Source organism: Nocardioides sp. F233 (assembly GCF_057813895.1).
Window position 1 is genome coordinate 971,547 of the sequence record NZ_JBVASH010000001.1, and the last position, 111,343, is coordinate 1,082,889.

111 protein-coding genes (2 of these 111 only partly in view) are annotated in these 111,343 nt (G+C 71.7%); 60 read left to right on the forward strand and 51 right to left on the reverse strand.

Annotated elements, in window-relative coordinates; all coding sequences use genetic code 11:
• The 14 genes from fliG to ACZYRU_RS04705 all read right to left on the reverse strand — a co-directional run.
• Positions 1-704 carry the 5' portion of a flagellar motor switch protein FliG gene (fliG, locus tag ACZYRU_RS04640; protein ID WP_488955906.1) on the reverse strand. 328 nt of this gene lie to the left of the window's left edge, so the window shows 704 of its 1,032 coding nt (coding positions 1-704); its start codon is at positions 702-704; its stop codon lies beyond the left edge, outside the window.
• Positions 701-2,293: a flagellar basal-body MS-ring/collar protein FliF gene (gene fliF / locus ACZYRU_RS04645; RefSeq protein ID WP_488955907.1), complete on the reverse strand. Its 1,593-nt coding sequence runs from the start codon at positions 2,291-2,293 to the stop codon at positions 701-703. Before fliF ends, fliG begins: the two co-directional genes overlap by 4 nt.
• Positions 2,294-2,309: 16 nt before the next feature.
• Positions 2,310-2,636, reverse strand: coding sequence for a flagellar hook-basal body complex protein FliE (gene fliE, locus ACZYRU_RS04650; RefSeq protein ID WP_488955908.1), 327 nt, complete (start codon positions 2,634-2,636; stop codon positions 2,310-2,312).
• Entirely contained in the window at positions 2,636-3,028 is a 393-nt protein-coding gene (locus ACZYRU_RS04655) for a flagellar basal body rod protein FlgC (protein ID WP_488955909.1), read from the reverse strand. Before ACZYRU_RS04655 ends, fliE begins: the two co-directional genes overlap by 1 nt.
• Positions 3,028-3,390, reverse strand: a complete 363-nt coding sequence (gene flgB / locus ACZYRU_RS04660; protein ID WP_488955910.1) for a flagellar basal body rod protein FlgB — start codon at positions 3,388-3,390, stop codon at positions 3,028-3,030. Before flgB ends, ACZYRU_RS04655 begins: the two co-directional genes overlap by 1 nt.
• Before the next feature lie 244 nt (positions 3,391-3,634).
• The gene (locus ACZYRU_RS04665) at positions 3,635-4,588 is read right to left on the reverse strand and encodes an oxygenase MpaB family protein (RefSeq protein WP_488955911.1); all 954 of its coding nucleotides are present in this window, start codon (positions 4,586-4,588) and stop codon (positions 3,635-3,637) included.
• A gap of 88 nt (positions 4,589-4,676) precedes the next feature.
• The gene (locus ACZYRU_RS04670) at positions 4,677-5,048 is read right to left on the reverse strand and encodes a hypothetical protein (protein ID WP_488955912.1); all 372 of its coding nucleotides are present in this window, start codon (positions 5,046-5,048) and stop codon (positions 4,677-4,679) included.
• Between the two features lie 63 nt (positions 5,049-5,111).
• Positions 5,112-6,131, reverse strand: coding sequence for an Ig-like domain-containing protein (locus tag ACZYRU_RS04675; protein WP_488955913.1), 1,020 nt, complete (start codon positions 6,129-6,131; stop codon positions 5,112-5,114).
• An 85-nt stretch (positions 6,132-6,216) separates the two neighbouring features.
• Positions 6,217-6,975 carry a hypothetical protein gene (locus ACZYRU_RS04680; protein WP_488955914.1) on the reverse strand — a complete coding sequence of 253 codons (759 nt, stop codon included), beginning with the start codon at positions 6,973-6,975 and terminating at the stop codon, positions 6,217-6,219.
• A gap of 64 nt (positions 6,976-7,039) precedes the next feature.
• A complete protein-coding gene (locus ACZYRU_RS04685; protein WP_488955915.1) occupies positions 7,040-7,519 on the reverse strand; it encodes a hypothetical protein in 480 nt (159 codons plus the stop codon).
• 11 nt (positions 7,520-7,530) lie between these two features.
• Complete coding sequence (locus ACZYRU_RS04690; protein WP_488955916.1) at positions 7,531-7,890, reverse strand: response regulator; 360 nt, start codon at positions 7,888-7,890, stop codon at positions 7,531-7,533.
• Positions 7,887-8,375 carry a chemotaxis protein CheX gene (locus ACZYRU_RS04695; protein WP_488955917.1) on the reverse strand — a complete coding sequence of 163 codons (489 nt, stop codon included), beginning with the start codon at positions 8,373-8,375 and terminating at the stop codon, positions 7,887-7,889. Before ACZYRU_RS04695 ends, ACZYRU_RS04690 begins: the two co-directional genes overlap by 4 nt.
• Before the next feature lie 61 nt (positions 8,376-8,436).
• Complete coding sequence (locus tag ACZYRU_RS04700; protein WP_203043953.1) at positions 8,437-8,799, reverse strand: response regulator; 363 nt, start codon at positions 8,797-8,799, stop codon at positions 8,437-8,439.
• 11 nt (positions 8,800-8,810) lie between these two features.
• Positions 8,811-9,668: a CheR family methyltransferase gene (locus tag ACZYRU_RS04705; protein WP_488955918.1), complete on the reverse strand. Its 858-nt coding sequence runs from the start codon at positions 9,666-9,668 to the stop codon at positions 8,811-8,813.
• A gap of 72 nt (positions 9,669-9,740) precedes the next feature.
• Between ACZYRU_RS04705 and ACZYRU_RS04710 the strand changes: the two genes are divergently transcribed.
• The gene (locus ACZYRU_RS04710; RefSeq protein ID WP_488955919.1) at positions 9,741-10,799 is read left to right on the forward strand and encodes a protein-glutamate methylesterase/protein-glutamine glutaminase; all 1,059 of its coding nucleotides are present in this window, start codon (positions 9,741-9,743) and stop codon (positions 10,797-10,799) included.
• Positions 10,800-10,885: 86 nt separating this feature from the next.
• Positions 10,886-11,797, forward strand: a complete 912-nt coding sequence (locus ACZYRU_RS04715; RefSeq protein WP_488955920.1) for an alkaline phosphatase family protein — start codon at positions 10,886-10,888, stop codon at positions 11,795-11,797.
• Here the strand turns inward: ACZYRU_RS04715 and ACZYRU_RS04720 are convergent.
• From ACZYRU_RS04720 to ACZYRU_RS04740, 5 genes are all read right to left on the reverse strand, one after another.
• Entirely contained in the window at positions 11,787-12,134 is a 348-nt protein-coding gene (locus ACZYRU_RS04720) for a hypothetical protein (RefSeq protein WP_488955921.1), read from the reverse strand. The two genes, ACZYRU_RS04715 and ACZYRU_RS04720, sit on opposite strands and share 11 nt — an antisense overlap.
• Positions 12,131-12,517 (reverse strand): flagellar export chaperone FliS, encoded by a 387-nt coding sequence (gene fliS / locus ACZYRU_RS04725; RefSeq protein WP_488955922.1) that lies wholly within the window; start codon positions 12,515-12,517, stop codon positions 12,131-12,133. Before fliS ends, ACZYRU_RS04720 begins: the two co-directional genes overlap by 4 nt.
• Before the next feature lie 10 nt (positions 12,518-12,527).
• A complete protein-coding gene (fliD, locus tag ACZYRU_RS04730) occupies positions 12,528-13,871 on the reverse strand; it encodes a flagellar filament capping protein FliD (protein ID WP_488955923.1) in 1,344 nt (447 codons plus the stop codon).
• A gap of 79 nt (positions 13,872-13,950) precedes the next feature.
• Complete coding sequence (locus ACZYRU_RS04735; RefSeq protein ID WP_488955924.1) at positions 13,951-15,072, reverse strand: flagellin N-terminal helical domain-containing protein; 1,122 nt, start codon at positions 15,070-15,072, stop codon at positions 13,951-13,953.
• A 364-nt stretch (positions 15,073-15,436) separates the two neighbouring features.
• Positions 15,437-16,282 (reverse strand): sigma-70 family RNA polymerase sigma factor, encoded by an 846-nt coding sequence (locus tag ACZYRU_RS04740; protein WP_488955925.1) that lies wholly within the window; start codon positions 16,280-16,282, stop codon positions 15,437-15,439.
• Positions 16,283-16,499: 217 nt separating this feature from the next.
• Between ACZYRU_RS04740 and flgN the strand changes: the two genes are divergently transcribed.
• The 8 genes from flgN to ACZYRU_RS04780 all read left to right on the forward strand — a co-directional run bounded on the left by flgN (position 16,500) and on the right by ACZYRU_RS04780 (position 25,208).
• Complete coding sequence (gene flgN, locus ACZYRU_RS04745) at positions 16,500-16,997, forward strand: flagellar export chaperone FlgN (RefSeq protein ID WP_488955926.1); 498 nt, start codon at positions 16,500-16,502, stop codon at positions 16,995-16,997.
• Complete coding sequence (gene flgK / locus ACZYRU_RS04750; RefSeq protein ID WP_488955927.1) at positions 16,997-18,400, forward strand: flagellar hook-associated protein FlgK; 1,404 nt, start codon at positions 16,997-16,999, stop codon at positions 18,398-18,400. The genes flgN and flgK overlap by 1 nt, the downstream gene beginning before the upstream one ends.
• 23 nt (positions 18,401-18,423) lie before the next feature.
• The gene (locus ACZYRU_RS04755) at positions 18,424-19,314 is read left to right on the forward strand and encodes a flagellin N-terminal helical domain-containing protein (RefSeq protein WP_488955928.1); all 891 of its coding nucleotides are present in this window, start codon (positions 18,424-18,426) and stop codon (positions 19,312-19,314) included.
• Positions 19,311-19,712, forward strand: a complete 402-nt coding sequence (gene fliW / locus ACZYRU_RS04760) for a flagellar assembly protein FliW (RefSeq protein ID WP_488955929.1) — start codon at positions 19,311-19,313, stop codon at positions 19,710-19,712. Before ACZYRU_RS04755 ends, fliW begins: the two co-directional genes overlap by 4 nt.
• A 29-nt stretch (positions 19,713-19,741) precedes the next feature.
• Positions 19,742-19,987 carry a carbon storage regulator gene (locus tag ACZYRU_RS04765; protein WP_488955930.1) on the forward strand — a complete coding sequence of 82 codons (246 nt, stop codon included), beginning with the start codon at positions 19,742-19,744 and terminating at the stop codon, positions 19,985-19,987.
• Positions 19,988-20,257: 270 nt separating this feature from the next.
• Positions 20,258-22,456 (forward strand): chemotaxis protein CheA, encoded by a 2,199-nt coding sequence (locus ACZYRU_RS04770; RefSeq protein ID WP_488955931.1) that lies wholly within the window; start codon positions 20,258-20,260, stop codon positions 22,454-22,456.
• Entirely contained in the window at positions 22,453-22,932 is a 480-nt protein-coding gene (locus ACZYRU_RS04775; RefSeq protein WP_488955932.1) for a chemotaxis protein CheW, read from the forward strand. The genes ACZYRU_RS04770 and ACZYRU_RS04775 overlap by 4 nt, the downstream gene beginning before the upstream one ends.
• Positions 22,929-25,208, forward strand: a complete 2,280-nt coding sequence (locus ACZYRU_RS04780; protein WP_488955933.1) for a methyl-accepting chemotaxis protein — start codon at positions 22,929-22,931, stop codon at positions 25,206-25,208. The genes ACZYRU_RS04775 and ACZYRU_RS04780 overlap by 4 nt, the downstream gene beginning before the upstream one ends.
• A 163-nt stretch (positions 25,209-25,371) precedes the next feature.
• Here ACZYRU_RS04780 and ACZYRU_RS04785 read toward each other — a convergent pair whose 3' ends face one another.
• Both ACZYRU_RS04785 and ACZYRU_RS04790 read right to left on the reverse strand, forming a co-directional pair.
• Positions 25,372-26,088, reverse strand: coding sequence for a response regulator (locus ACZYRU_RS04785; RefSeq protein ID WP_488955934.1), 717 nt, complete (start codon positions 26,086-26,088; stop codon positions 25,372-25,374).
• A 125-nt stretch (positions 26,089-26,213) separates the two neighbouring features.
• Positions 26,214-26,573, reverse strand: a complete 360-nt coding sequence (locus ACZYRU_RS04790; RefSeq protein ID WP_488955935.1) for a hypothetical protein — start codon at positions 26,571-26,573, stop codon at positions 26,214-26,216.
• Between the two features lie 331 nt (positions 26,574-26,904).
• Here ACZYRU_RS04790 and ACZYRU_RS04795 point away from each other — a divergent pair, with 331 nt between their 5' ends.
• Positions 26,905-27,648, forward strand: a complete 744-nt coding sequence (locus tag ACZYRU_RS04795) for a sigma-70 family RNA polymerase sigma factor (RefSeq protein ID WP_488955936.1) — start codon at positions 26,905-26,907, stop codon at positions 27,646-27,648.
• Positions 27,649-27,738: 90 nt separating this feature from the next.
• On the opposite strand, the gene ACZYRU_RS04800 is transcribed toward ACZYRU_RS04795, so the two are convergent.
• Entirely contained in the window at positions 27,739-27,891 is a 153-nt protein-coding gene (locus tag ACZYRU_RS04800) for a hypothetical protein (RefSeq protein WP_488955937.1), read from the reverse strand.
• Positions 27,892-27,972: 81 nt separating this feature from the next.
• On the opposite strand from ACZYRU_RS04800, the gene ACZYRU_RS04805 reads away from it, so the two are divergent.
• From ACZYRU_RS04805 to ACZYRU_RS04835, 7 genes are all read left to right on the forward strand, one after another.
• The gene (locus ACZYRU_RS04805) at positions 27,973-28,671 is read left to right on the forward strand and encodes a PAS and ANTAR domain-containing protein (protein ID WP_488955938.1); all 699 of its coding nucleotides are present in this window, start codon (positions 27,973-27,975) and stop codon (positions 28,669-28,671) included.
• A 113-nt stretch (positions 28,672-28,784) separates the two neighbouring features.
• A complete protein-coding gene (locus ACZYRU_RS04810; protein ID WP_488955939.1) occupies positions 28,785-28,955 on the forward strand; it encodes a hypothetical protein in 171 nt (56 codons plus the stop codon).
• Complete coding sequence (locus tag ACZYRU_RS04815; protein WP_488955940.1) at positions 28,952-29,425, forward strand: DUF6328 family protein; 474 nt, start codon at positions 28,952-28,954, stop codon at positions 29,423-29,425. The genes ACZYRU_RS04810 and ACZYRU_RS04815 overlap by 4 nt, the downstream gene beginning before the upstream one ends.
• Entirely contained in the window at positions 29,422-29,871 is a 450-nt protein-coding gene (locus ACZYRU_RS04820; protein WP_488955941.1) for a hypothetical protein, read from the forward strand. The genes ACZYRU_RS04815 and ACZYRU_RS04820 overlap by 4 nt, the downstream gene beginning before the upstream one ends.
• Positions 29,868-31,100, forward strand: coding sequence for an NRAMP family divalent metal transporter (locus ACZYRU_RS04825; protein ID WP_488955942.1), 1,233 nt, complete (start codon positions 29,868-29,870; stop codon positions 31,098-31,100). The genes ACZYRU_RS04820 and ACZYRU_RS04825 overlap by 4 nt, the downstream gene beginning before the upstream one ends.
• Before the next feature lie 13 nt (positions 31,101-31,113).
• On the forward strand, positions 31,114-31,761 hold the full coding sequence (locus tag ACZYRU_RS04830; RefSeq protein ID WP_488955943.1) for a hypothetical protein: 648 nt from the start codon (positions 31,114-31,116) through the stop codon (positions 31,759-31,761).
• Between the two features lie 46 nt (positions 31,762-31,807).
• Positions 31,808-32,077: a DUF7218 family protein gene (locus ACZYRU_RS04835; protein WP_488955944.1), complete on the forward strand. Its 270-nt coding sequence runs from the start codon at positions 31,808-31,810 to the stop codon at positions 32,075-32,077.
• A 98-nt stretch (positions 32,078-32,175) separates the two neighbouring features.
• On the opposite strand, the gene ACZYRU_RS04840 is transcribed toward ACZYRU_RS04835, so the two are convergent.
• From ACZYRU_RS04840 to ACZYRU_RS04850, 3 genes are all read right to left on the reverse strand, one after another.
• Entirely contained in the window at positions 32,176-33,471 is a 1,296-nt protein-coding gene (locus tag ACZYRU_RS04840) for an HNH endonuclease signature motif containing protein (RefSeq protein ID WP_488955945.1), read from the reverse strand.
• A 365-nt stretch (positions 33,472-33,836) separates the two neighbouring features.
• A complete protein-coding gene (locus ACZYRU_RS04845; protein WP_488955946.1) occupies positions 33,837-39,887 on the reverse strand; it encodes a PKD domain-containing protein in 6,051 nt (2,016 codons plus the stop codon).
• 122 nt (positions 39,888-40,009) lie between these two features.
• Positions 40,010-41,758, reverse strand: coding sequence for a dolichyl-phosphate-mannose--protein mannosyltransferase (locus ACZYRU_RS04850; RefSeq protein WP_488955947.1), 1,749 nt, complete (start codon positions 41,756-41,758; stop codon positions 40,010-40,012).
• 183 nt (positions 41,759-41,941) lie between these two features.
• On the opposite strand from ACZYRU_RS04850, the gene rsmI reads away from it, so the two are divergent.
• The 3 genes from rsmI to ACZYRU_RS04865 are packed head-to-tail and all read left to right on the forward strand — an operon-like array spanning position 41,942 to position 44,473.
• Complete coding sequence (rsmI, locus tag ACZYRU_RS04855; protein ID WP_488955948.1) at positions 41,942-42,778, forward strand: 16S rRNA (cytidine(1402)-2'-O)-methyltransferase; 837 nt, start codon at positions 41,942-41,944, stop codon at positions 42,776-42,778.
• Positions 42,771-43,631 carry an alpha/beta fold hydrolase gene (locus tag ACZYRU_RS04860; protein ID WP_488955949.1) on the forward strand — a complete coding sequence of 287 codons (861 nt, stop codon included), beginning with the start codon at positions 42,771-42,773 and terminating at the stop codon, positions 43,629-43,631. Before rsmI ends, ACZYRU_RS04860 begins: the two co-directional genes overlap by 8 nt.
• Positions 43,628-44,473, forward strand: coding sequence for a TatD family hydrolase (locus tag ACZYRU_RS04865; RefSeq protein ID WP_488955950.1), 846 nt, complete (start codon positions 43,628-43,630; stop codon positions 44,471-44,473). Before ACZYRU_RS04860 ends, ACZYRU_RS04865 begins: the two co-directional genes overlap by 4 nt.
• 7 nt (positions 44,474-44,480) lie before the next feature.
• Here ACZYRU_RS04865 and ACZYRU_RS04870 read toward each other — a convergent pair whose 3' ends face one another.
• Together ACZYRU_RS04870 and ACZYRU_RS04875 are read right to left on the reverse strand one after the other, a co-directional pair.
• Entirely contained in the window at positions 44,481-45,278 is a 798-nt protein-coding gene (locus ACZYRU_RS04870) for an HDOD domain-containing protein (RefSeq protein WP_488955951.1), read from the reverse strand.
• Positions 45,275-47,350, reverse strand: coding sequence for a putative bifunctional diguanylate cyclase/phosphodiesterase (locus tag ACZYRU_RS04875; protein ID WP_488955952.1), 2,076 nt, complete (start codon positions 47,348-47,350; stop codon positions 45,275-45,277). The genes ACZYRU_RS04870 and ACZYRU_RS04875 overlap by 4 nt, the downstream gene beginning before the upstream one ends.
• A 355-nt stretch (positions 47,351-47,705) precedes the next feature.
• Between ACZYRU_RS04875 and ACZYRU_RS04880 the strand changes: the two genes are divergently transcribed.
• The 4 genes from ACZYRU_RS04880 to ACZYRU_RS04895 are packed head-to-tail and all read left to right on the forward strand — an operon-like array spanning position 47,706 to position 52,483.
• On the forward strand, positions 47,706-48,872 hold the full coding sequence (locus tag ACZYRU_RS04880) for a resuscitation-promoting factor (RefSeq protein WP_488955953.1): 1,167 nt from the start codon (positions 47,706-47,708) through the stop codon (positions 48,870-48,872).
• A 17-nt stretch (positions 48,873-48,889) separates the two neighbouring features.
• Positions 48,890-49,771 carry a 16S rRNA (adenine(1518)-N(6)/adenine(1519)-N(6))-dimethyltransferase RsmA gene (gene rsmA, locus ACZYRU_RS04885; RefSeq protein ID WP_488955954.1) on the forward strand — a complete coding sequence of 294 codons (882 nt, stop codon included), beginning with the start codon at positions 48,890-48,892 and terminating at the stop codon, positions 49,769-49,771.
• Positions 49,768-50,661: a 4-(cytidine 5'-diphospho)-2-C-methyl-D-erythritol kinase gene (locus ACZYRU_RS04890; protein WP_488955955.1), complete on the forward strand. Its 894-nt coding sequence runs from the start codon at positions 49,768-49,770 to the stop codon at positions 50,659-50,661. Before rsmA ends, ACZYRU_RS04890 begins: the two co-directional genes overlap by 4 nt.
• Entirely contained in the window at positions 50,654-52,483 is a 1,830-nt protein-coding gene (locus ACZYRU_RS04895; protein ID WP_488955956.1) for an ABC-F family ATP-binding cassette domain-containing protein, read from the forward strand. The genes ACZYRU_RS04890 and ACZYRU_RS04895 overlap by 8 nt, the downstream gene beginning before the upstream one ends.
• Positions 52,484-52,569: 86 nt before the next feature.
• Here the strand turns inward: ACZYRU_RS04895 and ACZYRU_RS04900 are convergent, their stop codons facing one another.
• Positions 52,570-53,058 (reverse strand): MarR family winged helix-turn-helix transcriptional regulator, encoded by a 489-nt coding sequence (locus ACZYRU_RS04900; protein WP_488955957.1) that lies wholly within the window; start codon positions 53,056-53,058, stop codon positions 52,570-52,572.
• A gap of 66 nt (positions 53,059-53,124) precedes the next feature.
• Here ACZYRU_RS04900 and ACZYRU_RS04905 point away from each other — a divergent pair, with 66 nt between their 5' ends.
• Positions 53,125-54,030 (forward strand): alpha/beta fold hydrolase, encoded by a 906-nt coding sequence (locus tag ACZYRU_RS04905; protein WP_488955958.1) that lies wholly within the window; start codon positions 53,125-53,127, stop codon positions 54,028-54,030.
• The gene (locus tag ACZYRU_RS04910; RefSeq protein ID WP_488955959.1) at positions 54,027-54,821 is read left to right on the forward strand and encodes a methyltransferase domain-containing protein; all 795 of its coding nucleotides are present in this window, start codon (positions 54,027-54,029) and stop codon (positions 54,819-54,821) included. Before ACZYRU_RS04905 ends, ACZYRU_RS04910 begins: the two co-directional genes overlap by 4 nt.
• Positions 54,822-55,031: 210 nt before the next feature.
• Here the strand turns inward: ACZYRU_RS04910 and ACZYRU_RS04915 are convergent, their stop codons facing one another.
• A complete protein-coding gene (locus tag ACZYRU_RS04915; RefSeq protein WP_488955960.1) occupies positions 55,032-55,898 on the reverse strand; it encodes a hypothetical protein in 867 nt (288 codons plus the stop codon).
• Positions 55,899-56,097: 199 nt separating this feature from the next.
• Between ACZYRU_RS04915 and ACZYRU_RS04920 the strand changes: the two genes are divergently transcribed.
• Both ACZYRU_RS04920 and ACZYRU_RS04925 read left to right on the forward strand, forming a co-directional pair.
• Complete coding sequence (locus ACZYRU_RS04920) at positions 56,098-57,597, forward strand: sigma-70 family RNA polymerase sigma factor (RefSeq protein WP_488955961.1); 1,500 nt, start codon at positions 56,098-56,100, stop codon at positions 57,595-57,597.
• Between the two features lie 42 nt (positions 57,598-57,639).
• Positions 57,640-58,116 carry a hotdog fold domain-containing protein gene (locus ACZYRU_RS04925; RefSeq protein WP_488955962.1) on the forward strand — a complete coding sequence of 159 codons (477 nt, stop codon included), beginning with the start codon at positions 57,640-57,642 and terminating at the stop codon, positions 58,114-58,116.
• A gap of 21 nt (positions 58,117-58,137) precedes the next feature.
• Here ACZYRU_RS04925 and ACZYRU_RS04930 read toward each other — a convergent pair whose 3' ends face one another.
• Positions 58,138-58,533 carry a hypothetical protein gene (locus ACZYRU_RS04930; RefSeq protein WP_488955963.1) on the reverse strand — a complete coding sequence of 132 codons (396 nt, stop codon included), beginning with the start codon at positions 58,531-58,533 and terminating at the stop codon, positions 58,138-58,140.
• Positions 58,534-58,614: 81 nt separating this feature from the next.
• Between ACZYRU_RS04930 and miaB the strand changes: the two genes are divergently transcribed.
• Both miaB and ACZYRU_RS04940 read left to right on the forward strand, forming a co-directional pair.
• Positions 58,615-60,111 (forward strand): tRNA (N6-isopentenyl adenosine(37)-C2)-methylthiotransferase MiaB, encoded by a 1,497-nt coding sequence (gene miaB / locus ACZYRU_RS04935; protein ID WP_488955964.1) that lies wholly within the window; start codon positions 58,615-58,617, stop codon positions 60,109-60,111.
• 3 nt (positions 60,112-60,114) lie between these two features.
• Positions 60,115-60,846: a Type 1 glutamine amidotransferase-like domain-containing protein gene (locus ACZYRU_RS04940; protein WP_488955965.1), complete on the forward strand. Its 732-nt coding sequence runs from the start codon at positions 60,115-60,117 to the stop codon at positions 60,844-60,846.
• On the opposite strand, the gene ACZYRU_RS04945 is transcribed toward ACZYRU_RS04940, so the two are convergent.
• From ACZYRU_RS04945 to ACZYRU_RS04955, 3 genes are all read right to left on the reverse strand, one after another.
• On the reverse strand, positions 60,843-61,337 hold the full coding sequence (locus ACZYRU_RS04945) for an NUDIX hydrolase (protein ID WP_488955966.1): 495 nt from the start codon (positions 61,335-61,337) through the stop codon (positions 60,843-60,845). The two genes, ACZYRU_RS04940 and ACZYRU_RS04945, sit on opposite strands and share 4 nt — an antisense overlap.
• 31 nt (positions 61,338-61,368) lie before the next feature.
• Entirely contained in the window at positions 61,369-61,572 is a 204-nt protein-coding gene (locus ACZYRU_RS04950; protein ID WP_488955967.1) for an antitoxin, read from the reverse strand.
• Between the two features lie 61 nt (positions 61,573-61,633).
• Positions 61,634-61,891 (reverse strand): antitoxin, encoded by a 258-nt coding sequence (locus ACZYRU_RS04955; protein ID WP_488955968.1) that lies wholly within the window; start codon positions 61,889-61,891, stop codon positions 61,634-61,636.
• Between the two features lie 77 nt (positions 61,892-61,968).
• Between ACZYRU_RS04955 and miaA the strand changes: the two genes are divergently transcribed.
• Positions 61,969-62,892 (forward strand): tRNA (adenosine(37)-N6)-dimethylallyltransferase MiaA, encoded by a 924-nt coding sequence (gene miaA / locus ACZYRU_RS04960; RefSeq protein WP_488955969.1) that lies wholly within the window; start codon positions 61,969-61,971, stop codon positions 62,890-62,892.
• Between the two features lie 190 nt (positions 62,893-63,082).
• Here the strand turns inward: miaA and ACZYRU_RS04965 are convergent, their stop codons facing one another.
• The 4 genes from ACZYRU_RS04965 to ACZYRU_RS04980 all read right to left on the reverse strand — a co-directional run bounded on the left by ACZYRU_RS04965 (position 63,083) and on the right by ACZYRU_RS04980 (position 72,068).
• A complete protein-coding gene (locus tag ACZYRU_RS04965) occupies positions 63,083-67,018 on the reverse strand; it encodes an SdrD B-like domain-containing protein (RefSeq protein ID WP_488955970.1) in 3,936 nt (1,311 codons plus the stop codon).
• A 364-nt stretch (positions 67,019-67,382) separates the two neighbouring features.
• Entirely contained in the window at positions 67,383-68,810 is a 1,428-nt protein-coding gene (locus ACZYRU_RS04970) for a phytoene desaturase family protein (RefSeq protein ID WP_488955971.1), read from the reverse strand.
• Positions 68,807-70,642: a DUF3556 domain-containing protein gene (locus ACZYRU_RS04975; RefSeq protein ID WP_488955972.1), complete on the reverse strand. Its 1,836-nt coding sequence runs from the start codon at positions 70,640-70,642 to the stop codon at positions 68,807-68,809. Before ACZYRU_RS04975 ends, ACZYRU_RS04970 begins: the two co-directional genes overlap by 4 nt.
• Before the next feature lies 1 nt (position 70,643).
• Positions 70,644-72,068, reverse strand: a complete 1,425-nt coding sequence (locus ACZYRU_RS04980) for a class I adenylate-forming enzyme family protein (RefSeq protein WP_488955973.1) — start codon at positions 72,066-72,068, stop codon at positions 70,644-70,646.
• A gap of 161 nt (positions 72,069-72,229) precedes the next feature.
• Between ACZYRU_RS04980 and ACZYRU_RS04985 the strand changes: the two genes are divergently transcribed.
• The 5 genes from ACZYRU_RS04985 to ACZYRU_RS05005 all read left to right on the forward strand — a co-directional run bounded on the left by ACZYRU_RS04985 (position 72,230) and on the right by ACZYRU_RS05005 (position 76,348).
• Positions 72,230-73,483, forward strand: a complete 1,254-nt coding sequence (locus tag ACZYRU_RS04985) for a PucR family transcriptional regulator (RefSeq protein WP_488955974.1) — start codon at positions 72,230-72,232, stop codon at positions 73,481-73,483.
• Positions 73,484-73,784: 301 nt separating this feature from the next.
• Positions 73,785-74,699 (forward strand): helix-turn-helix transcriptional regulator, encoded by a 915-nt coding sequence (locus ACZYRU_RS04990; RefSeq protein WP_488955975.1) that lies wholly within the window; start codon positions 73,785-73,787, stop codon positions 74,697-74,699.
• A complete protein-coding gene (locus tag ACZYRU_RS04995; protein WP_488955976.1) occupies positions 74,696-75,262 on the forward strand; it encodes a dihydrofolate reductase family protein in 567 nt (188 codons plus the stop codon). The genes ACZYRU_RS04990 and ACZYRU_RS04995 overlap by 4 nt, the downstream gene beginning before the upstream one ends.
• Positions 75,259-75,885 (forward strand): pyridoxamine 5'-phosphate oxidase family protein, encoded by a 627-nt coding sequence (locus ACZYRU_RS05000; protein ID WP_488955977.1) that lies wholly within the window; start codon positions 75,259-75,261, stop codon positions 75,883-75,885. The genes ACZYRU_RS04995 and ACZYRU_RS05000 overlap by 4 nt, the downstream gene beginning before the upstream one ends.
• A 31-nt stretch (positions 75,886-75,916) precedes the next feature.
• The gene (locus ACZYRU_RS05005) at positions 75,917-76,348 is read left to right on the forward strand and encodes a hypothetical protein (RefSeq protein ID WP_488955978.1); all 432 of its coding nucleotides are present in this window, start codon (positions 75,917-75,919) and stop codon (positions 76,346-76,348) included.
• A gap of 2 nt (positions 76,349-76,350) precedes the next feature.
• Here ACZYRU_RS05005 and ACZYRU_RS05010 read toward each other — a convergent pair whose 3' ends face one another.
• Positions 76,351-77,019 carry a hypothetical protein gene (locus tag ACZYRU_RS05010; RefSeq protein ID WP_488955979.1) on the reverse strand — a complete coding sequence of 223 codons (669 nt, stop codon included), beginning with the start codon at positions 77,017-77,019 and terminating at the stop codon, positions 76,351-76,353.
• Between the two features lie 97 nt (positions 77,020-77,116).
• On the opposite strand from ACZYRU_RS05010, the gene dapF reads away from it, so the two are divergent.
• Together dapF and ACZYRU_RS05020 are read left to right on the forward strand one after the other, a co-directional pair.
• The gene (gene dapF, locus ACZYRU_RS05015; RefSeq protein ID WP_488955980.1) at positions 77,117-77,947 is read left to right on the forward strand and encodes a diaminopimelate epimerase; all 831 of its coding nucleotides are present in this window, start codon (positions 77,117-77,119) and stop codon (positions 77,945-77,947) included.
• A 60-nt stretch (positions 77,948-78,007) separates the two neighbouring features.
• Positions 78,008-78,784, forward strand: a complete 777-nt coding sequence (locus tag ACZYRU_RS05020) for an SDR family NAD(P)-dependent oxidoreductase (RefSeq protein ID WP_488955981.1) — start codon at positions 78,008-78,010, stop codon at positions 78,782-78,784.
• Between the two features lie 24 nt (positions 78,785-78,808).
• Here the strand turns inward: ACZYRU_RS05020 and ACZYRU_RS05025 are convergent, their stop codons facing one another.
• Positions 78,809-79,393 (reverse strand): hypothetical protein, encoded by a 585-nt coding sequence (locus ACZYRU_RS05025; protein ID WP_488955982.1) that lies wholly within the window; start codon positions 79,391-79,393, stop codon positions 78,809-78,811.
• Positions 79,394-79,542: 149 nt separating this feature from the next.
• On the opposite strand from ACZYRU_RS05025, the gene ACZYRU_RS05030 reads away from it, so the two are divergent.
• The 3 genes from ACZYRU_RS05030 (at position 79,543) to ACZYRU_RS05040 (ending at position 83,633) form a co-directional block, all read left to right on the forward strand.
• Positions 79,543-81,171, forward strand: coding sequence for an alkaline phosphatase D family protein (locus tag ACZYRU_RS05030; protein WP_488955983.1), 1,629 nt, complete (start codon positions 79,543-79,545; stop codon positions 81,169-81,171).
• A gap of 58 nt (positions 81,172-81,229) precedes the next feature.
• Positions 81,230-82,723, forward strand: a complete 1,494-nt coding sequence (hflX, locus tag ACZYRU_RS05035) for a GTPase HflX (protein WP_488955984.1) — start codon at positions 81,230-81,232, stop codon at positions 82,721-82,723.
• 217 nt (positions 82,724-82,940) lie between these two features.
• Positions 82,941-83,633 carry an SGNH/GDSL hydrolase family protein gene (locus ACZYRU_RS05040; RefSeq protein WP_488955985.1) on the forward strand — a complete coding sequence of 231 codons (693 nt, stop codon included), beginning with the start codon at positions 82,941-82,943 and terminating at the stop codon, positions 83,631-83,633.
• On the opposite strand, the gene ACZYRU_RS05045 is transcribed toward ACZYRU_RS05040, so the two are convergent.
• Positions 83,605-84,495, reverse strand: coding sequence for a LysR family transcriptional regulator (locus ACZYRU_RS05045; RefSeq protein WP_488955986.1), 891 nt, complete (start codon positions 84,493-84,495; stop codon positions 83,605-83,607). The genes ACZYRU_RS05040 and ACZYRU_RS05045 overlap by 29 nt on opposite strands.
• 80 nt (positions 84,496-84,575) lie before the next feature.
• On the opposite strand from ACZYRU_RS05045, the gene ACZYRU_RS05050 reads away from it, so the two are divergent.
• From ACZYRU_RS05050 to ACZYRU_RS05060, 3 genes are read left to right on the forward strand one after another with little or no spacing between them, the layout of a single operon-like run.
• Entirely contained in the window at positions 84,576-85,388 is an 813-nt protein-coding gene (locus ACZYRU_RS05050) for an alpha/beta fold hydrolase (RefSeq protein ID WP_488955987.1), read from the forward strand.
• Positions 85,385-86,206, forward strand: a complete 822-nt coding sequence (locus ACZYRU_RS05055) for an LLM class flavin-dependent oxidoreductase (RefSeq protein WP_488955988.1) — start codon at positions 85,385-85,387, stop codon at positions 86,204-86,206. The genes ACZYRU_RS05050 and ACZYRU_RS05055 overlap by 4 nt, the downstream gene beginning before the upstream one ends.
• A gap of 60 nt (positions 86,207-86,266) precedes the next feature.
• Positions 86,267-88,264 carry an ATP-dependent DNA helicase gene (locus tag ACZYRU_RS05060; RefSeq protein ID WP_488955989.1) on the forward strand — a complete coding sequence of 666 codons (1,998 nt, stop codon included), beginning with the start codon at positions 86,267-86,269 and terminating at the stop codon, positions 88,262-88,264.
• Positions 88,265-88,302: 38 nt separating this feature from the next.
• Here the strand turns inward: ACZYRU_RS05060 and ACZYRU_RS05065 are convergent, their stop codons facing one another.
• Together ACZYRU_RS05065 and lexA are read right to left on the reverse strand one after the other, a co-directional pair.
• Positions 88,303-89,862 (reverse strand): MXAN_6640 family putative metalloprotease, encoded by a 1,560-nt coding sequence (locus ACZYRU_RS05065; protein WP_488955990.1) that lies wholly within the window; start codon positions 89,860-89,862, stop codon positions 88,303-88,305.
• A gap of 66 nt (positions 89,863-89,928) precedes the next feature.
• Positions 89,929-90,678: a transcriptional repressor LexA gene (gene lexA, locus ACZYRU_RS05070; protein ID WP_488955991.1), complete on the reverse strand. Its 750-nt coding sequence runs from the start codon at positions 90,676-90,678 to the stop codon at positions 89,929-89,931.
• A 266-nt stretch (positions 90,679-90,944) separates the two neighbouring features.
• On the opposite strand from lexA, the gene ACZYRU_RS05075 reads away from it, so the two are divergent.
• The gene (locus ACZYRU_RS05075; protein WP_488955992.1) at positions 90,945-91,331 is read left to right on the forward strand and encodes a LysM peptidoglycan-binding domain-containing protein; all 387 of its coding nucleotides are present in this window, start codon (positions 90,945-90,947) and stop codon (positions 91,329-91,331) included.
• A 128-nt stretch (positions 91,332-91,459) separates the two neighbouring features.
• Here the strand turns inward: ACZYRU_RS05075 and ACZYRU_RS05080 are convergent, their stop codons facing one another.
• Entirely contained in the window at positions 91,460-91,801 is a 342-nt protein-coding gene (locus ACZYRU_RS05080; RefSeq protein ID WP_488955993.1) for a hypothetical protein, read from the reverse strand.
• Positions 91,802-92,176: 375 nt separating this feature from the next.
• On the opposite strand from ACZYRU_RS05080, the gene nrdR reads away from it, so the two are divergent.
• On the forward strand, positions 92,177-92,668 hold the full coding sequence (gene nrdR / locus ACZYRU_RS05085; RefSeq protein WP_488955994.1) for a transcriptional regulator NrdR: 492 nt from the start codon (positions 92,177-92,179) through the stop codon (positions 92,666-92,668).
• Positions 92,669-92,819: 151 nt separating this feature from the next.
• A complete protein-coding gene (locus ACZYRU_RS05090) occupies positions 92,820-95,711 on the forward strand; it encodes a vitamin B12-dependent ribonucleotide reductase (RefSeq protein WP_488955995.1) in 2,892 nt (963 codons plus the stop codon).
• 149 nt (positions 95,712-95,860) lie between these two features.
• Here ACZYRU_RS05090 and ACZYRU_RS05095 read toward each other — a convergent pair whose 3' ends face one another.
• Positions 95,861-96,916: a M36 family metallopeptidase gene (locus ACZYRU_RS05095; protein ID WP_488955996.1), complete on the reverse strand. Its 1,056-nt coding sequence runs from the start codon at positions 96,914-96,916 to the stop codon at positions 95,861-95,863.
• Between the two features lie 228 nt (positions 96,917-97,144).
• On the opposite strand from ACZYRU_RS05095, the gene ACZYRU_RS05100 reads away from it, so the two are divergent.
• Together ACZYRU_RS05100 and ACZYRU_RS05105 are read left to right on the forward strand one after the other, a co-directional pair.
• Entirely contained in the window at positions 97,145-98,392 is a 1,248-nt protein-coding gene (locus ACZYRU_RS05100; protein WP_488955997.1) for an HNH endonuclease signature motif containing protein, read from the forward strand.
• Positions 98,393-98,431: 39 nt separating this feature from the next.
• Positions 98,432-99,454, forward strand: a complete 1,023-nt coding sequence (locus ACZYRU_RS05105; RefSeq protein ID WP_488955998.1) for an ERCC4 domain-containing protein — start codon at positions 98,432-98,434, stop codon at positions 99,452-99,454.
• Here the strand turns inward: ACZYRU_RS05105 and ACZYRU_RS05110 are convergent.
• Positions 99,343-99,771, reverse strand: a complete 429-nt coding sequence (locus ACZYRU_RS05110) for a (deoxy)nucleoside triphosphate pyrophosphohydrolase (RefSeq protein WP_488955999.1) — start codon at positions 99,769-99,771, stop codon at positions 99,343-99,345. The two genes, ACZYRU_RS05105 and ACZYRU_RS05110, sit on opposite strands and share 112 nt — an antisense overlap.
• A 37-nt stretch (positions 99,772-99,808) precedes the next feature.
• Here ACZYRU_RS05110 and ACZYRU_RS05115 point away from each other — a divergent pair, with 37 nt between their 5' ends.
• From ACZYRU_RS05115 to ACZYRU_RS05125, 3 genes are all read left to right on the forward strand, one after another.
• A complete protein-coding gene (locus ACZYRU_RS05115) occupies positions 99,809-100,291 on the forward strand; it encodes a CYTH domain-containing protein (RefSeq protein WP_488956000.1) in 483 nt (160 codons plus the stop codon).
• Positions 100,292-100,352: 61 nt separating this feature from the next.
• Positions 100,353-100,703 (forward strand): hypothetical protein, encoded by a 351-nt coding sequence (locus ACZYRU_RS05120; protein ID WP_488956001.1) that lies wholly within the window; start codon positions 100,353-100,355, stop codon positions 100,701-100,703.
• Between the two features lie 14 nt (positions 100,704-100,717).
• A complete protein-coding gene (locus ACZYRU_RS05125) occupies positions 100,718-101,335 on the forward strand; it encodes a DNA-3-methyladenine glycosylase (protein WP_488956002.1) in 618 nt (205 codons plus the stop codon).
• 63 nt (positions 101,336-101,398) lie between these two features.
• Here ACZYRU_RS05125 and ACZYRU_RS05130 read toward each other — a convergent pair whose 3' ends face one another.
• From ACZYRU_RS05130 to ACZYRU_RS05145, 4 genes are read right to left on the reverse strand one after another with little or no spacing between them, the layout of a single operon-like run.
• Entirely contained in the window at positions 101,399-102,178 is a 780-nt protein-coding gene (locus ACZYRU_RS05130) for an amino acid ABC transporter ATP-binding protein (RefSeq protein WP_488956003.1), read from the reverse strand.
• The gene (locus ACZYRU_RS05135) at positions 102,175-103,098 is read right to left on the reverse strand and encodes an amino acid ABC transporter permease (RefSeq protein WP_488956004.1); all 924 of its coding nucleotides are present in this window, start codon (positions 103,096-103,098) and stop codon (positions 102,175-102,177) included. The genes ACZYRU_RS05130 and ACZYRU_RS05135 overlap by 4 nt, the downstream gene beginning before the upstream one ends.
• A 1-nt stretch (position 103,099) precedes the next feature.
• Positions 103,100-104,014, reverse strand: coding sequence for an ABC transporter substrate-binding protein (locus ACZYRU_RS05140; protein WP_488956005.1), 915 nt, complete (start codon positions 104,012-104,014; stop codon positions 103,100-103,102).
• A gap of 53 nt (positions 104,015-104,067) precedes the next feature.
• On the reverse strand, positions 104,068-105,276 hold the full coding sequence (locus tag ACZYRU_RS05145) for an amidohydrolase (RefSeq protein WP_488956006.1): 1,209 nt from the start codon (positions 105,274-105,276) through the stop codon (positions 104,068-104,070).
• A gap of 157 nt (positions 105,277-105,433) precedes the next feature.
• On the opposite strand from ACZYRU_RS05145, the gene ACZYRU_RS05150 reads away from it, so the two are divergent.
• The 6 genes from ACZYRU_RS05150 (at position 105,434) to ACZYRU_RS05175 (ending at position 109,068) form a co-directional block, all read left to right on the forward strand.
• Positions 105,434-106,117: a GntR family transcriptional regulator gene (locus ACZYRU_RS05150; RefSeq protein WP_488956007.1), complete on the forward strand. Its 684-nt coding sequence runs from the start codon at positions 105,434-105,436 to the stop codon at positions 106,115-106,117.
• Between the two features lie 43 nt (positions 106,118-106,160).
• The gene (gene ppnP / locus ACZYRU_RS05155; RefSeq protein WP_488956008.1) at positions 106,161-106,484 is read left to right on the forward strand and encodes a pyrimidine/purine nucleoside phosphorylase; all 324 of its coding nucleotides are present in this window, start codon (positions 106,161-106,163) and stop codon (positions 106,482-106,484) included.
• A 53-nt stretch (positions 106,485-106,537) separates the two neighbouring features.
• Entirely contained in the window at positions 106,538-107,077 is a 540-nt protein-coding gene (locus ACZYRU_RS05160) for a SigE family RNA polymerase sigma factor (protein WP_488956009.1), read from the forward strand.
• Positions 107,074-107,748 carry a hypothetical protein gene (locus ACZYRU_RS05165; RefSeq protein ID WP_488956010.1) on the forward strand — a complete coding sequence of 225 codons (675 nt, stop codon included), beginning with the start codon at positions 107,074-107,076 and terminating at the stop codon, positions 107,746-107,748. The genes ACZYRU_RS05160 and ACZYRU_RS05165 overlap by 4 nt, the downstream gene beginning before the upstream one ends.
• 73 nt (positions 107,749-107,821) lie before the next feature.
• Positions 107,822-108,571, forward strand: a complete 750-nt coding sequence (locus tag ACZYRU_RS05170) for an SDR family oxidoreductase (protein WP_488956011.1) — start codon at positions 107,822-107,824, stop codon at positions 108,569-108,571.
• 50 nt (positions 108,572-108,621) lie between these two features.
• Entirely contained in the window at positions 108,622-109,068 is a 447-nt protein-coding gene (locus ACZYRU_RS05175; protein ID WP_488956012.1) for an RrF2 family transcriptional regulator, read from the forward strand.
• 83 nt (positions 109,069-109,151) lie between these two features.
• Here the strand turns inward: ACZYRU_RS05175 and ACZYRU_RS05180 are convergent, their stop codons facing one another.
• A complete protein-coding gene (locus ACZYRU_RS05180; RefSeq protein WP_488956013.1) occupies positions 109,152-110,657 on the reverse strand; it encodes an MFS transporter in 1,506 nt (501 codons plus the stop codon).
• Between the two features lie 69 nt (positions 110,658-110,726).
• Between ACZYRU_RS05180 and ACZYRU_RS05185 the strand changes: the two genes are divergently transcribed.
• Positions 110,727-111,110 (forward strand): MarR family winged helix-turn-helix transcriptional regulator, encoded by a 384-nt coding sequence (locus ACZYRU_RS05185; protein WP_488956014.1) that lies wholly within the window; start codon positions 110,727-110,729, stop codon positions 111,108-111,110.
• Positions 111,111-111,125: 15 nt separating this feature from the next.
• Here ACZYRU_RS05185 and ACZYRU_RS05190 read toward each other — a convergent pair whose 3' ends face one another.
• Positions 111,126-111,343 carry the 3' portion of a DUF2237 family protein gene (locus tag ACZYRU_RS05190; RefSeq protein WP_488956015.1) on the reverse strand. 190 nt of this gene lie beyond the right edge of the window, so only the last 218 of its 408 coding nucleotides appear in the window; its start codon lies off the right edge, out of view; the stop codon is at positions 111,126-111,128.

A 111,343-nucleotide genomic window follows, 5' to 3' on the forward strand; every position in this document is an offset into this window, starting at 1 on the left:
AGCGCCGGGTCGAGGCCCTCGAGCCCTTCGACGATCTGCCGTTCTGTCGGGCGGTCCGAGCGGTTGATGATGTTGACGAGGGGGTCGACGCCGCCGACCCGGGAGACCTCGGTGGGCTGCAGCATCGACGACAGCTTCCGCTCCAGGACGGCCTCGACGGTGCGCACGATCTCGGGGGAGGTGCGGTCCATGACCGCGATCCGGTGCGCGACCACGGCCTGCTGGTGGGCGGGCAGGCCGCTGAGCAGCAGGGACGCCTTGTCGGCGGCCATGTGCGCGAGGACCAGCGCGATCACCTGCGGGTGCTCGTCGGCGATGAAGCTGCGCAGCTGTGCGGGATCCGCACGGTGCAGGAACTGGAAGGGCATCTGGACCGCGGCCGCGTGCAGCCGCTCCATGATCTCCTTGGCCCGCTCGGGACCCAGCGACTGCTCGAGCAGCTGCTGGGCGAACCCGAAGCCACCCTGCGTGACGTGGGCGTGCGCGGTCGCCAGGTCGTGGAACTCGGTGAGCACCTGCGCGGTCTCGCTCGCGGACACCGCGTCCAGGCGGGCGATCTCGCCGGAGATCGCCTCCACCTCGGCGTCGCTGAGGTGCGCCATCACCTGGGCCGCGCGCTCCTTGCCCATCTGGATGAGCAGCACCGCGGCCTTGCGGACCCCCATCGAGACCAGGGTGGAGCCGGACGTCGCCATCAGGGTCATGGCCGCGGCTCCACGAGCCAGCCGCGCAGCAGGGCAGCGACGTCGTCGGGCTGCCGGTCGACGAGAGCGATGAGCTCGTCTCGCATCGACTCCTCCTCGTCCTTCTCGGAGGACTCGAGGGCAGCCAGTGCCGGGGCCTCGAGCTGGGCGGTGCGGCTCGCTGCGTCGGAGCGCAGCTGCTCGACCAGGTACGCCCGGGCGTCGTCGCGGACCTTCGTCCGGCGCCGCGCCTGGAACCAGGCGAGGAGCACCATCAGCGCGATGCCGCCGGCGATGCCGATGTTGCGCAGCAGGCTGTTGCGCCGTGCCGTCGCGTCGGCCGCGTGGGCCGCCTTCAGCTCGGCGGCGGCGGACTTCTCCGCGCTGCGGTCGAAGGCCATCGTGGTGACGTCGATCGTGTCGCCGCGCTGGGCGTTGATGCCGACCGCGTTGCTGATCAGGTCCTTGACCACCTGCGGCTGGACGGCCGCAGCGGCGGTCGCGTCGAGCACCGCCCCGATGTGCAGGGTGTTGATCGAGCCCGGCGCCTTCTCGCGGTGCTCGACGGTCTGGTCGAGCGCGTTGTCGCGGGTCTTCGAGGTGTTCTTGTACGACGAGTCGCCACCGGTGCCGGCCGCGGCCGGGTCCATCTGCCCGTCAGGACCGACGACGCCACCGGTCTTGTCGACGCCGCTGGCCGGGCCGGCGTACGTCTCGTTGGTCGAGGACTCCGACAGCGGCGGGATGTTCTCCTTCGTGCCGTACGTCCGGCTGTCGGTGACCGCCTTGTCGAAGTCGAGGTCGGCGGTGACGGTGACCGTCGAGTTGCCGGGACCGAGCACGCGGTCGAGCACGGACTGGATGTCGGCCTGCATCGAGTCCTGGAAGGCCTCGACCTGCTTGGTGCGTGCGGAGGCGGCGCTGACGCCGCCGTCGGCGCTGTCGTCGGTGGTGAGCAGCTTGCCGCTCGCGTCGGTCAGGGTGACGTTCTTCGGCTCGAGGCCGTCGATGCTGGACGCGACCAGGTGCACGATCGCCTGGACCTGGCCGTCGTCCAGCGAGGTGCCCGGCTCGGTGTCGATGAGGACCGACGCGGTCGGCGGGTCCTGCTCGTCGGTGAAGACCTGCTTCTCCGGGATGGCGAGGTGCACGACCGCGGTGGAGACGCCGTGGATGGCCTCGACGGTCTTGGAGAGCTCGCCCTCCATCGCCCGCTTGAAGTTGGTCTGCTCCTGCGACTCCGAGGTCGACAGACTCTGCTTGTCGAGCAGGCTGTAGCCGCCGTCGGTGCTGGCCGGGAGGCCCTTGCCGGACAGGGTGATCCGGGTGCTGTAGACGTCCGAGCGCGGCACCATGATCGTGCCGCCGCCGCCGGTGATCTTGTACGACACTCCCTGGGCGTCGAGCTCCTCGATCACGGCGCTCGCGTCGGTGCCGGAGAGGTTCGAGTACAGCGGGGCGTAGCTGGGGGTCGACACCCAGCGGAACACCATGAAGACGGCGATCAGCAGGGCCGCCGTACCGATGACGGCGACGGCCTTCTGCCCGGCCGTGAAGCCGCCGAAGGTGTCGCGGGCGCGCGTGAGGTATCGCGTGAGGCGCTGTTGCATCGTTGGTCAGCCGCCCTCAGACCTGCATCCGCATGATCTCGTTGAACGCCTCGACCGCGCGGTTGCGCAGGGAGACCGTCAGCTGGCTGGCGACGGACGCCTCGCTGGCTGCGATCGTGTAGTCGTGGATGTTCTCGAGCTTGCCGGTGGCGGCCTGGACGGCCAGGTTGTCGGCCTTGTCGGTCAGGCCCTCGAGCCGGTCGAGGCCGTCGAGGACCAGCGAGCCGAACTCGGTGTCCGGCCCGGTCGACGGTGCAACCTTGTCGGCGGTCGAGGGCGCGGCGATCGAGCCGAGCGCGTTGGCGCTCGACACCGACGGGAACTGCAGGGGAGTGATGTCCATCAGCGGGCACCGATCTGGAGGGCCGCGCTGTAGGTGTCCTGCGCGGTCTTCGTGACCTGCACCGACGCCTGGTAGCCGCGCTGCGCCATGACCAGCTCGCTCATCTGCGCGGCCATGTCCATGTCGGGGAGCCGGACGTACCCGTCCTCGTCCGCCAGCGGGTGCCCCGGCGAGTGGACCATCCGGCCCTCGGGGTCGCTCTCGGCGAAGCCCGCGACGTCGACGCCGCCGTCGGCACGGGGGTCGAAGACGACGTACGTCGCCTGGAAGGCGTCCTCGCTGGTGGGCTTGACGGTGTTGGCGTTGGCGATGTTGCCGGCCAGCGCGTCGAGCCAGACCTGGTGCGCACCGAGCGCGGTGTTCGCTATCCGCAGCGTGTCGAAGGCGCCCATCAGGCCGCACCTCCGGCCATCAGGTTCAGGCGCGAGTCGCGGTCACTGATCGCCCGGCCCATGATCTGGTACTGGTACTGCGTCTGGATGGCGGCGATCGACTCCTTGCGGAGGTCGACGTTGTTGTCGTTGGCACCGACCGGGGTGCCCGTGGCCGAGACGGTCGCGGTGAGGTCGCTCGTCGTGGCGCGGCCGCGCTCGATCGCGCTGGTGAGCGCGGACTCGAACTCGACGCTGCGGGCACGGAAGCCAGGGGTGTCGACGTTGGCGATGTTGTCGGCGATCACCTGCTGCCGCTGGGACAGCCCGTTGATCGCGGAGTGCAACACGAAGCCGACGGCGTCGGACGCTGCGAAGGACACGGTCGATCTCCTGGGGATGCACCGGTCCCGTCAGGGGTCGGTGCGACAGTCGGTGCCGGTCCATCGGCGAGGGTGAGCAATCCGTCGCTCGGGTGCCTGATCGGTGCCGCTGCCGGTGACCTGAGGTCCCGCGCGTGGGACTAGGTCCTGACTATCTCGACCGATCGACCCTGCGGGATGGTGGCTCGGGCGTGGGAATCACCACGGGATGTAGGTGAGTGCCCCCATCCCCGGTGGAACTCCGCTACAGAAGCGGTGACTCGGCTACATCCCGTGATGAATCCGTGGCCCGAGGAGCCCCGGCTATCCGGCGCCGGCCACCGCCGTCGCGGACCATCAGGTCGGACACGCGGAGCCGGCCGAGGACCTTCAGGCCCAGCCTGCGCCTGATCCGGAAGTCGGCGACGTAGAGGCGGTAGACCGTCCGCAGCACGACCCGGTTGCCCAGCCGGTCGGCCCAGCGCAGGGCGGTCAGGGCGCGCTCGAAGTTCTTCTGGTCCCTGGCTGTCCACGGCCAGCCCATCAGCTCGCGGAAGTACGGCGGCAGGTTGCCGCGCGTCATGAAGCGGTACGCCGGCCCGAATGTCCTGGAGAGAAGGCGTCCCGGCAGGCCCCAGGCCTCGCCCAGGAACCCGAGGTCGGCCAGCGACTCGAAGTCGCGTCGTACCTCCTCCGAGATCGCCAGCCGCGGCAGCATGCTCGCCCAGTAGTCCTCGAACGCCGCCCAGTCCGCCGGCCAGCGCTCGGGGCGGACGTTGACGCCGGTGGCCAGCGGGCTCGCCTGCTTGACGAGGGTGTCGAGCGCCGGGCGGTCGAGGTCGCCGTACAGCAGGACGTGCTGGTCGACGAAGAACCGGAACAGGCAGGCCGCCACCCACAGCTGCAGGTCAGCGGCGTTGGCGTTGTAGGCCACCGGGCTGTGCTCGTCCGACCGGACGTGCCGGTGCACCTCGGCGACCGCTGCCCGCATGGCGGCGCGGTCCTGGTCGTTGCCGGCCACCGCGAGCGCGAGGTACTGCCCGGTCGTCCGCGCCCGCTTCATCGGGTAGCGCCGTGGACTCCCCGACACCACCCGGCTCTCGCTCACGCCTTCGCCCACCGGCGGCAGCGCCAGCTGCTGGATGATGTTGGCGACGCCGCTCGTCGTACCGAGGCTGGAGACGGTGCCGAGCAGCGTGGTGGGAGCGGTCCGGGGCACGGGTGGGTCCTCGAGTATCTGTCAACGGATGTGTTCAGATCGGTTGGACGCAACGTAGCCCCGGAGGAGAAGCGGGGTCAAGGTGCGGTCAGAGCGCGATCCGGGCCGGGTCGACCCCGCCTGCGGGCCAGACCACGTCGGCTGAGTCCACGAACCAGATGGCTGAGTCCAGCCGCTGCGCCAGTAGCTCGCCGACCTCGGCGATCCAGGCCGGCGATCGACACTCGAGCACGAGGGCGCGCAGCGCGCGCGGGTCGGGCATCGGGCTGGCCCTCGACTCCCAGCCGGTCCACTCCACCGGGTCGATCGCGATCGGGTAGAGGTTGGTGAGGGGCGCGGCCGAACCGTCACCGTGCACCGCGTCGCCCAGGTCGATGAAGCGTGGGTCGGAGCAGAGCGCCGCCCGAACCCGGTGGATCAGGTCGGGATCGCTGCCGAGCAGGAGGACGCTCCGGGGCACGGGTGAAGGCTACCCACGACAGCGCCCGACCCCTCTGTCGAGGAGCCGGGCGCCGTACGCGGATCACTTCAGGCGCATCTTCCGGACCGCCGCGCTCGACGGCTGCACGCCTGTCGATCCGGTGTACTGCGCCACCAGCCGGTGCTTGCCCTTGCCGAGCTTGGCCACCTTCAGCGTGAGGACGCCGTGGTGGCCGGCGCTCAGCGTGCCCTGGGCGACGACCCGGCCGTTGCGGGCGAGGTCACGCACGACCACCTGGCCGGTGGGCGCCGCGCTGGCCTGGACGGTGACGGTCGCCCGGCCCACCTTGCGGGCAGAGACCTTGTAGGTCGCGCTGGTGGTCGAGAGGACCTTCCCCAGCTGACTGCCACCACCGCCACCGGCGCCACCGTCGGGGCCGGCTGCGAAGAGCGGGACGTACGGCGTCACGAAGCTCTTGTTGCCGCCGTGGCCGGCCACCTTGAACGCGACCTGCAGGTGGTCACCGGAGGTGGCCACCGGGCAGGGCGCGATGCCGGCCGTCCGCTCGGAGCAGCTGGGAGCCGGCGTCGCCGTACCCTTCAGCGCGCGCTTGGCGACCACGGGGACCTGGAACTCGAAGATCTGGCCGCGCTCGAGGGTGATCGCCTGGCCGTTGACCGAGGCGATCGCGATGCCGCCGTTGACGCCGCGGGTCAGCTGGACCGGGTCGGTCGAGAAGGTCGGGGTCGGGTCGTCGATGTCGTTGATGCCCCACTTCACGGGCTCGTCCGGGTAGCCGAAGGCGGCCTCGTCGAAGAGCAGCTCCGGTACGACGCTCACGCCGCTGCTGCACGGCAGCCCGACCAGGCCGACGTACCCGTGCAGCAGGAACGGCTCGCCCACCTTCGGCACCTCACCGGTCGGCGACCACCACCCGGTGTTCGCGGTGACGCCGGTCGAGGGCTGGCCGGTCCAGCAGTCGAGGATCGTGTCGGACTGGCTGCTGCCGTCCTGCCACTCGCCGGCCGCCTGGGCGGGGGAGGCGAGGGCCAGGACGGAGGCCGTGAGGAGGCCTGCGCCGAGGGCGAGGAGGGACGTTCGCTTGCGGTTCTGGGGGGTCATGCCGCGGACGCTAGGAGGCTGCTCGTCCCGCTCTGGAGGGCCGAGGTCCCCGGTTTGTCCCCGGCCTTGTCCCGGTCGTGTCCCGTCAGCCCAGGACCGCCTGGAGGTCGCGCGCCAGGCCGAACGCTGCGGCGAGCGGGATCAGCGCGAACGCTCCGCGGACGATCCAGGTGAGTCCGGAGCTGGCGAGGACGGGCGCCAGGAGTGCGCGGCGCACCGGGAGCAGTGCGGCCACGACCAGTGCGACCACGCCGACCGCCAGGACCATGAGCGGGTGCACCAGCGTCAGGACCGGGAGCCAGGGCGGCCATCGATCGAGCCGACGGTCGACCAGGTCGACCACGGACGACACGACCAGGCCGGACAGGAACGGCACCACGAGGAAGAGGTCGACCGCGATGTCGGTGTCGAGGGCGGTGAAGTCAACGCCGTCGTCGTGGATCACGGCGGTGCCGCCCAGCAGCATCGCCGTCACGCCGACCGTCAGCCGTCGCAGCGTCGGCGGGCCGACCAGGAACGGTGCCACCGCGACGTACGCCGCCGCGCCGACGCAGCCGAGGAGGATCCCGAAGGCGAGGAGGTTGTAGATCCCGAACGGCGTGACCCGCCCGATCTCGAACCCGTCGTCGGAGACCAGTCCGGCCGAGCCGGGGGAGGCGAGGCGCAGGAGCAGCATCGCGACCCGCAGCAGCACCCCGATCGTCAGGCCGGCCAGCAGCCCGGCGACGAGGACGACCCGCATCGTGCGCAGCAGCTCAGCCCGGTACGACGGTGCGCCCACCGGTCGGCCGGGCACCGTCACCTGCGTCTCGATCGGGACGAGCGCGCCTGAGGTACGCCACACCCTCCGAGCATAGGAAGGTCCCGTCCCTCGGGGCATCCCCCCAACAGGTGAGGCCGTGCTCGGATCAGAGCAGCACGACGGACAACAACCCCGACCCGTACCCGGCGATGTCGACCGCGAGGTCCTCGCGCCGTCCCAGCGTGAGCGTGCTGATCCGTACCTGCGGGTCGAGCGGTGGGCCGGCGGGGTGCAGGGCGTGGAGCCGCAGGTGGTCGGCGCCGGTCACGTTGAAGGTCGAGGCCGCGATGTTGAGCACCTCGTAGAGGTTCTCGGAGATGGCGTCGGTGACCTTGCCGTCGCCGATCGCGGCGGCGGCGTCACCGACCGGGATCAGCCCGAGAGCCGCGCCGGAGTACGCCGAGAACGCCAGGTCGCAGGCGATGAGGGCGCTGATCCGCAGGCTGTCGTCGACGTACAGCGCCACCGAGGCGGGCGTGTCCGGTCCGGGGGCGAACGGGGCCGACGGGGTGAGCGTGACGTCGCGGCCGAGGAGGTCGGCGAGCAGGTCGCGCAGCTGCTTGGGCTGGGGGAGGTGGACGGGCATCGGTACGGACCTCAGATCACGCTGCGGAGCGCGTCGTCGAACGCCTCCGGGGTGAACGGCTTGGCGATCAGGAAGGCGGCACCGGCGGATGCAGCACGCTCGCGCATCTCCTCCGAGCCCTCCGACGTGACGAACCCGAAGGCCACTTGAGATCCGGCGGCGCGCAGCGCGGAGAGGCAGTCGATGCCGTTCATCTCGGGCATGTTCCAGTCCGAGAGGACCAGGTCGGGGGCCTCGCTCTGCACCATCTCGAGCGCCTGCCGGCCGTTCTCGGCCTCCACGATGTCGTGCCCGCCGTGCCCGGCCTGGCGCAGGGTGCGGATCACGATCTGCCGCATCACGCGGCTGTCGTCGGCGATCAGGATCTTCATCGGGGACCTTCCTGGGGGACGTGGACGGAGACGCGGACAGGGGCGTCCTGCCACACGAGGTCGAGGCGGCAGGCGAGGGCGGAGTCGCTGGCGAACGCCGCACGGCCGGCGGCGACGGCGGGCAGCGAGAGCACGCTGGGGCCGGGCATCAGGCTCTTCACGTTGCCGCCGACCATGTTGACCAGCTCGCCGACGGCATCGGCCACGTCGCTGTCGCTGGCCTCCTCGTCGGCAGGCAGGGCGAGCATCCGGGTCGTCAGCCGGCGGGCGAGGACCTCGTCGAGCTCGACGGTCACGACGCCCTGCCAGCCGCCGCTGATGGTGGTCGCGGCCGACCAGGCGGTGGCGTCGAACGGCGCACCCGGCGGTACGGCGCGCGGCAGCAGCATCCCGTCGTCGCCGAGCAGCGCCATCCACACGTCCTCGGTCACGGCGAGCACGTCCTCGGACTCGGGCACCTCGACCTCCGGCAGCAGCGCGCTCATCGGGGTCCCCGCGAAGTTGTACGGAGGAGCGAAGCGGAGGAGTAGAACTTCGTGGGGTGATTCATGCCGGCACCAGTCCCAGGAGCGAGAGCTTGTCGACGATCGCGTCCGGCGTGAACGGCTTGATGACGTACTCGTGCGCACCGGCGGCCAGCGCGCGCACGATCTGCCGCTGCTCGCTCTCGGTGGTCACCATCATCAGCGTGACGTCGCGCCACTCGGGGTTCGCGCGCACCTCGGTGATGAACGTGTAGCCGTCCATCACCGGCATGTTCCAGTCGACCAGGCACACGTCGGGTACGACGCCCGCGCGCATCTGGTCCAGCGCGGCCTGGCCGTGCTCGGCCTCGCTCGTCTCGAAGTCCAGGTCCGTGACGATGCGGCGCAGGATGCTGCGCATCGCCCGGGAGTCGTCGATGATCATCGCTCGCACGGTCAGGCTCCTGTGCTGGTGAGGGACGGGGTCAGGGTGGTCCGGGCAGGGGCGCGGCGGTACGCCGGCACCCGCCCGATCTGCTCGCGCTGCCAGGCGGCCGCGAGGTCGGCCGGCATGTCGAGGGTGGTCTCGGAGGACCCGAGCAGCAGGTAGCCGTCGTCCGCCAGCATCGGCAGCATCCGGCGCAGGATGTCCTGCTTGGTGGGGGCGTCGAAGTAGATAAGTACGTTGCGCAGCCAGATCACGTCGAAGGTCCCCAGCCCGAGGTACGGCGCCGCGAGGTTGAGGTGCTTGACGGTGATCCGCTCGCGGAGCCGGTCGGTGATCTCCCAGTCCCGGCCGACCCGGGTGAAGTACCTGACCAGGCTGGTCGCGGGCAGGCCGCGGTTGACCTCGACCTGGCTGTACCTCCCGGCCCTGACCCGCTCCACCATCGCGGTGGAGATGTCGGTGGCGACGATCTCGTAGCTCCAGCCCTCCGGCAGGTGCTGGTCGAGCAGCATCGCGATCGAGTACGCCTCCTGCCCGCTCGAGCAGGCCGCGCTCCAGATCCGCAGCCGCCGGGTGACCATCCGGTTCTCCATCAGCGCCGGCAGCATCGCGTCGGTGAACGCCTGGTACGGCGTGTGGTCGCGGAACCAGCTGGTCTCGTTGATGGTGAGCGCATCGATCACCTTGCGTCGCTCGTCGGCGTCGAACGCCAGCCGGGCGACGTACTCCTCGAGGCCGAGGCCGCGGGCGTTGGCAAGCGGGTTGAGCCGGGCTTCGACGAGGTACTCCTTGCCCTCGTCGTAGACCATCGACGTCTCCCGGCGGACGAGCGCCGAGACGGACGCGAAGGCGGTGGACGTCGTCATGCCCGCTCCATCGGCGGTGCGCGCGACGACCTGAGGTCTCAGACCCAGCAGCCGCGGGCCGATGGGGTTGCCGTGACACAGATCAGGGTTCTCGTCGTCGACGACTCGGCACTGGTACGACGGCTGGTGACCACGGCGCTCCGGCAGGCTCCGGACATCGAGGTCGCGGGGGTGGCCCGCGACGGTCTCGAGGCCGTGCGCATGGTCGACGAGCTCGCCCCCGACGTCGTCACCCTCGACATCGAGATGCCCAACCTCGACGGCCTCGGCGCGCTGACCCAGATCCGCGAGAAGCACGCGCGGCTGCCCGTGATCATGTTCTCGACGCTGACCGAGCGCGGCGCGACGGCGACCCTGGACGCGCTGTCCCGCGGCGCGAGCGACTACGTCACCAAGCCGTCCAACACCGGCCAGATCGCCGACGGGATCGCCGCGATCCGCGACCAGCTGGTGCCCCGGATCCGAGCCCTGGCGGGGATCCGCAAGCTCACGCCGGGCACCGCCGTGCCGGTCGTCCGACGCGAACGGCCGCGCCCCGCCGTCGCACCGGTCTCGGCACTCCTCATCGGCTGCTCGACCGGCGGACCCGACGCCCTGGCCCGGCTGCTCCCGCGGCTGCCCGCCGACCTCGGCGTCCCGGTCCTCGTCGTCCAGCACATGCCGCCGGTCTTCACCACGATGCTCGCCCAGCGCCTCGACAGGGTCAGTGCACTGACCGTCCGCGAGGCCGTCGACGGTGAGCAGGCGCACCCGGGCGAGGTGCTGATCGCGCCGGGCGACTTCCATCTGCGGCTGCGGCGGTCCGCATCCGGCGTACGCGTGGCGCTGGACCAGGGTCCGCAGGAGAACTTCTGCCGCCCGGCCGTCGACGTGCTCTTCCGCTCCGCCGTCGAGGTGTACGGCGCCGGCGCGCTCGCCGCCGTGCTCACCGGCATGGGCCAGGACGGCCTCGCCGGCGCGAAGGAGCTCGCGGCGACCGGTGCCCGGATCGTCGTCCAGGACGAGGAGAGCTCGGTCGTGTGGGGGATGCCCGGCGCGGTCGCCGGCGCCGGACTCGCCGACGACGTGCTCCCGCTCGAGCAGCTCGCCGACCGGATCATCGCGACGGTACGACGCTCGCGCGCGGCCTGACGGTTCCTCGCGCCGCGTTCAGGTTGCGTGCAGGTCGGCCGGCGTAGCGTCGTGCCATGACCGGCAGTGGGTGTCCCCGCAGAGGCGTGAGGGGAGCCTCGCTCGTCGCCACGGGCCTCGTCGCGCTGGTCCTGGCCGGCTGCGGTGGGGGACCGGACCCGTCGTTGGCAGCGCCGCGGGCCCGCCAGCAGGGCACCCTCCCGCAGAAGGTGCTCGTGGTCATCGAGGAGAACCACTCGCTGGACCAGATGCGAGCAGGGATGCCGTACCTCGCGTCGCTGGCACAGAAGTACGCCTACGCGACCCACTGGACCGCGGTGACCCACCCCAGCGAGCCCAACTACCTCGCGATCGTGGGCGGCTCGACGTACGGGATCACCGACGACCGCTCGCCCGTCGCCAACTCAGCCAGCGTCGGTGACGCGCCCTCGATCTTCGGTGAGGCGCTCGCCGCGGGGCGAACGGCCCGCACCTATGAGGAGTCCATGCCCCAGAGCTGTCACGTCTGGGACGACCCGGACAAGTCCGTGGCCGCGCCCCGGTACGCGGTTCGGCACAACCCGTGGGTCTACTTCTCGGCCGAACGTGACCAGTGCCTGGTGAACGACCTCGACCTGACGTCCTTCGCAGAGGACGCCGCAGGCGACGGCCTGCCCGATGTCGGCCTGCTCGTCCCCGACCTCACCCACGACGCCCACGACGGGTCGCTCGCGGCGGCCGACGCGTGGTTGGAGGAGCAGCTGGCGCCGGTCCTGGCGAGCGACGACTTCACCAGCGGGCGTCTCGCGGTCGTGGTGACGGCCGACGAGGACGACCGCAACCACGGGAACACCGTGCTGACCGCGGTGCTGCACGTGAGCCTCGACCACCGGGTGGTCGACACGCCACTCACCCACTACTCCTTGACGCGCTTCCTGGCCGAGGTGCTGGGCGTCGCAGCGCCGGGCAGCGGACGCGACGCGCCCGACATGGCGGCTGCCTTCGGCTTCAGGCGGTGACGTCGAGGTAGACCGGCACCGGGGGCGTGGTCGTCGCTCGGACCACCCGGTCGGCGACCTGCTGCTGGCGGCGGTTGTCCGCGAGCACGCCGGGGATCGCGGCCATCAGCCGCTGCTGGCGGGCGAGCAGCACGCGGGCGCGGGGGACCAGGTCACTGGGCAGCGGGCCCAGGTCGGTCGGCGGCAGCCACGGCTCCGGCGTCGTACCGGTCGCGCCGGCGGGCACGCCGCGCAGCATCTGCTCGGCGTGGTCGGCGTGTGCCTCGAGCCGGTCGAGCGCCTCCGCCCAGGACGCGGGTCGGTCGGGCTGCTCCGGGCCGGTCAGGGGTCCGGTCACGAGACGGCCGCCGCCATCGCGGCCTCGCGCCACGTGTCGCACAGCTGTCGTGAGAGGGTCAGGCTCTCGGTCGTGAGGCGGGGGTCGCGTCGTACGTTCGCGAGGACCAGGCGGTTGCGCAGGAACTCGTAGAGGCTGGCGAGCTGCTTGCCGGCCGGCATCTTGTCGACGTCGAGGCTGTGCTCCAGCTCGAGCACGATGTCCTGGGCGTGCAGCAGGTGACGGTGCGCCTCGGACCACTCGCCCGATCGCTGCGCGGCGAGGCCGCGCTCGACGTCGAGCACGAGGCGCTCGACGAGCATGACGAGCAGCCGGGCCGGGGACGCCGTGGCCACCGCGTTGTCACGGTAGGCGGAGTGGGCGTTGCGGTGGGTCGCGTACATGGGTCCGTCCTCACTCGCTGGACTTGGTCAGGGCACTGAGCTGGCTGGAGAGCCAGCTGGACTGGCTCTGCATCTGGGACATGGCGGTCTCGAGGGCGGTGAACTGCCGCTCGAGGGTGGTACGACGCAGCTCGAGCCGGTCGTCCCAGTCGGCGATGCTCTTGTTGAGCCGGGTGATCGCCGCGGTGCGTCCGTTCACGGCGCCGGTGACGGTTCCGTTGGTCTTGTCGCTGGCGCTGGTGGCGACCGCCTGGACCCGGGCCGCGAAGCCGTCGGGGCCGGTGATCGCGGCGGTCACCGCGTCCGGGTCGGCCGCGTAGGCGCTGGCGAACTTCGCCTCGTCGAAGGTGAGCTTGCCGTAGCGGTCCAGCTGGATGCCGTACGGCGCGAGCGAGGTCCCGTCCTCCGGGTAGATCGCGGTCGTCAGCCCACTGGTGACCGCGCGCAGGGTGCTGTCGCCCGACAGCACGCCGGCCTTGGAGGCATCGGCGTTGTGGGCGGTCGCGGTCGCGATCGCCTCGAGCATCCCGTTGACGTCGGCGACCAGCGACTTCACTGCCGCGGAGCGGGTCGCGGCGTCCCGGGTGACCGCGATGTCGGCGCTGCCGGTCGCGGTGCTGCCCAGGGTGATCGTCACGCCGGGGGTGACGTCGGTGAACGTGTTGGTGGCCGAGGTGGCGGTGATGCTGCCGATGGTGATGCTGGCGTCGCGGCCGGCGCGGACCGTCGTACCGCCCAGGAGGGGCGAACCGTCCGCTGCCGTCAGGTCGAAGGCCGAGGCGTTGCCGGTCGTGGTCGACTCGACGAGGAGCCGGAACTGGTCGGTGCCACCGGAGGTGCCGACCTTGACCAGCGTCGCGCGGACGCCCTTGTCGGCGGCGTTGATGGCACTGGCGACCTGCTCGAGGGTGCCGCCGGTGGTGCTGATGGTGACGTCGGACTGCCCGGCCCGCTTGAGCACCACGTCGGTGCCGGCGCCGGTGACGACGTCGCCCTTGGCATGGGCGTCGGTGAAGGCGAGCTGGTGACTCAGCGCTGTCTGCCCGACGTTCACGGTGAACGCACTGGGGGAGGCGGTGTTCGTCGCGGTGACGGTGACCGCGGTGTTGGACGAGGTGGCCTTGAGGGCGGCCCACGTGCCCGTGGTGGTGGAGGAGGTGGCGAGCGAGCCCGAGGTGCCGCCGAGCGTGGCGAGGCGGGCGTTGAGCTGCTGGTAGCTCGACAGCCGGCTCTGCTCGGTGGCGAGCTTGGTCTTCAGCTTGCCCTGCGGCACGGCTTCGAGGGACATCAGCTGGCTGATGATGTCGGCGGTGTTCAGGCCACTGGCCAGCCCGCCGATGCTCGCGGTTGCCATCGATTCCTCCGGAAGGTGTCAGAACGACCACGTGCCGGTGGGGCCATCGGCCCCACCGGCACCTGGGGTGGGTGTGCGATCAGCCGCGGAGCAGCTGCAGCACGCCGTTCGGGGCCGAGTTGGCCTGCGCGAGCATCGCGGTACCAGCCTGCGAGAGGATCTGGGACTTGGTGAAGCTCATCATCTCCGAGGCCATGTCGGTGTCGCGGATCCGCGACTCCGAGGCCGACAGGTTCTCGATCGCCACGTTGACGTTGGCGATCGTGTGCTCGAACCGGTTCTGGTAGGCACCGAGGTTGGCTCGAGCGGTCGACACCGCGCTGATCTGGGTGTCGATCGTGTTGATCGCCGCCTGGGCCGACGCGTGGGTGGCGAAGCTCAGGCCACCGGCGACGGCCGCACCGGCCGCGATGCCGGTACCGGGGGCGGTGACGTCGACGGTGCCGCCGACCTTCGACGAGACGACCAGCTGGTTGTCCTTGTCGACCGACGCGCTGAAGTTGGCCGCGAAGCCGGTGTCGCCGTTGAGGGCGTCAGCGACGTCGTTGACCGTCTTGTAGGTGCCGGCCGCGCCGAGGGTGACGGTCGCGGAGGTGGCCGGGACGGTGGTCGTGAAGGTGACCGCGCCGGTGACGGCCGTCGGGGTCAGCACGTCGAACTCGGCACCCGCGCTGCCGAGGTTGCTCGCGATCGACACCACGTTGGCGGTGGCGAGGTTGACCGCGATGTTGCTGTCCGAGTCGCCGTCCGCCCCGACCTGGAAGTTCAGCGTGCCCGCGCTGCCGTCGAGCAGCTTGGTGCCGTTGAAGTTGGTCGAGTTGCCGATCCGGGTCAGCTCGGAGGTGAGCTGGTCCGCCTCCGCCTTGATGTTGGCCCGGGCCTCGGTGTTGTTGCTGTCGTTCGACGCCTGGACCGCGAGGTCGCGCATGCGCTGCAGGATGGAGTGGACCTCGGTGAGGGCGCCCTCCGTGGTCTGCACGACCGAGATGCCGTCCTGGGCGTTGCGGACGGCGACCTTGAGGCCACCGACCTGGGAGCGCAGGCCCTCGGAGATCGCGAGGCCGGCGGCGTCGTCGGCGGCCCGGTTGATCCGGAAGCCGGACGACAGCTTCTCCATGGACTTCGAGAGCTGCCCCTGCGTCACCGACAGGTTGCGGTAGGCGTTGGTGGCCTCGATGTTCTGGTTGATGCGAAGACCCATGATGTTTCCCTCCTGGAATCAGGTCAGTTGGTCGGGGACCGTCCGTGGTCGCCCGTCGGGGTGGTGATCGGTACGCCGGTCGCCGGGTTGAGAGGTCTTCCGAAAAATCCTGGGCCGGTCGAGGAGGTTGCGCAGTTCCGGACGTCGAGGAGGTTGCGCAGTTCCGGACGTCGAGGAGGTTGCGCAGCAACCGTCACGAGACGCCGCGAGGTGCTGCCGGGACTCTCCGTGGACAGTTCCGGCAGCACCTCGCCCTGGTCTCGTGACGCGTCACGACCTCGCTTGCTTCGCGGCGCGAGCTCGTCGACGCTCCTCGACCTTCGCCCGCTCACCGCGGCTTCGTTCTTCAGCCGCGGGCGGGCTCTCAGCCGACCGCGTCGAGCGGGCTGACGCCGCGGCGCATCCCGGCCGCGTGCCGGGCCGCGACGGCGGCGAAGTAGGACTCGCGACGGCGCTGGGCGACCCCACCGGTCTTGCCCGTCGGGCGGACCAGGGCCGGCTCCAGCTCGTGGTTGAGCGCGTCGCGCAGCAGGGACAGCGCCTCGGCCCGCATCTGCGAGATCCGGGAGTCGGTGACGCCCAGGTCCTCGGCGATGTCGGCCATCGGCCGCTCGGAGAAGAAGTAGTCCTCGACCACGACCCGCAGCCGGTCCGGCAGCTCGGCGATCGCCTCGCGCAGGTAGGTCAGCCGCTCGCCGTGCTCCAGCAGGTCCTCGGGCGAGGGAGCGCGGGTGGGGACCAGCTCCTCGATCGGGGTGGTGCTCGAGCCCTGCAGGGACAGCACCTGGGCGCGGGAGACGTCGTCGTCGTTGGCGGCGACCTCGTCCTCGCTCAGGCCGGTCGCCCGGGCGACCTCGGCCAGTGTGGGGGTCCGGCCGAGGACCACGGCGAGCTGGTTGCGGGTCTCGGCGAGGTCGCGGGCGCGGCGTCGTACCGAACGCGAGGCCCAGTCCACCGACCGCAGCTCGTCGAGCAGGGCGCCGCGGATCCGGGTGGCGGCGTACCGGTCGAACGGCACGCCCCGGGTCTCGTCGAACGCGCGGGCCGCCAGGACCAGCGCGGTCAGGCCGGCGGAGGTGAGGTCGTCGCGGTTGACGTGGGACGGCACTCGCCCCATGGTCTCCCGCACGATGTGTCCCACCAAGGGCATGTGGCTGGTGATCAGCTCGTCGGTACCCGAGGTGGCGACGGTGGCCTCGTTCGCGTTCACATGCACGAGGTTCCGGCCTCGCGCAGGCGGCGCGCAGGGCAATGGCCGCCAAGTGTCCGGTCGGTCGGACGAATGGGGACCCAGGTCCCGGGTCCGGGTGGTCCGCACGGACATCCGTCCAGTGCCCGTTCGGCGAAAACGCTCAGGTCAGGTGTCCCGCGGGCGATGGGACGGCACGAAGGTCCCCGGCTCGGGGCGGACGAAGAGGGGGAGCGTCGTGGTCGACACCGCAGACATGGACAAGCTGTCACAGGTCCTGTGGCGGGAGCGCGAGATGCTCGAGGCACTGGCCTACCGGCTGGAGGTCGAACGCCTGGTGCTCGCCAGCGGGCGGACCCGGTGGCTGGTCAACGCCACCCGGGACATCGAGGACCTGCTCGACGACCTGCGCGCCACCGAGGTGCTGCGCGCCGCCGCCGCCGACGAGGCGGCCGCCGTCCTCGGCCTGACGCCCAACCCGTCGCTGGCCGCGCTCGCCGAGGCGGCACCCGACCCGTGGCACGGGATCCTGCGCGACCACCGTGACGCCCTCGTCGGGATCGCCCGTGACATCGCGGAGACCTCCGAGGAGGCCAAGGGCCTGCTCACCGCCGGCTACCGCTCGGCGCGCGAGACGCTCCTCGCCATCGGCGGTACGACGACCGCCAGCTACACGCACGCGGGCACCGTCGTCGCCGACGCACCCCGCCACCACCTCCTCGACCGGAGCCTGTGATGGCCGGGTCGTTCGGGTCGATCAACACCGCTCTCTCCGGGCTGCGCTACAACCAGGTCGCGCTCGACGTGGCCGGCAACAACATCGCCAACGCCAGCACGGACGGCTACGTCCGTCGCCGCGTCGTCGGCGCCTCGGTCAGCAGCGCGCAGGCCGCGCTCTGGTCGCGCTACGACGGCCACGGCGAGGGCGTCGCCGTCGGCGAGGTGCGCCGGATGAGCGACCCGCTCCTCGACTCCCGGGTACGCCGCGAGCACGGGATGCTGTCCTACCTCTCGGCGAGCCGCACGATCCTGGCCCGGGTCGAGGAGGGCGTCGGTGAGCCCGGCCCCAACGGCGTGCACGCCGCGATGCTCGAGCTCCGCAACGCCTGGCAGGACCTCTCGCTCAACCCCGGCAGCACCGCCGCGCGCCAGCAGGTCCTCGGCCGCGCCGAGACCCTCGCCCAGGCGCTGCGCGGCCAGGTCGCCAACGTCGCCGGCGAGGAGGCGGACCAGCGGGTCCACGCCACCAACCTGGTCAGCGAGGTCAACACGGCCGCGTCCGGACTGGCTGCCCTCAACCACGACATCCTCGTCACCGAGCAGAACGGCACCGACGCGGGCGTGCTCCGCGACCGCCGCGACGTGCTCGCGACGCGCCTGGCCGAGCTCACCGGTGGCGTCACGACGGTGCAGGCCGACGGCCAGTTCACCGTCACCGTCGCCGGTACGCCGCTCGTGCAGGGCAAGGAGGCCGGCACCTTCGTACTCGCCTCCGGCATCACACCCGCCGGTGCCGCCGACGGCTCGCCGATCAGCTACCGGATCGACGCCTCGTGGGGGAGCACCGTCCTCCCGTCCGGCTCGGCCGGTCCCGGCGGTGAGCTGGGCGCGGTCACCGAGGTGCTGACGACCACGCTGCCGACGTACCGCGCCGGGCTGGACGCCGTCGCCGCCGACCTCGCCGCCTCCGTCAACGCGCAGCAGGCGGCGGGGTTCGACGCGGCCGGCGTCGCCGGGGCGCCGCTGTTCAGCTATGACCCGCTCGTCGGCGCCGCCAGCCTGCAGGTCGCGATCACCGACCCCGCGAAGCTCGCTGCCTCCAGCGTCGGCGGCGGCGCCCTCGACGGCAGCAACGCCGACCTGCTCAGCCGGGTCGGCACCTACCCGGACGCCTACCAGCGCCTGGTCAACGGCCTCGGGACGGACGTGGCGGCGCTCGATCGTCGTACCGCCAACCAGACGTCGCTGTCCGGCGCCCTCGACGACGCCCGCGAGCAGCAGGCGGGCGTCAACCTCGACGAGGAGACGGTCAACATGGTCTCCGCACAGCGGGCCTACGAGGCCGCGGCGCGGCTGATGACCACGCTCGACGAGGTCCTCGACACGCTCATCAACCGCACCGGCCTGGTCGGCCGCTAGCGACCACGGGGGAACTGGACGTCATGACGATCGGACGCGTCACGCAGCGGATGCTCACCGACGGCTCGCTCGCGAACCTGCAGCGCAACCTCGGCCAGCTGGCCTCGTTGCAGGAGCAGCTGTCGACCGGGCGGGTCATCAACCGGCCCTCCGACAACCCGACCGGGACCACCGCCGCCATGCGGATCCGGACCTCGGTCTCCGACCAGGGTCAGTACGCGCGCAACGCGCAGGACGGCCTCGGCTGGCTGACCCAGGTCGACAGCACCCTCGACGGTGTGACGACCGCCGTACGTCGGGCGCGGGACCTCGCCCTCCAGGGCGCCAACACCGGCGCGATGGGACAGCAGGCCCGCGACGCGCTCGCCATCGAGGTCGACGGCGTGCGCGAGCAGCTGCTCGGTCAGGCCAACGCCAGCTACCTCGAGCGGCCGGTCTTCGGCGGCGTGACGGGCGGCGGCCAGGCCTACGACGCGACCGGCAACTGGGTCGGCGTGCCCGGCGCCGTCAACCGACGCGTCGCCGACGACGTCGTCGTCCAGGTCGACGTCGACGGCCGCACCGTCTTCGGCGACGGCGCCAGCTCGGTGTTCGCCGAGCTCGACGCACTCGCCACCGCGCTGCGTGCCGGCGACACGGCCGGCATCAGGGCGTCGGTCGACGTGCTGCGCACGCGGGAGAACACCGTCACCGGCGTACGTGCCGCGGCGGGCACCCGCTACCAGCGCATCGAGCAGTCGGCGCAGGCCGCCGACGACGCCAAGATGTCGCTGGAGAACAACCTCAGCTCGATCGAGAACGCCGACCTCGCGGACACGACCGTGCACCTCAAGCTTCAGGAGGTCGCCTACCAGGCGGCCCTCGCTGCGACCTCGCGCGTCATGCAGCCCAGCCTGCTGGACTTCCTGCGATGATCGAGCGCATGGACCTCCCCGTCATCGAGCTCGCCCACCCGATGCCCGGGTTCCCCGACGACGCCCGGTTCGCGCTGGTGCGCCTCGACGACGACGGCGTGCTCCACGGCTTCCGCTCGCTCGACAGCCAGGACCTGCAGTTCGTGGTCGTCCCTCCGGCGCCGTTCTACCCGGACTACGCGCTCGACCTCGACGACGAGACCGTCACCGAGCTCGGCATCGACGCTGACTCCGCGGGCGAGGTGCTGGTGCTGCTGGTCGTCCGTGCCGGCGCCACCCTCGCCGACACCACCGTCAACCTGCGCGCGCCGCTCGTGGTGAATCCCGCCACCCGCCGCGCCAGCCAGGTGATCCTCGACGACGCGGACCTCCCGCTCGCCGCACCGTTGGTCGCATGACGCGCCGCCGGACGCGATAGCCTCACCACGTGCTGGTTCTCTCGCGTCGCATCGGCGAAAGCGTCGTCATCGGTGGCGGCTCGCCCGAGGCCGTCACGATCACCGTCCTCGAGGTCCGCGGCGACGTCGTACGCATCGGCATCGACGCGCCCCGCTCGGTCGCCGTGCACCGTGCCGAGCTGCTCGCCGAGTTGGCCGGCGCCAACGCCGACGCCGCGTCCCCGCCCGAGGCCGCCGTCGTCTCCCTCAGCGAGGCCCTGCGCTCGCGCACCTGACCTGCGTGCCGGTCTCTCGGCGTGGTCTCGTGCTGCAGTAACACGCCGTCCACCTGACTGGTCGCCACTTCTCAGCAGAAAAGCGCCCGAAATCGGCCCTTTCCTGCTGACGACCGCCACGTAGTGCGGTGGTCAGCGTGTTACAGCGTCGTCGTCGAGGGCGCCCGCAGGCGCCTCCCCCGTGCTTCGGGACTAGGTCCCAACTCCTTCAACTCGCCTCACCCGGACCCGCTCAGGGCCGATGGGGAGCGAGCCTGAAGGGAGGCATGGATGGACGACGACGCCGAGATCATCGCCGAGTTCCTCGTGGAGTCCCACGAGAACCTGGACCAGCTCGACCGGGACCTGGTCGAGCTCGAGCAGCAGCCGGACTCACGGGAGCGGCTGTCGAGCATCTTCCGCACGATCCACACGATCAAGGGGACGAGCGGGTTCCTCGCCTTCAACCGGCTGGAGCAGCTGACGCACGTGGGGGAGACCCTGCTGTCGCGGCTGCGCGACGGGGAGGTCGTGATGACGCCCCCGATCGCCGAAGGACTGCTCTCGATGGTCGACACGGTCCGCGCGCTGCTCGACGGGATCGAGCGCACCGGACGCGACACCGACCCGGCCGTCGACGTCGACCCCGTCGTCGCGGTCATCGAGGGCCTGCTGGCGGCCGACTCGGTCACGGAGGAGCCGGACGTGTCCCCGGCGGCTCCGTCCGCGACCGAGCCGGCGCCGCCGGTCGAGCCTGCGGCCGTCGCCGTGGAGCCGGTCGTCGAGGAGCTGGAGCCGGAGCCCGTCCCTGCGACGCCGGCCACCGAGGAGCCGTGGGACGGCGTGGAGCGCCGGGCGGTCGTGGACGCGACTGTCCGCGTCGACGTCGACCTCCTCGACGACCTCGTCGACCTGGTCGGCGAGCTGGTGCTCACCCGCAACCAGCTCCTGCAGCGCAGCCTCGGGTCCGCCGATGCCGAGCTGGTGCGTGCGAGCCAGCGGCTGGACCTGGTGGCCAGCGAGCTGCAGGAGTCGATCATGAAGACCCGCATGCAGCCGATCGGCCAGGTCTGGTCGAAGATGCCGCGAGTCGTGCGCGACCTGTCCCACCAGCTCGGCCGTGAGGTCGAGCTCGTGATGGAGGGCCACGAGACCGAGCTCGACCGCAGCCTCCTCGAGGCCGTCAAGGACCCGCTGACCCACCTGGTCCGCAACTCCCTCGACCACGGCATCGAGCCGCCCGACGTACGACGCGCCGCCGGCAAGGACGCGAAGGGCACGTTGAGCCTGCGGGCCTACCACGAGTCCGGCCAGGTCGTCGTCGAGATCGCCGACGACGGCAAGGGCATCGACCCCGCGACGATCGGTGCGGTCGCCGTCGAGCGCGGCGTCGTGACCCGCGACCAGCTGGCGCGGATGGACAACCGCGACATCCTCGGCCTGATCTTCCGGCCCGGCTTCTCCACCGCCGCCGCGGTCTCCAACATCTCCGGCCGCGGCGTCGGGATGGACGTCGTCCGCACCAACATCGAGCGGATCGGCGGCAGCGTCGACGTCTCCTCCGAGCCGGGACGCGGTACGACGACCCGGGTCCGGATCCCGCTCACCCTGGCCATCATCCCGGCGCTCGTGGTCGGGGAGGGCGGCGAGCGGTACGCGATCCCGCAGGCCAACCTGGTCGAGCTGGTGCGCATCGAGGGCGACGACCTGCGCCGACAGGTCGAGGACCTCGCCGGAGCGCCGGTGCTGCGGCTGCGGGGCAAGCTGCTGCCGCTGGTGTCCCTCGCCGAGACCCTCGGCGGCGCCGCCCCCGAGGACGAGGCGCTCACCGTCGTCGTCCTCCAGTCCGACGACGTCCGGTTCGGCCTGTGCGTCTCCGAGGTGCACGACACCCAGGAGATCGTGGTCAAGCCGATCGGGCGCCAGCTCAAGGCGCTGGCCATGTACGCCGGCGCGACGATCATGGGCGACGGCCGGGTGGCCCTCATCCTCGACGTCGCCGGGATCGCCGGCACCGTCGGTGTCGGCGCCACCCAGCAGGACGCGACGGACGGCCGGGCACTGGGCGTCGACGACCGGACGGCACTGCTGGTGCTCGAGGTCGCCGACGGCCGTCGGGCCGCGCTGCCGCTGGCCGCGGTCGCCCGGCTCGAGGAGTTCGGTCGCGACCGGGTGGAGCGCAGTGGGACGTCCGAGGTGGTGCAGTACCGCGACGGGATCCTGCCGCTGGTGCGCCTGGCCGCTGCGATCGGGCTGCCCGACACCAGCGACCAGCGCGAGCAGATCAGCGTCGTCGTCCACGAGACCGGAGATGGCGCGGGTGCCGTCGGCATCGTCATCGACAAGGTGCTCGACGTCGTCGAGGTGGCGGTCAGCGCGAGCGAGGTCGGTCGTCGTACCGGCGTCACCGGCAGCGCCGTCGTCCAGGACCGGGTCACCGACCTGGTCGACCTCGAGGCCGTCGTCGCTCGAACAGGGGTGCCCGCATGACCACGACCACCACGACCGCCCGCACCGCGGAGCAGTACTGCACCTTCTGGGTCGCCGGCCTGTTCTTCGGCGTCGCCGTCGACGAGGTGCAGGAGGTGCTGCGGCGCCAGCCGATGACGCCCGTCCCGCGGGCCGATCGCGCCGTCACCGGCCTGATCAACCTGCGCGGCCAGATCGTCACCGCCGTCGACCTGCGGGTGCGCCTCGGACTGCCCGACCGCGAGGGCGACGAGCTGCCCATGAACGTGATCGTCCGCAGCCGTGGCGAGGTGGTCAGCCTCCTCGTCGACGACATCGGCGACGTGATCGACACCGCCGGCGTCGCTCCGCAGCCCGCGCCGTCGACCATGCCCCGCGCGGTCCAGGACGTCGTCCGCGGCGTCCGTCCCCTGCCCGACTCCATCCTGCTCGTCCTCGACGCCGACCGTGCGGTCGACGTCGCAACCACGCCCGACACCACCGGAGGAACACCGTGACCGAGACCCTGGACCCGCCGGTGAACGGCACCGGCCCCGCCCCGACCGCCCGCAAGACGCGCACGGTCGCGCCCACCGTCGACTACGCGTTGTACGACGCGCTCGACACCGGCGCGTTCGTCGTCGACCGCGACTACTGCGTCCAGTACGTCAACCGCCAGGCCCGCGCCGAGCTGGCCGCCGGCGGCCCCGACATCCCCGAGATCGACCCCGACACCCTGATCGGCGTCTCCTTCGAGGTCATCTACGCGCACCCCCAGCTCGGTGCCCGGGTCACCGCGACCGACGAGCACCTGCCGCTCACCGACCGCGTCACGAGCGAGTTCTCCACGCACGACGCGTCGTTCACCGCGATCCACGACGCCAGCGGCGCGTACGTCGGCGCGCTGGTCACGTTCGAGAACGTCACCGACCGGCTGCGGGTCGAGCAGCAGATGGCGATCGCCAGCTCGATGATGGAGAACAGCCCGACGAACATGATGTTCGCGGACCGCGACTTCGTCATCCAGTACATGAACCCGGCCTCGCTCACCACCCTGCGCAGCCTCGAGGGCGTGCTGCCGGTCAAGGCCGACGAGGTCGTCGGCTCCAGCCTCGACATCTTCCACAAGAACCCCGCCTACCAGCGCGGCCTGCTGGCGACGGTCGATCACCTGCCGCGTCGCGCCGACATCAAGGTCGGCGACCAGACGCTCGACCTGCTGGTCAGCGCGATCACCGACGCGAGCGGCGAGTACGTCGGCGCGATGGCGACCTGGGAGGTGATCACCGACCGGCTGCGGATCGAGCGCGAGAGCGCCGAGGCGGCCGCCGACACCTCGGCCGTCAACAAGATCCTGTCCGGGCTCGGCTCGGCGACCGACGCGAACGCGGCGATCCAGGTCGCGCTCGACACCGTGCGCGGCGAGTTCGGCTGGGCCTACGGCTCCTACTGGACCGTCGACCCCGCCGACCGGCTGCTGAAGTTCGACCGTGAGTCGGGCGACGCGGGCCCGGAGTTCCGGCAGGTCACGCTGCAGGCGTCGTTCGCCGAGGGGATCGGCCTGTCCGGTCGCGCCTGGGCGCAGCGCGACCTGTACTTCACCCAGGACATCGGCGAGATGACCGACTGCGTGCGGGCACCCGTCGCCCAGCGCGTCGGCGTGAAGTCGGGTGTCTGCTTCCCGGTCATCGTCGACGGCGAGGTCGTCGGCACCATGGACTTCTTCGCGACCGAGACCCTCCAGCCGAGCACGCAGCGCCTCGACGCCCTGCGCAACGTCGGCCGCCTGGTCTCGCAGACCATCGCCCGGATCAACCGCGAGGTCCAGGAGCGCGAGGCGGCCGCCGTACTCGCTGGCAAGGTCGCCCAGATCCTCGACGTCGTCTCCGCGGCGGCAACCGGCGACCTGACTCGCGAGCTCGACATCGACGGCGACGACGCCGTCGGGCAGGTCGCCGACGGGCTGCGCGCCCTGATGAGCACCCTGCGCTCCAGCATGGGCAACATCAGCGGCGCCGCCGAGACCCTCGGTGCCGCCGCCACCCAGCTCACCTCGCTCGCCGAGGGCATGGGCGAGGGTGCCTCGATGACGTCCGACCGGGCGGCGTCCGCGTCGAGCGCGTCGGTCCAGGTGTCCGCGTCGATCCAGACCGTCGCCACCGCGGCGGAGGAGATGACCGCGTCCATCCGCGAGATCGCCAAGAACGCCACCGAGGCAGCGACCGTCGCCACCGACGCCGTCACCGTCGCCTCCGAGGCCCAGGGCACCGTCGCCTCGCTGGGGGAGTCGTCCGCCGAGATCGGCCAGGTCATCAAGGTGATCACCTCGATCGCCCAGCAGACCAACCTGCTCGCCCTCAACGCGACCATCGAGGCCGCCCGCGCCGGCGACGCCGGCAAGGGCTTCGCGGTGGTCGCCAACGAGGTCAAGGAGCTGGCCAAGGAGACCGCCAAGGCCACCGAGGAGATCGGCCAGAAGATCGAGGCGATCCAGAGCGACACCCAGGGTGCCGTCTCCGCGATCAGCCGGATCGCCGACGTGATCGCCCGGATCAACGACATCCAGTCGACGATCGCCTCCGCGGTGGAGGAGCAGACCGCCACCACCAACGAGATCGCCCGCTCGGTCACCGAGGCCGCCGCCGGTGCCAACGGCATCGCCGAGGACGTCACCCAGGTCGCGACCGCTGCCGCCGACACCCGCGAGGGTGCGCAGAACACGCTCACCTCGGCCACCGAGCTCACCGGCGTCGCCTCCGAGCTGCGGGACATGGTGGGTCGCTTCCAGCTCTGAGGCAGCCCGGCCAGGTGCAGGGATACCCGCTTCAGCGGGTATCCCTGCACTTCCTGACGTGTGCAACGGTCAGGAACCGCAAGGAAGCGTCAGGAAGTACGACTCGCGAACGACGAAACCCCCGCCCTGGAGGGACGGGGGTTTCGTACGTCGAGCAGGCGGCTCAGCCCACGCGGCGGTCCGCAGCGGGGGGAACCGAGCCGAGCGCCGGGGCGGCGGCCGGCGCCGAGCCCTCCGCCCCGCGCAGCCGTACGGCGAGCAGTGCAGCCTGGGTGCGGTGCTGGAGCCCGAGCCGGGCGAGCAGACCGGTGACGTGGTTCTTGACGGTCTTCTCGGCCAGGTAGAGCTTCTCGGCGATCTGCCGGTTGGTCATGCCCTCGGCGATGAGGAAGAAGATCTTGCGTTGCTGCGGGGTGAGCTCGCAGATGACGTCGAGCGACTTGCGCTGCATCTCCATCTGCTCGACGACGCGGTTGGCGACGGCGGGGTCGATGAGCGAGTGGCCGCCGGCGACCAGCTTGATGCCGTTGAGGAGCGAGTTGCCCTCGATCTTCTTCAGCACGTAGCCGGACGCGCCGGCGAGGATCGCGGCGGAGATCGCGTCCGGGTCGTCGTACGTCGTCAGGATCAGCGCCTTGATGTTCGGGTCGACCGAGCGCATCTCGCGGCAGATGTCGACCCCGGTGCCGTCCGACAGGTTGGCGTCGAGGACGGCGATGTCGGGGCGCAGCTGGAGGATCTCGCGCAGCGCGACCGTGGCGCTACCGGACTGGCCGACCACCTCGAGTTCGGGGTCGGTCGCGAGCAGGCTCGCCACACCACGACGGACGACCTCGTGGTCGTCGACGATGTAGACGCGGATCGGAGTATCGGCTGGCACGGTAAAGATTCTCCGGTGTGACGCGCCGGTGGTCGATCCCTTCGGGACAGGTCGGCACGGAGGATCTGATCTCGTGACCCGGAAGGACTAGTCCTTCGTGGTCGAACGACAGTGCCTCAGCGGGCTCAGCGCGCGCGGAGATCGGCAAGCGCGGCCGAGACGTCGCGCTCGCTGCGCCGCAGCTCGGCGAGCAGGGCGACGATGTCCTGGGTGGTGAGCCGCTCCTCCGCCGTGGGCGGGGCGACGCACTCGGCAGCCTCGGCAGCGGTGATCCGGGTGCCGATCTCGAGGCGGTACGACGTGTCGGTGAGCTCGAACGCGATGTCGGCGACGACGGCGGTGAAGTGCTCGTCGGCCTCCGGGTCGTGGACGACGAGGTGCTCGCCGGGCTCGAGGCCGCGCTGCAGGCCGGCGCCGGTGTGGCTGACCGCGAGCGAGCGGCTGCGCCGGGTGAAGGGGCTGAGCGCCACCACGATCTGCTCCACCACGACCTCCGACGGGACCCGGGGCGCCGGGTGCGCCCTCACACTCTGTCCAACACCGGAGAGGAGCCACTGTTACGCCGGGCGCGGTCCTCTCGTTGATAGTCCGTTCGGGCCATGCTCGATGGCCCGTTGGGGTGGTGACCCGTGTGGGATCGCGCTAGGTTGGGTAGCGACGCAACAGACATGTGGCCAAGCCCACCGCCACACCGCTCTCGAACTTCGGGAGTACTCGATGTCCACCGCTTCGATTCCCACCATCCCGCACCGTTCCGCCGGCTCACCCGCCGGCAGGGTCAGTTCAGCCGAGCGCAGGACGCGGACCGCGGAGCTCTTGGCGAGGGCGCGCGCGTGCCCACCCGGGGAGCGGGACGACCTCCTCGCCGAGGTCATCGTGCTCAACATCCCCGTGGCGCGCACGCTCGCGGCCCGCTACCGCAACCGCGGCCAGTCCTCCGACGAGCTCGAGCAGGTGGCCTGCCTCGCGCTGACCCGCGCCGTGCAGTCCTTCGACCCGGAGCGAGGCGATGACCTGCTGGTCTTCGCCGTCCCGAGCATCCTCGGCGAGCTGAAGCGGCACTTCCGCTCGGCCGCCTGGGCGGTGCGGCCCCCGCGTCGGCTCCAGGAGATCCGCCCGCGCGTGGTCGCTGCCGAGGAGGAGCTGGCCCAGCGCCTCGGCCGGCCGCCGACACCGCGCGAGCTGGCCGAGGAGCTCGACTGCCCCCCGGCCGAGGTCGAGGAGGCGCTGGCCTGCGGTGAGCTCGCCCATGCCGCGTCGCTCGACGAGCCGGTCGCCGCGACCGGCAGTGCGCTCGGCGACCTGCTGCCGACGGTCGATCCGGGCTTCGAGCACAGCGAGGCCGTGGCCATGCTCGGGCCGGCCTGCCGCAACCTCAAGCCGCGCGACCGCCGGATCCTGCGGATGCGGTTCTACGAGCAGTGCACCCAGCAGGAGATCGCCGACGAGCTGGGCGTGACCCAGGTCCAGGTGTCCCGGCTGCTGCAGCGGATCTTCACCGATCTGCGTCGCACCGTCGGCGTCGGGGTAGAACCGGACGGAAGGCCGCGCGCCGCCTGACCCCACCACGCCCCATGCGAACTGGTTCGTGGACTCACGCATTCCGCGACCGGATCGCATGGGGTACGGCCGCCTCACCGCCTCACCGCCTCACCGCCTCCGCGCTCTCCCCTCCCACAGATCGCCCAGGATCAGGCGCAGCACGGCGCGGCGCACCTTCAGGAACGTGACGAGATGACCCCCCGTTGTGCGGGGCGCACCGGGTTCGGGATAGTTCTCGTCGCAGACGGTCCGACGTTCCATGCCGACCTCCTCCGGTCGACTGGGGTACCCGGGCTCCCTGCCCGCATACGGGGCGACGGTGTGACGGACACGGAGGGTGAGATGGGTCGAGGAGTGCCGGGAGGTGACCCGGCGTCGCTGGCCGCGCTGGTGGGTGCTGACGGCTCGCGTCAGACCGGACGCTTCGTCTTCCACGTCGTCGCCGAGAAGTGGGAGTGGGACGACGACGTCTTCGCGATCCACGGCTACCGGCCGGGCGAGGTCGAACCGACCACCGAGCTGATCATGCAGCACAAGCACGAGCAGGATCGTCAGCTCGTGGAGCAGACGCTCCAGGAGGCGATCAGCGACGGTGAGCCGTTCAACGTCTACTACCGGATCCTCGTCGGCGGCGAGGTGCGCAACGTCGTGCTGTGCGGCGAGGGCCAGTACGACGGTGGGCGCACCAGCGGCAAGGCTGACCGTCTGGTCGGCTACTACCTCGACCTGACGCCCGAGCTCGAGGCGGAGACCTCGGCCGCGGCCGACGCCGCGGTCGCCGCGTCCGCGGCGTCCCGGGACACGATCGAGCAGGCCAAGGGCATCTTGATGCTGGGCTACGGCCTCGACGCCGAGGCCGCGTTCGCGATGCTCAAGTGGTGGTCGCGCAACCGCAACGTGAAGGTGCGAGAGGTCGCCGAGCGCCTGATCCAGGTGGCTCGGGAGGGGCATGTCAGCCACCCGGGGCTGCGCCGGTTGCTGGACGCGTTGCTCGACGACCTCACCGCCAGCCGGGCGGCTCGGGGAAACCAGCCCGACTGAGTCCCGACCGTTCCGGTCCTCGTCGACCCGGGCTCCGCCGTACCCGACTCCGCGGGGTCCAACCCGGGGCGAGACCCCGTGTCGTGAACCCGCTGCGGGGTACCGCTGCGGGCATGGACACCATCCCCGACCCCGAACGGCCCGTGTCGCCCGACGAGCCACCGGTCCCCGACGACCCGGACGTGCCGACCGACCCCGAGGCCCCGCTCGACGAGCCGTTGGTCGAGGTCGACCCCGAGCAGGACTACCCGCACACCGGAGAGGCGGAGGAGGGGCGGGGGTGAACACCACCCCGGCCGGCACGCGGGACGGACGACGCCCGCGCCAGCAGATCACCCGCAACCTCAACGAGCTCCTCCAGGAGCTCCGGGTGATGCAGACCGGCGTGCAGATCCTCACCGGCTTCCTGTTGACCGTCCCGTTCACCGACCGGTTCGCCCACCTGACCGCGACCCAGCAGCGGCTCTACCTGGGCATCCTCGTCGCGGCCGTGCTGACCACGCTCGTGATCGTCGCGCCGGTCTGCTACCACCGGCTGCTGTTCCGGCAGGGGCGCCGCGACTGGATCGTGGCCGCTGCACAACGCTGCGCCCTCGCCGGGCTGGTCGGTCTCGCCACAGTCTCGGCGGCGGTCGTGCTCCTGGTGTTCGACGTGGTGCTCGGGACCCGCGCCGCACTGATCGCCGCGGCGGCGGTCGCGCTCGCGTTCAGCCTGATGTGGGGTGCGGTTCCCTGGCGGGGCCGCACGAGGTGAAGCGCTCGCAGCGACCGACCGTCGCCGCGGTCCTCGTCGCCCTCTCGGTCCTCCTGCTCCTCGCTGGTTGCGGTGTCGTGAGCAAGCCCGATGCGGCGGCCTGGGACGACCAGGCGGGACAGGCCCTCGCCGACGCGGCCGGCGAGGTCGCCACCGCCCGGCTCGCACTCGAGTCGGCGCGCGCGGATCGGACGTGGTCGTCGTACACCACCGTGCTGGTGGCCGAGGCCGAGCAGGCGGCCGGGAAGGTCGAGGAGGACCTGGCGCGCCTGCAGGTGCCGTCCGGACGCACCGACGACGCGGCGCAGGTGCTCGACCTGCTCGACCGGGCGGTCGACCTCGTCGGCGAGGCCCGCGCGCACGCCGTCGCCGGGACGTACGACGACCGTGGGCTCGCCGACCGGCTCGACCAGCTGTCCGACCAGCTGCAGCAGGCGGCGCCGTGAAGCGCTACTTCGCGGTTCTGCTGGGGGTCCTGACCGCCATCGGTGGCTTCGTCGACATCGGTGACCTGGTCACCAACGCCCAGGTCGGTGCCCGGCTCGGGTTGTCGCTGGCCTGGATCCTCCCGGTCGGCGTGGTCGGGATCTGCGTGTTCGCCGAGATGTCGGGGCGGATCGCCGCGGTCAGCCGGCGCGCCACCTTCGACCTCGTGCGCGAGCGACTCGGACCGCGGATGGGCTTCCTCAACCTGGTCGGCTCGATGCTGGTCACCCTGCTGACCTTCATCGCCGAGATCGGTGGCGTCGCGCTCGCACTGCAGCTGGTCACCTCGCTCCACCACCTGCTGATCGTCCCGTTCGTCGCGCTCGCCGTGTGGCTCGTTCTCTGGCGCGCGAAGTTCTCCTCGATCGAGAACGTGCTCGGCCTGATGGGCCTCGCGCTGATCGCCTTCGCCGTCGCGTTGTGGCAGCTCGGACCCGACTGGGGCGAGCTCGCCGGCCAGCTGTCGCCAGCCGAGAAGCCGGGAGCGGAGAGCTGGGCGACGTACGCCTACTTCGCCGTGGCCCTCTTCGGTGCCGCCATGACGCCGTACGAGGTGTTCTTCTTCTCCAGCGGCGGCGTCGAGGAGCGCTGGACGGACAAGGACATCGGGGTGATGCGGGCCAACGTGTTCATCGGGTTCCCGCTCGGTGGCCTGTTGTCCGTGGCGATCGCCGCGTGCGCTGCCACGGTCTTCCTGCCGGCCGGCATCTCGGTCGAGACGCTCGGCCAGGTCGGCCTGCCCGTGGCGGTCGGTCTCGGCAAGCTCGGCCTCGCGGTCGTGGTGCTCGGCTTCTTCGCGGCCACCTTCGGCGCCGCGTGCGAGACCGGGCTGTCGACCGGCTACAGCCTCGCGCAGTACTTCGGCTTCCCCTGGGGCAAGTTCGTGCGCCCGAAGGAGGCAGTTGGCTTCCACATGATCCTGCTGCTCGCGACGGTGGTCGCCGCCGGCGTGCTGCTGACCGGCGTCGACCCGATCACGGTCACCGAGATCTCGGTGGTCTTCTCGGCGGTCGCGCTGCCCTTGACGTACTTCCCCATCCTCGTCGTCGCCAACGACCCCGACTACCTCGGCGAGCACGTCAACGGGCCGCTCGCGAACGGGCTCGGGGTGGTCTACCTCGTCGTCATCGCGGTCGCGGCCCTCGCCGCGATCCCGCTCATGGTCGTCACCTCGATGGGACAGGGCTGAGGAGGGTGGGCTGATGGGATCGCTGGCCGGGCGCGACGGGTACGACGTCGGGCTGCACCTGCTCGACCGACAGCTCGTCGCGTCGGACGGTCGGCTGGTGGGCAAGGTCGACGACGTCGAGCTCGTCGTGGGGGAGGACGGCACGCTCACGCCGACCGCGCTGTTGACGGGCCTGCCCGCCCTGCTGCCGCGCTTCGACCTACCGGTGCGCGGGCTGCCACGCGTCATCGGCCTCGACCTGGTCGCGGACGTCGACAGCGACGTGCAGCTGGCCGTCCCGGCCATCGTTGCGACCCTCGTGATGGACCCCGCCCGAGCCGCGGACCCGGCCAGGGTCCGCGTGAGCCACCTGCTCGGCCTCCCCGTCGACTGCGCGGACCTCCCGCGCCATTCGAAGGTCCTCGACCTGCGCATGCTCGGCACGCCGGTCGGCCCGGGCGAGCACCGCGTGGACGCCCTCCTGGTCGGGCCGGGCCGAGCGGGCGCCCTGTTCGGGTACGACCGGCGCAGCGAGCCCGGACCTGCCGCCGTCGCCGGCGTCGTCCGGTGGCTGCACCGCCACGCCCGCGTCGTCAAGATCGGTGCCGGCGTCGAGATCGACCACGAGGCAGCCGAGGTCCGGATCAGGCCCGGCACGTCTCTCTCACCGCTGCGCGGGTAACGCCCGGGGGCAGGTAGGAATCCGTCGCGAGCGAGAAGGAGGAGACATGCCCGGCAAGAAGCACGGACCCGGCATCACGAACCCGGACGCCTACGAGGAGATCCGCAAGGACGGCGCCAGCAAGGAGAAGGCTGCCCGGATCTCCAACGCCATGGCCGCCGAGGGCGCCAGCAAGGTCGGTCGCCGTGGCGGCGAGGCCGGCGACTACGAGGACTGGACCGTCGACAAGCTGCGCGAGCGCGCCCGCGATCTCGACATCGACGGGCGCTCGTCGATGAAGAAGGACGAGCTGATCGACGCACTCCGCCACCACTGAGCCGGGTGGCGCGAACGCGTCGCTTCCTCGCGGGACGCTGCCCGGACGTGCCGATGCCCCCGCGATCGTGGGGACTCGCGGGGTGCGGGGCGGGATCGCTACTCGTCCGGCGGGTGGATGGGGTGGGTGCCGCGGTGGTCGACCCGGAACCGGAACCCGCTCGGGCTGGTCCAGACGTAGGTCGCTGGGGTGGGAGAGTCGTAGCGCCATCGTGAATGGGTCTTGGCACGATGGTGGCGTCGACACAGCGGGACCAGGTTGCACGGACACGTCGGTCCGCCCTCGCCGTGGGGTTGGTGGTGGTCGAGGTCGCACCGGGTCGCGGGGCGCGTGCAGTGGGGGAAGCGGCAGGTGTGGTCCCGCAATGCGACCCGAGTCCTGTGCCGGTCGGGGATCTCGTACGCCGTCACGGGGACGTGATCGGCCAGGTCGATGACCAGGCGCACGATGATGGCGGTGTCCTTCGACTGCAGCCATTCCCGGATCTGGGCGCTGGTGATGGGGCAGCGGCCCTCTTCCCACCGGCCGACCGGGTTCTGGCCGGTCAGGGTGGTGTCGGTGATGTGGACGTTCAGGACCACCTTGCGGCCGAGGTCTCGTGACGGTCGCTGCGCGACCTCCTCGACCTCCGGCGCGGTAGCGATGAGCAGGTCGAGGGAGAGGTCCTGGCGGGCGAGCTCCGCGGCAGCCTTGGAGCGGCGTACGTCGAGGGATGAGTTGTCGCCGAGCCGGCCGAGCACCTCGGCCCGACGGGCAACGGCGAGGTCGAGGTCGTGTCCGTCGGCGGCATCCATGAGTCCGTCGAGGTGGACCAGACCGTGGTCGTCGACGTCCCCGATGTCGAAGTGCCGGTGGTCGGCTGCGTTCTGGCGTTCGGCCTCGGCCTTCTCGGGGTCGAAGCGCAGGACTGCTTCGGTGACGAGGCGTTCGAGCTGGGCCCAGCCGACGCCGGAGGCGTTGAACAGCTGCCGGTCCACGAACGCCGCCGCCTCCGCGTTCAACCCGTGGGTGAGGTCGGCGATCCGTTCGGCCCGCCACGGCGCCAACCTGCCCGTCACGACGGCGTCGTAGACGTTCGGGAGCCGCCAGGCGCACTCGATCACCCGGCCGACGTACGCCTTCCCGCCGTCCGGTGTGCGGCCGAGCACGGCGACGAGCTCCATCAACGCGAACTCCGACACGAGCGGGGCGCCGGGACCGGCGATCGGGGCACCGGTGTCGAGGTAGCCCTCGGTGATCGTCGCCGCACCCTGCGGCCCGGTGACGATGTGCTCGCTGGCCCAGGTGGCGATGTCCTCCCACTCCTCGACCACCAGCTGGTTGCGGGACCGGATCCGCTCACCCACCCGTGACAGCAGAGCTGCTGTCGAGCGGGGCTGGGTTCCGAGATCCATGACTGGATTCTCCCACCTGCCTCCGACACAAACGAATGCCGGAAACCCGCCTGGGGACAGGGGAAACTCGATCGGTGGGGTGTGGAGAATCGACGTCACCAGGTGCATCTCAAGTGTCGTCGCGGGCCGTAGCCCGACCGCCGAACCCAGCCACCTACGGCCCTTCCTCGTCAGCGCCTTTCCGAACCCAACCACGACGCGACCGAAGCGTGCGGACAGTTCCGGCAGCATCCCGGGTGGTCTCGTGACGGTCGCTGCGCGACCTCCTCGACCACCGGGGACGCTGCGCGACCTCCTCGACCACCGGGAACGACAGGGCGGGCCCCTCCGATCGGAGGAGCCCGCCCGTGTTCGTCAGCGCTCGGTCAGCAGATCGTGACCAGCCCGAGCACCCGCTTGCCGGTCGAGGTGACCTGGACGCCGTCGATCCACATCTTGAAGATGTCGCCGTACCCGAGGGCCAGGCCGGACTCGACGTACACCTTCACCTGGTGGCCGCCGTAGCTGCCGGTGACCCAGGCTGCGGCCCTGCCGGACGGCGCCTTCACCTTCTCGAAGCCGGTGAGCCTCGCGGTGAACGGGCCCTTCCTGCCGACCCACAGCAGCGTGCCGGAGGTGGTCCGGCCGTCGCTGCGGACGTCGAGGACCGCGGCGCCCTCGGTCACCCAGATCGCGCCGAAGGCGCGGCCGGCGGTGCCGGTCGGGGCGTCGACCACGGTGACCGTCAGGGTGTCGGTGGTGCGGGCGCCGTCCTTGTCGGCGACGGTGAGCCTCACCGTGAACGTGCCCGTGGTCGCCCAGGCGTGGCTGACCCGGACTCCCGAACCCGCCGACCCGTCGCCGAAGTCCCAGGCCGTGGTGAGCCCGGCGGCGTCCTCGGCCGAGACGTCGCTCGCGGCACCCTCGAGCGCGGTGGTGACGCCCCTGGTGACGGTGAGGTCGTTGCCGGCGTTCGCCGTCGGCGCCACGTTGCGTACGTCGATCGTCTCCGTTGCCGACACCGGGTGGGTGCCGTCGGTCGTCGAGACGGTGACCTCGACCTGGGCCGGACCGTCGGGGAGGGTGAGCTCCACGTCGGTGCCGCTGCCGCTGAGCAGCCCGCCCGACACGGACCAGACCGCGGTGAGCGGCTTGCCCTCGGGATCGGCCAGGTCGGCGTGCAGCTGCACGGTGCTGCCCTCCTCCCCGGTGTCGGGTACGACGACCGCCACCGTCGGCGGGTTGTCGGTCGGCTCCGGGTCGGTCGGAGGCTCCTCGTCGCCCTTCCCGACGGTGACCGTCACGGTGGCGGGCACCGACGACAGCTCCGGGTCGGACGCCACGTAGGTGAACCGGTCGACGCCCTCGAAGCCGTGGTCCGGCGTGTAGGTCACGGTGCCGTCGGCCAGCTCGCCGAGCGAGCCGTGCTGCGGCCCGTCGCCGACCGCGAGCGTCACCCGGTCGGCCACGTCCGGGTCGTAGGCGTCGAGGGTGACCTCGACGGCCTTGTCCACCTCGGTCGCCACGGCGACGTCGGAGGCGATCGGCGCGTGGGCGGGGGTGGCGACGAAGCCCTCGGCGTACACCCGGGACGACAGCTCGTTGCCCACGACCTGCCCGAGGTCGTTGATCGCCGCCGCGGACGACTGCGTCCACGTCGGCGTGCCGGCGACCTGGGTGGACAGCTCGAGGGCGGTCCACTCGTGCTGGCCCTCGACGGTCTGCTGCGCCGCGATGAACGCACGCGGGGTCGTTGCCGAGTTGTTGCGCAGCGTGTACTCACCGACGATCGTGCCCGCGTTGCTGATCGCGTGGGCGACGAAGCGCTGGGGGAAGATGTAGCCGCCGTCGACGTACTTCGTGACACCGTCCTCGTAGGTGAACAGCCGGCTCACACCGCCGGAGGGCGGGGTCGCGGTGCCGACGACGACGCCGACGTCGTTCATCGCGGTGGCCGAGGTGACGGTGTCGGTGAACAGCGTCGGGATCAGCCGTACGCCGCCCTCGGCCGGCCAGAACACCGCGCGGGTGCCGGTCGGGAGGGTCACCGTTCCGCTCGCGCTGCCGTCCGAGGCCACGCCGTTGGCCGACCCCGTCTTCGCGCCCGCGGGCAGGGGGAGGGCCTCGATGCCCTTGTCCGTCCAGCGCACCGGCTTCTCCGGTCCGCCGGCCTCGGCGCTGGCCCCGCCGACGACGTACCGCCCGTCGGACGTGGTGTCGGTGACCCGCGCCGCGCCGCCCGGCCCCAGCGCCGGCAGCACCGTCGGCGCCGTGGCGCCGTGGTCCCACCGCACGGCCTGGGCACCGCTCGGGGCGGTCTGCGAGCCGTACACGGCGCCGTGGTCGTCGATGGCGGTGATCTCCGTGGACGTCGCTCCGCTCGAGGTCGGCAGCACCGTGCCGGTGCCGTTCTCCCACAGCATCGGGGAGATGGTCGCGCCGACCCGGCCCTGACCGGCTGCCTGGCCGACGTCGTTGATGGCCGTGGCGGCAGCCCAGTCGCCGGCGGGCGAGGTGAGCGTGCGGGTGGTCAGCTGCAGGGTGGGGGCCACCGTGAAGCTGAGGTCGCCGGCGATCGCCGTGCGGCCCGAGCCGTCGGAGACGCGCACCCGGAGCCGGTAGGCGCCGGTGGGCAGCTGGTCGCCGGAGGGCAGGTCCGTGGTCCGCGACCACCGGGCGGTGCCGGAGGCGCTGAGCCAGGTCGTCGCGGCGACCCACGTCGACCCGTCCCAGCACCGGCCCGCCTTGTTGCGCAGCTCGAGCTCGACCCGGCTGACCCCGGCGGCGTCGTCGGCGGCCGTGCCCCGGATCGCGGGCAGGTCGGTGACCACGGTCGTGGGCACCTTCACCGTCGCTGTCGGTGCGGCGCCGTCGATGCGCACCCGGAGCGTGCGCTCGGGCTCCTTGGTGCCGTCCTCCGCGGTCGCGGAGTAGGTCACGGTGCTCGTGCCGACGGCGTCGATCGCCACCTCGGCGTGGTCACCGCTGACCGTCCTCTCCGTCCTCTCCGTCCTCTCCGTCGTCCCGGCGGCGCCGCTGGTGCGCCAGGTGATCGAGGCGACCTTGCCGCCCGTCGGGGCGACCGCGTCGAGCGACACGGTGGCCGGACCGGCCGACCAGCCGGTCGCGCTCGGGGCGGGGTCGACGGTGGCGGAGGTGAACAGCGTGGCCTTGAGCTCGTCCAGCTTCAGCTCGTACAGGGCGGAGCGGTTGCCGGCGCGGTCGGTGGCGAACGCCGTGACGACCGGGGTGGTCGCCGGGTCGAGGGCCAGCGGGCCGTCGTACACCTGGAACGTCTTGCCGTCCGTGGAGTACCGCACCTCGGCGACACCGGTGGCGTCGTCCTCGGCGCTCAGCGCGTAGCGGGTGCCCTCGACCGCCGCCACCTTGGTGCCGGTGACCGTCGGCGCGGTGACGTCGGCGGCATCCACGCCGCCGAGCGCGACCGTCGGGGCGACGACCTGCTCGGGGTCGCCGTCGCCGTCCGCGTCCACCTTCAGCACGTTGCGGCCGTCGGCCGTGGTCGCCAGGGCGATCTGCTCACCCTTCGCCACCGGTACGTCGGTCCAGCGCACCGCGGTCGAAGGATGCTCCTGGCTGCCCTCGAGCAGCTCGACCTGCAGGGGCTTGCCGGTGCCGACGAAGGTGGTCGTGTAGCTGACCGTGTCGGAGGCGGGCATCACCACCATCCCGGCGTCCGGCCGGTCGGAGAGCACCTGGCTGACGCCGGGCACGGTGCCGCTGGTGCCGCTCTCCGGGTCCGTCGAGTGGTTCTTCGAGTCGGCCACCTCCAGGTCCGTCGCGTCGACGACCGAGAGGTAGCGCCTGCTGGTGCCGGGCGCCGGGTTGGCGGCGCCGTAGGGGCTGTCCTTGGCCGCCGCTGCCAGCGCCTTGCCGTTCTGCAGGCCGCTGGTGACCGGCTGGAAGCAGGCGTCGGTCTCGAACGACGGGTCCGTCACCCAGCTCTGGTCCTGCGGACGAGGAGTGCCGTCGGCCTGCTTGCCCTCGTCCATCGAGAACAGCCGACGCAGGATCGCGTCGTCCACGTTCGGGTTGCTGGCGAGACCGGTGTGCTCGACGGACTGGTTGTCGTCCGTGTTGCCCGACTGGTACATCAGGATCTCGGCGTTCTCGGCGTTGTAGTTGACGCCGTTGCCGGCGCGGAGGGCGCTGACGATCGGCACCGTGCCGTCGCCGCAGACCATCCGCGTCGACATCAGGTGCTCCGTGTCGCACTCGGAGGTCACCGCCGAGCAGGTGACCTTCTCGCTCGCCACGGTCTCGCCGATGGAGTCGGCGCCCGCCTGCATGCCGGCGATGTGGGTGTACTGGACGCCGGTGTCGTCCCCACGCCAGTCGGTCTGACCCGGCTGGTTCTGGAAGCGGTCACCGGTCGTGCCCGGCAGGAAGGTCTTGTTCTGCTTGTCCAGCAGGGCCTTCACGTCGTCGTAGGCGTAGTTCTCCCAGGCCTTGCCGTTGCCGTTGACGTCCCAACCCTCCTCGCCGAAGATCGGCACCTCGGCGGCGTCGCCGTAGACCCGGCTGGCAGCCAGCTGGTGGGCGGCGGGGAAGCTGCCGACGACGTACTTGATGTCCTCTGCCGGTCCGTTGACCGCCTTGGGCGCGAAGTTCCCGGTCTGCAGCACGTTGACGAGCTTGGGCGCGCCGAGCCACGGCGCGCCGATCGTGATCATCCGGTCGACGTCGGCGCCCTTCGTGTCCAGCACGTAGCGGCGGGCGACGAGGCTGCCCATCGAGTGGGTGACGACGTCGACCTTGCGGTGCGGCCAGAACTTCTTGATGCAGGCGACGTAGTCGGCGAGGCCCTGGGCGCTGGCGTTGTTGTCCCGGCGCCAGTCGTAGGCGTAGACGAACAGGTTGGGCGAGGTCGCGCCCTTCTGGGTGAGGTCGCAGCCGGCCGCGGTCTGCCGCAGCTGCGGCGTCGTGCCGCGGTCGTACTCCTGGTACTCGGCGTTGAGCCGGTCGAGGAGGGTGCCGTAGACGTTCAGCGCCGGGTCGTACCAACCGCCGAAGATGTAGCAGCTCGCGTGACGCAGGGCGTCGACGGCGTTGGAGTGCAGGGGAGCGGTCTTGCCGCGGTCGGCCTCCCACAGGCTCAGCTCACGACGGTTCGCGCCGCACTTCATCCAGTGCTCGACGGTGGGGGTGTCGCCCTCGTAGGTGTTGATCGAGCTGGCGCCCGCACCGTGCACGAACACGACCGGGTCGATCGGTGTCGCGAGCCAGACGGTGTCCGCCCCGTTGTGCTTGCCGACACCGGCGATCACGCCCCTGGGACTGGTCTTCATCGCCTCCTGGAGGTGCCAGGTCTTGCGCTGGGCGGGGTCGAGGAGGCCGTCCATCAGCCGGATCCGGCCGTCCTCGTCCCAGATCGCGGCGTCGAGCGACGGGTTGCTGGGCGCGCCGTCGGTGTAGGCGCCGGCCGCGGTCCCGTCGTCCGCGAGGCCGCGGACGCGGGCCACCGCGGTCGCGAGCTTCTCGTCGACCGGTCGCAGCCAGGTGTACGTGCCGTCCTTCTTGCGCAGGAACGAGCTGAACTTGAAGCCCTCCTGCCCGGGCTCGCCCCAGGCGGACTCGATCACCGCCTGGCCGTTGCCGTTGGCGGCCACCGCCGTCCCGGTCTGGTGGATGAGCGGCGGGAAGCCCAGGCTCTGCCCGGCACCGCTGCCCTGGGGCCACACCGTCGGCTCGGAGTGGGAGAACTCCGGACCCCTGGGACCGTCCGGGTCGACCTCGGTGTGTCCCACGACGGTCTTGTCGGCGGTGATGTCGGTGATGCCCTGCCCGACGGAGTTGCCGAGCGGGTTGAGCTTCGTCATCGCGCCCTTGCTCCACAGGTAGAAGTCGTCCGCGATGTCGAGCACCAGGTCGCCGTTCCCGTTGCCGGTCACCACGCTCATGCCGGTCGAGCCCATCGTGCCCTCGGGTACGACGGTCTGCGGGTCGCCGTAGTAGCCGTAGTCGTTGGGCACCCACTTGACGACGCTGGCGTTGCCCCGGGTGCCGTAGGCGACGCCCTTGTCATCGATGGCCCCGACCCACCAGCGCTTCGCCGGGTCGTGCGGGAGCTCCTGGACGCCGACCCGGGGAGCCCAGACGAACGGCACGGGGACGTCCTCGTCAACGGTGTACTTCCAGCCGGCGACCAGGCCGTTGTCGTTGATCGCGTTGATGTTGCGGACGTTGTCGATCGGCAGGTCGAAGAGCCGGTAGCCGTTGATCGACTCACCGGACGGGGACGACGCGAAGCCCAGGTCGGACTCGTCGCCCGTGCTGCGGGTGGTGTCGACCGGACTGGCGGCCGCCGGCGCGACCGTCGCCGGGGCCAGCCCGACGGCGACCAGGCCGGCGGCCAGGGTCAGGGTTGCGGTGACCCCGGCGAGCCTGCGCCGCCAGGGTCGGGTGGGTGCGGACATGGGTGGATCTCCATCGCTCGGGACTGCGGCGACCGGGGAGGTCGCGACGTGCGCCGAGGCTCGCGGAGGTCACTTGTGTGCAACTTGGGCGGCGCTTGAGCCGCCCTCGTGCGGGCGGCGCGTCAGACCCAGCGCGAGAACCAGATCCGGTCCAGCCACTCGCTGTGGGTCAGCATCTGGTTGGTCCAGATCGGCCAGAACCAGGCGAAGTTCACCAGGGTCAGCACGACGAACGCCCCGCTCACCACGACGCCGGCGGTACGCCGGGCCGAGGGTGCGCGCGACGGTCCGATCAGGGTCCCGATGGTGAGGGTGATCGCGATGATCGTGAACGGCAGGATCGCGATCGCGTAGAAGAGGAAGATCGGCCGGTCGTCGTACATCATCCACGGCAGCCAGGTGGACAGCGCGCCCACGACTGCCAGCCCGTAGCGCCAGTCCCGGGCGCCGATCCACATCACCACGGCGAACATCAGCGCCAGCACGCCGCCCCACCACAGCACCGGCGTCGGCAGCAGCAGCACCTGCTTGATGCAGTTGCTGTCCGCGGGGGCGTCGCATCCGGGCGCGTCGGGGGAGATGTCGTTGGTGACGGCCACGCCGACCGGGCGGTTGATGAGCAGCCAGCTCGACGGCTTGGACTCGTAGAAGTGGGTCGAGCAGTTCAGGAAGTGCGTGTGGAACGTGTAGACGTCCTGGTGGTAGTACCAGAGCGAGCGCAGCGACTGCCACACCTCGCCCAGCCCGCTCGCGTCCTTCTCGCTCGCGGTCGGCCACTTCTTCGACGGGTCGAGGTTGTCGGCGACGTAGTGCTCGTCGTCGGAGTCGGTGTCCTTCGCGCAGTGTCCCTGGCCGGTGTACTGCCGGTACTGCGTGGAGCTGAGGTGCTCCTCGTACTCCTTCGCGTGTGCCAGCCAGCCGCCCCACGTGGCGATGTAGACCAGCAGCGCCACCACGACCAGCGAGAGGAAGGCGGGGATGCCGTCGGCGATCGCCCCCTTGGGCAGCGCCCAGCGGATGCCGAGCGAGCGGCGGGCACCGGCGCTCCAGAGCCAGCACAGCACGCCGAGCGCCGCGAGGGGGTATGCCGCGGTCCACTTGGTGCCGAGCGCGAGGCCGAAGCACACGCCGGCGGCCAGCAGCCAGGGCCGGAACAGGATCCGCGGCCCCCAGCCGGTGAGCGCCACGCCTTCCTCCGTGCGACGCGCGCGCTTCGCCAGCTTCGCGCGGTGCCAGTCGCGGTCGGCCACCAGGCACGAGACCGCGCACAGCAGGAACAGCGCGAGGAAGATGTCGAGCAGCGCCAGCCGGGAGAGCACGAAGTGCAGGCCGTCGAGCATGAGCAGGGTGCCGGCGACGCAGCCGAGCATGGTGGAGCCGGTCATCCGTCGTACGAGCCGGCACATGACCAGCACCATCAGCGCGCCCGCGACGGCCGACGCGATCCGCCAGCCGAACGGGTCCATCCCGAACGCCTTCTCGCCCAGCGCGATCAGCCACTTGCCGACGTCGGGGTGCACCGCGAGCGACGGGTCGCCGGTCCACACGTGCTGCGTGTGCCCGGCGAGGATGTCGGCGTTGATGTCGGTCTTGGTGTTGCCGTCGACGTCGGTCAGGTAGGTCTCGATGTAGCCGTTGTTGAGCAGCGACCACGCGTCCTTGGCGTAGTACGTCTCGTCGAAGGCGAACCGGTGCGGGTTGCCGAGGCCGACGAGCCGCAGTCCGAACGCCAGCAGCGTCAGGGCGATCGGGCCGAGCCAGCCGACCAGCCGCTGCCGCGTGGACAGGCGCCGGATCGGGCTCACCGCGCGCTCCACCGCCAGCGGCACCCGGCGGCCGAGCGCGGTGCGGGAGAGGCCGACGACGGTCACGGGGGGCAACCCTACGTGGCGCCGCCGAAGCTCATCGAGTAGCCCGAGCCCCTGGGCGATCTGTCGTGAGGGACGAGCGAAGATGTATCGAGATGCTTCGCCGACGTCTCGATACGCCGCCTCCGCTCCTTCGTCGCTGCGGCGGCTACTCGACGACCTCGGTGGGTCTGCAAGGATCGTGACGTGACTGGAGTCCTGGTGCTGGCGGGTACGCCGATCGGCCAGGTCGGCGACGCGCCGCCCCGGCTAGCGGAGGAGCTGGCCGCCGCCGACGTCGTCGCCGCCGAGGACACCCGCCGGCTGCGCCGGCTGGTCACCGACCTCGGCATCGAGCTGTCCGGACGGGTCGTGTCGTACTTCGAGGGCAACGAGGCCGCCCGGACCCCGATGCTGGTCGAGGCCCTCGAGAACGGCGAGCGGGTCGTCCTGGTGACCGACGCCGGCATGCCCAGCGTCTCCGACCCGGGCTACCGGCTGGTGGCCGCGGCCGTCGAGGCGGGCGTGCGGGTGACCGCCGTACCCGGTCCGTCCGCGGTGCTCACCGCGCTCGCCGTCTCCGGCCTGCCCGTCGACCGGTTCTGCTTCGAGGGCTTCCTGCCGCGCAAGGCGGGGGAGCGCTCGCGCCGGCTCGCCGACCTCGCGGCCGAGCAGCGCACGATGGTGTTCTTCGAGGCACCGCACCGCACGCAGGCCGCGCTGGAGGCGATGCGCGACGCGTTCGGCGCCGACCGGGCCGCGGCCGTGTGCCGCGAGCTGACCAAGACCCACGAGGAGGTACGCCGCGACGGGCTCGCCGCTCTTGTCGAGTGGGCCGCCGAGGGCGTGCGTGGCGAGGTCACCATCGTCGTCACCGGTGCCACCCCCGGCGCCGGCATCGCGACCGACCCCGACAGCCTGCGGGCCGCGGTCGCCGACCTCGAGGAGTCCGGCATGCGACGCAAGGAGGCCATCGCCGTGGTGGCCGGGCAGGCTGGACTCCCCAAACGAGACGTCTACCAGGTGGTGCACATCGATGGCTGAGCTGACGACCCTGACCCGCGACGGACTGGTCTTCGACGTCCTCGACGAGGGCCCGCGCGACGGCGAGGTCGTCGTCCTGCTGCACGGCTTCCCCGAGCGCTCGACGTCCTGGCGGTTCGTCGCCCCGCTGCTGAACGAGGCGGGCTACCGCACCGTCGCGATGGACCAGCGCGGCTACTCCCGCGGCGCCCGGCCGCGGCGCCGGCGCGACTACCGCGGCAGCGAGCTGATGGCCGACGTCCTCGCGCTGGTCGACGCCGCTGCCGGCCCGACGGGCACGGCGCACGTCGTCGGCCACGACTGGGGCGCGATCCCGGCCTGGCTGCTGGCCGCCCACCACCCCGACCGGGTCGCGTCGCTGACCGCGGTCTCCGTGCCCCACCCGCAGGCGTTCCTCACCGCGATGCTGCGTTCGAACCAGCTGCTGAAGTCCTGGTACATGCTGGCCTTCCAGCTCCCGCGCCTTCCCGAGCTGGTGCTCAGTCGGACGGGCGACGTCGGTGCGCGACAGCTGCGCTCGGCCGGGTTCACCGCCGATGACGTGGCCCGGTTCCGCGCCGAGATCGCCGCCGACGGCGCGCTGCCGACCGCGCTCAACTGGTACCGCGCCCTGCCACTGGGCGACCCGCGCCTGATGCGTCGCCGGGTCAGCGTCCCGACCACGATGGTGTGGAGCGACCAGGACGTCGCGCTCGCCCGCTGGGGTGCCGAGCACGCCGGCGACTGGGTCGACGCCCCGTTCCGCTTCGTGCCGCTGGAGGGCGTGTCCCACTGGATCCCCACCCAGGCGCCCGAGGCGCTCGCCGAGGCGATCCTCGACCGGGTTCGCTCCGCGGAGGCTGCCGCGTCGTGAGCGACGAGCGCCCGCCCGTCCCGGAGCCGCTGCCGCACCCGGTCGTCGACAACCACTGCCACCTCGACATCGGCCGTGGCGCCGAGGCCTGGGACGCTCGGGAGGCGATCGACGCGGCGGTGGCGGTCGGCGTACGACGGATCGTGCAGATCGGTTGCGACCTGCCCGGTGCCCGCTGGGCGGTCGCCGCCGCGGCCGAGCACCCGGAGCTGGTGGCCGGTGTCGCGCTGCACCCCAACGAGGCGCCCCGGATCCTCGCCGACGGCGGACGGGCCGCGCTCGAGGCCGCGTGGGACGAGATCGAGCAGCTCGCCGGCGCCCACCCGAAGGTACGCGCGGTGGGGGAGACGGGCCTCGACGCGTTCCGGACCGGCGACGACGGACGGGCCGTGCAGGTCGAGTCCTTCCGTCGGCACATCGACATCGCCAAGCGCCTCGACAAGACGCTGGTCATCCACGACCGCGAGACCCACGACGAGGTGCTCGAGGTGATCGACAGCGAGGGCGCGCCCGAGCGGTGGGTGATGCACTGCTTCTCCGGCGATGCTGCCTTCGCCCGCGCCTGCCTGGACCGCGGTGCGCACCTCTCCTTCGCCGGCACGGTGACCTTCAAGAACGCCGAGGCGCTGCGCGAGGCGCTGCGGATCACGCCCCGCGACCGGGTGCTGGTCGAGACCGACGCGCCGTACCTCACGCCTGCGCCGCACCGGGGGCGCACCAATGCGTCGTACCTCGTCCCGTTGACGGTGCGCCTCATGGCGGCCGAGCGCGGCGAGGACCTGGGTGAGCTGTGCGCAGCGATCGACGCCAACACCGAGGCCGCGTTCGGCGGCAGCTGGTAGCGCCGGGTCAGAGCCCCAGCGCCGCCTGCAGCTGCAGGACGTCCGAGCGGATGGCCATCAGGCGCGCAGGCGCCTGCGCCTCCCTCATCCGGCCGTCGGACACCCGGTCGAGCGCCACCTTCCGGTGGAGCGGGTGCAGCAGTCGGGCGGTCATCTCGTACGCCGTGCGCAGCAGGGCTCCGTCAGCGCCGGACGCGACGGCCCGCAGCGCGTCGACCATGCCGGCGGGGAAGTGCCACTGGGCCAGTGCCTCGGCGGTCAGCTGGGGCGAGCAGATCCCGTAGCGGTCGGCCTCGGCCCGGAACCGCTCGACCCCGAGCGCGGTCGAGTCGAGCAGGTCGGCGTACCCGTCGGGATCCGTCTGGTGCAGGAGTGCGGCGCCGAGCTGGGCCAGCAGGCCCAGGCTGAGGGCGTCCGCCGTGGTCACCTGGAACCGCGGTCCCAGCGCGCCGGCGGCAGCGGCCAGGTGCACCGACGTGGTCCAGAAGTCGTCGGGGAGGTGCTGCGCCTCGTCGATGCCGGCGAGCGCCACCGTGGCGACCGAGCGCACGGTGTTGAACCCGACGACGGTGACGGCGAGCTGCAGGCTCGTCACCCGGCCGGACAGCCCGAAGTAGGCGGAGTTGGCCAGCTTCATCACCCGGGCCGCGAGCGCCATGTCGGCGCCGAGGACGGCCGCGAGGTCGGCGGCGCCCGCGCTGTCGCTGTTGCAGGTGGCGACGATCCGGGCCGCGACCGGTCGCTGCGAGGACAGCTGGTCCAGTCCGTCGAGGACCTCGTCGATGTCGAGGACCGTGCGCGTCACAGCAGGGCCCCCTGGGTCAGGGGGAAGGTGGTTCGGCACCACTCCACGAACGAGGGCTCGGGCAGGGGCGGGCTGATCGCGAAGCCCTGCATCACGCGGCACTGCATCTCGGTGAGCATCGCCTGCTGGACCGCCGTCTCCACGCCCTCGGCGACCACGCCGATCCCGAGGTTGCGGGCCAGGCTGATGACGGCCTGCGCCACGGCGGTGTGTCCGTCCTCGAGCTCGGCGACGAACGAGCGGTCCACCTTGAGGTAGCTGACGGGCAGGCGCTGCAGGTAGGCCAGCGACGAGTAGCCGGTGCCGAAGTCGTCGATCGCGACCTGTACGCCGTGCTCGCGCATCTCGAGCAGGATCGTGGAAGCGGTGTCCGGATCCAGCATCAGGGCGGACTCGGTGATCTCCACGCACAGCTGCTCGGGACGCAGCCCGCAGCGGCGCAGGGTCTGCTGGACGGTCTGGACCAGCAGGTTGTCGCTCATCTGCAACGCCGACAGGTTCACGTTGACACGTGCCGGCGCGAGCGGGCCGAGCTGCACCCGCCATGCCGTCAGGGCTCGACAGGCGGTCTCCAGCACCAGCTCGCTGAGCTCGCGCACCAGGCCGTGCTCCTCGGCGAGCCGTACGAAGGTGTCGGCGGGAACCGATCCGCGGCGGGGGTGCTGCCAACGGGCCAGGGCCTCGGCCGACACCAGCCGCGGGCGGTGGTCGCCGTACTCCACGATCGGTTGGTAGTGGAGGGTGATCTGGCGTTCCTCGATCGCCTGGCGGAGGTCCGCCACCAGGGTCAGGGTGTCGTGGGCGGCGCTGCGTGCGCTCTCGTCGAGCACCATGATCCGGCCCTTGCCACGGGACTTGGCCTGGTACATCGCGATGTCGCAGTCCCGGATCAGGTCGTCTGCGCTGTGGTGGTCCGGTCCGCGCAGCACGACCCCGATGGAGCCACGGGGACGGATCTCCACGCCGTTGAGCACGACCGGCTCGGAGAGCACCCGCAGGATCCGGTCGGCCACGTCGATCGCCCCGTCCAGGCTGGCGGTCGCGCAGGCGACGACGAACTCGTCGCCGCCGAAGCGCGCCACCAGATCGCCCGGACGGACCGCACCGGCGAGCCGGTGGGCGACCTCGACGAGGAGCGCGTCGCCCGCGGTGTGGCCGAGGCTGTCGTTGACGACCTTGAAGTTGTCGAGGTCGAGGAACATGCAGGCGAGCCCCGCGTCGGGCGTGGCCATCGCCGCGTTGACGTGCTCCCACAGCCGGGACCGGCGCGGAAGCCCGGTCAAGGAATCGTGCGTGGCCTGGTGGTTGAGCTGGTCCTCGAAGGCCCGCCGCTCGGTGATGTCCTCCAGCGTCGCGACGAACCCGTCGCCCAGGCCCGGGGTCCGCAACGGCGTGAACCTCATGTCGGTGTGGCGGACGTCCCGCCTGCTGTTGAGGAAGCGTGCCTGGAGCTCCCGCTCCTCGCCGGCGAGCACCGCCACGACGGTGGCGGCGATCCGTTCGAGGTCCTCGTGGTGCACGTAGGCCATCCACCCGGTGCCGATCAGCTTGTCCGCGGTGACACCCAGGAGCGCGCACAGGGCGTCGTTGACGTGCCCGAGGCGCATGCCCTGCTCCGACATCAGGGTCGGCACCGGCGAGCGCTCCGCCAGCACCTTGAACCGTTGCTCGTGCGCGTCCGCCGAAGCGCGCAGCGCCAGCTCCAGCTCGGACTGCGCCGGGTCGACCCGCAGCGCCCACAGGCGACCGCCCGGTGCCGGCGTCGAACGGACCCGGCATGCGACGTTCTCCCCGACGGCGGTCCGCAGCGTCACCTGGGTGGTCGTGGGCCGCTCCCGGCGGAACATCGCGGCGAGCGACTCGCCGTCGGGTGAGGTCATGTGGTCGCGCAGCGGCTCACCCTGCAGGTCCGACCCCGCGAGCCCCAGGAGCTCGGTGGCTCCCGAGTTGCTCCACCGCACCGCCGGCTCCCCGACCGCGGACAGCTCGACCACCAGCAGGGCAGTGCCGGGGTCGGCGGCAGCGGCGTGCAGCACGGCAGCGACGACGTCGCCGGGGGCGCTGGTGGGCATCGGGTCCTCCTCCCGGACTGTCCGGACGTCCGCCCCATCGGCGGGCGGCGGCCCGACCTGACGGACAGGAGCGGGGAAGCTGTGCTCGGGGCAGCGCGGCTTGTGACGCGTGGGACGGATGTGGCGCTGCCGCCGTGACGCCGCTCACCGTGCCCCGCTGGAAGAGCCCTCGCCAAGTTGCCAATCGCGCCGAGCCTTTGTTCTCGTGGATGACTGACGGCCGGGATCGGGAAGCAGTTCCTCGACCAGCTCACCACCGATCCGACCGCCACCGCAGCCGCCCCGCGCAGCTGCAACGGGGGGTTGGATCCGAGCTGGTCGCTCGAGGCCCGGGCAGTACGACGTTCGGAGAATCGTGCGACTTGCGCACCCCACCCTCGCCCAGCTCGGCAACGGCCAGGCCCTGAAGGAGACCCTCCTTCGCGTGGCCCACAGCCGCAAGGCACTCACGGTCACCATCGCCGCCGTTCTCCTGGCGGTCTCCGCGGTGACCTGGGGCTACTCCTCGATGACCACCGAGGTCCGGCTGTCGATCGACGGCAAGGAGCGCACCGTCTCCACGATGGGTGACACCGTCGGCGACGTGCTGCGCGACGAGGGCATCAAGGTGTCCGACCGCGACGTCGTCCAGCCCAGCCTCGACTCGTCCGTCGAGGCGGGCGACCGGATCGCCGTCCTGTTCGGCCGTCCGGTCGAGCTGACCGTCGACGGCGTCACCAGCACCCACTGGGTGACAGCGACCGACGTCGAGGGCGCGCTGAGCGAGATCGGTGTCGTGTACGCCGACAGCCGGCTCTCCACCAGCCGTGGCGCCGACATCGACCGCGGTGGCGCGGAGATCGACGTCGTCACCCCCAAGAAGCTCACCTTCGCCCTCGCCGGCCAGCCGCCGGTCACCCGCGAGGTGCCCGCGCTGACCGTCGAGGACGCGCTGGCCGAGGTCGGCATCGAGCTCGACGAGCTCGACAAGGTGCAGCCCGCCCGCGGCACGGAGCTCACCGACGGCGACAAGATCGTGTTCACCGACATCGAGAAGCGCGAGCGCTCGGTGACCGGCGAGGCCGTGGCCGCGCCGGTGCAGAAGGTCTCCGACGACTCGCTGTACCAGGGCCAGACCAAGGTCGTCACCGAGGGCGTCCCCGGCACCCGCGACGTCACCTACAAGGTGACCGTGCGCAACGGCAAGGTCGTGCGCCGCGTCGTCCTCACCGCCACCGTCACCGCCGAGCCGACCCCCGAGGTCGTCAAGGTCGGCACCAAGCCGGTCATCGAGTCCGGCAACACCGTGTGGGACCGCCTCGCCCAGTGCGAGGCCGGCGGCAACTGGCACATCAACACCGGCAACGGCTACTACGGCGGCCTCCAGTTCAACGTCGGCACCTGGCGCGCCAACGGTGGCTCCGGCTACCCGCACCAGGCCTCCCGCGAGGAGCAGATCCGGATCGCGACCCGGGTCCGCGACGCTTCCGGCGGGTACGGCGCCTGGCCGGCCTGCGCCGCGAAGCTCGGCCTGCCCCGGTAGACCGATAGCCTGACCCCATGCCTGAAACCTCCGCGCCGCGGCTGCTGGGCCCGGCGGAGGTTCGGGAGCTCGCAGGTCGACTGGGCGTGCGCCCGACCAAGCAGCGCGGCCAGAACTTCGTCATCGACGCCAACACGGTGCGCCGGATCGTCCGCGAGTCCGGCGTCACCGACGGCGAGGTCGTCGTCGAGGTCGGTCCCGGCCTCGGGTCGCTGACCCTGGCGCTGCTCGAGGTCGGTGCCGAGGTGACCGCCGTCGAGATCGACCCGTTGCTCGCCGACGAGCTGCCGACGACGATCCGGACCTTCGCGCCCGACCAGGCCGAGCGGCTCCGGGTGGTGCTCGCCGACGCGCTGAACGTCACCGAGATCCCCGGGCCGCCGCCGCAGGCACTGGTCGCCAACCTGCCCTACAACGTCTCGGTGCCGGTGCTGCTGCACCTGATGGCGCTGCTGCCTTCCCTCCAGCACGGCCTGGTCATGGTGCAGTCCGAGGTCGCCGACCGCCTGGCCGCGCCCCCGGGATCGAAGACGTACGGCATCCCCTCGGCGAAGGCGGCCTGGTTCGCCGACGTACGCCGGGCCGGGGCGATCGGCCGCAACGTCTTCTGGCCGGCGCCCAACGTCGACTCCGGCCTGGTCGCCTGGACCCACCACGCGCCGCCGACCGACGAGGTCACGCGGGAGCAGGTGTTCGCGGTGATCGACGCCGCTTTCGCCCACCGGCGCAAGGCGCTGCGCGGTGCGTTGCGCACCCTCGCCGGTGGCGCCGAGCAGGCGGAAGCCGCGCTGCAGGCGGTGGGCATCGACCCGCTGACCCGCGGCGAGGCACTCGGGATCGACGAGTTCGTGGCGATCACGGTCGCCCTCCACGCCGACGGCCCGAAGGGCGATCAATGACGCAAGTGACGGTCCGGGCTCCCGCCAAGATCAACCTCCACCTCGGAGTCGGCGGGCTGCGGCCGGACGGCAAGCACGCCCTCGCGACGGTCTACCAGGCGGTCGGGCTGTACGACGACGTCACCGTCGTCGAGGCCGACGACTGGGCCGTCGGGCTGACCGAGCCGGTCGACGGCGTACCCCTCGACGAGGACAACATCGCCATCCGCGCCGGCCGCGCCCTCACCGCGCACCACGGCCTGGAGACGGCCGCCCGGATCACCATCGCCAAGGGCATCCCCGTCATGGGCGGCATGGCCGGCGGCTCGGCCGACGCCGCCGCGACCCTGCTCGCGCTGGACCGGCTCTGGGACCTGCAGACCTCCGACGAGGACCTGCTCAGCATCGCCGGGACCCTCGGCAGCGATGTACCCTTCGCGCTGCTCGGCGGCACCGCCCTCGGCACCGGCCACGGCGAGATCGTCACTCCCGTCGCCGACACCAGCTCCGTGTGGTGGGTCGTCGTGTTGTCCGACGAGGGCCTCTCCACGCCTGCCGTCTACGGCCACTTCGACGAGCTCTCGCCCGACGCACCCGCCGAGCCGCCGATCCCGGAGGCCCTGATCGGCGCGCTCGCCGGCGGCTGCCCCCAGGAGATCGGCGACCTGCTCGCCAACGACCTCTGGCCGGCCGCCCGCGACCTGCGGCCCGACCTGGTCGACGTCGAGGTCCAGCTGCGCAGCATGGCGCCCGACGGCGTCCTGCTCTCCGGCTCCGGCCCGACGTTGCTGATGCTGCACGAGGACGTCGAGGAGGCGCGGACCACCGTCGCCGAGCTCACCGCCCAGGGCCACCGCTGCACCCTCGCCCCCGGTCCGGTCGCCGGCGCCCACGTGGTGACCTATGCCTGAGCCGCGGTCACTCCTCAACCTCGAGCGGGTCTCCAAGTCGTACGGCATCCGCCCGCTCCTCACCGACGTCTCCCTCGGCATCGGTGCCGGTGAGCGAATCGGCATCGTCGGCCGCAACGGCGACGGCAAGACCACGCTGCTGCGGATCATGACCGGCACCGAGGAGCCCGACGAGGGCCGGGTCTCCCGCCAGCGCGGCCTGCTGGTCGGCGTCCTGTCCCAGCAGGACGACTTCGACGACACCCACACCGTGCGTGAGGTCGTGCTCCAGGGCATGGCCGACCACGAGTGGGCCGCCGACTCGCGGCTGCGCGAGATCGTCGACGTGCTCCTCGCCGGCGTCGACCTCGACCGTGCCGTCCACGGCCTGTCCGGCGGCGAGCGCCGCCGCTGCGCCCTGGCCGGCCTGCTGCTCGGCGACCACGACCTGATCGTGCTCGACGAGCCCACCAACCACCTCGACGTCGAGGCCGTCGCCTGGCTCGCCGCGCACCTCGCAACCCGCTCGTCGGCGCTCGTCGTGGTCACCCACGACCGGTGGTTCCTCGACGCCGTGTGCCAGCAGACCTGGGAGGTCCACGACGGCGTCGTCGATCTCTACGAGGGTGGGTACGCCGCCTTCGTCCTCGCCAAGGCCGAGCGCCAGCGCCAGGCCGCCTCCTCCGAGCAGCGCCGGCAGAACCTGGTCCGCAAGGAGCTCGCCTGGCTGCGTCGCGGCGCCCCCGCGCGTACCTCCAAGCCGAAGTTCCGCATCGACGCCGCCAACGCCCTGATCGAGGACGTCCCCCCGCCCCGCGACCGGCTCGAGCTGCAGAAGTTCGCCACCCAGCGGCTCGGCAAGGACGTCATCGACGTCGAGGACGTCGACTTCTCCCGCGGCACCCGCCAGCTGCTCTCGCACGCCACCTGGCGCCTCGGCCCCGGCGACCGGATCGGCCTGGTCGGCGTCAACGGCGCCGGCAAGACCTCGGTCCTCTCCCTGCTCTCCGGTGAGGCATCGCCCTCGGTCGGCAAGGTGCGCCACGGTCGTACCGTCGCCCTCCAGCACCTCTCCCAGGACGTCGAGTTCGACGACCCCGAGGCCCGCGTCCTCGCCACCGTCGAGTCGATCCGCCGGGTCACCCGGACCGCCGACGGCGAGATCTCCGCGACCTCGATGCTCGAACGCTTCGGGTTCACCGGCGACCGGCTCACCGCCCGGATCGGCGACCTCTCCGGAGGTGAGCGCCGCCGCTTCCAGCTGCTCCGGTTGCTGCTCACCGAGCCGAACGTGCTGCTCCTCGACGAGCCCACCAACGACCTCGACATCGAGACCCTCAACGTCCTCGAGGACTTCCTCGACGGCTGGCCCGGCACCCTCGTCGTCGTCTCCCACGACCGGTACTTCCTCGAGCGGGTCACCGACTCCGTCTGGGCCCTCCTCGGCGACGGTCAGATCTCGATGCTGCCGCGCGGCGTCGACGAGTACCTCGAGCGGCGCGCCCAGGCGATGCACCTCGACCCCACCCCGTCGCTGTCCGCGCCCGCGCCGACCCCGTCGCCGTCCGCTCCCGCCTCGCCTGCGGCGTCGTCCGCTGCCTCGGTCGCGCCCAAGGCCAAGGCCGGCTCGGCCGAGGAGCGGGCCGCGAAGAAGACCGTCGCCCGCCTCGACAAGGTCCTCGAGCGCCTCTCCGCCCGCGAGGCCGAGCTCACCGCCGACCTCGCCGCGAACGCGACGAACCCCGAGAAGCTGACCGCGATCGGGATCGAGCTCACCGCGCTCCAGGAGGAGAAGGAGGCGGCCGAGCTGGAATGGCTCGAGGCCGCCGAGCTGCTCGAGTGAGCCGAGCCGGCGCCGCCCGCAGGCGACGCCGCCGCTGCCCTGAGCGGACGTGGCCGCCTCAGCCGCCTCAGCCCCGTCAGCCGGCGTCAGCCTGCGAACGGCACGAGCAACCGCCGGAGCAGTCCCGCCAGGTCCGCCTGGTCGTCGGCCGAGAGCCCGGTCAGCAGCTCCCGCTCGGCGTCGAGCAGCGCGGCGAAGGCGCCGTCGACGGCGTCCTTGCCGTCCGGCGTGAGCCGGACCAGTACGCCGCGGCGGTCCGTAGGGTCGGGGTGCCGCTCGACCAGGCCGCGGGTGGTGAGCCGGTCCACGCGGTTGGTCATGGTCCCGCTGGTCACGAGTGTCTCGCGCAGCAGTCGGCCGGGGGAGAGCTCGTACGGCTCGCCTGCGCGCCGCAGCGCCGCCAGCACGTCGAACTCCCACGACTCGATGTCGTGCGTCGTGAACGCGTGCCGCCGGGCCCGGTCGACGTGGTGGGCCAGCCGGGAGATCCGGCTGAACACGGACACCGGGCCGAGGTCGAGGTCGCTGCGCTCGCGCGCCCAGGCCTCGATCAGCTCGTCCACCTCGTCCCGCATGCCCTCACCATATCTCACCGGTCGAGAATCTTGATATCAAGATAAATCGAGCGTAGGGTCGGCCCCGTGGAAACCCGCACTGCTGACCTCGGCCCGGTCACCCTCACCAGCCTGGTCTGGGGTGACCTCGACGACCGGGGCCGACCGCTGGCCGTCCTCCTGCACGGCTTCCCGGACACTGCCCACACCTGGCGGCACCTCGGCCCGGCGCTCGCCGGCGCCGGCTACCGTGTCCTCGCCCCCTTCACCCGCGGCTACGCCCCCAGCGGACTCCCCACCGACGGCAGCTACCACGTCCCTGCCCTCATGCACGACGCCCTCGCGCTGCACCGGGCCCACGGCGGCGACGACCGCGCGGTGCTCGTCGGGCACGACTGGGGCGCCCTCACCGCCAACGGCATCGCGGCCTCGCCGGCCAACCCGTTCGGCGCGATCGTGTCGCTGTCCGTCCCTCCTCTCTCCGTGATGAACCCACGCCGCGACGACCTCGCCCGCTGGCTGCGCATCCTGCCGCGCCAGGCCGGACTGAGCTGGTACACGCTCTTCAACCAGCTGCCCCGGCTGCCCGAGCAGCGCTTCGACGCCCTCGTCGCCCACCTGTGGCGACGCTGGTCGCCCGGTCACGACGCGACCGAGGACCTGGCGCACCTGGCGGCCGCCGTACCCGACGAGGCCCACAAGGCGGCCGCGATCGGCTACTACCGCGCCCAGCGGCGGCTGCGCCAGACCCCGGCGCGGTACCAGTCGCTGGCGCACGACTGGACCCGCGAACCCCGGGTGCCGCTGCTGTACCTGCACGGAGCCGACGACGGCTGCCTCGACGTGCGTTGGGCCGGGCGGATCGGCGACCGCCTGCCGGCCGGCAGTCGCGTTGCCGTCATCGACGGCGCCGGGCACTTCCTGCAGCTCGAACGTCCGGACGTGGTCAACGCCCGCATCCTCGATCACCTACATGTTGGAGCGCGCCCATGACGCAGCCGAGCGTGGCCTGGGACCCCGACCGCTACCTGACCTACGCGGACGAGCGCGGGCGCCCGTTCCTCGACCTCGTCGGTCGGGTCGCAGCCGTCGATCCCCACGTCGTGGTGGACCTCGGTTGTGGACCTGGCAATTTCACCTCCCTTCTCGCTGATCGCTGGCCGGCGGCGGCGATCACCGGTGTCGATTCCAGTGACGCCATGATTCGCGCCGCCTCCGACACTTCGGCCGCAGAGCGCGTGTCTTTCCACAGGGCCGACCTGCGCGACTGGTTGGCGGCCGCCGAACCCGAGGGCGTCGACGTCCTCGTCTCCAACGCGACCCTCCAGTGGCTGCCCGAGCACCTCGACCTCATGCCGGCGCTCGTGGGCGCCGTGAAGCTCGGCGGCTGGCTTGCCTTCCAGGTCCCCGGCAACCACGACGAGCCCAGCCACACGCTGCGCGCCGAGCTCGCCGCCGAGCCGACCTACGCCGCCCACACGGCGGGCGTGGCCGCTCCGCACGCCCACCGCGCGGAGACCTACCTGCGCGCGCTCCAGGCGCTCGGTTGCGAGGTGGACGCGTGGGAGACGACCTACCTCCACGTGCTCCACGGCGAGGACCCGGTCTTCACTTGGGTGTCGGGGACCGGTGCCCGGCCGACGCTGCAGGCGCTTCCCGACGACCTGCGCGCCCGGTTCGAGGACGAGCTCAAGGCGCGACTGCGCACGGCGTACCCGGACGACGGCCACGGCGTCGTGCTGCCGTTCCGCCGGATCTTCGTGGTCGCCCGCACCTCGGCCTGACGAACTGGAAAAGGCAGCCGCCGGGATTCCCCTCCCTCCGGGGAACCCCGGCGACTGTTGCTCCCACCGTGGTTGTGGCTCGTGCGCCGAGGCGACTGCAGTCCCTGTCCGGGTCGTCGAGCCCGCAGCACCCCCCAGATGCTTCGGACCCCCGTCGTCCCACCCCGCCCCCCAGCCGGATCGGATCGACGCTGCAGCCGCCTCGGCAGCTCATGGGGCGGCGCGGCCGCCCGGGTACCGGGACCGCTGGGGCGCGGGATGCGTCCGCGGCCGGCCGGCGGCTCCGTGGTGCTGGTCGCGGCACAGGTCGACGACAGTCGCGACGACCGCTGCCTGCGTCGGGCCGACCCGGTGCGCGAAGTCGATGATCCGGTTCGCGTACGACGACCAGGGGTCCGCGATGATCATCGCGAGGTGGTGGCGCCACTCGTTGATGGTTCCGTTGGCCACGATGTCGACGAACTCCTCGACGGAGTCGAGCGTCGGCACGGTCCAGGCCCGGTCGATGCCCTGGACCAGCAGGGCGTGCGCCGCGCGCAGGCGCGTGTCGTCGAAGGCCTCGCCGAGCGCAGGGGGCCGCGGGGCGGTCCCGAGGCGCCGCCCGACGCGGGGGGCGAGCATCCGGTGCATCGCGGCGGTGGTCAGCGGGAGCCGGGAGTCGGTCTCGAGTGCGGTGCCGTAGCGGTGCTGGAGCCGCGCGAGCCGGACGTGCCCCAGCTCGTCGGCGAGCGCGGTCAGGGCGGTGTGGTCCTCGAGCCCGCCGAACAGGGCGAGGCCGACCAGGTTCGCCGTGGCGGCACACGCGGGGAGCGTGTGCGAGAGGTCGCGGTGCTCCTCGACGAGCGCGATCAGCCGGGCCCAGACGTCGTGGTCCTCGCTCGGCACGCCGTGCGTCCGGGCGAGAGTGTCGTCGATGACGTCGAGGAACAGCTCCTCGTGCGGGACGCCGAACGTACGACGTACCCGCACCCGCGCCTGCAGGACAGCGGCGCGCCGCGCGAGCGAGCGCGGGCCCAGCGGGACGACCGGCGGCAGCGGACGGGTGCCGCGCACGGTCGTCGAGCGCGTCGTACTCATCTCTCTCCGATCGGTCCGTGCGGTTCCCCGGCGGGGCTGTCACCGAACTGGACGGAGCGAGAACCGGAACATCACGCGGTTTTCCCGGCGAGTTAGAAAGTTTTCCGATTCGGTGCATCATCGGAGTCGTTCGCTCGTTGGGCAGGGCGTCGCGGACACTTCCGCGGCGTTCGACCGCGGGCAGACAGGCACAGGAACCATGGCGGAGGAACGGATGGGCGAGGACACGTCCCGCACCCCGGAGGAGGAGCTCCTCGAGCGGGTGCGCTCCGGCGACACCGCTGCGTTCGAGGTGCTGTACCGCGACCACGTCGATGGTGCCCGCCACCTCGCCCGGATCCTGGTGGGCACCGACGCTGCCGAGGAGCTCGTCGCCGAGTCGTTCTCGCGCGTCCTCGGGCAGCTGAGCGCAGGCGGTGGCCCGACCTCGAGCTTCCGCTCCTACCTCCACGTCACCATCCGCAACGGCTACCGCGACGGCCTGCGCTCGCAGCGCGAGTCCGTCGCCTCCGACCAGCCGTGGCTCTTCGAGCAGGCCGAGACCGCCGAGGTCACCCCGGAGGAGGCCGTCGAGGGGCTCGACGAGACGGTCGCCGTCGACGCGCTCGCCACGCTCCCCGAGAGCTGGCGGACGGTGCTCTGGCACGTCGAGGTCGAGGGCCGCAAGCCGGCCGAGGTCGCCACCTTGATGGACCTCAAGCCGCGCGCCGTCTCCTCCCTCGCGCACCGCGCCCGCGAGGGCCTCAAGCGCGCCTACCTCGACCTGCACGCCGGCCCCGAGCCGGCCCGCGAGCAGTGCCGCTGGGTCCACCACCGGATGAGCCAGTACGCCCGCGGCGACCTCGGCACCCGTGCCGAGCAGAAGTTCGGCGCCCACCTCGACGGCTGTGCCTCCTGCCAGAGCGCCTTCCTGGTCGTCGACCGGGTCAACCAGAAGCTCGCCGTCCACGTGCTGCCGATCGTGCTGCTCGCCGTACCTGCCGGCGGCAAGGGCCTGCTCTGGCTGGCCGGGGGTACGGCGGCCGGCGGCGCCGCTGCCGGCGCAGCCACGCCCGGCACGACCACCGGCACGACCACCGGTGGCACCACCGGGGGCGCGGGTGGTGCTTCCGGTGGCGCATCGGGCGTCAGCGGTCCCGCGGTGGCGGTCGCCGCCGCGGTCGCCGTGGCCGCGGTCGCGGCCGGTGCCTTCGCGGCGCTCGGCGGCGACGACAAGCCCGATCGCGCGCCGACGGCCTCGCGTCCCGTGGTTGTTGCGACGCCGAGCGACGCCCCCGTCGACCCGGCTGACCCGCCCGCTGCCCAGCCCACGCCGAGCGACCCGGCTCCGACGCCGCCGGCCGCCACGACCCCGACGGCCGCGGCCACGCCGCAGCCCGGGAAGCCGGTACCGACCGACGCGCCCACCCCGAAGCCCGCGGCCTCGCCGGCCGCGGCCGGCAACCCTCCGCCTGCCGCGCCCGCCAGCGCCCCCGGTGCCCCGCCGGCAACCACGCCGAGCACCACGCCGACCGACGCACCGCCGACCACCCAGCCGAAGCCGACCGAGTGCGGCGACCGCCGGATCTGCGCCGGTCCGATCACGATCACCCTGCCGGGCGACGGCCAGCGCGGCGTGACGATCGACATCGACCTGCCCGGGCTGCCGATCAAGCTCGGGGCCGGCCGCGACGGTGTGATCGTGGGCACGAAGCACTGACGACACTCGCCCCGGAGGTTACCGGCGAGTAATCTTGGGTCCATGACCCAGGTCCACAGCCTCTGGAAGACCACGACGAACCTCCCCGTGGTGGGCGGCACCCTCGGTAAGCGCGTCTTCTCGATCGCGTTCAGCCAGAAGGCGCCGTACTTCGCCACGATCCACCCGCGGGTGACCGAGCTGCGCCCCAACTACGCGTCGGTCGTCATCCCGAAGCGCCGCAGCGTGCAGAACCACATCGGCACCGTCCACGCGATCGCGCTCTGCAACGGCCTCGAGATGGCGATGGGGGGCCTCGCCGAGGCCACGATCCCCAGCACCAAGCGCTGGATCCCCAAGGGCATGACCGTGAGCTACACGGCCAAGGCCACCGGCGACGTCACCTGCATCGCCGAGACCGACCAGGAGCAGTGGGACACCGCCGAGGGCGACCTGCCCGTGCGGGTCCGCGGCGAGCTCGCCGACGGCACCGTCGTCATCGACGGCACCATCAACCTCTGGGTGACCAGCAAGAAGTGAGGTCGCGCGCTGGGCGTGCGGTCAGAAGATGTCCGGCAGCACGCTCAGCGCCAGCCCCACGAGCAGCGCGAGCACGGCGAGCAGCGCCGCCCGGCGCTGGGCCTTCGACGAAGCCGCCCGCTCGGTGTCCGTCAGCGGGTCGAGGCCGCGCTCGGCGCGCCACGCCGTCTCCTCGGCGTCCCACTGCGCCGCGGGCGTGGCGCCCCGCAGCACCGCGCCCAGACCGAGCAGCAGCAGCGTGAACGCGCCGCCCGCGACGGTCAGCACGGTCAGGATCGCCGAGACGCCACGGGTGTCGGTGCCGAACATCAGCCCGGCGCCCATGCCGACCGAGGCGAGCAGCGCGAGGATGCTGAGGACGCTGCCGATGACCTCGTTGTTGCGGGCGACGAAGCCTGGGGGAGCGGTGTCAGCCATGCCCCGACCCTAACCAGACGCCGGGAGACGGCCCTGAGGGATTCGGGTCGGCACCGTGGTCCGCCGTACCCTAGAGCGGTCATGAGCGCCACCGCAGAACAGCCGAGGACCTACGAGGTCCGCACCTACGGGTGCCAGATGAACGTCCACGACTCCGAGCGCCTCTCGGGTCTCCTCGAGGACGCCGGCTACCTCGCGGCGCCCGAGGGCGAGCAGGCCGACGTGGTCGTGTTCAACACTTGCGCGGTGCGCGAGAACGCCGACAACCGGCTCTACGGCAACCTCGGCCACCTGGCGCCGGTCAAGGCGAAGCGGCCCGGCATGCAGATCGCCGTCGGCGGCTGCATGGCGCAGAAGGACCGCGACACCGTCGTGAAGAAGGCGCCGTGGGTCGACGTCGTGTTCGGCACCCACAACATCGGCTCCCTGCCGGCGCTGCTCGACCGTGCGCGCAGCCAGCAGGAGGCGCAGGTCGAGATCCTCGAGTCGCTCGACGTGTTCCCCTCGACGCTGCCGACCAAGCGCGAGTCGGCGTACGCCGCGTGGGTGTCGGTCAGCGTCGGCTGCAACAACACCTGCACGTTCTGCATCGTCCCGAGCCTGCGCGGCAAGGAGAAGGACCGCCGTCCCGGCGAGATCCTCGCCGAGATCGAGGCTCTGGTCGCCGAGGGCGTCTCCGAGATCACGCTGCTGGGCCAGAACGTCAACGCGTACGGCGTCGAGTTCGGCGACCGGCAGGCGTTCTCCAAGCTGCTGCGGGCGTGCGGCGAGATCGAGGGCCTGGAGCGGGTCAGGTTCACCAGCCCGCACCCGGCCGAGTTCACCGACGACGTCATCGAGGCGATGGCCGAGACGCCGAACGTGATGCCGAGCCTGCACATGCCGCTCCAGTCCGGCTCCTCGAAGGTCCTCAAGGACATGCGCCGGTCCTACCGGCAGGAGAGGTTCCTCGGGATCATCGAGCGGGTCCGCGCCGCGCTGCCCGATGCCGCGATCACCACCGACATCATCGTCGGCTTCCCCGGCGAGACCGAGGAGGACTTCCAGGAGACCCTCAAGGTCGTCCGGGAGGCCCGGTTCTCCGGGGCGTTCACCTTCCAGTACTCCAAGCGCCCCGGCACCCCGGCCGCCACCCTGCCCGACCAGGTGGACCAGGCCGACGTCACGGACCGCTACAACCGCCTCGTCGAGCTCGTCAACGAGATCACCTGGGACGAGAACAAGCGGCTGGTCGGGCGTGAGCTCGAGCTGATGGTCGCCGAGGGCGAGGGCCGCAAGGACGCCGAGACGCACCGGCTGTCCGGTCGTGCGCCCGACAACCGGCTGGTCCACTTCGAGGCCGACTTCTCGCAGGTCGACGGTGAGCCGCGGCCCGGTGACATGGTCACCGTCGTCGTCACGTACGCCGCCCCGCACCACCTCGTCGCCGACGGTCCGGTCCGCGCGCTGCGTCGTACCCGCTCGGGTGACGCGTGGGAGCGCCGCACCTCCGAGCCGGTCGCGCCCCAGGGCGTCGGACTCGGCATGCCGTCGATCGGCGTCCCGGCGCCCCTGCCGGACGCGCCCGTCTGCGGCTGAACCGTGCCGGCTGACGCTCCCACCATCGTCGCGACCTCGGGCGGGGTCGTGCCCGGCGCACGCACGAAGTGGTCCGTCGGCCCGCTGACGTCGTACGCCGTCGACCTGGCCGGAGTCGAGGGCCGGGCGCCGCGCGTGTGCTTCCTCGCCACGGCCTGCGGCGACGCGCCGGCCGTCGTGCGCGACTTCTACGACATGGCGCAGGATGCGGGCTTCCACGGCAACCACCTGTCGCTGTTCGCCATGCCCAATGTCGACGACATCCGTGAGCACCTGCTCTCCCAGGACGTGATCTGGGTCTGGGGCGGCAGCGTCGCCGGGCTGCTGGCGATGTGGGAGCTGCACGGCGTCGGCAAGGTGATGCGCGAGGCGTGGGAGGCCGGCGTCGTGCTGACCGGCGTCTCCGCTGGCTCGATCTGTTGGCACAGCGGCGGCACCACCGACTCGTTCGGGCCGGACCTGCGGCCGATCACCAACGGGATCGGCCTGGTGCCGTGGTCCAACGGGGTGCACTACGACTCCGAGGAGCAGCGGCGCCCGCTGTTCCAGCAGCTGATCGCCGACGGCGCGCTACCGGCGGGCTACGCCACCGACGACGGTGTCGGCCTGCACTACCGCGGCACCGAGCTGGTCGAGGCGCTGACCGAGCAAGCCGGCAAGGCGGCGTACTTCGTCGAGCGGGGCACCGACGGCACGGCCGTCGAGACCCGGCTGGAGACCCGGCTGCTGCCCTAGAACCCGTGGTGGCTCAGCGCCGGCAGCTCGCCGGTGCGCAGCCCGGCGAGGACGACCGCCTCGTGCGGCACCAGCGGCTCGGGGAGTGCGGACAGCGGGAACCAGCGCAGGTCCGCGCACTTGGCGGGCTCGACGATGCGCGGCTCGCCGATCCAGGCGCGGGCGGTGAAGAAGAAGTCGATCCGCTCGTCGATCGGCAGGTCGTGGGCGGTGCGCTGCATCGCCGTCACGAAGGTGAGGTCGAGGTCGTCGACCGCGATCTCCTCGAGCGCCTCGCGTCGGGCGGCGACCTCGGCGGTCTCGCCCCGCTCGACGTGCCCGGCCGCGGCGGCGGCCCAGAAGCCGTCCATGTAGCCGGTGTTCTGCCTCAGTTGCAGGAGCACCTCGGTGCCCGCACCGCCACCCGAGACGATCTCCCGCAGGAGGAAGACGTAGGAGGCGGGGACCACGGCGAACCGGGTCTTCCCGGTCGCAGGGTCCGTGACGGTCACCGAGGTGCTCGCTTCTGCCGGCGGTGGCCGGTCAGCTGATGTCGTCGTTCTGGCCGTCGAGCGAGTCGAGGGCGTCCTTGGCCTTGTCGGCGCCGAGGTCGATCTTGTCGTCGAACTTGCCGCCGGTCTTGTCGGAGGCGAAGTCGGCGGCCTTGTCCACCGCGTCGCCGATCTTGTCGCCCTGGCTGTCGACCGCGTCGGTCAGCTTGTCCTTGGCGTCATCGAGAAAGCCCACGAGAAACCCCCTGGTGTCAGTTCGACGGCCCGACCTGGGCCACCGCGGTCACCTTAGAGGATCAAGGCGAAGGCGGGGTGTCGCCAGCGGGCGGCTGCGCGCCGTCGTCACCGTCGCCTTCCAGCTTGCCGAGCGCGTCCTTGGCCTTGCCGGTCGCGCCCTCGATCTTGTCGTGGTACTTCCCGCCGGTCTTGTCGTCCACGAAGCCCGCCGCCTTGTCGAGGCCGGACTCGATCTTGTCGCCGTGCTTGTCGACCGCCTCACCGACCTTCTCGGTGACGGTGTCCTTGGCGCCCTTCAGCTTGTCCATGAATCCCATTGATGTCTCCTTGCGTTCCGGCCTGCTGCCCGGCCCCGAGTCGGCCGCTGGATGGGGGTCATTGCCACACTAATCCCATGCCGGGAACGTCCACCACGCCTCCGATCGTCGCGATCGTCGGGCCGACGGCCAGCGGCAAGACGTCGCTGTCGCTCGACCTGGCCCAGGCGCTGGGCGGCGAGGTGGTCAACACCGATGCGATGCAGGTCTACCGCGGCATGGACATCGGTACGGCGAAGCTGTCCCTCGCCGAGCGCCGCGGGATCCCGCACCACCTCCTCGACACCCTCGACGTCCGCGACCCGGCCACGGTCGCGGAGTTCCAGGGCTGGGCCCGCTCCGCGATCGCCTCGCTGCGGGAGCGGGGCGCAACGCCCGTCCTGGTCGGCGGCTCCGCCCTCTACACGCGGGCGATCCTCGACCGCTTCGAGTTCCCCGGCACCGATGCCGTGGTCCGTGCCCGGCTCGAGGCCGAGCTCGCCGAGGTCGGCAGCCCGGCCCTGCACGCCCGCCTGCGCGAGCTCGACCCGGTCGCGGCCGAGCGGATCGAGGTCGAGAACGGCCGCCGCGTCGTCCGCGCCCTCGAGGTCATCGAGATCACCGGTGCCCCGTTCAGTGCGAACCTCCCCGTCCAGGAGTACGTCGACCCGCACACCGTCCAGCTCGGCGTCACCATCGACCGCGAGGTCCTCGACGAGCGGATCGCCGTACGCGTGCGGCAGATGTTCGACGACGGCCTGCTCGACGAGGTCTCCCGCCTCCTCGACGAGGGCCTCACCGAGGGCCGCACCGCCGCGCTCGCCATCGGCTACCGGCAGGCGATCGCGGTCCTCGCCGGCGAGATGAGCGTCGAGGAGGCGATCGAGAGGACGTCGGTCGCGACCCGGCAGTTCGCCCGCCGTCAGCTCGCGTGGTGGCGCAACGACCGCCGCATCACCTGGCTGCAGTACGACGACCGCGAGCGCGTCTCGAAGGCGCTCGCCCTCATCCGGGCCGCGTGACCCGTCGGCGGCCCGAGGATCGACCCGGGCACGGCGTCTGAGCGGTGACCAGCCGGGACTCGATGAACCCGGGCAGCACCACTTTGCCGTGGACAGGGTGGTGGCCCCGGTCAGATCCAGTTCGATCTGGCCGGGGCCACCTGACGCCGCTACGGAGGAGTCCGCGCTGAAGGGGGCGGCAGTCTGCGCCCTACTTCTTGAGCGGCTTCAGGGTGACCACCAGATTGTCCCGGTAGTGGAACCGGCCGTCAGGGCGCGTGACCTTGGTGGTGCAGGTCACGAGCAGCAGCCGCGGCGCTCCGGTCATCGAGAACAGACCCTCGGGCAGCAGCTTGGCCCGGGGGAACCGCTGCTTGCGGACCACCTTGTAGCGATAGGTCCTGCCGTCGTTGCCCTTGAGCTTCACCACCTTGCCACGCTTGAGCTGAGCGAGGCGGTAGAAGGAACCCGGCCGGTCGTGGTTGTCGGACACGTGTCCGACGACGACCGTCGTGCCGATCGCGTCGTCGAGGCGCGCGGAGGTCTGCAGCCAGCCCAGCAGCTTCCGGCTCTTCGGGACATTGGCGCGATCACCGGTGAGCCCGATCTGCGCCACCCGGGCCTTCAACCCGAACGAGGGCACCTCGAGCTGCTTCGGCGAACCCGGCATGGCGACCCGGCCGGCCCAGGAGTCGAAGCCCTCGAACCCGGTGTCGATGATCCGGACGTCGTTCTCCGGACGGTGGACCAGGCTGGTCTCCGCCGCGAGGCCACAGGCGTGCGTCACCGCGTGGTTGAACGTGTCCGCGGTGATCGACGCCACCCAGGTGTAATAGCCGGGCTTGGTCACCGTGACCGATGGCGTACGGACCGTTCCGTTCGCCGGCGTGAACGGAACCGAGCCGACCCGGGTGTCCACGGTGCACGTGGCAGCCGAGGGCGAGGAGAACGGCCCGTAGAGCGTGGCCGATCCCGTCGACGTGCCGCCCGCCGTGAAGCCGGTGATGGTCACCGAGTCGTGAAGCTCGGCGCCGACCAGCGCCTTGGCGTCAGAGGTGGCGGTCGTCAACGCCGGCTGCCCCGCCTTGGGCGGCGCGAGCACGAACCCGAAGTCCAGCGTCGGGTCCCGGTCACCGTCCTCGGTCAGGTCCGTCGATTCGGCCGACCAGGTCGACGAGTCACCCGCGGTATCGCCCTGACCCGCCTGCGTCGGCTGGTAGGGCTGCAACGCGGTCTGGGTCGACGGCGCCGTCTGGTCGATCGTCACCGTGTAGTGCTGACCCGCAGGCAGCGGCGGCAGGTTGTCGAAGGTGTACCCACCGTTCGCGTCCGTCGTGGTCGGACCCACCGGGTTGCCGTCGACGTCCGTCACCGGCTGACCATCAGGGCCGGTCAGCACCAGGACCACACCCGGGATCCCGGGCTCGCCGTCGTCTTGACGACCATCCTTGTCCGAGTCGACCCACACGTAGTCACCCACCGACACCGACGCCGCCACGAACCCGAAGTCCAGCGTCGGGTCCCGGTCACCGTCCTCGGTCAGGTCCGATGACTCGGCCGACCAGGTCGACGAGTCACCCGCGGTGTCCCCCTGCCCCGCCTGCGTCGGCACGTACGGCTCCAACGCGGTCTGGGTCGACAGCGCCGTCTGGTCGATCGTGACCGTGTAGTGCTGCCCCGCAGGCAGCGGCGGCAGGTTGTCGAAGGTGTAGCCGCCGTTCGCGTCCGTCGTCGTCGGACCCACCGGGTTGCCGAACACGTCCGTCACCGGCTGACCATTCGGTCCGGTCACCACCAGCACCACGCCCGGGATCCCGGGCTCGCCCTCGTCCTGGCGACCGTCCTTGTCCTTGTCGACCCACACGTAGTCACCCACCGACACCGAGGGCGGGAGGACCACGCCGGCATCGATCGTGTGGTCGACGCTTCCGGGAGCCAGCGGTGCGGTGATCGCCACCTCGGCGATACCGGGGCTCACCGGCGTCGGGTCCGAGTCGAGACTGTCGTCGCCCCCACTGTTGGGGGTGGTGTAGCCCAGCGCGCTGGTCGGCGGCGAGAACGGCAGCCCCGAGGTGTCGGCCGTGCTCACATCGAACCGCACCGTGTACGCCGCACCGGGCACCACCTGGTAGTCGGCCCCGTCACCACCGAAGTAGTACTCACCGTCCGCGTTCGTGGTCGTCGTCGCGACCACGGCGCCGGTGGAGTCGAGCAGGGTCACCGTCGCCCCGGGGATCGGCAGCTCGTCAGGGTCCTGGACGCCGTCCTTGTCCGCGTCGAACCACACCCGGTTGCCGATCTGGACCGGCGCGAGACCGGCGAGCAGGTCGAGGTCACCCAGGCCGTTGCCCTTGCCGAAGGACTCGGGGTAGGTGTTGATCAGCCAACCGCGGGTCATGGGCGCACCGCCGGGCCCCTGCCCGGTCGTGGTGTCGAAGAAGCCCATGCCGCCGGTGCCGACCAGACCGGTCGGGTCCATGGCGATGCTCCCCAGCTCACCGTTGCGGGGCGCGTAGGCCAGACCACCCTGAGCGACCTCCTGATGGCTGGCCGTCGTCGTACTGCCGCTGAGGGAGATCCAGTCGCCGGCGAAGAACTCGACGACCGCCGCCGGCTGGCCACCGTCCGGAGTGCTCGTGGTGTTGTCCGGGCAGCCGTTGGCGCCCTCCCACGAATAGCTGCCGTCGGCATTGACACAGGCCTTGTTCACATCGCCGCCGGTGATGGCACTCAGCCGGACTGTGCTGGTGGGGTCCCCCGGCTCGAAGCCGCCGGAGCCGATCTGGTCGCCATGACGGTCGCGGAATCCCAGGAAGAGCGAGCCGTCGGTGGCGAACTCGACGGAGGACAACAACGGCGTCGGGTACTCGATGTTGTAGCCGGCTCCCGCCGTCGGTGTCGCGGGCAGACCGTCGACGCCGGTGCGCGACCAGGCGGCGCGCCAGGTGTTCCACTGCCGTGAGATGGCCGTGCCGCCGTTCGCGGCCGAGCCTCGGACGAAGTCGAGCGGCTGCGAGAGCACAGTGTCGAAGGTGCCGCCGTCGACGCGGAGCACGTACGCTCGCAGGTCCGCCCGGTCTCCGGACACCGACCCGTCGCAGACGCCGCCGACGTAGACCTTCCCGTCCCTCACGCTCACTGCGCCCGGCCGCCACTGGCCACCGACACAGCCCGGATCGGCGATGGCCGTCGACCCGGTGATGGTGCCGGTGGCGCCGGTGGCGTCGACCTCGTAGAGCCGGCGGTCGTTGAGGTTGACGACATACAGCGTGGACTGGTCCTCGGACATCGCCATGCCGCCGAGCCCCTCGGTGCCAGCCGCGGCGTAGTAGTCGTCGTCGCGTCCGCCCGGGATGTCGCCGTGTGCGGTCGACCCCGCGTTGGGGATCGTCACGAACAGACTGGCGTTCGGCGAACCGGCGTTCAGGTCGGTCACGTAGACCGCACCCGAGCCGCCCGGACCATAGGGCACGAACGCCTTGGCGAAGGCAGCGCTGAACAGACGGTCCTCACCCTCAGCGGCCAGCCCGAAGACGGAGCCGGTCTGGGCCTTGGTCGCCAGTGTGGTGGTGTCCTGGGTGTTGGGAGTCGTCGCGTTGCCGTTGCCGTTGCCCCGGTGGGCCCAGTTCGTGCGGACCAGCGAGCGTGAAGTGCCCGGAGATGACCGGGACGGCTGGATCGCCACCACGTAGTCCGGATCCACCGGTGCGTAGTCGGCAGGGTTCCAGACGCCGACCCGCACCGTCTCGGCGGCGCCGCCGCTGACGTCGACGAAGGTCGTCGCGCTCCGGAACGCGTTGGGCGTGCCCGCCGCGGACGCCGGCGCCGGGGTCAGGGGCGCGAGCGCGGCCGGGACCGTCGTCTCGACCCGGTAGCGGCCACCGACCAGGCCAGCGGCGGGATCGACGATCACCTGACCTGCGGCGTTGGTGACGCCGGTGACCACGTGGCCGGCGGAGTCGCTCACCTTCACCTCGACGCCTGCCTGTGGTGCGTCGATGACCGGGTCGTAGACACCGTCACCACTCACGTCACGGGACACGGCGACGGTGAGGACGCCGTCACCGGGAGCTGCACTGGCAGGAGCGGCGACCGAGACCATGGCGAGGCCGCTGAGCAGGAGGCCCAGGGTGCTCGTCGCCGTCACGGCGCGCCGGCGCGACCGAGATGCTGGAAACGCGTACATGTCTTTGACCCACTTCAGTCGGGCGACCCGCCGCCCATTCGGACAGGTCCTTGGAGTTGAAGACATCCGACAACGAAGAAGATGATGCCGCGGTCCGCGATTGGTCCCTCTGCTTTGTCGGCGTCTGCGCGGAACTCTCCACTGCAGGGCCGCGCCGCCGCCAGCCCTGGCGCTGGCGCAGCGGCAACTGACCAGAAAATGACCCCCGTTCGGGTGACACGCGGAACGCGAGGTCCTCGGCGTCGCGACGGCTCCACGAACTCCGGCGTCGTCCGCCCCATCGAGACCGGGATGAGCGCCTCAGCCGCCCTGGCCCGGCGAGGCGTCAGCGCAGGCGCGCGAGTGCGGCCTGCGCAGCGTGGAAGCCGCCCATCCCGTGCACCCCGGCGCCCGGCGGGGTGGCCGAGGAGCACAGGTACACACCGGGAAGCCCCAGGGCATAGGGATCCAGCGCCGGTCGGGGCCGGAACGCGATCTGCCGCGCCGTGTTCGCGCCGGCGGAGATGTCGCCGCCGACGTAGTTGGCGTTGTAGGACTCCCACTCCGCAGGCCCACGCGTGGAGACTGCCAGCACCCGGTCGCGGAAGCCGGGCGCGAACCGCTCGATCTGCCCGAGCACCGCCTCGGTCGCGTCGCCGGTGTAGCCGTGCGGGACGTGGGCGTAGGCGTAGACCGGGTTCGCCGAGCCTGACGAGCGTGAGGGGTCGACGAGGTACTGCTGGCCGAGCAGCACGAACGGCTGGTCGGCCATCTGGCCGCGCACGGTGGCCTTCTCGATCGCGGCGACCTGCTCCGCCGTACCCCCGAGGTGGAGGGTGCCGGCGCGGCGGCAGGCCCCGTTGGTCCACGGGATGTCGCCCTCGATCGCGAGGTCGACCTTGAACGCCGCGGGGCCGTAGGAGTAGCGGGTCAGCGAGCGCCGCACTCGAGCGGGGAGCCGGTCGCCGACGATGTCGAGCACGCCGGCCGGCGCGGTGTCGAGCATGACCACCTCCGGCGTGGTGCCCACCAGGTCGCGCAGCTGGTCGAGCGAGGTGACCCGAAGGCCGGTCACCACCCGCCCGCCGTACGACGCCAGCTCGGCCAGCAGCGCCCGCGTGATCGACTCCGTGCCGCCCTCGGCGACCGGCCACCCGACGGCGTGCGCGGTGCCGGTCAGCATCAGCCCGACCGACCCGCTCAGCGGGGTGTCGAGCCGGCCGAACGCGTGCGCGGCGACGCCCATGAAGAGCGCTCGGGCGGGATCGTCGCGGAACCGGGCGGCGGTCCAGGTGGCCGGCATCAGTGCCTTCGCGCCGAACCGGCCGAGGGCGAGCGGGTGCCGGGGCAGGTGGACGAGGGGCTGGAAGACCTCGGCGATCAGGTCGTCGAAGTTGCGCACGATCGGGTCGAAGATCCGCCGCCACCGGGGGCCGTCCTCGCCCAGCGACGCCGCCGACGCCACCAGGTCGCGGGCCGCGATCCCGGCTCGGCCGTCGTCGAGGGGGTGCGCGAGGTCGACCTCGGGCCACAGCCAGCGCAGGCCGTGCCGTTCCAGGCCGAGGGAGGCGAAGAACGGGGAGGCGACACCGGTGGGGTGGAAGGCGGCACAGTCGTCGTGGAGCAGCCCCGGCAGCGTGAGCTCGCTGGTGCGGGTCCCGCCGCCCGGCCGGTCGTGCGCCTCCACCACGGTGACGGCCAGACCGGCCTGGGCCAGGCGGATGGCGGCGGCGAGACCGTTGGGCCCGCTGCCCACGACGACGGCAGTGGTCACGACACGGCATCCTTGCGGCGGTAGCCGGGCGCGGTCCAGCCGACCTGCAGCGGCACCGGCCCGTTGGGCAGCCACGGCTGCTCCTTGACGCAGTCGCGCACGTCCCACGTCCCGCGCTCGACGATGCCGAGGGCGGCGTCGATCACCCGGTACTCCTGCGGTCGCGAGGTCCGCCACGGCGTCGCCTGCGACTCGCAGTAGGCGACGACGAGGTCGCCGGGCTGCAGCCCGAGCCGCTTCTGCACGGCCGCGACCAGCCGCTCGTCGTGCAGGTGGCCGTCGCCGAAGTTCCAGCCCACGAGGATGTTGCACATGAACTCGCCCTCGCGCACGTCGCGGGTCTCGAGGTCGTCGAGGTGCTCGACCAGCACCGAGAACAGGCCGCGGCCCTGGCTGTGCATCGAGCGCCAGGCCAGCGCCTTCTGCACGGTCATCTCCGCCTCGTCGGCGGTGTAGGTCATCCCGGGCATCCGCTGCAGTTGGTCGTTCTGGGTCTCGACGAGCAGCAGCTCGTTGAGCCGCTGCTCCACGCCGGGCTTCATCGCCCACACCGCGGAGGCCCAGTTGCCGGCGTACTGCCGCATCGACGGCAGGAAGGACACCAGGTCGGGCCGCAGGTTGCCGAGGACCGGGCCGAACAGCAGCAGCGCGAAGACCGGGAGCAGCAGCAGTGGCTCGGAGAAGTCCCAGATGTTGTACGTCGACGCAGCGAACCCGTCGCCGAAGCCGCCCCACAGCACGATCGCGATGTAGCCGAAGTAGACGTTCCACTCCAGCGGTACGGCGAGCGGGAAGGTCGAGGTGATGAAGATGTGGAACACCAGCATCGCCACGGCCCCGAGCATCGCGACCGTGTCGTTGGCCGTCGTCAGGAGCACGATCGGGATGATGATCTCGACCGTCGTGCCGCCGACGTGGGCCATGAACCACGCGAGCCGCGACGGCCGGATGTCGTCGGGAGCCCTGCGGTAGTGCAGCCTCTTGACGACGTTCAACTGGCCGGGGGAGTTGGAGACCATCGGCGGGACGACGTTGATGAAGTGCTCGCCGATCTTGGAGACGCCGGCGCCGATCCACACGATGCAGATGATGATCTTGAACGCGACGACCAGGTCGACGAAGTCGGCGCCGGTCGCGCCGTCGCGCAGGGCGAGGGCGCCGAGGGTGGCGGAGAACAGCATGATCGGCAGGTACTGCTCGGAGCGGGCGGCCAGGAAGACCACCTTGTCGCGCAGGCCCATCAGCGGCATCGTCACCAGGATCGGCAGGAACGCCAGCGGCGGCACCAGTTCCTGCGGCCCGGTCCCGGCGGGCACGAACGGCACCGCCTGGGCGTGCACGACGAGCGGGTAGACGAGGCTGGCCAGCACGGCGACGTACAGGACGACGTCACCGACGGTGCGCTCGTCACCGCCGGTCAGCGGGACGTGCCGGCCCCAGGGGGCCATCCGGATGGTGCCGGGGCGCAGCCAGTAGCGGATGTTGCCGAGCATCGGCACGAAGTGGCCGCACAGGGGGCCGAACGCGCCGCCGAGGCCGATCACCTCGAGCAGCATCAGCCAGATCGCCAGCTTCTGGTAGACGACGATGTTGTCGAACCAGGTGCCGGGGTCCGAGAACGCCACGTGGTCGGTGGTCCACGACGTGATGGCCAGGCCGATGGCGAAGTAGAGGCCGAGCATCTTGAGGATGTAGACGACGTGCAGCATCCGCGGGGTGTTGAAGCCCTCGGTCACCCAGTTGGTGCTCAGGACACGGATCCGCTCCAGGAACGGCAGCGCGAGGAACTCGGCCGGCTCCATCGGCTCCGGCGCAGGCTTGAGGAATCCCATGTCAGGCTCCGCTCAGTCGGGCCCGCAGCGCGGGCTTGTCGATCTTTCCGACGGGGTTCTTGGGAAGAGCATCCAGCAGGTGGAGCGCCACCGGAACCTTGATCTTCGTGAGCTCCGCACGACAGCGCGCGAGGAGGGCGTCGACGTCGACGGTCGCGTCCGGGCGGGCGGAGACGAAGGCGACGACCACCTCGCCGTACACCGGGTCCGGGCCGCCGACGACGGCCGCCTCGAGGACCTCGGGCGCCGAGTGCAGGACGTTCTCGACCTCCTTGGGATAGATGTTCTCGCCACCCCGGATGATCATGTCCTTGATCCGGTCGACGATGCGCAGGTAGCCGTCGTCGTCGAGGATCCCGACGTCGCCGGTGTGCAGCCAACCGTCGCCCAGCGTCTCGGCCGTGGCCTCGGGGCGGTTGAGGTAGCCGCGCATCACGTTGGCGCCCTTGATCACGACCTCGCCCCGCTCGCCGTTCGGGACGAGCGTGCCGTCCGGCGCCATGATCGCGACCAGCTGGCCGGGCAGCGCGGGGCCGACGGTGCCCGGCTTGCGCAGCCCGTCGACCGGGTTGCACGTCGACGCGCAGGTGCCCTCGGACAGGCCGTAGCCCTCGACCAGCGGGAATCCGAACCTCTTCTCCACCGCCGCGAACAGCTCCGGCGGCGCCGGCGCCGCACCGCAGATCGCGAACCGCACCGAGCTCACGTCGGTCTGCACCTCGGCGGGCAGGGCGACCAGGTGGGAGTAGATCGTCGGCACGGCGGAGAAGTACGTCGGCCGCAGGGTCGCGACCGCCTGCAGGAACTCGACCGGGTGGAACCGCTGCAGCACCGACAGCTGCGCGCCGGCCGACATCGGGGTCAGGAAGCTGACGCAGATCGCGTTGACGTGGAACAGCGGCAGGACCAGCAGGCAGTGGTCGTCCGGGTCGATGGCGATCGCCTCGCCCATGCTGGCGATCATCGCGTCGACGTTGCCGTGGTCGAGCATCACGCCCTTGGGGCGGCCGGTCGAGCCGCTCGTGTAGACGAGCAGCGCCAGGTCGCCGTTCTCGGTGCGGGCGGGCGGCAGCGTGCCGGCGGGCGTCGTGGGGAGGTCCGCGACGTTGTCGGCGTCGATCACGAGGACCGCTCCCGAGTCGCTGATCTGGTGGCCGGCCTCGACCGTGGTGAACGTCGGGTTCACCGGCGTCGCGGCGGCACCGAGCCGCCAGGCCGCCATGATCGCGACGAGCAGCTCGACCCGGTTCGGGAGCATGACGGCGACCACCGAGCCGCGGCCCACGCCCTGCCGGGCGAAGTGCTCGGCCGCGGCGTCCACGCGCTCGGCGAACGCACGGTAGGTGAGCTCGGTCCGCTCGTCGCGGACGCAGGGGCGGTCGTCGTACGCCGCCGGGCGGTGCCAGGGCAGGTGGTCCAGGGTCATGCCGGAACGCTAGGTCCGTCGTACCCCTGGGCTCTTGGTCTCCGGAACCAAAGTCCGGCTCCGGATTCGGGGCTGTGCGGCCAAGGCGAGCCGACCTCCCGCTCTGGCACGATGACGTGACCGCCGTCACCGTTGGTGCGACGGACCGAAGGAGGCAGGCCGTGTCGGACCCGGAGACCGAGATGCAGGGCATCGCCGTGCTGCTCGCCGAGCGTCACCGTGAGCTCACGACCGAGCTGGTCGAGGCGTTCCGCGAGCGGATCCCCGAGCTCCCGACCGACCCGGCGCTCGTCGAGCTCCTGGTCGGCAGCTCGGGCGCCAACCTGGAGACCTTCGTGCACCTGATGCGCGCGCACATGCAAGTGAAGGACGTGCACGCGCCGGTCGCCGCCGTGGAGTACGCGCGACGGCTGGCCCAGCGGGGTACGCCGCCCAGCGCGCTGCTGCGGGCCTACCGGATCGGCCAGCAGCTGATCCTGCAGTGGGCGCACGCCCAGATCACCCGCAGCATCGCCGACCCGATGCTCGCCCTGCAGACCGCGCAGATGCTGACCGACCAGTCCTTCCTCTACATCGACGCGGTCTCCGAGGACGTCGTCGAGGCCTACCAGGAGGAGCGCGAGCGGTGGCTCGCCAACCGCAGCGCGGTCCAGCGCGAGACCGTCGACGCGTTGCTGCGCGGCGACCGGCTCGACCTCGCCGCCACCGAGGTCGCGCTCGGCTACCGGCTGCGCCAGCACCACCTCGGCCTGGTCCTGTGGACCGACCCCGGCGTCGGCGACCTGGCCGCCGTCGAGCGCACCGCCGGCCGGATCGCCGAGCGGCTCGGCTGTTCCGGCCAGCCACTGTTCGTGCCGCGCGACAGGGAGACCGCCTGGGCCTGGCTGCCGATCGGCCGCTCCGGTTCGCTCGACCCGACGGGCATCGACGCCGTCCTCGCCGAGGGCGACGGCCAGGTCCACGTCGCCGTCGGCTCCGCCGGCGCGGGGGAGCCCGGCTTCCGCGCCACCCACGACGGTGCGGCTGCCGCCCACGGCGTGGCCCAGCTCGGCCAGCACCCCGCGGCGCCCGCGCTGTCGTACGACGACCCCACCGTCCGCGCCGCCGCCCTCCTCGCCCGCGACCTCCCGGCCACCCGTGCACTGGTCCGCCGCGCCCTCGGCGACCTCGCCGAGGACACCGACGGCGCCGCCCGGTTGCGCGAGACGCTGCTGGCGTTCGTCGAGGAGCGGGAGAGCTACGTCGCCACCGCTGCCCGCGTGCACCTGCACAAGAACACCGTGAAGTACCGGGTCGATCGCGCGATCGAGGCCCGTGGCAAGCCGCTCGGCGAGGAGCGGCTCGACCTCGAGCTGGCGCTGATCGCGTGCCGGTGGCTGGCGCCGGAGGTGCTCGTCCGCCCCGCCGCGGGCTGACCCTTGTAACTAAGTGTTACGTGCACCAATTCGCTGCAACAACGCCCGGGTGGATGCCACAACGCCCGGGTGGATGCCACAACGCCCGGGTAGTGGTGGCGCCACTGGGTGCGCGAGAAGGCGGCCCGCCGGTTCGGCTACCGGTCGCGAATCGGCCAAGCTCTCGGCGACTACCCGGGCGCTCTGGCTGCTACCCGGGCGCTGTGGCACCAGAAAGTGCGCTGTAACCCTTAGTTACAAGCGACCAGGCTGAGCAAGAACGGTCAAGCGCCGGGGCCCGCGCGCCCAGCACACTGGACCCATGACCCGCCGTGACCGCCTCCGTGAGCTTCTCGACGCGGTGCTCGACGAGGACCACCGCACGCTCGGCGACATGGCGGACGGGGCGTTCGCGTCGCCGTACCACTTCAGCCGGGTGCTCACCCGCGACGCCGGCGAGGCACCGGTGGCGATGCGGCGCCGGGTGATGCTCGAGCGGGCCGCCTGGCGGATCCGGCAGGGCGCGAATGTCACGGATGCCGCGTGGGAGGCGGGCTACGAGTCCCTGGAGGGGTTCAGCCGCGCGTTCGCCCGGGCCTACGGGCACCCGCCGAGCGAGGCAGGCGACGGCGGCGGCAGCGTCTGGCTGCCCGCTGCCAACGGCATCCACTTCCACCCGCCCACGAGCCTGTGGGTGCACGCAGGAGAGCAGACGATGAGTCCCGTCACCGACCAGCTGGTCCGCCACGACCTCGACGACACCCGGGAGCTGATCGAGCTCGCCAAGGGTCTCGACGACGCGCAGTGGCGAGAGGTCCGCAGCCCCGGCCACCAGGTGGCATCGTGGGAGGGGCCCGAGGAGTCGATCGCGGCGGTGCTGGAGCGCACGGTCTTCGCCAAGGAGGTCTGGCTGGCGGCCGTCGAGGGCACCGACTTCCCCGACGTCGACAGGTCCCCGGGGCCGGCCGGGCTGCTCGAGCGGCAGGACGCCGCAGCCGCCCGCTGGCTCGCGGCGGTCCGCGACGTCGACCGGCGAGGCGCCTGGGACGACCGGATCGTCGACGCGCTCTGCGAACCGCCCGAGTCGTTCGTGCTGAGCAGCATCGTGGCGCACGTGCTGACCTTCTCGGCGTACCGCCGCCAGCTCACCCGGGTCTGGCTGCGCGCCGCCGGCGTCGAGGCCGACGACGGCGACCCGATCAACTGGCTGCGCCGCGAGCTCGGGGAGGACCGATGAGCACCGTCTACTACACCGCCACCACCCTCGACGGCTTCCTCGCCGACCCCGACGACTCGCTCGCCTGGCTGATGCGCCAGGACCTCGATGAGTCAGGACCCCAGAACTACGGGGCTTTCATCGCCACCGTCGGCGCGCTGGTGATGGGCTCGACGACGTACGAGTGGGTGCTCGCGCACCTCGCCGAGTCCGGCGAGCCGTGGTCCTACGCCCAGCCGACGTGGGTCATGACCACCCGCGAGCTGCCGGTCCCCGAGGGGGCAGACGTCCGGTTCGCGCGGGGCGCCGTCGCCGATGTGTACGACGACCTGCGGGCCGCCGCGGGGGAGCGGGACGTGTGGGTGGTCGGCGGCGGCGACCTCGCCGGCCAGTTCGCCGACGCCGGCCTGCTGGACACCGTGATCGTGTCGATCGCACCGGTCGTCCTCGGCGCCGGCCGCCCGTTGCTGCCGCGCCGGCTGGACCTGACGCTGGAGGAGACCGCCCGCAACGGTGCGTTCGTCACCGCCCGCTACACCCTGGCCGGCCCGCTGCTCGAGGACCGGCCTACCGTGGACGGGTGACCTGGACCGAGATCGCCGACGACGCCGCCCTCACCGCCCTGCTCGGCGTGCCCACCGACGCCGCCCGCGACAAGGAGCGGTCCGCGCTGACCGACGTCGACCGTGACTGGCTGGCGTCCTCGCCCTTCTGCATGGTCGCGACCGCCGACGCGCAGGGCCGCTGCGACGTCTCGCCGAAGGGCGACCCGGCCGGCCGGCTCGTCCATGTCCTCGACGACACGACGCTCGCGATCGCCGAGCGGCCGGGCAACCGGCGGGCCGACGGGTACCGCAACATCCTCGCCAACCCCCAGGTCGGTCTGAACTTCCTGATCCCCGGCCGCGGCGACACCCTGCGGATCAACGGCCGCGCCCGCCTGGTCAGCGAGGCGCCGTTCTTCGACGCGATGGTGGTCAAGGACCACCGCCCGCTGCTGGCGATCGTGGTCGACGTCGAGACCGTGTTCTTCCACTGCGCCAAGGCGTTCCTGCGCTCCCAGCTGTGGCGTCCCGAGACCTGGGACCCGGAGGCGCGGGTACCGCGCCGGGCAGTGCTGGCCCACCGGCTGGAGCGTCCCGACGATAGTCTCGAGGTGCTCGACGCCTACTACGGCCCGAGCTACGAAGAACGCCTCTACGGCTGAGCGCCCCATCATCGAACTCTCGGAGGTTCCCTTGCGTCGTACGACGATCGCCGGACTGGTCGCCGCCCTGCTCCTGGTGGTGATGCCCGCCGCCGCCGAGCCGGCGAGTGCCGCCGTGAGCGCCAACCGTGGCTGGAGCACGGTGCACGAGCGGGTGGGCGCCAAGATCCAGGTCTGCCAGCACGAGGAGAGCTGGGGCTGGGGCCTCGAGATGCGGCTCGACGCCCGCAAGGCCAGGAAGTCGGTGAAGGCGCGCGTCCGCATCCAGTACCTGGTGCAGGGGACGTGGCAGGACTTCGCCGGCACGTCGTCCCCGTGGCGGCGCAACGGGGTCGCCTACCTCGACAGGTTCGGGTCCGGGAGCAAGACCTCGGTTCTGGTCAAGGTCCGGATCAGGACGCGGTCCGACAAGCCGGCCCTCACCGACTGGATCGACGTGACCGGCGTCAAGCACTGCCGCTGAGCTCACCCGCCGAGGAACCCGACCAGCGCGGGCTCCGGGGCTGCGACAGTCGAGACGTTCGCGAGGGTCACCACGCCGAGCAGCACGACGGCCACGGCGGCGGCGCCCGTGGCCGCCCGGCGCCCCTGGCGCCCGGCCAGAACGACGAGCCACGCCATCATGACCGTGGCGGCACCGGCGAGCACCGCCACCGCGAGGTGGTAGATCGCGAAGTCCCGCACCAGCGCGGCGAAGGCCGGGGTGCCGGACGACGCGAGGGTGAGGCCGGCGGCGTCCGAGGACAGCATGGAGAGCAGCGAGGACAGGGGAGCGACGGCTCCCTGCACGTTGGCGATGAGCACCACCGCGGCCAGCGCCGCGAGGGCCAGCAGGGCCACCCGGCACGCGCCTCGTCGTACCCGACCGAGGGCGACGACCAGCACCCCCAGCAACGCTCCGGCGAGCACGGCCTTCACGACGTGGAAGGCGGCCCAGTAGCGGACCGCGTCGGCCAGCTCGCCGGTGACGGCGCCGTCGCCGAGGCGCCAGTGCTCGGCGAACGCACCGGGCAGCGCGTCCCGGAGGGCGCCGACGCCGGCGTAGTCGCCGACGAGCAGGGTCGCGACCACCTCGGGCGCCAGTACGACGGCCGCCACCAGCGCAGCGGTGGTCAGGGTGAGGGTGCGGGTCATGGCGTCGACGCTAGGCACCGGCCGCCCGTCCCGCGTCGGTCCGCGGTCTGATCCCGCGGACGTCGGGATCCACCCGCGGTCCCCCTATCCTTGGGGCGTGTACCCCTTTCTCAAGGGCCACGGCACCGAGAACGACTTCGTCCTGCTGCCGGACCCCGACGGCACCGTCCACGGCGACCTGAGCGCCGCGCGGGTCCGCGCGCTCTGCGACCGCCGCGCCGGTATCGGCGGTGACGGCGTCCTCCGCGTCATCCGCACCGCCGCCGTCGGCGAGGCCGGCGCCGGCCAGGACGCGGAGTGGTTCATGGACTATCGCAACTCCGACGGGTCCATCTCGGAGATGTGCGGCAACGGCGTGCGCGTCTTCGGCCGCCACCTCGCCCTGCAGGGCCTGGTCGACCCGACGACGCCCGTCCCGGTCGCGACCCGGGCCGGGGTCAAGGTGCTCACCTTCGCCGGCGGCGCCGCCGACGGCGAGATCACCGTCGACATGGGCATCCCGAAGGTGCTCGAGGAGACCACCGTCGCCGTGGGGGACCAGCACTGGCCGGCCCTCCACGTCGACATGGGCAACCCCCACGCGGTCGCGTTCGTCGACGACCTCGCCGACGCCGGTCCGCTGCTCGACGCCCCGGCCCATGACCCTGCGGTCTACCCGGCCGGGGTCAACGTCGAGTTCGTCGTACGACGCGCGCCCGGTCACGTCGCGATGCGGGTCCATGAGCGCGGCTCCGGTGAGACCCGGTCCTGCGGCACCGGTGCCTGCGCGGTCATGGTCGCCACGGCCCTGGCCGACGGCGCGGCCCGCGACACGGCGTACCGCATCGACCTGCCGGGCGGCACCCTGCGGATCACCTGGACCGCCGACGACCGGATCCTGATGACCGGACCCGCCGCGGTGGTCGCCGAAGGCACCGCGGACCTGTAGCGATCTCTGACTGTGACACCGACGGTGTCACGGTCGCGGCGGGGTCCTATGCTCCCGACCATGGAACTCACCGGATCCTCCGCCATCGTCACCGGCGGCGCCTCGGGCATCGGCGCGGCCGCTGCCCGCGCGCTCGCCGCCAAGGGTGCCACCGTCGTCGTCGCCGACCTGCAGGCCGACAAGGGCGAGGCCCTTGCCGCCGAGATCAACGGCGTCTTCGCGCAGGTCGACGTCACCAACACCGAGCAGATCGCGGGTGCCGTCAAGGCCGCCGCCGAGATCGCCCCGCTCCGTGCGGTCGTCAACTCGGCCGGCATCGGCTGGGCCCAGCGCACCATCGGCCGCGACGGCCAGCTCGAGTCGGCCCACTCGCTCGAGGCGTTCACCAAGGTCGTCGCGATCAACCTGATCGGCACCTTCGACATGGTCCGCCAGGCCGCCACCGTGATGAGCCAGAACGAGGCCGACGAGGACGGCTGCCGCGGCGCGATCGTCAACCTCGCCAGCGTGGCGGCGTTCGACGGCCAGATCGGCCAGGCGTCGTACTCCGCGTCCAAGGGCGGCGTCGTCGGCATGACCCTCCCGGTCGCCCGCGACCTCGCGGCCTCCGGCATCCGCCTCAACACGGTCGCTCCCGGCCTGATCGACACCCCGATCTACGGCGAGGGCGAGGCCGCGGAGGCGTTCAAGGCCAACCTCGGGCAGAACGTGCTCTTCCCGAAGCGCCTCGGCACCGGCGCCGAGCTGGCCAGCATGGTCATCGAGTGCCTGACCAACTCGTACATGAACGGCGAGGTCATCCGCGTCGACGGCGGCATCCGGATGCCCCCGAAGTAGTCCTCGGCGGTGGGGTGCGAGGGCTCAGCCCTCGCACCACATCGCGCTGTAGGCCCCCTGGGTCGAGCGCCGCTCCGTGACCCGACCGTCGACCGTGATGGTGCAGTGCACCGGCTGGTCGACCCGCCCCTGCTGGGCGAAGACCACCGCGTAGTCCGGGTTCCCGTAGACCGTGGTGCTCAGTGACCAGCTGCCGCTGCGCACGACCGCGGTGCCCTCGTGGTTCTCCACGCTGGTCGGGATGATCCACGCGACCGTGCCGAGCACACCCTCCGTCGACATCGTCACGGTCAGCTTGTGCTTGGGCAGCTGCGAGTAGTCACCGGCCCCCTGCAGGCCCGGCGGTACGCCGAGCCCGGCCGTGTGCCCGCCGAACAGCCCCGTCGCGTCGGCGGTGCCGGACGCCGTGGCGGACGGCGACGCGCTCGGCTCGGCCGACGGCATCTCGGTGGGCAGGGTCTGCTCGTCCTTGGCCCCGCTGTCGGGGTCGACGGCGCTCTCCGGCGACCCCGGTCGCAGGAACAGGAAGCTGCCGACGATGACGATGACGATGACGGAGGCGAAGAGGATGAAGGTCCTGCTCTCGCCCCCCGGCCGTAGAGCACGCACACCACGGCAACGACGCACCCCCGGGTGTCGCTATGCCTGCGCGGCCGTGTTCCGTCCCACGGTGTCCTCCGTGTTGTCCCTCCCGTGTTCACCGACGCGCAGCGTCCCGCTCAGGACCCGGTCGTCGCGAGGCGGTTGCCTGACGCAACGTGACGCTGCTCTGGGACGACCAGACCCGCCTGACCGACCGCCTGGGAGAGCTCCGGGTCGGCCGCCGTACGACGATCGTGGCCGGCCTGTCCGGCGCCTCGATCCCCGCCCTCGGGCTCCTCGGCCGCGCGCCCGCCTTCGTCGAGCGTCGCCGCGACCTGACCTCCGGCGTACGCAGCGGCGAGGTGACCACGAGCTCCGCGGTGATCTGGTCGCGTGCGGCGACCCCGAGCCGGCTGATGGTCCGCCTGCTGAGCAACGGCCGGCAGCGGCGGCTGGTCCGCGGGCCGTGGACGGACGAGCGCGCCGACCTCACCGCGCGGGTGCACCTCACCGGACTGGCCCCCGGCCGTCCGTACGACGCCGAGGTCTGGTTCGAGAGCCCCGACGGCGAGCGCAGCGCGCCGCAGCACCTCACCTTCGCGACCGCGCCCATCCACGCCGCGGCGCAGTCGATCGTCTGGTCGGGCGACACCTGCGGCCAGGGGTGGGGGATCGATCGCGCCCGCGGCGGGCTGACGACGTACCGCACCATGCTCGGGCTGCGCCCCGACCTCTTCGTCCACGTCGGCGACACGATCTACGCCGACGAGCCGATGGACGAGACCGTGCTGCTGCCCGACGGCACCACCTGGCACAACGAGCTCACCGAGGACGTCATGGCCGTCTCCGAGACGCTCGACCAGCTGCGCGGACGGCACCGCTACCCGCTGCGCGACGACAACGTCCAGGCCTTCCACGCCTCCGTCCCGACCGTCTCGATGTGGGACGACCACGAGACCTGCAACAACTGGTGGCCGGGCGAGACCATCGACGACGAGCGGTACGGCGAGCGCCGGGCCGACGTGCTGGCCCTGCGGGGGCGGCGGGCCTGGCAGGAGTACCAGCCGGTCCCGGTCAAGCGGTTGGTCTCCGCCGGCGGTGACGGCTTCGTCGGCCGGCGGCTCTACCGCCGGGTCCCGCGCGGCCAGCACCTCGACCTGTTCTGCCTCGACATGCGCAGCTGGCGCGGACCCAACCCCGACACCGACCCGGCCGTCGCCGCCGACCGGCCGCAGGCCGGGCTGCTGGGCCAGGAGCAGGAGGAGTGGCTGATCAGCAGCCTGCGCTCCTCGACCGCGACCTGGAAGGCGATCTGCACCGACATGCCCCTGTCGGCGCCGACCAACCGGATCACCGACCTCGACGGCTACGCCAACAAGGACGGCGGCCGCCCGCTCGGCCGCGAGCCAGAGCTGGCACGGATCCTGTCGGCCATCAAGCGCCACGGCGTCCGCAACGTCATCTGGCTCACGGGCGACGTCCACTACACCGCCGCCTACCGCTACACCCCCGACAAGGCGGCCTTCACCGACTTCGACCCGTTCTGGGAGTTCATCTCCGGTCCGGTCGCCTCCTCGCCGTTCTGGCTCAAGGACGACGAGCTCGACCAGACCTTCGGCCCCGAGGTCGTCTTCTCCCAGGGCGAGGCCGAGGTCGGCAAGCTCGACGTCGCTCCCCGGCCCACCAACCAGTACTTCGGCCAGCTCGACCTCGCCGCGTCCGGCGTCCTCACCGTGCGGTTGCACGACGGCGCGGGCAGCGTGCTGTGGGAGCGGGCGCTCGAGCCGGAGCAGGTCGCCCGGTGACCACCGCGAGGTAATCGGGAAGCATCTCTGCAGTCTCGTCGTTACGCTGGATACGCCTATGACGAACCGTGCTGAAGACTTCTCCCTCGACGCCGCGCTGCGTGCGACCGAGGGCTGGGACGACCCCGACACCGAATTCGACGACTTCGAGTCCGGCTACGCCGACGAGCCCGATCCCGAGGACCTGACGACCGGCGACCTCGACCTGGTCGAGCGCCACGAGCTGCGCCGCGTTGCCGGCCTGCGCACCGAGCTCGAGGACATCACCGAGGTCGAGTACCGCCAGCTCCGCCTGGAGCGTGTGGTCCTCGTCGGGGTGTGGACCGGCGGTGCCATCTCCGAGATCGAGAACGCGATGGCCGAGCTCGCGCTGCTCGCCGAGACCGCGGGCTCCGAGGTGCTCGACGCGATCTACCAGCGCCGCCAGTCGCCCGACCCGGCGACGTACATCGGTCGCGGCAAGGTCGACGCCCTGCGCGAGATCGTGCAGGCGACCGGTGCCGACACCGTCATCTGCGACGGCGAGCTCGCGCCCTCCCAGCTGCGCAACCTGGAGGACCGGGTCAAGGTCAAGGTCGTCGACCGGACCGCCCTGATCCTCGACATCTTCGCCCAGCACGCGAAGTCGAAGGAGGGCCAGGCCCAGGTCGAGCTCGCGCAGCTCAGCTACATGAAGCAGCGGCTGCGTGGTTGGGGTGGCAACCTCTCCCGCCAGGCCGGTGGCCGGGTCGGCGCCGACGGTGGCGGCATCGGTGGTCGTGGTCCCGGTGAGACCAAGATCGAGACCGACCGCCGCCGCATCAACGACAAGATCGCCAAGCTGCGCCGCGACCTCAAGGTGATGAAGGGGACCCGCGACACCAAGCGCCAGGAGCGGCGCCGCAACGCGATCCCCTCCGTCGCGATCGCCGGCTACACCAACGCCGGCAAGTCCTCGCTGCTCAACCGCCTCACCGGCGCCGGCGTCCTCGTCGAGGACGCCCTGTTCGCCACGCTCGACCCGACCACCCGTCGTACGGCGACCGCGGACGGCCGTGTCTACACGATGAGCGACACCGTCGGCTTCGTCCGGCACCTCCCGCACCAGCTGGTCGAGGCCTTCCGCTCGACCCTGGAGGAGGTCGCCGACGCCGACCTGATCGTCCACGTCGTCGACGGCTCGCACCCCGACCCCGAGGGCCAGCTGGCCGCGGTGCGCGAGGTGCTCGCCGAGATCGGCGCGACCGAGGTCCCCGAGCTGGTCGTCGTCAACAAGATCGACGCCGCCGACCCCGTCGTCGTCGACCGGGTGCTGCGCCGCGAGCCCCACTCCGTCGCGGTCTCCGCCCGCACCGGCGAGGGCATCGCCGCGGCCGTCGCGGCCGTCGAGGCCGAGCTCCCGCGACCGCGCGTCGAGTTCACCGCACTGGTGCCCTACGCGCGCGGCGACCTCATCGACCGCATCCACAAGGACGGCGAGATCGGCACGCTCGAGCACACCGCCGACGGCACCCGGGTCACCGGCCGCGCCACGGAGGCGCTCGCCGGCGAGCTGGCGGCGTACGCCGTCTGACCGGTATCCCGGGGGACGCCGGAGTCATCCGATCGGCTACCCGAAGGTGGCCGGAGCGCCGACGTACGACGGCCGGCGGCCGGGCACGATGGAGGCATGTCCTCGCGCCTGCTCCTCGCCTCTGCCTGAGGTCGGGTTTCCTCGTCGTACCCGGCAATTCGGTTCCGATTTCCCGAATTCGGCAACCTGATTGCCGGGTACGACGGATGATCCCGGCGTGACTCGGCACCGACTCCTGCTCGGGCTGCTCGCGATCGTCCTCGCCATGGCGGCGAGCACGACGCTGCTGGCCCGCGCCGGCGCGCGCCCGGACCCGTGCGCGACGAAGGGGGAGCGGGCCCAGGAGAGGGGAGCGTTGGTGACCGGATCGGGTGCGCGGGTGCTGGTGATCGGCGACTCCTACTCCGTGGGCGCGGGTGTCCGTCCCGACCAGTCGTGGCCCGTGCGGCTGCCCGGCCGGGTCCGGGTCGACGGCTTCTCCGGGAGTGGCTTCACCCGAGGCGCCAGCCCGTGTGGCGATGTCTCCTACGCCACCCGTGCCGCGCGCGACCGGCTCGCCGGCGTCGACCTGGTCGTGGTCGAGGGCGGGCTCAACGACGCCGACCAGCCGCTGGCCGACCTGGACGCCGGGTACGGCCGGCTGATGCGCTCCCTGGGCGACCGCCCGGTACTGGTCGTCGGACCGCCGGCCGTCCCGCTCCTGCCGTACGACGACGTCGCGGCCGTCGACGCCCGGCTGGCCGAGCTGACGGCGAGCCACGGGACGCCGTACCTCTCGATGCTGGACACGACGCTGACCTTCCAACCCGACCGGCTGCACCCCGACGCCGCAGGCCACCGGGTGTTCGGCGACCGCGTCGCCGAGCGGGTCCGGGTGTTGCTCACCCAGCGCAGCCGCCCGCGTCCCTGACCTCCTGCGCGATCCGGGCCGCCAGCTCCACCACCTCCGCGGCGAGGGGCGAGAGGCTGCCGCGGGAGAGCGCGAAGACCCGACGCGGCGGAAGTGCGGGCGCGAGCGGGTGGAGCACGACGCCCCTCGGCCGCTCCGGCCAGCCGAGCGAGAGCACCGGCATCACCGCGCAGCCCAGTCCGGCCCGGACCATCGAGGTGACCGCCTGGTTGTCGGCGGTGCGGAACACGACGTTCGGCACGATGCCACGCGCGGCGAGGTGGTCCTCGACCTCGCGCTGGTCGCAGATCGGCGGCAGCGCCACCACGGACGCCTCGTGCAGCAGGTCCAGCGCCACCGGTCCGTCGGGGAAGGAGCCCGGCGGTGCGACGAGGACGTGCTCGTCCTCGAGGAGCAGCGTGCTGTCGACGTCGTCGGGGCCGGGGCGGTCGAAGAAGAGGACGTCGAGCTCGCCGAGATCGGGCACGGCGGCCTCGTCCTCGACCAGCCGGATGTCGCAGCCGGGATGGGCGTCCCGCAGCTGCTGCACCACCGGCGGCAGCAGCACGTTGGTCACCGTCTGGAAGGTGCCGATGTCGACCCGCCCGTCGCCGGCGTGGAAGCGCGCGACCGACTCCTCGGCCTCGCCCACGGCCCCGAGCACCTCGCGTGCGGAGGTGACCACCACCCGCCCGAGCGGCGTCAGGCGTACGGGGCGCGGGCCACCGGGCCGGTCGAACACCGCGCCGCCGACCGACCTCTCGAGGGCCGCGACCTGCTGGCTCAGCGTGGACTGCGTGTAGCCCAGGCGTTGGGCGGCGCGGGCGAAGGTGCCCTCGACCGCGATGGCGTCGAGGGCCCGGAGGTGGCGCAGCTCGTACATGGCGATGATCGTAAGCAGCGATCATGACTATCGGAAAGCATCGCTTTTCACGATGCTGCCGCGAGCCTAGCGTCGCTGGCATGACCGAGACCGCACACGACTGCAACGGCATCACCCTCGTCGCCGAGACCTTCGGGGACCCGGCCGCCCCGGCCGTCCTCCTCGTCCACGGCGCCTGCGCCTCGATGCTGTGGTGGGAGGACGAGCTGTGCCGCCGGATCGCCGCCGCCGGCCGGTACGTCATCCGGTACGACCAGCGCGACACCGGCCGCTCCACCAGCTTCCCGGCAGGCGAGCCCGGCTACGGCCTGCGCGACCTGGCCGCCGACGCCGTCGCCCTGCTCGACGCCCTCGGGGTCGACCGGGCCCACGTCGTCGGCCGCTCGATGTCCGGCGGCGTCGTCCTCGTCCTCGGCGTCGACCACCCCGACCGGGTCCGGTCGCTCACCCTGGTCAGCACCACCACCGGCGAGCTGCCGATGGGCTCCCTCGACGTCCCGCCCGACCCCGACCCGGACGACCCGGCCGCCGTCGTCGAGTACCTCGTCGAGGCGTTCCGGGCGTACGCCGGCGGCTCACCTCACTTCGACGAGGACGCGACCCGGGCGCTCGCCACCGCCGACGTCGCGCGCACGCGGGACCTGCGGGCCACCCTGGTCAACCACGTCGCGATGGACTTCGACGGTCCCCGCGGCGGCGGGTTCGCGGACCTGCGGGTCCCGACCCTCGTCGTCCAGGGCGAGCTCGACCCGGTGTTCCCGCCCGCCCACGGCGAGGCGCTGCGCGACACGATCCCCGGCGCCCGGCTGGTCGTGCTGCCCGGGTCCGGTCACGACGTCCTCGTGCCCGCCTGGGACCGGTTCGTCGCCGAGCTCGTGGAGCACACGTCATGAGCTCGCTGCGGTCGGCGATCTGGGTGCCGCTGTTCGACGACCTCGCCGACCCGGCGGCCGTCGTACGGCTGGCGGTGGCGGCCGAGGAGCACGGCTGGGACGGCTTCTTCGTCTGGGACCACCTGCGCTGGCGCGAGCCCGTGCGGGCGGTCGCCGACCCGTGGACGACGCTCGCCGCCGTCGCGGCGGCGACCTCGAGCCTGCGGCTCGGCCCGATGGTCACCCCGCTCTCGCGCCGTCGGCCGCAGGTCGTGGCCCGCCAGACCGCCACGCTCGACCGCCTCAGCGACGGCCGGCTGGTCCTCGGTGCCGGCCTCGGCAGTGACCGGTTCGGCGAGGAGTTCTCGCGCTTCGGTGAGGAGGTCGACGACCGCCGCCGGGCCGTCCTGCTCGACGACGCCCTCGCCGTCCTGCGGCAGGCGTGGAGCGGCGAGGAGGTCCACCACCGCGGCCCGGGCGGCACGATCGACGGCGTCCGCTTCCTCCCGCGGCCGGTCCACGGCACGGTCCCGGTCTGGACGGCCGGATTCCCCGGCAACCGTCGCCCGCTCGTCCGCGCCGCCCGCCACGACGGGTTCGTCCCGGTCAACCTCGAGCACCCCGACCAGCTGGCCGGGGCGGTCGACCGGATCCGGGGGCTGCGGGTGGAGGCCGGCACCGCCGGGACGCCGTACGACGTCGCAGTGGCGCTCCCCGCCTCGGCCGACCTGGCCGCATTCGAGGCGGCCGGTGCGACCTGGTGGCTGGCCGACGTCGACCCGCACGGCATCACCGTCGACGAGGTGCTCGGGGTGGTCCGCGACGGTCCGTTCCGCTGAACGCGGGGGAGCTGTGGAGGGGCGCGCGGGAACGTCGGCGCCACCCTCTAGGGTTTCCCGGTGACCACCACCGCTGCCGACCGGACCTCGCCGGTCCGCGACCTGCTCGCGACGGCGGTGGCCGCGCTCGGCGGCCAGGAGCGAGAGGGCCAGGTCGCGATGGCCGAGGCCGTGGCCGATGCGTTCGGCGACAAGGAGCACCTCCTCGTCCAGGCCGGCACCGGCACGGGAAAGTCTCTCGGCTACCTCGTCCCCGCCCTGCTCCACGACCAGCGCGTCGTCATCGCCACCGCGACCCTCGCGCTGCAGCACCAGCTGGTCGAGCGCGACCTGCCGCGCCTGGTGAAGGCCGTCGGCACGGTCCCGGGCGTCGACGCGTCGTACGCCGTGCTCAAGGGGCGCTCCAACTACGCCTGCCTGCACCGCGTGCGCGAGGGTGCGCCGGACGACCAGGGCCAGCTGATCCAGGCCGAGGACGCCATGGGCGCGATGGGCCGCAAGGTCCTGGAGCTGCGCAGCTGGGCCGAGAAGGCCGCCGAGGACCGCAAGACGGGGGAGCGCGACGACGCCCCGCGGCACACCGACAAGGAGTGGCGCCAGGTCAGCGTCACCGCCCGGGAGTGCGTCGGCGCCAGCAAGTGCCCCTTCGGCGAGGAGTGCTTCGCCGAGCGCGCCAAGGAGAAGGCGCAGAAGTCGCACCTCATCGTCACCAACCACTCGCTGCTCGCGATCGACGCGGTCGAGGGGATCCCGATGATCCCGGAGTACGACGCCGTCGTGATCGACGAGGCCCACGAGCTCGCCGCCCGGGTCACCCAGGCCGCCACCGACGAGCTGTGGGCCGCCGAGGTCGAGCGGGCCGCCCGGCGCAGCATCCGCCACGTCGAGGGGGAGGAGGCCGAGGACCTCGCCGACGCCGCCGACGCGCTGCGCGCCGCGATCACCGACGCCCCGGCCGGGCGCTTCGAGCAGGTCCCCGAGGCGCTCGCCGACGCGCTGGTGCTGGTCCGCGACGCCGCCCGCGCCTGCGTCGGCGCCTTCCCCAAGGCCGAGTCCGGCAGCGACCCCGACGCCGCGATGACCCAGGCCAAGGGCATGGTCCAGGAGGTCCTCACCACCGCCGAGCGGATGGCCGCCAGCTCCGAGGCCGACGTGCTCTGGCGCACCGAGGGCACCGACCGGATCCCGCCGATGCTCTGCGTCGCGCCGCTCCAGGTCTGGGCCCAGATGCGCGACAAGCTGCTCTCCGACAACACCGTCGTGCTCACCTCGGCCACGCTGATGCTCGGCGGCGACTTCGCGACCGTCGCCGGCTCGGTCGGGCTCAAGCCGTCCGAGCGGGTCGCGCCCGAGGCGCCGCGCAAGGACTGGCCCGACGACGCCCAGCCGTGGCGCGGGCTCGACGTCGGCAGCCCGTTCGACTACGCCAAGCAGGGCATCCTGTACGTCGCCCGCCATCTGCCCCCGCCCGGTCGCGACGGCCTCGGCCCGGCCCAGCTCGACGAGATCACCGAGCTGGTCGACCAGGCCGACGGCCGCACCCTCGGACTGTTCTCCAGCCGCCGGGCCGCGGAGGCTGCCGCCGAGCACGTCCGCAAGACGCTGCCCCACCTCACCACCCTCGCCCAGGGCGAGGCCCAGCTGCCCGAGCTCGCTCGCCAGTTCGTCGAGGACCCGCACACCTGCCTGTTCGGCACCCTCGGCCTGTGGCAGGGTCTCGACGTCCCCGGCGACACCTGCCAGCTGGTGATCATCGACCGGATCCCGTTCCCGCGCCCCGACGACCCGCTGATGAGCGCACGCCAGAAGGCCGCCGACCAGGCGGGCGGCAACGGCTTCATGCAGGTCGCCGCGACGCACGCCGCGCTCCTGCTCGCGCAGGGGGCCGGGCGCCTGATCCGTACGACGAGCGACCGTGGCGTGGTCGCCGTACTCGATCCTCGGCTGGCGACCGCCCGCTACGGCTCGTTCCTCAAGGCCAGCCTGCCGCCGATGTGGACCACGAACGACCCGAAGGTCGTGCGTCAGGCCCTCGGCCGCCTCAGCGGCCGGGCCTGACCCACGACCTTCGTCGGGGCCAGCCTGGATCAGCCGGTTCAGCGCGCGGTCGCGCTGACCTTCGCGGTCGAGTCCTTCTTGCCGGCGTTGGCGAAGGTGATCTCGATCCACTGCACCTTCTTGCCGAACTGGTAGCGCTTGGTCTTGTCGCCCTTGCGGTTGATCCTGACCAGCTTGGTGACCGGCGCCTGGCCCTTCTTCTTGATGGTGACCAGGACGTAGCCGCCCTTCGTGCGCTTCGGGCCGTCCACGTGGACGCGCAGGTGGGCCTTGCCGCGGAACTTCGACTTGAAGCGGATGGTCCGCGAGGCGAGGTGCTTGAGCTCGACCGAGTCGGAGACCGACCGGCGCGCGGGCGACAGCTTCACGCCGCGCCACAGCTTGGCCCGCGGATAGGCGCCGCCCTCGGAGTAGTTCAGGGCCGGGCGCCGGTTGGCCTCGGCGAACCGCCCGAACTGGGTGCGCAGGTCGGTGCCGCGCGCGGCGAGGGCGGCGCTGATCGCCTGCCGCGAGGTGGCCGACCCGGCAGCCAGGTCCCAGATGTCTCGCACGATGACGGGCATGCCGCCGGAGTCCGCAGGGAAGTGCTCGCTGAGGTACCTGAAGAAGATCCACGCGCCGTACGGGGCCAGGCCCCTGCGGTGGTCCAGCGGCTGCGCGGGCTGACCGAGCGGACCGCCCTTGAGGTACTGGCGGTTGTCGTTGATGTCCGGGTAGACCTCGTCCTCGGCCCAGGTCGCGGTCGCCTCGAGCAGCCAGCTGTCCTCGTTGACGTCGTAGGCGAACTGCACCGCGTGGAAGTACTCGTGGGCCGCGGTCACCTGCAGGTTGCCCAGCGGGCCGGGCACCGCGCCGAACTCGGCGTAGTCGTTGTCGAGGACGCAGTACGCCGCGGCGGTCACGTGGCCCGCGACCCGCTGGTCGGTCGTGCAGTAGCCGTAGAGGCCGCGCTTGCCGAGGTCGGCGAGGTAGACGTCGAACTCGTTGCCGTCGCTGACCGGCGTCCGGTAGCCCGCGGCGACGTACCGGTTGGCGACGTTCTTCATCACGTCGAGCACGATGGCCGGGTAGTTGACCGGCGCGAGCGGAGGTGCGTCCGATCCGGTGCTGGGCGAGTAGGCGCCCTGGACGTAGTGCACGCAGATCCCGCTGCCGCACAGCGGCGCCGCCTCGGGCGCGGTGTAGCAGGGCAGACCCGATCCCGGCGTGCACTCGATGCCGCCGGAGCCCGGGGGCGGGCGGTAGCCGGTGCCGGGCCGCGCGAGCAGCTGCGCCGCGTCGTCCTGCAGGTTGGTCGGCAGGTCGTCGCGGGTGAGCGCGAGGTCGCGCAGCGCCATGGTCAGGTCGGCACCGGTCGTGGTGTCGGTCGGCGCGGCGCTCGGAGCCGTGTCGACGATGTCCTGCACGGTCTCGAGGGCCTGCTCCGCGGTCGCCTGGGCGACAGTGTCGTCGATGTCGACGGGGACCGCGGTGCCGGCCGGTGCGGCCGGATAGGTGTCGTCCGCCCCGGCGACGCCGCCGAGGACGGACACCGTCAGCAAGGCAGCGAGGAGCGTGGACAGCAGCCCGATGAGGGGGAAGTGGCTGCGACGAGGCATCAGGACCGGCCTTTGGTATGGCGACAGGACAAGCAGACCCTATGTCACCGGCCGGTCAGGCAAACCTCACACCCGCCGCAGCACCGCCGTCACCTTGCCGAGGATGGTCGCGTTGGTGCCGTCGATCGGTTCGAACGCCGGGTTGTGGGGGAGCAGCCAGACCTTGCCGTCCTTGCGCTGGAAGGTCTTGACCGTCGCCTCGCCGTCGATCATCGCCGCGACGATCTCGCCGTTCTCGGCGGTCGGCTGCTGCCGGATCACGACGTAGTCGCCGTTGCAGATCGCGGCCTCGATCATCGACTCGCCGCTGACCTCGAGCAGGAACAGCTGGCCGTCGCCGACGAGCTGGCGCGGCAGCGGGAAGACGTCCTCGATCCGCTCCTCGGCGAGGATCGGGCCACCGGCCGCGATCCGGCCGACGACCGGCACGTTGGCGGGTGCCGGTGCGGCGTCGCCGATCCCGGTCTCGTCGTACGTCGTCTCCTCGGCACTCCCCATCGCCCGGCGCGCCGCCATCACCTCGGGCAGGAACACCTCGAGGGCGCGCGGCCGGTTGGGGTCGCGCTTGAGGAAGCCCTTCTCCTCGAGGGTGCGCAGCTGGTGGGCGACGCTGGAGGTGCTGGTGAGGCCGACCGCCTGGCCGATCTCGCGCATGCTCGGCGGGTAGCCCCGCTTCTCGATGCTGTCCTTGATGTGGGCCAGGACCCGCTGCTGGCGCGGGGTCAGGCCGGTCGCGTCGGCCGGTCCGTCGGGCAGCTCGGTGACACTGCTCGCCTTGCGGTCGCCCTTGCGCTCCGTGCCCTTGCGCTCAGTCATCGATCGCCCTCCAGATCAGCTCGGGTGGTGTGGTCCGGATCGACCGGGCCCGTGTGACGACGCTAACCGAACCTGGCCACCTGTTTCAAACATCTGTTCGAACCGCGTGTCGCGACACGCCGGTCGAACGAACTTTCGAACGGTGCTGGAAATCTTCGAACACCTGATCTAATCTCGTACACATGTTCGATCGAACGCCTGATCGAACACCTTCCGTCGGACCCCCTGGATACAACAGGTCCCGTCCACTTCCCCCGGAGGTTTCCATGAGCACCATCACCGTCGCGCCCCGCGTCACCGCTGTCCGCCGTACGTCGACTGCCCGCCCCGTTGCGGCCCGTCCCAGCGCCCGGGGCCAGGTCCGGCTGACCCGGCGCGGCCGCGCGGTCGTCTTCCTGCTGGCCCTGGCCGCCGTCGCCCTCGCGGCGATCTGGCTGGCCGCCGCCTCGGCCGCGACGCGCGAGGACGGCGGTGCGCCGCAGGTCCAGCTGGTGACGGTCGGCCCCGGTGACACGCTGTGGGACATCGCGAGCGACGCTGCCGCGACCTCGGGCGACGACGTGCGCGACATGATGCAGACCATCCAGCAGCTCAACACGCTCGACGGCAGCATGGTCTACGTCGGCCAGGAGCTGCGGGTTCCGACGCACTAGTCGCACCAGATGACTTCTTCGCTGCCTCGACCCCAGCGGAGATCGGGCCTGTACTGGCCTGGGGAAGACGAAGGGCGGGATCCGACCGAACCGGATCCCGCCCTTCGCGCGTCGTCGGGGCTGCGAGCTCAGCGAGCCGCGCGCTTGCCGCCCTTGGGGGCGGCCGGGTCCTTCTTGGGGCGGGGCTCGTGGTGGTGCGAGCTCATGCCCAGGGCGCGGGAGAGGCGGATGGCCAGCATGAAGGTGAGGAAGAGGCAGAGCATGGCGCCCAGCGAGGCGACGGCCATGAAGGCCCAGGCGCTGCCCTTGCCGTCGTGGCGTGCGGTCGCGCCGAAGTCGATGGCGGCGACGACGAGGTACCCCCAGGCCACGATGGACGCGGTCCCGCCGGCGGCGCTCAGCAGGAGGGCGGGCCGGAATTTCGCCTTCGCCCGATCGCCAGCCCGCTTGCCACCCGTCACGGCGGTCATTGTTCCTGATGGGTGGGTGGAATGCTCAGCCAACGCGCCCTCCACTGCTTCCGGGCGGCGTCGGCGGCCCGTCGTACCGCGGCGAAACGCCGGTCGGGGAGGGGTCGCGAAGCCGCCTTTGTGGCGGTGACCTGCGCAAACTCCGCCCGAGCCGGACCCCGGTCGAACTCGTCGTGACCCGCGCTTGCATCACTGGTGGCCGGGGCGTACGGTTACCACTACATCTAGTAGTTACAACGATGTAGTTCTCCACATCTAGTCCACAGGGCGACCCTCCGTCACCCACAGGACCGGAGCGGAAACCCACAGTTCGCCCCACCTTTTCCACAGGCGGGGGAGTTGTCCACAGGTCGTAGCCTCGAGAGGAGGGGACCCATGCACTGTCCGTACTGCAAGCACCATGACACCAAGGTCCTCGACTCCCGCGTCTCCGACGACGGCTGCTCGATCCGGCGCCGCCGGGTCTGCCAGGCGCCGAGCTGTGAGAAGCGGTTCACGACCGTCGAGGCCATGCAGCTGACCGTGCTCAAGCGCTCCGGCGCGACCGAGCCGTTCACCCGCGAGAAGGCCGTCGCCGGCGTCCGCAAGGCCTGCAAGGGTCGCCCGGTGGACGAGGACGACCTGGCCCGGCTGGGTCAGGAGGTCGAGGACCAGCTCCGGCTGGCCGGCAGCCCCGAGATCGCCGCCCACGAGGTGGGCCTGGCGATCCTGCCGCCGCTGCGTCGTCTCGACGAGGTCGCCTACCTCCGCTTCGCCTCCGTCTACCGCGGCTTCGACTCGGCCGCCGACTTCGAGAACGAGATCTCCCTGATGCGGGCCGAGCGCCAGCTGCTGTCCGAGGGAGCCCAGCCCGCCTCGACGGGCTGACCACAGACGCCCGGCAGGTAGTGGGGAAGCTGCCTGCCGGGCCACCTTCCCCTTTCCCCATTCGCACCGCCCCGTTTGTGCAGGAGCCGCGCTGCTCCTGCTGTCCGCCGACGCCCCGCCGAAACCGCCGACAGAGGAGACCAGGAGAGCCATGACCGAGACGGCCCGCAGCCAGACGCCCAGCGAGACGGCCCGCTACACCAAGAAGGGACTGAAGATCCAGCGGATCTTCAGCACCGAGGGTGTGCACCCGTACGACGAGATCACCTGGGAGCGGCGCGACGTCGTCCAGACCAACTGGAAGACCGGCGAGACCGTCTTCGAGCAGCTCGGTGTCGAGTTCCCCGACTTCTGGTCGCTCAACGCCTCCACCATCGTCACCACCAAGTACTTCCGCGGCGCCGTCGGCACGCCGGAGCGGGAGCGCGGTCTCAAGCAGCTGATCGACCGGGTCGTGTCGACGTACGTCAAGGCGGGTCGGGAGCACGGCTACTTCGCGAGCGCGGCGGACGCGGACGTCTTCGAGCACGAGCTGACCTGGCTGCTGGCCAACCAGTACTTCTCCTTCAACTCCCCGGTCTGGTTCAACGTCGGCACGACCGCTCCCCAGCAGGTCTCCGCGTGCTTCATCCTCTCGGTGGACGACTCGATGGACTCGATCCTCAACTGGTACAAGGAGGAGGGCTTCATCTTCAAGGGCGGCTCCGGTGCCGGTCTGAACCTCTCCCGGATCCGCTCCTCCAAGGAGCTCCTCAGCAGCGGCGGCACCGCGTCCGGCCCGGTCTCCTTCATGCGTGGCGCCGACGCCTCGGCCGGCACCATCAAGTCGGGCGGCGCGACGCGTCGTGCGGCCAAGATGGTCGTCCTCGACGTCGACCACCCCGACATCGAGGAGTTCGTCGAGACCAAGTGGCGCGAGGAGGACAAGATCCGCGCCCTGCGTGACGCCGGCTACGACATGGACCTCGGCGGCAAGGACATCACCTCGGTCCAGTACCAGAACGCCAACAACTCGGTCCGCGTCAACGACGAGTTCATGCGCGCCGTCGAGAACGGTGGCGAGTTCGGCCTGCGCTCGCGGATGACCGGCGAGGTCATCGAGACCGTCGACGCCCGCAGCCTGTTCCGCAAGATCAGCGAGGCCGCCTGGGCCTGCGCCGACCCGGGCCTGCAGTACGACGACACGATCAACGACTGGCACACCAACCCCGAGACCGGCCGGATCACCGCGTCCAACCCGTGCTCGGAGTACATGTCGCTCGACAACTCCTCGTGCAACCTCGCCTCGCTCAACCTGCTCAAGTTCCTGCGCGAGGACGACACCTTCGACGCCCCGATGTTCGCCAAGGCCGTCGAGCTGATCATCACCGCGATGGACATCTCGATCTGCTTCGCCGACTTCCCGACCGAGCCGATCGGCCAGACCACCCGCGACTACCGCCAGCTCGGCATCGGGTACGCCAACCTCGGTGCCCTCCTCATGGCGATGGGCCTCGGCTACGACTCCGAGGGCGGTCGCGCGATGGCGGCCACGGTGACGTCGCTGATGACCGGTACGTCGTACCGCCGCTCGGCCGAGCTCGCCGCGATCGTCGGCCCCTACAACGGCTACGCCCGCAACTCCGAGGCCCACCAGCGCGTGATGCGCAAGCACCAGGCCGCCAACGACGACGTGCGCACCCTGCACATCGCCGACGCCGAGGTCCACAAGCTGGCCACCGAGGAGTGGGCGAAGGTCGTCGACCTCGGCAAGTCCAACGGCTTCCGCAACGCGCAGGCCTCGGTCCTCGCGCCCACCGGCACCATCGGCTTCATGATGGACTGCGACACCACCGGCATCGAGCCCGACTTCTCCCTGGTGAAGTTCAAGAAGCTCGTCGGCGGCGGCTCGCTGCAGATCGTCAACCAGACCATCCCGCGTGCGCTGAAGAAGCTCGGCTACGACGAGGAGAAGATCGAGGCGATCGTCGCCTACATCGGCGAGCACGGCCACGTCGTCGACGCCCCCGGCCTCAAGCCGGAGCACTACGAGGTCTTCGACACCGCGATGGGTGAGCGCTCGCTCAAGCCCATGGGCCACGTCCTGATGATGGCCGCCTGCCAGCCGTTCCTCTCCGGCGCCATCTCCAAGACGGTCAACCTGCCCGAGTCGGCCTCCATCGAGGACATCGAGCAGATCTACCTCGAGTCCTGGAAGCTCGGCCTCAAGGCCACCGCGATCTACCGCGACAACTGCAAGGTCGGCCAGCCCCTGGCCGACGGTGGCGGCAAGGCCAAGAAGGACGCCGCCGCTGCCGACGCCGCGGAGACCAAGGTCGTGGAGAAGGTCGTCGAGAAGGTCGTCTACGCCCCGACCCGCAAGCGCCTCCCGAAGTCCCGCCAGGCCCGCACCACCTCCTTCTCGGTGGCCGGCGCCGAGGGCTACATGACCTCGGGTGCCCACGACGACAACGAGCTCGGCGAGATCTTCCTCAAGCTCGGCAAGCAGGGCTCGACCCTCGCCGGCGTGATGGACGCCTTCTCGATCGCCGTCTCGATCGGCCTCCAGTACGGCGTCCCGCTCGAGACCTACGTCTCGAAGTTCACCAACCTGCGCTTCGAGCCCGCCGGCCTCACCGACGACCCCGACGTCCGCATGGCCCAGTCGATCATGGACTACGTCTTCCGCCGCCTGGCGCTCGACTACCTGTCCTTCGACGAGCGCTCCGCCCTCGGCATCTACTCCGCCGACGAGCGCCAGCGCCACCTCGAGACCGGCTCCTACGAGCCCGTCGAGGAGACCGGCAACGCCTCCGAGCTCGTCGAGACCGCCCCCGCCGCCAAGACCGCCCCGGTCGAGGCCGAGGTCATCGAGGTCACCGACGAGGACCCCCTCGCCGGCGCCCCCGAGGTCAAGGTCGCCAAGACCACCGCCGAGCTCCTCGAGCAGATCACCGGCCACGCCGTCGACTCGCCGCTGTGCATGACGTGCGGCACGAAGATGCGCCCGGCTGGGTCCTGCTACGTGTGTGAGGGTTGCGGCAGCACCTCGGGCTGCAGCTGACCAGAGGTCGTCGAGTAGCCCGAGCCGCTAGGCGAGGGCGTATCGAGACGCAGGCGACGTACGACGGCCCGGTTCCACTTCGGAGGAGCCGGGCCGTCTGCGTTGCGTCGAAGCTCTGGTCTCAGCTCCTGGCGCTGGGGTCTGAGTCGTCAGTGGCTGATCGTGATGCCGCGGGCGGCGAAGGCGGCCTCGATGACGCCCGCAGCAGCGGCGCCGTCACGGGTGAGCGCCTTGTCGTAGATCGCGGTCGCGGCGGCGTCGAAGGACGTGTCCGGCGCGAAGTCGAACTGGGCGTCGATGACGGTGGTGTCGAAGTCGCGCGAGGTCAGCCCGAGCGACTCGTATCCCGCCCGGGCGTCCCAGAGCGCGCCGCTCCAGATCTGGCCGTCGAAGTGCACCTCGCCCTTGCGGTCGGCGACGGTCAGGTCGGTGTCGAGGCGGCGCAGGCAGTGCACTGGACCGGCGGTGTAGGAGGTGGAGTCCCAGTCCATGACGCAGGCTTCGGGGGCCGCCACGGGCCAGTTGTACTCCGCGGCTGCGTCCAGGCCGACCGACACGGCGAGGTAGTCGCCCCACGCCTCGCCGATCGACCCGGCGTCCAGGGAGGTGCCGTAGCCCGGCACCTGCGAGGCGTGCACAGCGTGGCCGTACTCGTGCACGATCACCTCGGCGTCCTCGGCGTCGTCCACCCCGCCCTTGCCCAGGCGAACCCGGTACGGCTTGTCGGTCTGGTAGCTGTTGTCGCCGCCGTACTGGTCGATCTTGACGCTGAACGACTGCTTGACGACCGGGCGCAGCGTGGAGCCGAAGCCGAGCGACTGGATGTACTCCTGCGCCTGGTTCACCCAGAAGTACGCCATGACCTGCTCGAACTGGTCGTCCTTGCGGTTGTAGTCGAAGACGCCGTTCGCCGAGTACGCCGGCGTGCCGGTCGCCGACTCGACGGTGACCCACCTGCCGCGCAGGTACCCGGAGCCGTCCAGGTTCCGCAGCGGGACGGTTGCGTACTCGCTGCCCGGCACGGCGCTGGCCGAGTCCTTGGCGTCGACGAGCGACTCGTCACCACTGGACTGCACCGGGTTGACCTTGAACACCAGGCCGGTGCCGGTGGTCACCCCCGGTGCGGGCTTCGCGCCGGCGGGGGCGGCCATGGCTGCGAGCGGAAGGATGACGGCGAGAGTGGCGATGGCCGGGCGAAGCTTCACGTTCGGGACACTAACGCTGGAGGAAGTATGTGGAAAGGGCCTTGATTCTGATTCGAACACGTGTTCTAATCATCGGTAGGTCGGAGCAATACCCCTCGTGTGGCTGATGGTTCCGATCCGGCTCGGCGCTGTGTGCGACGGGTCGCCTCCCTCACAGGCGTCTGCCCACGAGACGTGAGGACCCGTTGTCATGTTGCCGGGTCCGCGCGCCCGGAGGAAGGTTCTCCGATGTCTGTCGCCATGCACGCTCCGTGCCACCCGATGGTGGCGTGCGCTGCGCGTGTGCGCGAGGTGTTGGCGGACGTCACCGACGTCCAGCCGGTGTTCATGTCGGTTGCGGAGAAGGAGCAGGCGCTGGTCGATCTTGCGCGGGCCGAGGCCCAGCTCGCGGAGCTGAAGGCGCGGGTGCTCGCCGCCTCCGACGACGTCGCGGACGAGCGCGGGGCGCGGGACGTGGCGGCGTGGCTGGCCCATGCCACGCAGGCCGATCCCCGCGCTGCGCGGGCGGATCTACACCTGGCGCAGGCGTTGGAGCTGCGGCCGATGGTGGCGGCGGGGATGCGGGCTGGGGTGGTCTCGGCGGCGCAGGCGCGGGTCATCGTCGAGGCGGTCGAGGAGCTGCCGGCCGACCTCGGGCCCGAGTTGGCGGTCGAGGCGGAGCAGACGTTGGTGGGGTACGCCGCCGCGCATCCGCCGCGGGAGCTGAAGCGGTTGGGGCGACGGATCCTGGAGGTCGTGGCGCCCGAGGTCGCCGAGGCCGAGGAGGGGCGTCGGCTGGAGGACGAGGAGCGGCGGGCGTACGAGAAGGCGTCCTTGCGGTTCCGTGACCTCGGGGACGGGCGGACCCGGATCGCGGGGGTGTTGCCGACGTCGGTCGCGGAGCGGCTCAAGCGCTACCTGCAGGCGTTCACCTCGCCCCGGCAGCGGGAGAACAACACCGCTCCGAGCGAGTGGGCGCCGCAACACCGCGCCTACGCCCACGCGTTCGCGGCACTGCTGGAGCTGCTCGACCCGAACGGCCTGCCGGAGCATGGCGGCGATGCCACGACGGTGATCGTGACGATCGGAGTCGCCCAGCTCTGCAGCGATCTCGCGGCCGCAGGGCTGATCGCGGGCGACGGGACGGACGTGATCTCGGCGGGCGAGGCGCGGCGACTCGCCTGCCAGGCGCAGATCATCCCGGCGGTGTTGGGCGGGAAGGGCGAAGTGCTGGACCTCGGACGACGGATGCGGCTGTTCTCTAAGGCCCAGCGTCGAGCGTTGCGACTGCGTGACCAGCGGTGCCGCGCCGAGGGATGCACGATCCCGGCTGCGTGGACCGAGGCGCACCACCTGCGCCCGTGGTCCGCGGGCGGGCCCACCGACCTGGCGAACGCGATCAGCCTGTGCAGTCATCACCATCACCGCATCCACGACCGTGCCTACCGCGCCGAGCGGCTGGCCAACGGCGACGTCCGCTTCGCACGGCGGACGTGAGCATTCGTCCCGTGACTGGTTGCTGGCAGACTCGGCGGCATGCACGACGACTTCGTCATCGCGCGCAACCCCGAGCCGGATTCAACGCTGCCCTACCTACTGCGGATCCCGCTCGGCGACGGCATCCTGCTCAAGGCGAAGGACACCTGGCCGCGTACGGCCAAGATCTACTGTCACCGGTTCTACGACAGCTGGCCCGATGACGCTGAGGTGGTCGAACGGGTCCCCGTCCGCTCCTGCGTACGACGTGGCGCCGCGATCGACCTCGTCCTCGATCGCGGACGTGAGAACCGGTCTCAGTTCGTCGTCACGACGATCCGGGGCGGTCGCCAGGCGGTGTTCTGGCAGACGGCCCGGACGACCAAACAGGCCCGGCCGCGGGTCGCCGTCTCGGCTGCTCGCGCCCAGGGCCTCCGCGACCTGCTCGTCGTCGTGGACAGCGCGGAACGCTACGCGTGGACCTTTGCCGAGCAGCAGGTGACCACGAAGCGACAGGGCCTTACTGCAGGTGACTACGGCGTTCTCGGCAGGCGCGGCGAGCTCATCGCATCGGTGGAACGCAAGAGCCCGCAGGATCTCGTGAGCTCGATGACCACCGGCAAGCTGAAGTACCAGCTGACCGAGCTCGCATCCCTGCCGCGCGCAGCCGTGGTCATCGAGGCGAGCTACGGCAAGCTCCTCCAGCACGACCACGTCCGGACGGCGGTCATCGCCGACGGTCTCGCCGAGACCCAGGTCGCGTTCCCGTCCGTGCCGATCGTCTTCTGCGACAACCGCAAGCTCGCCCAGGAGTGGACCTACCGATTCCTCGCCAGCGCCGCGGTCGCTGCCGAGGCCGAGGAACTCGGCGCGGCGGCCGTGGCGGACCTGGCTCCGAACGCCCCGCTGACGCCTCTTCGCGAGGTCCAGCCGACCGCGGCCGAGCTGCGCGCCTGGGCGCTGGAGCAGGGCTACGAGATCTCACCCAAGGGACGTATCCCGGTGGAGATCCGCGCTGCCTGGGCTGCCACCAGCTCGACCGCAGGCACGTCCGCGGGAGCCCAGTCGAGCTCGTCGAGCTGATCGGGGAGCAGCCACCGGACGGCCGTGTGCTCGACGGGGGCCGGCGTACCCGACACCACTCGGCACCAGTACGTCGACAGCACCACCACGACCGACGACCCGACGTGCCGCGTGGTGGTGACCGGGGCGCCGACCTCGACGACGCAGCCGAGCTCCTCGTGGATCTCCCGCGCCAACGCATCGACCGGAGACTCGCCCGGCTCGACCTTGCCGCCGGGGAACTCCCACAGCCCGCCGGCCTCGCCGCCGGGTCCCCGCCGGGCGCACAGGACCAGGCCGTCCCGCACGACGACGGCGCCGACGACCTCGATCTCCACGGGCCGATGGTCGCAGGTCGGTGGTAGCAATGGGCGCATGGTCTCCCTGAAGTACGCGGTGGTGGAGCGCGAGCGACGGTTCCTCGTGGCGGCGGTGCCGGACGGCGTGAGCGAGGTGTGGGAGATCGAGGACCGGTACGTCGACGGGTCGCGGCTGCGGTTGCGGGAGGTGCGGAAGCCGGACGGGTCGGTGCAGCGCAAGCTCGGGCACAAGGTGCGCGTCGGCGACGGGCCGGGCGAGGTGGCGTGCACCTCGCTCTACCTCGACGACAGCGAATGGGCGCTGCTGACCACCCGGCTTCCGGCGACAAGGCTGCGCAAGCGGCGGCACCACGTGCACCGCGACGGGATGCACGTGGTGGTCGACGAGCTCGAGGACGGGACGTTGCTGGCGGAGATCGACGACGGTGACGGCGAGCCGGCCGACCTGCCGGCTTGGCTGGACGTGATTGCGGACGTGAGTGACGACGAAGCCTGGACGGGTGTGGCCCTGGCGTCCGGCACCACGCCGACGTCCTGACGGGGCACGCCGCACGTGCTCGATGACGCGGAACGCCGGTCGTAGGGGCAGACTCCGGCTTGTGGCCCTCAACACCGTGCAGACCCTCGCCCGCCAGACCGAGCAGATCCTCGTCGCCATCGCGTGCGAGACGGTCGACCCGATCACCTACGGCGAGCTCGCCGAGCGGCTGCGGGGCGAGGGCGAGCGCCTCATTCCTGCGCGCCAGCTCGGGAAGGTGGTGGCCGAGCTGCGGGATCGGCGGGGCACGCGGTCGTGGACGCCCTTCCTCGCCGCGTGGGTGGTGAACGCCGAGACGGGCGACCCGGGCGAGGGGTACTTCGTGACCGGGCTCGGCGACGCCGCCGCGGTCCGTGCGAAGACCCACGAGCGGCTGGTCAACGGCATCTACGACGCGGGCCTGCCCGCCTGACCTCGGACCGCCTCGTGCCGCCCCGTCACCAGGCCGACGTCGTACGGCGGGCCCGGGCCCTCCTCGACCGGACGATCACCGGCCACGGCGTGACCGTGCGGATCACCGAGGTCGAGGCGTACGGCGGCCGCGAGGACCCGGCATCGCACGCATTCACGCGGACGCCCCGCTCGGAGATCATGTACGGGCCGGCGTACCGGCTCTACGTCTACCGGTCCTACGGGATCCACCTCTGCGCCAACGTCGTCACCGGACCCAGCGAGATCGGCGCGGCCGTGCTGCTGCGGGCCGGGGAGGTCGTCGACGGGCACGAGCTGGCGCGCTTCCGGCGCGGGGAGACGCCGCCCGAACGGGACGTGAACCTCGCCCGGGGACCGGGGAATCTCGCGCAGGCACTGGGGATCACGCTCGACGACCTCGGCACCGACCTGCTCGCCGACCAGGCAGGGGACCAGGGCTTCACCGGCGTCCGCCTCGGCCCCGAGACCCGATCCCGCAGGAAAGCAGGTAGCGGTCCCCGCGTGGGTGTGTCCAAGGCTGCCGACGTGCCGTGGCGGTTCTGGCTGGAGGGCGACCCGACCGTCTCGGCGTACAAGCGAAGCCCGAGAGCCCCGAGACCACCGGAGAATTGAGGGACCCGACCGGCCACGCACACGGGACGTGACCGGCCGGGCCGATCGTGGGGACGGGGAAGCTCAGCGCACGGCGGCGAGGAACTCCTTGGTGCGCGGGTGCTGCGGGTCGGTGATGACCTGTGCGGCGGGCCCGACCTCGACGATCTGGCCGCCGTCGAAGAAGGCCACCCGGTCCGCGACGTCGCGGGCGAAGCCGATCTCGTGGGTGACCACGATCATCGTCATGCCGGTCTCCGCGAGGTTCCGCATGACCGCGAGCACGTCGCCGACGAGCTCGGGGTCGAGCGCGGAGGTCGGCTCGTCGAACAGCATCAGGCTCGGCTGCATGCACAGCGCCCGCGCGATGGCGACCCGCTGCTGCTGGCCGCCGGACAGGCTGCGCGGGTACGACATCGCCTTCTCTGCGAGGCCGACCTGCTCGAGCAGCTTGAGGGCCCGCTCGCGGACCTCCCGCTTCGGCTGCTTGAGCACCCGGAGCGGCGCCTCCATCAGGTTGTCCAGCACGGTCATGTGCGGGAACAGGTTGAAGTGCTGGAACACCATGCCGACCTCGGTGCGCTGCCGGCAGATCTCCTTGTCGCTGAGCTCGTACAGCTTGGTGCCGCGCTGCTCGTAGCCGACGGTGGTGTCGCCGACCCAGAGCCGGCCGGCGTCGATCGCCTCGAGGTGGTTGACGCACCGCAGGAAGGTCGACTTGCCCGAGCCCGACGGCCCGATCAGGCAGAGCACCTCGCCCTGCTCGACGGTGAGGTCGATGCCCTTGAGCACCTCGAGGTTGCCGTACGACTTGCGGACGCCGCGCGCCCGGACCTTCGGCGTACCGACAGCGGTCGCGGTCATCGTGCGCTCCTCTCGACAGGTGCGTGCGTGCGGAAGAACTTCTTCAGCTGCTGCAGCGGGGTGGGCGGCAGGTTGCGGTTGCCCCGGGCGTAGCGGCGCTCGAGGTAGTACTGGCCGACACCGAGGACCGTGGTGACCGCGATGTACCAGATGCTCGCGACGATGAGCAGCGGGATGGTCTCGAAGTTCTTCGCGTAGATGATCTGCGCCGAGAACAGCAGCTCGTGCACCGCGAGGACCGACACCAGCGAGGTGGTCTTCAGCATGCCGATGACCTCGTTGCCCGTCGGCGGCACGATCACCCGCATCGCCTGGGGCAGCACGATCCGTCGCAGGGTCTGGCCGCGGGTCAGGCCGAGGGCGGAGGCCGCCTCGTTCTGCCCGTGGTCGACCGAGAGGATGCCGGCGCGGACGATCTCCGACATGTACGCCGCCTCGTTCAGCCCGAGCCCGAGCACGGCCGCGATGAACGGCGTGATCAGGGTGTTCGCGTCGAGGTGGACGCCGGGGATCCCGAAGCTGAGCACCGGGTACAGCGCCGCCAGGTTGAACCAGAACAGCAGCTGCACCAGGACCGGGGTGCCGCGGAAGAACGAGACGTAGCCGAAGGCGAAGGTCCGCACGACGGGGTTGGGGCTGAGCCGCATCACCGCGAGCAGGACCGCCAGCACGATGCCGATCACCATGCAGACCGCGGTGAGGACCAGCGTCGTCACCAGGCCGTGGAAGATCGAGACGTCACGCAGGTACAGGCTGACGACGTCCCACCCGAAGCGCGGGTTGGTGAACACGTCGGCCATCAGGTAGACGCCGAGGCCGACGAGCACGATCGCGCTGACCCAGCGCAGCGGGTGGCGGCGCGGGACGGTCGAGAGCTCGACGTACTCCTCCGTCTCCGGAGGCACGGACAGGGTGGTCATGTCAGGCCCCGGGAGTGGGGGAGAGGTTGGAGTCCGGGATGTCCCACTTGGCGGTGAGCTTGTTGACCGTGCCGTCGTCGTACAGCGACTTCACGGCGGCGCTGACGGCGTCCCGCAGGGGCGAGCCCTTGGGCAGTGCGATGCCGGTCGGACGGGCCTCGTAGATGTCGCCGGGGGCGAGCTCGAACTTCCCGCCGGACAGGGCGCCCTGGTAGGAGACGGCGGTGCTGTCGGCCATCATGCCGTCGACCCGGCCGCTGTTGAGGGCGAGGATCGCGTCGTTCTGCGACGGGAAGAGCTCGGGCTCGACGGCGGGCTTGCCGGCGTCGGTGCAGAGCTTGGCGATGTTGGGCAGCTGCTCGATCGCCTGCGTGGTGCCCTTCTGGGCGGCGATCTTGTGGCCGCACAGGACCATCGGGTCCATCGACAGGTTCTTCGGGTTGCCCGGCGTGACCGCGATGCCCGCGCCACCCTGGAGGTAGTCGACGAAGTCGACGGTCTGCTGCCGCTCCGGCGTCACCGAGAAGCTGGACTCGGCCATGTCGTAGCGACCGGCGGCCAGGCCCGGGAGGATCGAGTCGAAGCCGGCGTTGACCAGCTCGACCTCGAGGCCGAGGCGCTCGCCCACGGCGGTCGCGAACTCGGCGTCGAAGCCGATGATCGTCTTGTTGTCGTCGGCGAACATCTGGAACGGCGGGTACGACGCGTCCATCGCGACCGAGATCGTGCCCTTGCTCGCGATGTCGGCCGGCACGAGGGCGACCGCGGCCTGGTCGCTCTCGACGGCGACCTTCTCCGAGGCGTCGGGGACGTCGACCTTGCTCTTGGTGGCGGGGTCGGTGGAGGCGTTCGTGCACGCGCTGAGGCCGACGGCCAGGACGGCGGCAGCGGCAGCGCCGGTGACGAGGATCTTCATGGTGTCTCCAGTGGTGAGGGTGGTGCGGTGAGGGTGAGGTGCTGCTGAGGTGCTCAGGCCGCCACGAGCTGGCCGTCGCGGGCGACGACCCGGCCGTTCTTGATGACGAGGGATCGGGTGGGACGGGAGACGACGGCCTCGGCCGCCGTACGGGACGGGACGACGACGAGGTCGGCCGGGGCACCGGGGACCAGGCCGTAGGACTCGAGGCCGAGGAGACGGGCCGCGCCGCGGGTCGCGCAGTCGAGGGCGAGCTCGATGTCCTCGTCGCGGCGTACGCCGTTGCGGTACGCGATGTGCATCGCCCGCTCGATCATGTCGCCGTTGCCGTAGGGGCCCCACAGGTCGCGGATGCCGTCGCTGCCGGCGGCGAGGGTGACGCCGCGCTCGGCGAGCTCGAGGACCGAGGGGACCGGTACGTCGTAGACGGCGGCGGTGACCAGTCCGACGCCGGACTCGGCGAGCAGGTCGATCAGGCGCAGCCGCTCGGCGTCGGGGACGGTGCCGATCGCGTCGGCGTGGCTGAGCGCGACCTTGCCCTGCAGGCCGTAGGCGACCGTGCGCTGGGCGACCAGGCCGAACTGCCAGGCGCCGAGGCTGCCGGTGTCGTGCAGGTGGATGTCGATCGAGGCGCCGCGGCGGGCGGCGATCTCGAAGAGCGCGTCGAGCTGGCCCAGCGGGTCGTCGTCGACGCCGGCCGGGTCGATGCCGCCGAGGGTGGTGGCGCCCGCGTCGAGCGCGGCCTCGAGCAGCTCGACGGTGCCGGGGCGGCGGATCACGCCGTCCTGGGGGAAGGCGACCTGCTCGACGTCGACGAGGCCTTCGACCGCCGCGGCGGCCTTGGCGACGGACTCGATGCCGGCCACGCCGAGGCCGGGGTCGACGTCGGTGTGGGTGCGCACGCGGGTGGTGCCGAGGGTGGCCATGTGGCGCAGCAGCGCGGCGGCGTACTCCGGCGAGGGCAGCCCGAGGTCGGTACGACGCGTGCGCTCGTTCGCGATCCGGTCGACCAGGCGCGGGCCGGCGCTGTGCGGGACCCAGGGGCCGCTCCACAGCGTCTTGTCGACGTGGCAGTGGGCGTCGATCAGGCCGGGGAGCACCAGCTGGCCCTCGACGTTGACCACCTCGTCGCTCCCGGCGGCGGGCTCGGGCAGGTGGGTGCCCGAGGTGGCGATGGCGGCGATCCGCCCGTCGCGCACCACGACGTCCTGGAGGTCGGCGTGGCCGGGGATCCGGGCCTGGCGGACGAGGAGGTCGGTCATGGTGCTCCTTGGATGATGGTATGGGGTATACCAACGATGGTAGGCCGGTACGATGTGTCGAGCACCACACTGACCCAGGGGGTGGCTCCCCGGAATGCCGTCCGCGTAGGTTTTGTCTGGGATCCGAGACTGTGGAGAAGGTTCGACAGGAGTCACGATGAGTACTGCACCGGCCGCCGACACGCTCGGCTCCCGCCACCGCTCGCTGCGCGACGTCGTCACCGACGAGCTGCGCGACCGGATCGTCGAGCGCGACCTGGCCCCCGAGGAACGCCTGGTCGAGCGCGACCTCGCCGACGCCCTCGACGTCTCCCGGATCGTCGTGCGCGAGGCGATCCAGCAGCTCGCCGCCGAGGGGATGGTCACGATCGTGCCCCGCCGCGGCGCCCAGGTCGCACCGCTCGACCCGGAGTCGGCGCTCAACCTGTTCGAGGTGCGGATCGGGCTCGAGTCGATGGCTGCGGGCGCGGCCGCGACACGTCGTACCGATGCCGACCTGGTCCGCTTCGACCGCCTCATGGAGCAGGCCCAGGCGGCGACCGCCGCCGGCGACGGCAAGCTCGCGGCCCGCCTCAACATGGACTTCCACCAGGCCGTCGTCGACGCCGCCGGCAACCCGCTGCTCGGCTCGATCTTCCGCTCGATCTACGGACGCGCGCTCCAGCTGTTCCGGATCGGCCAGGACGTCGACGCCCACGGCCTGCACCACGAGCACCTCGACCTGGTCGTGGCGATCCGGGACCAGGACGTCGATCGGTCGCGCGACCTGATGGCCAGCCACATCGCGAGCTCGCAGGAGAGCACGCTCGAGCGGGTGCGTGCGCTGGAGGGCAAGGCGTGAGAGCGGTGCGGACCGGCCGTGACGGCGCACTACGCTCGCGCCCGTGACCAGTGAGCACCCGACGTACGAGAACGTCACCCTCGACCCGCAGGCCAACGTCTACTTCGACGGCGCCTGCGTCAGCCACACGTTCTACCTCGCCGACGGCACCCGGAAGTCCGCCGGCGTGATCTTCCCGGCGAGCCTGAACTTCGGCACTGCCGCGCCCGAGGTCATGGAGCTCAACGCCGGCGCGTGCCGGATCCGGCTGGCCGGCTCCGAGGAGTGGCAGGAGTACGGCGCGGGCGAGTCGTTCAGCGTGCCCGGTGACTCGTCGTTCGACATCGAGGTCACCGAGACGCTCGGGTACGTCTGCCACTACGGCTGACGCCGACCTACGGTGGATGCAACCCAGCAGCATCCACCGCACGTGTAGGGAGCATGAGACCGAAGGCCCGCGACGCCGAGTTCGAGGATTTCGTACGCCGCCGCCGCTCGCAGCTGGTCGGCACCGCCGTGGTGCTGACCGCCGGTGACCACCACCTCGCCGAGGACCTGGTCCAGGGCGTTCTGGTGCGGCTGTACCTCGCCTGGGGACGCGCGACCCGCCGCGGCGGTGTCGACGCGTACGCCCGGCGGGCGCTCGTCAACGCCTTCATCGACCACCGCCGCCGTCCGTCGGTGGCCCGGGAGACGGTGACCGACACGGTCCCGGACCGGGCCGCCGCGACGGGGTCGCTGGCCGAGGAGGCGGTCGACGCCGAGCTGCTCGCTGCGTTGAAGGCGCTGCCGGAGCGGATGCGGGCGGCCGTCGTGCTGCGCCACGTCGCCGACCTCAGCGTCGAGGACGCCGCGGACGCGCTCGGGTGCAGCCCGGGCACGGTCAAGAGCCAGACGGCTCGCGGTCTCGCCAAGCTGCGGGAGCTCCTCCCGCAGGCCGAGCCGATCCCGGCCGCCCCCTACGAAGGAGAACCGTCATGACCGACCTCCCCGAGCTCACGGACCGGCTGCACCGCCTCGGCGGCGACGCGCCCGCCCCCACCGACGACACCGTCCGCCGCGACCTGGCTCGCGGTCGCGGTGCCTCCCGGCGCCGCGCGCTGCGGGTCGGCACGGCCGGGCTCACCCTGGCCGCCGTCGCCGGCGTGGGTACGGCGATCGCCGTCAACGCCGACCGCACCCCGGCGCCCGGACCGTCGATCGCGGCCCCGAGCACCGGCACCGCCACCGACGCGACCGCCCCGGGCATCGAGGGGGGCGTCCAGCTCGTCGCCTACACCGGCGAGCAGCAGCCCGGCTTCGTCGTCGCCAAGGTGCCGGCGGGCTTCGTGCTCGAGGGCGCGACGGCGTACAACCTCAACGTCGCCCGCGCCGACGACCACAGCGGCCTCGACGTCTTCGAGGACAAGCTCGTCGTGATGCTCGAGTCGCAGTCGGTCGCCGCCGAGCCCGAGGGCGCCCCGGTGAAGGTCGGCGAGCACGACGGCTGGCTGCGTACCGTCGAGGGCGGCACCCAGATCCTGACGTACGACGACGGTGGGCGCCGCGTCGTCGTCCAGGCGTGGAAGTCGCTCGGCCTCAGCGACGAGCAGGTCGTCGAGTTCGCCGAGGGCGTCACCGTGACCGCCGAGGCGCAGGCCGGCGTCGGCTGATCCGCGGACTTGACGTGGATAGTGTTTGTCCGAGTAATCTCGGATAAACACTATCTGCGTTTGGAGGCGGGACATGAGGATCGTCATCTTCGGAGCCGGGCTGATCGGTGGCCAGCTGAGCGACCGGTTGCTCGAGCAGGGGCACGACGTCGTCGCACTCGGCCGCGAGGCCGGGATCGACACCACCACGGGCGAGGGCGTTGCGGGTGCCGTCGCGGGCGCCGACGTCGTGGTCGACCTGACCAACTCGCCGTCGTGGGCCGACGACGACGTGCTCGCGTTCTTTCGCGACTCGACCCGCCACCTCGTCGAGGCCGAGGCCGAGGCCGGCGTCGGGCACCACGTGATCTTGTCCATCGTCGGCGCCGACCGACTCACCGACTCCGGGTACATGCGGGCCAAGCTCGCCCAGGAACAGGGCGTCCTCGACGGTGCGGTTGCGTACACGATCGTCCGCTCCACGCAGTTCTTCGAGTTCGTCCCCGGCATCGCCGAGGCCGGCGCCGACGGTGACGCCGTCCGGGCCACGCCCGCGCACCTGCAGCCGATCGCCTCGGCCGACGTCGTGAGTCACCTCGCCGAGATCGTGACCGCCCCGCCGGTCAAGGGCATCGTCGAGATCGCCGGCCCCGAGCCGCTGGGCATCGACGAGCTGATCCGCCGGTGGTTCGCGGCGACGGGGGATCGTCGCACCGTCGTGTCGGACGCGACCGCCGGCTACTTCGGCGCGATCCTCGACGACGCCGCGCTGACGCCGACGCCGGGGGTGGACGCCTGGATCGCGCCGACGACGTACGACGCGTGGCTGGCCGCACGCGGCTGAGCGCGGATCCGGGTCGAGATCGACGCCAAGGCCGACACTAGGGTGGGCGCGTGAAGCTGTCGGCCGGTGTCGAGTGGGCGATCCACTGCTGCGTGGTGCTCAGCCTGGCCGACCGGCCGCTGCCCGGCGCCCGGCTCGCCGAGCTGCACGGCGTGTCGAAGACCTACCTGGCCAAGCACCTCCAGGCGCTCGCCCGGGCCGGCATCGTGCAGCCGAGCGAGGGTCGCGACGGCGGGTACGCGCTGACCCGCGATCCGGCCGGCATCACCGTGCTCGACGTGGTCCGCGCCATCGACGGCCCGGAGCCCGCCTTCCGCTGCACCGAGATCCGTCAGCAGGGCGACCTCGCGGCGCCGCCGGAGCAGTGTCGGCAGGCCTGCGGGGTCGCCCAGGTGATGGCCGAGGCGGAGCAGGCCTGGCGGACGTCGCTGTCGGGCAGGACGATCGCGGACCTCGCCGCGACGCTCGACGCTGGTGCGGTCCGTGCAGCGCTCTGACAGCGGGCCGGCGCGAGCCCGTCGATGAGAGCAGGCCCGGGTGGAGCGCCACCCGGGCCTGCTGTGCGCCGACGAGGGGGTCGTCAGGCGGCGCCCGCGAGTTCCGTCTCGACCTCGGTGACCGGTTCGTCGTCCCGCGTACGCCTGGCGGCGCGCCGGTCGAGCACCAGCCCACCGATCGCGACGAGCGCACCCGCGGCACTGACCGCGGTGGCGAACACCAGACCCGGCCGGAACCCGTCGAGCACCGCGGCCGGCGACGTCGCGCTCCCGGCGTTCGAGGCGATGATCGCGGTCGTGACGGCCAGGACGATGGCCGCGCCGACCTGCATCGAGGTCTGCAGCACGCCGGCGGCGAGACCCTGCTCGTCGTCGTCGATCCCGCTCGTGGCCTGGATGTTGATGGCGGGGAAGCCCACCCAGCCGATGCCGATCAGGATCAGCGTGGGCAGCAGCATGCCGAGGTACGACGGCGTGGTGTCGAGCCCGATCGTGAAGAGCAGGTAGCCCACCGCCATCACGGCCATGGTCACCGCGATGATCGGCCCGGTGCCGAAGCGGTCGACGAGCTTGTCGGAGAAGACCGCGGACAGGGTGACCATCAGGCCGATCGGGAGCAGCGCGAGGGCCAGCTCGAGTGGCGACCAGCCGAGGCCGTCCTGCAGGAACAGCGTGACGATGAACTGCCAGCTGAAGTACGACCCGCCGACCGCGACGATCGCCAGGCTGGCGCGGACCAGGGTCGCCTTGCGCAGGATGCCCAGCCGCACCAGCGGGTGGGCGATCCGGCGCTCGATCGTCAGGAAGGCGGCGAACAGGGCGGCCACGCCGACGAAGGAGAGCACGGTGCGGGCCGAGGCCCAGCCGACCTCGGGCGCGGAGACCACCGTGTAGACGAGCAGCAGCATCGCGGCGCCGGAGGTCAGTGCGCCGAGCAGGTCGTGCCCGCCCTCTGCGACCGGCTCGTCGCGGGGCACCAGCACCCAGGCGGCAGCGAGGGCGAGCAGCGCGATCGGCACGGGCAGCAGGAAGGTCCAGCGCCAGCCGACACCGGTCATCAGGCCGCCGAAGAGCAGGCCGGAGGAGTACCCGCCGGCGCCGAAGACGGTGTAGATCGACAGCGCCTTGTTGCGGGCCGGGCCCTCGGCGAAGTTCGTCGTGATGATGGACAGGCCGGTCGGCGCGGTGAACGCGGCGGCCAGGCCCTTGATGAACCGGGTGGCGATGAGCAGCGGACCGGAGCTGACCAGCCCGCCGAGCAGGGACGCGGCTGCGAAGACAGCAAGGGCGATGAGGAAGACCCGGCGCCGGCCGAGCAGGTCGGCGGTGCGGCCGCCGACGAGCAGCAGGCCGCCGTACCCGAGGACGTAGCCGCTGATCAGCCACTGCAGCGACGAGGTCGTCAGGTCGAGCTCGGCGCCGATCGAGGGGAGGGCCACGCCGATCATCGAGACGTCGAGACCGTCGAGGAAGAGGACCACGCACAGGGTCATGAGCAGGCCCCAGGTACGCCGGGACCAGCGGATCGCGCCGGTCGCCGGGGAGTGGAGGGAGGGGGATGTCGAGGACATGACATGGAAGACTTCCATGCATGTGCATTCAATGCAAGCGCAAATAATGCGTTTGCATGAAATTCATCCGGTGGCTAGGATGCAGGCGTGCCGAAGGTCCCTGTCGCGAGTCCGCTGGTCGCCGAGTGGCGCCAGCTGCTGGACCGGCACGCCGCCGTGAGCTGTGCGCTCGAGAAGGCGCTGCAGGACCAGCACGGCATCGGGCTGAGCGAGTTCGAGACCCTCGACCGGGTCGTCGACGCCAACTGCGGCAAGTACCGGATGGCCGACCTCGCCGGCGACATCCACCTCAGCCAGAGTGCGCTGTCCCGCGCGATCACCCGCCTCGAGAAGGACGGCCTCGTCGAGCGCTCGGCCTGCGAGGACGACAGGCGCAGCGTCTTCGTCTGCCTCACCGACGCCGGTCGCACGCTGTACGACCAGGCGCTGCCCACGCACCGCGCGGTGCTCGAGGGCAGCTGGGACTGCTAGGGCACGCCCCAGGGCTCAGTCGAGTCCGCTCAGGTCGTCCGGTACGTCGACCGCGTGCTCGCGCAGCGCCTCGATCGGGATCAGCCGCAGCGCCTGGGCGTTCGTCGAGGCGAGCACGACCGGGGCGGCGACCCCGCCGGCGTACGCCTGCAGCCAGCGCCCGGCCACCACGCACCACCGGTCGCCCGGGTGCAGCCCGGGGAACTGCCACTCGGGGCGGGGTGTCGAGAGGT

What these genes read in the sequence shown, in the direction of transcription:
- fliF (WP_488955907.1), bottom strand. Translation starts at nt 2,293, where the DNA reads ATGCAACAGCGCCTCACGCGATACCTCACGCGCGCCCGCGACACCTTC.
- fliE (WP_488955908.1), bottom strand. Translation starts at nt 2,636, where the DNA reads ATGGACATCACTCCCCTGCAGTTCCCGTCGGTGTCGAGCGCCAACGCG.
- ACZYRU_RS04655 (WP_488955909.1), bottom strand. Translation starts at nt 3,028, where the DNA reads ATGGGCGCCTTCGACACGCTGCGGATAGCGAACACCGCGCTCGGTGCG.
- ACZYRU_RS04675 (WP_488955913.1), bottom strand. Translation starts at nt 6,131, where the DNA reads ATGACCCCCCAGAACCGCAAGCGAACGTCCCTCCTCGCCCTCGGCGCA.
- ACZYRU_RS04685 (WP_488955915.1), bottom strand. Translation starts at nt 7,519, where the DNA reads ATGCCCGTCCACCTCCCCCAGCCCAAGCAGCTGCGCGACCTGCTCGCC.
- ACZYRU_RS04690 (WP_488955916.1), bottom strand. Translation starts at nt 7,890, where the DNA reads ATGAAGATCCTGATCGCCGACGACAGCCGCGTGATGCGGCAGATCGTG.
- ACZYRU_RS04695 (WP_488955917.1), bottom strand. Translation starts at nt 8,375, where the DNA reads ATGAGCGCGCTGCTGCCGGAGGTCGAGGTGCCCGAGTCCGAGGACGTG.
- ACZYRU_RS04700 (WP_203043953.1), bottom strand. Translation starts at nt 8,799, where the DNA reads ATGATCATCGACGACTCCCGGGCGATGCGCAGCATCCTGCGCCGCATC.
- ACZYRU_RS04705 (WP_488955918.1), bottom strand. Translation starts at nt 9,668, where the DNA reads ATGACGACGTCCACCGCCTTCGCGTCCGTCTCGGCGCTCGTCCGCCGG.
- fliS (WP_488955922.1), bottom strand. Translation starts at nt 12,517, where the DNA reads ATGTACGCGACCCACCGCAACGCCCACTCCGCCTACCGTGACAACGCG.
- fliD (WP_488955923.1), bottom strand. Translation starts at nt 13,871, where the DNA reads ATGGCAACCGCGAGCATCGGCGGGCTGGCCAGTGGCCTGAACACCGCC.
- ACZYRU_RS04735 (WP_488955924.1), bottom strand. Translation starts at nt 15,072, where the DNA reads ATGGGTCTTCGCATCAACCAGAACATCGAGGCCACCAACGCCTACCGC.
- flgK (WP_488955927.1), top strand. Translation starts at nt 16,997, where the DNA reads ATGGCCGGGTCGTTCGGGTCGATCAACACCGCTCTCTCCGGGCTGCGC.
- ACZYRU_RS04755 (WP_488955928.1), top strand. Translation starts at nt 18,424, where the DNA reads ATGACGATCGGACGCGTCACGCAGCGGATGCTCACCGACGGCTCGCTC.
- fliW (WP_488955929.1), top strand. Translation starts at nt 19,311, where the DNA reads ATGATCGAGCGCATGGACCTCCCCGTCATCGAGCTCGCCCACCCGATG.
- ACZYRU_RS04770 (WP_488955931.1), top strand. Translation starts at nt 20,258, where the DNA reads ATGGACGACGACGCCGAGATCATCGCCGAGTTCCTCGTGGAGTCCCAC.
- ACZYRU_RS04775 (WP_488955932.1), top strand. Translation starts at nt 22,453, where the DNA reads ATGACCACGACCACCACGACCGCCCGCACCGCGGAGCAGTACTGCACC.
- ACZYRU_RS04800 (WP_488955937.1), bottom strand. Translation starts at nt 27,891, where the DNA reads ATGGAACGTCGGACCGTCTGCGACGAGAACTATCCCGAACCCGGTGCG.
- ACZYRU_RS04805 (WP_488955938.1), top strand. Translation starts at nt 27,973, where the DNA reads ATGGGTCGAGGAGTGCCGGGAGGTGACCCGGCGTCGCTGGCCGCGCTG.
- ACZYRU_RS04810 (WP_488955939.1), top strand. Translation starts at nt 28,785, where the DNA reads ATGGACACCATCCCCGACCCCGAACGGCCCGTGTCGCCCGACGAGCCA.
- ACZYRU_RS04830 (WP_488955943.1), top strand. Translation starts at nt 31,114, where the DNA reads ATGGGATCGCTGGCCGGGCGCGACGGGTACGACGTCGGGCTGCACCTG.
- ACZYRU_RS04835 (WP_488955944.1), top strand. Translation starts at nt 31,808, where the DNA reads ATGCCCGGCAAGAAGCACGGACCCGGCATCACGAACCCGGACGCCTAC.
- ACZYRU_RS04840 (WP_488955945.1), bottom strand. Translation starts at nt 33,471, where the DNA reads ATGGATCTCGGAACCCAGCCCCGCTCGACAGCAGCTCTGCTGTCACGG.
- ACZYRU_RS04845 (WP_488955946.1), bottom strand. Translation starts at nt 39,887, where the DNA reads ATGTCCGCACCCACCCGACCCTGGCGGCGCAGGCTCGCCGGGGTCACC.
- ACZYRU_RS04860 (WP_488955949.1), top strand. Translation starts at nt 42,771, where the DNA reads ATGGCTGAGCTGACGACCCTGACCCGCGACGGACTGGTCTTCGACGTC.
- ACZYRU_RS04875 (WP_488955952.1), bottom strand. Translation starts at nt 47,350, where the DNA reads ATGCCCACCAGCGCCCCCGGCGACGTCGTCGCTGCCGTGCTGCACGCC.
- rsmA (WP_488955954.1), top strand. Translation starts at nt 48,890, where the DNA reads ATGCCTGAAACCTCCGCGCCGCGGCTGCTGGGCCCGGCGGAGGTTCGG.
- ACZYRU_RS04890 (WP_488955955.1), top strand. Translation starts at nt 49,768, where the DNA reads ATGACGCAAGTGACGGTCCGGGCTCCCGCCAAGATCAACCTCCACCTC.
- ACZYRU_RS04895 (WP_488955956.1), top strand. Translation starts at nt 50,654, where the DNA reads ATGCCTGAGCCGCGGTCACTCCTCAACCTCGAGCGGGTCTCCAAGTCG.
- ACZYRU_RS04900 (WP_488955957.1), bottom strand. Translation starts at nt 53,058, where the DNA reads ATGCGGGACGAGGTGGACGAGCTGATCGAGGCCTGGGCGCGCGAGCGC.
- ACZYRU_RS04910 (WP_488955959.1), top strand. Translation starts at nt 54,027, where the DNA reads ATGACGCAGCCGAGCGTGGCCTGGGACCCCGACCGCTACCTGACCTAC.
- ACZYRU_RS04915 (WP_488955960.1), bottom strand. Translation starts at nt 55,898, where the DNA reads ATGAGTACGACGCGCTCGACGACCGTGCGCGGCACCCGTCCGCTGCCG.
- ACZYRU_RS04920 (WP_488955961.1), top strand. Translation starts at nt 56,098, where the DNA reads ATGGCGGAGGAACGGATGGGCGAGGACACGTCCCGCACCCCGGAGGAG.
- ACZYRU_RS04925 (WP_488955962.1), top strand. Translation starts at nt 57,640, where the DNA reads ATGACCCAGGTCCACAGCCTCTGGAAGACCACGACGAACCTCCCCGTG.
- ACZYRU_RS04930 (WP_488955963.1), bottom strand. Translation starts at nt 58,533, where the DNA reads ATGGCTGACACCGCTCCCCCAGGCTTCGTCGCCCGCAACAACGAGGTC.
- miaB (WP_488955964.1), top strand. Translation starts at nt 58,615, where the DNA reads ATGAGCGCCACCGCAGAACAGCCGAGGACCTACGAGGTCCGCACCTAC.
- ACZYRU_RS04955 (WP_488955968.1), bottom strand. Translation starts at nt 61,891, where the DNA reads ATGGGATTCATGGACAAGCTGAAGGGCGCCAAGGACACCGTCACCGAG.
- miaA (WP_488955969.1), top strand. Translation starts at nt 61,969, where the DNA reads ATGCCGGGAACGTCCACCACGCCTCCGATCGTCGCGATCGTCGGGCCG.
- ACZYRU_RS04975 (WP_488955972.1), bottom strand. Translation starts at nt 70,642, where the DNA reads ATGGGATTCCTCAAGCCTGCGCCGGAGCCGATGGAGCCGGCCGAGTTC.
- ACZYRU_RS04980 (WP_488955973.1), bottom strand. Translation starts at nt 72,068, where the DNA reads ATGACCCTGGACCACCTGCCCTGGCACCGCCCGGCGGCGTACGACGAC.
- ACZYRU_RS04990 (WP_488955975.1), top strand. Translation starts at nt 73,785, where the DNA reads ATGACCCGCCGTGACCGCCTCCGTGAGCTTCTCGACGCGGTGCTCGAC.
- ACZYRU_RS04995 (WP_488955976.1), top strand. Translation starts at nt 74,696, where the DNA reads ATGAGCACCGTCTACTACACCGCCACCACCCTCGACGGCTTCCTCGCC.
- ACZYRU_RS05010 (WP_488955979.1), bottom strand. Translation starts at nt 77,019, where the DNA reads ATGACCCGCACCCTCACCCTGACCACCGCTGCGCTGGTGGCGGCCGTC.
- ACZYRU_RS05020 (WP_488955981.1), top strand. Translation starts at nt 78,008, where the DNA reads ATGGAACTCACCGGATCCTCCGCCATCGTCACCGGCGGCGCCTCGGGC.
- hflX (WP_488955984.1), top strand. Translation starts at nt 81,230, where the DNA reads ATGACGAACCGTGCTGAAGACTTCTCCCTCGACGCCGCGCTGCGTGCG.
- ACZYRU_RS05045 (WP_488955986.1), bottom strand. Translation starts at nt 84,495, where the DNA reads ATGTACGAGCTGCGCCACCTCCGGGCCCTCGACGCCATCGCGGTCGAG.
- ACZYRU_RS05050 (WP_488955987.1), top strand. Translation starts at nt 84,576, where the DNA reads ATGACCGAGACCGCACACGACTGCAACGGCATCACCCTCGTCGCCGAG.
- ACZYRU_RS05055 (WP_488955988.1), top strand. Translation starts at nt 85,385, where the DNA reads ATGAGCTCGCTGCGGTCGGCGATCTGGGTGCCGCTGTTCGACGACCTC.
- ACZYRU_RS05065 (WP_488955990.1), bottom strand. Translation starts at nt 89,862, where the DNA reads ATGCCTCGTCGCAGCCACTTCCCCCTCATCGGGCTGCTGTCCACGCTC.
- lexA (WP_488955991.1), bottom strand. Translation starts at nt 90,678, where the DNA reads ATGACTGAGCGCAAGGGCACGGAGCGCAAGGGCGACCGCAAGGCGAGC.
- ACZYRU_RS05075 (WP_488955992.1), top strand. Translation starts at nt 90,945, where the DNA reads ATGAGCACCATCACCGTCGCGCCCCGCGTCACCGCTGTCCGCCGTACG.
- ACZYRU_RS05080 (WP_488955993.1), bottom strand. Translation starts at nt 91,801, where the DNA reads ATGACCGCCGTGACGGGTGGCAAGCGGGCTGGCGATCGGGCGAAGGCG.
- nrdR (WP_488955994.1), top strand. Translation starts at nt 92,177, where the DNA reads ATGCACTGTCCGTACTGCAAGCACCATGACACCAAGGTCCTCGACTCC.
- ACZYRU_RS05090 (WP_488955995.1), top strand. Translation starts at nt 92,820, where the DNA reads ATGACCGAGACGGCCCGCAGCCAGACGCCCAGCGAGACGGCCCGCTAC.
- ACZYRU_RS05100 (WP_488955997.1), top strand. Translation starts at nt 97,145, where the DNA reads ATGTCTGTCGCCATGCACGCTCCGTGCCACCCGATGGTGGCGTGCGCT.
- ACZYRU_RS05105 (WP_488955998.1), top strand. Translation starts at nt 98,432, where the DNA reads ATGCACGACGACTTCGTCATCGCGCGCAACCCCGAGCCGGATTCAACG.
- ACZYRU_RS05115 (WP_488956000.1), top strand. Translation starts at nt 99,809, where the DNA reads ATGGTCTCCCTGAAGTACGCGGTGGTGGAGCGCGAGCGACGGTTCCTC.
- ACZYRU_RS05130 (WP_488956003.1), bottom strand. Translation starts at nt 102,178, where the DNA reads ATGACCGCGACCGCTGTCGGTACGCCGAAGGTCCGGGCGCGCGGCGTC.
- ACZYRU_RS05135 (WP_488956004.1), bottom strand. Translation starts at nt 103,098, where the DNA reads ATGACCACCCTGTCCGTGCCTCCGGAGACGGAGGAGTACGTCGAGCTC.
- ACZYRU_RS05140 (WP_488956005.1), bottom strand. Translation starts at nt 104,014, where the DNA reads ATGAAGATCCTCGTCACCGGCGCTGCCGCTGCCGCCGTCCTGGCCGTC.
- ACZYRU_RS05145 (WP_488956006.1), bottom strand. Translation starts at nt 105,276, where the DNA reads ATGACCGACCTCCTCGTCCGCCAGGCCCGGATCCCCGGCCACGCCGAC.
- ACZYRU_RS05150 (WP_488956007.1), top strand. Translation starts at nt 105,434, where the DNA reads ATGAGTACTGCACCGGCCGCCGACACGCTCGGCTCCCGCCACCGCTCG.
- ACZYRU_RS05160 (WP_488956009.1), top strand. Translation starts at nt 106,538, where the DNA reads ATGAGACCGAAGGCCCGCGACGCCGAGTTCGAGGATTTCGTACGCCGC.
- ACZYRU_RS05165 (WP_488956010.1), top strand. Translation starts at nt 107,074, where the DNA reads ATGACCGACCTCCCCGAGCTCACGGACCGGCTGCACCGCCTCGGCGGC.
- ACZYRU_RS05170 (WP_488956011.1), top strand. Translation starts at nt 107,822, where the DNA reads ATGAGGATCGTCATCTTCGGAGCCGGGCTGATCGGTGGCCAGCTGAGC.
- ACZYRU_RS05180 (WP_488956013.1), bottom strand. Translation starts at nt 110,657, where the DNA reads ATGGAAGTCTTCCATGTCATGTCCTCGACATCCCCCTCCCTCCACTCC.